This window comes from Streptomyces sp. NPDC002588, assembly GCF_040295925.1.
Lineage (GTDB): Bacteria > Actinomycetota > Actinomycetes > Streptomycetales > Streptomycetaceae > Streptomyces.
In genome coordinates this window covers 1-90,217 of record NZ_JBEOWF010000047.1, presented here as the reverse complement: position 1 = coordinate 90,217, position 90,217 = coordinate 1, and the positions used below count along the sequence as shown (strand labels likewise).

General features: G+C 70.6%; 72 protein-coding genes and 4 tRNA genes. 11 read left to right on the top strand and 65 right to left on the bottom strand.

The features are described from left to right. Positions 1-96 precede the first annotated feature (96 nt). The 8 genes from ABT057_RS39375 to leuS form a co-directional block, all read right to left on the bottom strand. Positions 97-342: a hypothetical protein gene (locus ABT057_RS39375; RefSeq protein WP_352348726.1), complete on the bottom strand. Its 246-nt coding sequence runs from the start codon at positions 340-342 to the stop codon at positions 97-99. Positions 343-376: 34 nt separating this feature from the next. Continuing rightward, positions 377-1,258 carry a YceI family protein gene (locus ABT057_RS39370; protein WP_352348725.1) on the bottom strand — a complete coding sequence of 294 codons (882 nt, stop codon included), beginning with the start codon at positions 1,256-1,258 and terminating at the stop codon, positions 377-379. Positions 1,259-1,404: 146 nt separating this feature from the next. Beyond that, positions 1,405-2,262, bottom strand: a complete 858-nt coding sequence (locus ABT057_RS39365; RefSeq protein ID WP_352348724.1) for an arylamine N-acetyltransferase family protein — start codon at positions 2,260-2,262, stop codon at positions 1,405-1,407. Between the two features lie 4 nt (positions 2,263-2,266). Beyond that, positions 2,267-4,819 carry a ComEC/Rec2 family competence protein gene (locus ABT057_RS39360; protein ID WP_352348723.1) on the bottom strand — a complete coding sequence of 851 codons (2,553 nt, stop codon included), beginning with the start codon at positions 4,817-4,819 and terminating at the stop codon, positions 2,267-2,269. 221 nt (positions 4,820-5,040) lie between these two features. Then, complete coding sequence (locus ABT057_RS39355) at positions 5,041-6,114, bottom strand: ComEA family DNA-binding protein (RefSeq protein WP_352348722.1); 1,074 nt, start codon at positions 6,112-6,114, stop codon at positions 5,041-5,043. Positions 6,115-6,238: 124 nt separating this feature from the next. Then, positions 6,239-7,084: a DegV family protein gene (locus tag ABT057_RS39350; RefSeq protein WP_352348721.1), complete on the bottom strand. Its 846-nt coding sequence runs from the start codon at positions 7,082-7,084 to the stop codon at positions 6,239-6,241. A gap of 116 nt (positions 7,085-7,200) precedes the next feature. After that, entirely contained in the window at positions 7,201-7,914 is a 714-nt protein-coding gene (locus ABT057_RS39345; protein WP_352348720.1) for a hypothetical protein, read from the bottom strand. 154 nt (positions 7,915-8,068) lie between these two features. Next, a complete protein-coding gene (gene leuS, locus ABT057_RS39340) occupies positions 8,069-10,948 on the bottom strand; it encodes a leucine--tRNA ligase (protein WP_352348719.1) in 2,880 nt (959 codons plus the stop codon). Between the two features lie 417 nt (positions 10,949-11,365). Between leuS and ABT057_RS39335 the strand changes: the two genes are divergently transcribed. Both ABT057_RS39335 and ABT057_RS39330 read left to right on the top strand, forming a co-directional pair. Next, positions 11,366-12,673, top strand: a complete 1,308-nt coding sequence (locus tag ABT057_RS39335; protein WP_352348718.1) for a ferric reductase-like transmembrane domain-containing protein — start codon at positions 11,366-11,368, stop codon at positions 12,671-12,673. Beyond that, the gene (locus ABT057_RS39330; RefSeq protein ID WP_352348717.1) at positions 12,670-14,280 is read left to right on the top strand and encodes an NADH-ubiquinone oxidoreductase-F iron-sulfur binding region domain-containing protein; all 1,611 of its coding nucleotides are present in this window, start codon (positions 12,670-12,672) and stop codon (positions 14,278-14,280) included. The genes ABT057_RS39335 and ABT057_RS39330 overlap by 4 nt, the downstream gene beginning before the upstream one ends. Before the next feature lie 124 nt (positions 14,281-14,404). Here ABT057_RS39330 and ABT057_RS39325 read toward each other — a convergent pair. The 4 genes from ABT057_RS39325 to ABT057_RS39310 form a co-directional block, all read right to left on the bottom strand. Beyond that, positions 14,405-14,477: transfer RNA gene (locus ABT057_RS39325), tRNA-Ala, on the bottom strand. A gap of 127 nt (positions 14,478-14,604) precedes the next feature. Next, positions 14,605-14,838, bottom strand: a complete 234-nt coding sequence (locus ABT057_RS39320; RefSeq protein WP_003976229.1) for a hypothetical protein — start codon at positions 14,836-14,838, stop codon at positions 14,605-14,607. A 3-nt stretch (positions 14,839-14,841) separates the two neighbouring features. Then, positions 14,842-15,015, bottom strand: coding sequence for a hypothetical protein (locus tag ABT057_RS39315; RefSeq protein ID WP_327315011.1), 174 nt, complete (start codon positions 15,013-15,015; stop codon positions 14,842-14,844). Positions 15,016-15,084: 69 nt separating this feature from the next. Beyond that, positions 15,085-16,554: an MFS transporter gene (locus ABT057_RS39310; protein ID WP_502974039.1), complete on the bottom strand. Its 1,470-nt coding sequence runs from the start codon at positions 16,552-16,554 to the stop codon at positions 15,085-15,087. 94 nt (positions 16,555-16,648) lie between these two features. On the opposite strand from ABT057_RS39310, the gene ABT057_RS39305 reads away from it, so the two are divergent. Further along, positions 16,649-17,494, top strand: coding sequence for a helix-turn-helix transcriptional regulator (locus ABT057_RS39305; RefSeq protein WP_502974038.1), 846 nt, complete (start codon positions 16,649-16,651; stop codon positions 17,492-17,494). A gap of 70 nt (positions 17,495-17,564) precedes the next feature. Here the strand turns inward: ABT057_RS39305 and ABT057_RS39300 are convergent. From ABT057_RS39300 to ABT057_RS39270, 7 genes are all read right to left on the bottom strand, one after another. Next, positions 17,565-17,637, bottom strand: a tRNA-Ala gene (locus tag ABT057_RS39300). 94 nt (positions 17,638-17,731) lie between these two features. Further along, on the bottom strand, positions 17,732-18,403 hold the full coding sequence (locus tag ABT057_RS39295) for a histidine phosphatase family protein (protein WP_352348715.1): 672 nt from the start codon (positions 18,401-18,403) through the stop codon (positions 17,732-17,734). After that, entirely contained in the window at positions 18,400-18,846 is a 447-nt protein-coding gene (gene rsfS, locus ABT057_RS39290) for a ribosome silencing factor (RefSeq protein WP_352348714.1), read from the bottom strand. Before rsfS ends, ABT057_RS39295 begins: the two co-directional genes overlap by 4 nt. Before the next feature lie 112 nt (positions 18,847-18,958). Then, on the bottom strand, positions 18,959-20,764 hold the full coding sequence (locus ABT057_RS39285) for an LCP family protein (protein WP_352348713.1): 1,806 nt from the start codon (positions 20,762-20,764) through the stop codon (positions 18,959-18,961). A gap of 16 nt (positions 20,765-20,780) precedes the next feature. Continuing rightward, positions 20,781-21,407 (bottom strand): nicotinate-nucleotide adenylyltransferase, encoded by a 627-nt coding sequence (nadD, locus tag ABT057_RS39280; RefSeq protein ID WP_352348712.1) that lies wholly within the window; start codon positions 21,405-21,407, stop codon positions 20,781-20,783. Positions 21,408-21,486: 79 nt separating this feature from the next. Continuing rightward, complete coding sequence (locus tag ABT057_RS39275) at positions 21,487-21,651, bottom strand: hypothetical protein (protein WP_352348711.1); 165 nt, start codon at positions 21,649-21,651, stop codon at positions 21,487-21,489. Between the two features lie 207 nt (positions 21,652-21,858). Beyond that, positions 21,859-22,011 (bottom strand): hypothetical protein, encoded by a 153-nt coding sequence (locus tag ABT057_RS39270; protein WP_352348710.1) that lies wholly within the window; start codon positions 22,009-22,011, stop codon positions 21,859-21,861. A gap of 138 nt (positions 22,012-22,149) precedes the next feature. Here ABT057_RS39270 and ABT057_RS39265 point away from each other — a divergent pair, with 138 nt between their 5' ends. Next, positions 22,150-23,283: a M48 family metallopeptidase gene (locus tag ABT057_RS39265; protein ID WP_352348729.1), complete on the top strand. Its 1,134-nt coding sequence runs from the start codon at positions 22,150-22,152 to the stop codon at positions 23,281-23,283. 24 nt (positions 23,284-23,307) lie between these two features. On the opposite strand, the gene ABT057_RS39260 is transcribed toward ABT057_RS39265, so the two are convergent. From ABT057_RS39260 to proB, 5 genes are all read right to left on the bottom strand, one after another. Continuing rightward, positions 23,308-24,378: an SCO2583 family membrane protein gene (locus tag ABT057_RS39260; RefSeq protein WP_352348709.1), complete on the bottom strand. Its 1,071-nt coding sequence runs from the start codon at positions 24,376-24,378 to the stop codon at positions 23,308-23,310. Between the two features lie 88 nt (positions 24,379-24,466). Continuing rightward, positions 24,467-25,042: an SCO2584 family spore wall biosynthesis protein gene (locus ABT057_RS39255; protein WP_352348708.1), complete on the bottom strand. Its 576-nt coding sequence runs from the start codon at positions 25,040-25,042 to the stop codon at positions 24,467-24,469. Between the two features lie 165 nt (positions 25,043-25,207). Then, complete coding sequence (locus ABT057_RS39250) at positions 25,208-26,494, bottom strand: glutamate-5-semialdehyde dehydrogenase (protein ID WP_352348707.1); 1,287 nt, start codon at positions 26,492-26,494, stop codon at positions 25,208-25,210. Between the two features lie 118 nt (positions 26,495-26,612). After that, the gene (locus ABT057_RS39245; protein ID WP_352348706.1) at positions 26,613-27,140 is read right to left on the bottom strand and encodes a DUF8830 family protein; all 528 of its coding nucleotides are present in this window, start codon (positions 27,138-27,140) and stop codon (positions 26,613-26,615) included. 176 nt (positions 27,141-27,316) lie between these two features. Next, positions 27,317-28,423, bottom strand: coding sequence for a glutamate 5-kinase (gene proB, locus ABT057_RS39240; RefSeq protein ID WP_352348728.1), 1,107 nt, complete (start codon positions 28,421-28,423; stop codon positions 27,317-27,319). A 245-nt stretch (positions 28,424-28,668) separates the two neighbouring features. On the opposite strand from proB, the gene ABT057_RS39235 reads away from it, so the two are divergent. Further along, complete coding sequence (locus ABT057_RS39235) at positions 28,669-30,054, top strand: polysaccharide pyruvyl transferase family protein (protein WP_352348705.1); 1,386 nt, start codon at positions 28,669-28,671, stop codon at positions 30,052-30,054. Positions 30,055-30,076: 22 nt separating this feature from the next. Here the strand turns inward: ABT057_RS39235 and ABT057_RS39230 are convergent, their stop codons facing one another. The 13 genes from ABT057_RS39230 to ABT057_RS39170 all read right to left on the bottom strand — a co-directional run bounded on the left by ABT057_RS39230 (position 30,077) and on the right by ABT057_RS39170 (position 47,857). Continuing rightward, positions 30,077-31,309 (bottom strand): glycosyltransferase family 2 protein, encoded by a 1,233-nt coding sequence (locus ABT057_RS39230; RefSeq protein ID WP_352348704.1) that lies wholly within the window; start codon positions 31,307-31,309, stop codon positions 30,077-30,079. A gap of 187 nt (positions 31,310-31,496) precedes the next feature. Next, complete coding sequence (locus ABT057_RS39225; RefSeq protein WP_352348703.1) at positions 31,497-33,560, bottom strand: CDP-glycerol glycerophosphotransferase family protein; 2,064 nt, start codon at positions 33,558-33,560, stop codon at positions 31,497-31,499. A 166-nt stretch (positions 33,561-33,726) separates the two neighbouring features. Next, positions 33,727-35,226 carry a D-ribitol-5-phosphate cytidylyltransferase gene (locus tag ABT057_RS39220; protein WP_352348702.1) on the bottom strand — a complete coding sequence of 500 codons (1,500 nt, stop codon included), beginning with the start codon at positions 35,224-35,226 and terminating at the stop codon, positions 33,727-33,729. 237 nt (positions 35,227-35,463) lie between these two features. Continuing rightward, a complete protein-coding gene (locus ABT057_RS39215) occupies positions 35,464-36,651 on the bottom strand; it encodes a hypothetical protein (protein WP_352348701.1) in 1,188 nt (395 codons plus the stop codon). A gap of 102 nt (positions 36,652-36,753) precedes the next feature. Beyond that, positions 36,754-38,301: an alkaline phosphatase D family protein gene (locus tag ABT057_RS39210; RefSeq protein WP_352348700.1), complete on the bottom strand. Its 1,548-nt coding sequence runs from the start codon at positions 38,299-38,301 to the stop codon at positions 36,754-36,756. Between the two features lie 230 nt (positions 38,302-38,531). Then, positions 38,532-39,968: a GTPase ObgE gene (gene obgE / locus ABT057_RS39205; protein WP_352348699.1), complete on the bottom strand. Its 1,437-nt coding sequence runs from the start codon at positions 39,966-39,968 to the stop codon at positions 38,532-38,534. 132 nt (positions 39,969-40,100) lie between these two features. Beyond that, positions 40,101-40,355 (bottom strand): 50S ribosomal protein L27, encoded by a 255-nt coding sequence (gene rpmA, locus ABT057_RS39200; RefSeq protein WP_073807354.1) that lies wholly within the window; start codon positions 40,353-40,355, stop codon positions 40,101-40,103. Between the two features lie 14 nt (positions 40,356-40,369). Then, positions 40,370-40,690, bottom strand: coding sequence for a 50S ribosomal protein L21 (rplU, locus tag ABT057_RS39195; protein WP_007381993.1), 321 nt, complete (start codon positions 40,688-40,690; stop codon positions 40,370-40,372). Between the two features lie 218 nt (positions 40,691-40,908). Then, positions 40,909-45,057 (bottom strand): Rne/Rng family ribonuclease, encoded by a 4,149-nt coding sequence (locus tag ABT057_RS39190; RefSeq protein WP_352348698.1) that lies wholly within the window; start codon positions 45,055-45,057, stop codon positions 40,909-40,911. 277 nt (positions 45,058-45,334) lie between these two features. Continuing rightward, a complete protein-coding gene (locus ABT057_RS39185) occupies positions 45,335-46,129 on the bottom strand; it encodes a TIGR03936 family radical SAM-associated protein (RefSeq protein WP_352348697.1) in 795 nt (264 codons plus the stop codon). Between the two features lie 169 nt (positions 46,130-46,298). Continuing rightward, complete coding sequence (locus ABT057_RS39180) at positions 46,299-46,709, bottom strand: arsenate reductase ArsC (RefSeq protein ID WP_352348696.1); 411 nt, start codon at positions 46,707-46,709, stop codon at positions 46,299-46,301. Between the two features lie 27 nt (positions 46,710-46,736). Continuing rightward, positions 46,737-47,483, bottom strand: coding sequence for an aquaporin (locus ABT057_RS39175; RefSeq protein ID WP_352348695.1), 747 nt, complete (start codon positions 47,481-47,483; stop codon positions 46,737-46,739). After that, positions 47,480-47,857 carry an ArsR/SmtB family transcription factor gene (locus ABT057_RS39170; protein ID WP_352348694.1) on the bottom strand — a complete coding sequence of 126 codons (378 nt, stop codon included), beginning with the start codon at positions 47,855-47,857 and terminating at the stop codon, positions 47,480-47,482. The genes ABT057_RS39175 and ABT057_RS39170 overlap by 4 nt, the downstream gene beginning before the upstream one ends. 104 nt (positions 47,858-47,961) lie before the next feature. On the opposite strand from ABT057_RS39170, the gene arsM reads away from it, so the two are divergent. The 3 genes from arsM to ABT057_RS39155 all read left to right on the top strand — a co-directional run bounded on the left by arsM (position 47,962) and on the right by ABT057_RS39155 (position 51,069). Beyond that, on the top strand, positions 47,962-48,864 hold the full coding sequence (gene arsM / locus ABT057_RS39165) for an arsenite methyltransferase (protein ID WP_352348693.1): 903 nt from the start codon (positions 47,962-47,964) through the stop codon (positions 48,862-48,864). Positions 48,865-48,979: 115 nt separating this feature from the next. Then, positions 48,980-49,525 carry a TetR/AcrR family transcriptional regulator gene (locus ABT057_RS39160; protein WP_352348692.1) on the top strand — a complete coding sequence of 182 codons (546 nt, stop codon included), beginning with the start codon at positions 48,980-48,982 and terminating at the stop codon, positions 49,523-49,525. 92 nt (positions 49,526-49,617) lie between these two features. Continuing rightward, entirely contained in the window at positions 49,618-51,069 is a 1,452-nt protein-coding gene (locus tag ABT057_RS39155) for an MFS transporter (RefSeq protein ID WP_352348691.1), read from the top strand. Positions 51,070-51,223: 154 nt separating this feature from the next. On the opposite strand, the gene ABT057_RS39150 is transcribed toward ABT057_RS39155, so the two are convergent. The 13 genes from ABT057_RS39150 to ABT057_RS39090 form a co-directional block, all read right to left on the bottom strand. Further along, positions 51,224-51,784: an RICIN domain-containing protein gene (locus ABT057_RS39150; RefSeq protein ID WP_352348690.1), complete on the bottom strand. Its 561-nt coding sequence runs from the start codon at positions 51,782-51,784 to the stop codon at positions 51,224-51,226. 418 nt (positions 51,785-52,202) lie between these two features. Next, complete coding sequence (locus ABT057_RS39145; protein WP_352348689.1) at positions 52,203-53,018, bottom strand: S1 RNA-binding domain-containing protein; 816 nt, start codon at positions 53,016-53,018, stop codon at positions 52,203-52,205. Between the two features lie 51 nt (positions 53,019-53,069). Next, the gene (locus ABT057_RS39140; RefSeq protein WP_352348688.1) at positions 53,070-55,010 is read right to left on the bottom strand and encodes a TIGR03960 family B12-binding radical SAM protein; all 1,941 of its coding nucleotides are present in this window, start codon (positions 55,008-55,010) and stop codon (positions 53,070-53,072) included. A 191-nt stretch (positions 55,011-55,201) separates the two neighbouring features. Next, the gene (locus ABT057_RS39135; RefSeq protein ID WP_352348687.1) at positions 55,202-56,707 is read right to left on the bottom strand and encodes a CYTH and CHAD domain-containing protein; all 1,506 of its coding nucleotides are present in this window, start codon (positions 56,705-56,707) and stop codon (positions 55,202-55,204) included. Between the two features lie 93 nt (positions 56,708-56,800). Then, complete coding sequence (gene rodA, locus ABT057_RS39130; protein WP_352348686.1) at positions 56,801-58,000, bottom strand: rod shape-determining protein RodA; 1,200 nt, start codon at positions 57,998-58,000, stop codon at positions 56,801-56,803. Then, positions 57,997-60,252 carry a penicillin-binding protein 2 gene (gene mrdA / locus ABT057_RS39125; RefSeq protein WP_352348685.1) on the bottom strand — a complete coding sequence of 752 codons (2,256 nt, stop codon included), beginning with the start codon at positions 60,250-60,252 and terminating at the stop codon, positions 57,997-57,999. The genes rodA and mrdA overlap by 4 nt, the downstream gene beginning before the upstream one ends. 86 nt (positions 60,253-60,338) lie before the next feature. Further along, positions 60,339-61,010 carry a rod shape-determining protein MreD gene (gene mreD / locus ABT057_RS39120; protein ID WP_352348684.1) on the bottom strand — a complete coding sequence of 224 codons (672 nt, stop codon included), beginning with the start codon at positions 61,008-61,010 and terminating at the stop codon, positions 60,339-60,341. A 14-nt stretch (positions 61,011-61,024) separates the two neighbouring features. Continuing rightward, positions 61,025-61,960, bottom strand: coding sequence for a rod shape-determining protein MreC (gene mreC, locus ABT057_RS39115; protein WP_352348683.1), 936 nt, complete (start codon positions 61,958-61,960; stop codon positions 61,025-61,027). 169 nt (positions 61,961-62,129) lie between these two features. Further along, a complete protein-coding gene (locus ABT057_RS39110; RefSeq protein WP_020127820.1) occupies positions 62,130-63,149 on the bottom strand; it encodes a rod shape-determining protein in 1,020 nt (339 codons plus the stop codon). A 225-nt stretch (positions 63,150-63,374) separates the two neighbouring features. Next, positions 63,375-63,788: a nucleoside-diphosphate kinase gene (gene ndk / locus ABT057_RS39105; protein ID WP_352348682.1), complete on the bottom strand. Its 414-nt coding sequence runs from the start codon at positions 63,786-63,788 to the stop codon at positions 63,375-63,377. Positions 63,789-63,908: 120 nt separating this feature from the next. Continuing rightward, positions 63,909-64,247 carry a DUF4233 domain-containing protein gene (locus ABT057_RS39100; RefSeq protein ID WP_352348681.1) on the bottom strand — a complete coding sequence of 113 codons (339 nt, stop codon included), beginning with the start codon at positions 64,245-64,247 and terminating at the stop codon, positions 63,909-63,911. Between the two features lie 11 nt (positions 64,248-64,258). Next, positions 64,259-65,761, bottom strand: coding sequence for a bifunctional tetrahydrofolate synthase/dihydrofolate synthase (folC, locus tag ABT057_RS39095; RefSeq protein ID WP_352348680.1), 1,503 nt, complete (start codon positions 65,759-65,761; stop codon positions 64,259-64,261). An 83-nt stretch (positions 65,762-65,844) separates the two neighbouring features. Further along, a complete protein-coding gene (locus ABT057_RS39090) occupies positions 65,845-68,469 on the bottom strand; it encodes a valine--tRNA ligase (RefSeq protein WP_352348679.1) in 2,625 nt (874 codons plus the stop codon). A 136-nt stretch (positions 68,470-68,605) separates the two neighbouring features. On the opposite strand from ABT057_RS39090, the gene ABT057_RS39085 reads away from it, so the two are divergent. Continuing rightward, positions 68,606-69,565 (top strand): hypothetical protein, encoded by a 960-nt coding sequence (locus ABT057_RS39085; protein WP_352348678.1) that lies wholly within the window; start codon positions 68,606-68,608, stop codon positions 69,563-69,565. A gap of 69 nt (positions 69,566-69,634) precedes the next feature. On the opposite strand, the gene clpX is transcribed toward ABT057_RS39085, so the two are convergent. The 5 genes from clpX to ABT057_RS39060 form a co-directional block, all read right to left on the bottom strand. Continuing rightward, positions 69,635-70,924 (bottom strand): ATP-dependent Clp protease ATP-binding subunit ClpX, encoded by a 1,290-nt coding sequence (gene clpX, locus ABT057_RS39080; protein ID WP_352348677.1) that lies wholly within the window; start codon positions 70,922-70,924, stop codon positions 69,635-69,637. A gap of 180 nt (positions 70,925-71,104) precedes the next feature. Further along, complete coding sequence (locus ABT057_RS39075; protein ID WP_175524988.1) at positions 71,105-71,785, bottom strand: ATP-dependent Clp protease proteolytic subunit; 681 nt, start codon at positions 71,783-71,785, stop codon at positions 71,105-71,107. A 440-nt stretch (positions 71,786-72,225) separates the two neighbouring features. Next, complete coding sequence (locus tag ABT057_RS39070; RefSeq protein WP_189709844.1) at positions 72,226-72,834, bottom strand: ATP-dependent Clp protease proteolytic subunit; 609 nt, start codon at positions 72,832-72,834, stop codon at positions 72,226-72,228. A gap of 272 nt (positions 72,835-73,106) precedes the next feature. Then, positions 73,107-74,531, bottom strand: coding sequence for a trigger factor (gene tig, locus ABT057_RS39065; protein ID WP_352348676.1), 1,425 nt, complete (start codon positions 74,529-74,531; stop codon positions 73,107-73,109). 212 nt (positions 74,532-74,743) lie between these two features. Further along, positions 74,744-74,820 (bottom strand) — tRNA-Pro (locus tag ABT057_RS39060). Positions 74,821-74,996: 176 nt separating this feature from the next. On the opposite strand from ABT057_RS39060, the gene ABT057_RS39055 reads away from it, so the two are divergent. After that, a tRNA-Gly gene (locus tag ABT057_RS39055) sits at positions 74,997-75,067 on the top strand. A gap of 488 nt (positions 75,068-75,555) precedes the next feature. On the opposite strand, the gene ABT057_RS39050 is transcribed toward ABT057_RS39055, so the two are convergent. Further along, positions 75,556-75,750, bottom strand: coding sequence for a hypothetical protein (locus tag ABT057_RS39050; protein WP_108999428.1), 195 nt, complete (start codon positions 75,748-75,750; stop codon positions 75,556-75,558). 411 nt (positions 75,751-76,161) lie between these two features. Here ABT057_RS39050 and ABT057_RS39045 point away from each other — a divergent pair, with 411 nt between their 5' ends. Beyond that, positions 76,162-77,316 (top strand): acyltransferase family protein, encoded by a 1,155-nt coding sequence (locus ABT057_RS39045; protein ID WP_352348675.1) that lies wholly within the window; start codon positions 76,162-76,164, stop codon positions 77,314-77,316. On the opposite strand, the gene ABT057_RS39040 is transcribed toward ABT057_RS39045, so the two are convergent. From ABT057_RS39040 to ABT057_RS39000, 9 genes are all read right to left on the bottom strand, one after another. Further along, positions 77,317-78,741 (bottom strand): DUF6177 family protein, encoded by a 1,425-nt coding sequence (locus ABT057_RS39040; protein ID WP_352348674.1) that lies wholly within the window; start codon positions 78,739-78,741, stop codon positions 77,317-77,319. Positions 78,742-78,748: 7 nt separating this feature from the next. Next, on the bottom strand, positions 78,749-82,726 hold the full coding sequence (gene eccCa / locus ABT057_RS39035) for a type VII secretion protein EccCa (RefSeq protein ID WP_352348673.1): 3,978 nt from the start codon (positions 82,724-82,726) through the stop codon (positions 78,749-78,751). A gap of 34 nt (positions 82,727-82,760) precedes the next feature. Beyond that, positions 82,761-84,035, bottom strand: coding sequence for a CpaE/TadZ family protein (locus ABT057_RS39030; protein ID WP_352348672.1), 1,275 nt, complete (start codon positions 84,033-84,035; stop codon positions 82,761-82,763). Between the two features lie 13 nt (positions 84,036-84,048). Then, positions 84,049-85,404, bottom strand: a complete 1,356-nt coding sequence (eccD, locus tag ABT057_RS39025; protein WP_352348671.1) for a type VII secretion integral membrane protein EccD — start codon at positions 85,402-85,404, stop codon at positions 84,049-84,051. Between the two features lie 76 nt (positions 85,405-85,480). After that, positions 85,481-85,792, bottom strand: coding sequence for a hypothetical protein (locus ABT057_RS39020; RefSeq protein ID WP_352348670.1), 312 nt, complete (start codon positions 85,790-85,792; stop codon positions 85,481-85,483). 57 nt (positions 85,793-85,849) lie between these two features. Then, the gene (locus ABT057_RS39015; RefSeq protein ID WP_352348727.1) at positions 85,850-86,293 is read right to left on the bottom strand and encodes an HD domain-containing protein; all 444 of its coding nucleotides are present in this window, start codon (positions 86,291-86,293) and stop codon (positions 85,850-85,852) included. Between the two features lie 329 nt (positions 86,294-86,622). Further along, a complete protein-coding gene (locus ABT057_RS39010) occupies positions 86,623-87,024 on the bottom strand; it encodes a hypothetical protein (protein ID WP_352348669.1) in 402 nt (133 codons plus the stop codon). Between the two features lie 71 nt (positions 87,025-87,095). After that, complete coding sequence (locus ABT057_RS39005) at positions 87,096-89,792, bottom strand: ADP-ribosyltransferase (protein ID WP_352348668.1); 2,697 nt, start codon at positions 89,790-89,792, stop codon at positions 87,096-87,098. Beyond that, positions 89,789-90,175, bottom strand: a complete 387-nt coding sequence (locus tag ABT057_RS39000) for a DUF6507 family protein (protein ID WP_352348667.1) — start codon at positions 90,173-90,175, stop codon at positions 89,789-89,791. The genes ABT057_RS39005 and ABT057_RS39000 overlap by 4 nt, the downstream gene beginning before the upstream one ends. Positions 90,176-90,217 lie beyond the last annotated feature (42 nt).

Sequence of the window (90,217 nt, the reverse complement as noted above, 5' to 3'; positions counted from 1 at the left end):
GTCGCAATCCACACCAGGCCAGAAGGCCCTCACCTATTTCAAGATCCCTCAGCCGAGATCTGCCTCACCTGTCCACAACCTCCCGGGACAGAACATCTAGGGCTCTTCCCGCCAGCCCTCCCACTCCCCCGCGAACGTGTCCAGCTCCCGTGCGTCGAGCCGCCCGTCCGCATCCCGCACCCCCACCAGCCACTGCGCGTCCTCCGCGTCGTCCTCCCCGGCCAAGGCGTCGCGGACGACCCGCAGCTCCTCCACCACCCCGAACCGCTCCGCGAGCGCCTCCACCACCTCCTCGGCGGCCTCACGATCGGGCAGCACCAGCACATGTCTCACATCGCTCACGCCGCCATTCTCCGGCACCCCCGCGGAGCGCTTCTCACCCCTTCGGCACGATCTGCACATCCAGCTCGATCCGGATACTCGGCCCCACCACGGCGATCCCGCGCGCCAGCATCGTCTGCCAGCTCACGGTGAAGTCGTCCCGGTGCAACTCGGTACGAGCCCGGCAGGCCGCCCGCATCTCACCCTCCATCCCATGACCGAGGCCGAGGTACTCCGTGTCGAGCGTGACCGTCCGCGTCACCCCGTGCAGCGACAGCGCGCCCGTGACGGCCCACCGGCTCCCGCCCTTGTGCAGGAACCGGTCGCTGTAGAACTCCAGCGTCGGGAACCGGTCGACGTCCAGGAAGTCCGCCGACCGCAGATGGTCGTCCCGCATCCGCACGTTGGTGTCGATCGACGCCGCGTCGATCACCACATGCATCGCCGACTGCTCCACCCGCTCCGCGATCCGCACCACCCCCGCGAACGAGTTGAACCGCCCGTGGATCCGCGCCAGCCCGATGTGCCGCGCGGTGAACCCGATCGAGGAATGCGTCGGCTCGATCTCCCAGTCCCCAGGCGCCGGCAGCTGCGGCGGCCGCGCCACCTGGAGCGTCACATCACCGAGCGAGGCCAGCGCGTTCTCCCCGACCGTCGCGGTCGCCCGGTAGGGGGTGTACCCCTCCGCGGACACCGCGAGCCGGTACTCGCCCGCCGGAACCGTCGTGACGAACGCCCCGAACGGATCCGTCCCGCCGCTCACCACCTTGCGCCCCATCGCGTCGCTCACCGCGAACTCCGCGTGCGGCACCGGCTCGTTGACGGGGTCCAGCACCCGGCAGCTCAGCACCCCGGCGTTCTCCGGGGTCCTGACCGCCGCGAGGGGACTCGACCGCTGCACCCGGTTCGTACGATTTCCCAGCCAACGGTCGAACATCTACGCCACCCCTGCGCGACTTGACTCCACCTGTTGCCGAAGACGCATTCGATCACCGATGCGGCTTTCGAGGCAAGACAAGCCCACATCACGGTAAACCAGCACATGTGCTGGTGCTACGCACGAGTAGCCCCATCTGACCCGAATTACTCCCTTGGCCCCGCCCCCACCCCCGTCTCCCCGGCCCGCACCTGCGGCACCCTGTCCAGGACGATCCCGAAGTGCTCCCGATACACCCCGAGCACCTCCCCGTCCGTCGGCAACTCCCGTTCCGTGCTCCCCCCTTTCCGGTCCGTCACCTTCAACCGGCGCCCGCTGAGCGTGATCCTCCCTCCGTCCTCCGTCACCCGCGAGCAGACCAGCGACCGCACGAAGTGCGACCCCGGCGAGGTGCTGTGCCACCAGGCCCCCGTCACGAAGTCACCGAGCATCCGCGGCCGCACCTCCAGGCGGTACACCGGGGTCCCGTCCCGCAGGACGTCCAGATCACCCTGCCCGGACCCGTCCGCCTCGGCGACCCCGCCGATACGGAACACCCCGCCGGGATCCCGCTGCTCACCCCGCTCCCGCCAGCGGAGCGGAAAGTGGCTGTGCGCCCCGAACCCCACGTCGGCCAGCCATTCCCCGCCGTCCACCGTCCGCACCAGCAACACCATGTGGTCGTACGGGATCCCGACCCTCCCCTCCGCCCCGTACACCCGCGCCGCCAGCGGCGTCACCTCGAAGCCCAGCGCCGTGAGCAGCGCCCCGAAAGCGCCGTTCAGCTCGTAACAGAAACCTCCCCGCCCCGCTCCGACGATCTTCTCGACCAACCGGTCCTCCTCCAGCACGATCTCCTCCCCGAGGTGGACCGAGAGGTTCTCGAAGGGCACGGCCCGCAGGTGTCTCAGATGCAGGTCGCGCAGGACATCGTCGGTGGGGGCGGCGGGCCGGGCCCGGGACTCCACCCCCAGACGGCCGAGATAGGCGGTGACCTCACTGGCATCGATCTGCGCGGATTCCATCCCCTCAGTCTCGCGCCACCCGCAGCGCCCCGCCCGCACCGACGACCGCCAGCGCCCCGTCCCGGTCGGTCCGCAGCACCGTCGCACCGCCCGCCCGAAGCGCCGCGACCGTACTGGGCGCGGGGTGTCCGTACGGGTTGTCCGCGCCGCACGAGATCAACGCCAGCCGGGGCGCCACCGCCCGTATGAGATCCGGGTCCTGGTAGGCCGAGCCGTGGTGGGCGACCTTGAGCACATCCACCCCTCGCACCGCCGCGGCCGCCGGTGACCGCAGCAACGCCCGCTGGGCCGGGGGTTCGAGGTCCCCGAGGAGCAGCATCCGCAGCCCGGCCGTCCGCACGAGCAGCGTCACACTCGCGTCGTTCGGCCCCTCCGGCTCCGGCCCTGGGCGCGATGGAAGCCCCGGAGGGGGGCGGAGCCCGAAGCCCGGCGGAGGCCACAGCACTTCCCAGTCCAGCCCGCCGAGCCGCCGCCGCTCCCCCGCCGCGGCCCGCAGCACGGGCACCCCGCGAGCACCGGCCTCCTTCCGCACGAACGCCACCTGGTCCCAGGGCTCCTCGAACCCCGTCGTCTCGATCGCACCCACTGCCCGCCCCCGCAGCACACCCGGCAGCCCGGCCACGTGATCCGCGTGGAAGTGGGTGAGGACCACGAGGGGCACCCTGGTGATGCCGAGCCTGCGCAGACACCGGTCGACCGCCGCCGGATCCGGCCCGGCGTCCACCACCACCCCGGTACCCGCACCGGCCGCGAGAACCGTCGCGTCCCCCTGTCCCACGTCGCACATCGCCAGCCGCCACCCGGGTGGCGGCCAGCCCGTGAGCACCCGGGCCAGCGGCGGCGGCTGCACCACGGTGAAGAGGAACAGTGCCCCGCACAGCCCGCACAGCCAGGGCCGCCCCAGCAGCCGCCGGCCGAGCAGTACGACCACCGCCGTGACCAGGGCCAACAGCAGCCCCCCGCCCCAGCCGGCAGGCCAGTCCACTCCCCCGCCGGGCAGCGCCGCCCCGGTCCGCGCCACCTGCGCGATCCAGCGGGCCGGCCAGCCGGCGCACCAGGCCAGCGCCTGCGCCAACGGCATCGCCACCGGCGCGGCCGCCAGCGCCGCGAAGCCCAGCACCGTGGCCGGTGCCACCGCGAACTCCGCCAGGAGGTTGCACGGCACCGCCACCAGGCTCACCCGCGCCGACAGCACCGCGACGACCGGTGCGCACAGGGCCTGCGCGGCCCCCGCCGCCGCCAACGCCTCGGCCAACCGCGGCGGCACCCCGCGCCTGCGCAACGCGGCACTCCAGCGCGGCGCCAGCGTCAGCAGGGCGCCCGTGGCCAGCACCGACAGCAGAAACCCATGACTCCGGGCCAGCCACGGGTCGTACAGCACCAGCAGCAGTACCGCCGTCGCCAGCGCGGGAACGAGCGCTCTACGGCGGCCGGTCGCCAGGGCGAGCAGCACGACGGCTCCGCAGGCGGCGGCCCGCAGCACGCTCGGATCGGGCCTGCACACCACGACGAAGGCGAGCGTGAGCGCTCCGCCGAGCAGCGCGGTCGACCGCAGGGAGATGCCGAGACGGGGTGCCAGCCCCCGGCGCTCGACGTTCTGGGCCAGCCCGGGCGGTCCGAGGAGCAGGGCCAGGATGATCGTGAGGTTGCTTCCGGAGACCGCCAGGGTGTGTGCGAGGTCGGTCTCCTTGAAGGCCTCGTCCAGTTCCGGTGTGATCCGTGCGGTGTCCCCGACGACCAGCCCCGGCAGCAGCGCCCGGGCGTCCGCCGGCAACCCGTCGGTGGCCTCGCGCAACCCGGCCCGCAGCCGGCCGGCCGCCCGCTGCGCCGCCGACGGCTCCCGCAGGACCGCGGGAACCGCCTGGTCCCGCACCCGCAGCACGGCCGCGATCCGGTCCCCGCCCGTCAGCGCGGGCACCAGCCGCCCGGTCACCCGCACCCGTGTGGACGGCAGCAGCCCCAGCCACGCCGAGGAACCGTCCGTCCCGCGACCGGCCGCCCGCCGCGTGTTCTTCCCGACACGGGCGTCCACGAGCATCAGCACCGGCGCCCGCGTCGCGACCGCCGTCCCGTCCGGCCCCTCGACCCCACGCACCTCTCCAGGGATCAGGACCGAGTCCGGGGGCACATGGTCTCCTCTCACCCTGGGCCGGGTGAGCCGGGGATCGGAGGTGATCTCGACCTCGGCGGTGACGGTCGCGTACTCCCGCGCCAGCACCGGCACGGGCCCTCGCCTCAGATCCGCGCCGTGCAGCCCGGCGGAGGCGGCGGCCGCGGCGGCACAGAGCAGCGAGGCGGCGACGGTGACCCGCGACCAGCCGCGCGACGTTCCGGAGGACGGCCGCGTACCCGGCCCGCCCGAGGAGCGCAGCCCCAACAGGACCACCGCCGCGATCAGACAGCCGGCCACCACCCCCGCCACCGGCCCCGGCGCCGCCCCCAAGGTCAGTGCGGCCGTGCCCCAGGCCGCGAGCGCCGGTGGGACCAGGCGCAGGTCCACCGGACCTTCGTGGCGCGGGTGCGCGTCGCCCAGCCGCCTGCCGGAAGCGGCATGCACAGCACGGGAGGCGACCTCCGGACTCCCTGCGCCACCGGTCCCCGGCGTGACCCCGGTGGCCCGAGTGGCTTGAGTGGCCCGAGTGGCTCGAGTGGTGTTGCGGGCCCGAGTGACCTTGGGAGTCCGCGTGACCTCAGTGGCCCGAGTATCTCGCGAGGTTCTGGTGGCTCCAGTGCCCCGCGTGCCCTCGGTGCTCCACGTCCCTTCTGTCCTCCCGCCCCTCATGGCCGTACGAGGTTCCGCAGGTCGGCGTAGCGTCGCCGGCCGATGCCGTTGACCTCGCGCAACTCGTCCACCGAGCGGAAACCGCCGTGCTGGGTGCGGTAGTCGACGATGTGCTGTGCCAGCACGGGCCCGACGCCGGGCAGGGTGTCGAGTTGGTCGACGGTGCCCGTGTTGAGCGAGACCGGAGCCGCCGGGCCGGAAGCCGCCCCCGAGCCGGCCGCGCCCTCCGCTCCCGCGGCTGGCGGGGGTGCGGGTCCCCCGACGACCACCTGTTCGCCGTCCACCAGGAAGCGCGCGCGGTTGAGACCGTCGGTGTCGGTGCCCGGCCGCACCCCGCCGGCCGCGCTCAGCGCATCCACCACCCGTGAACCGGCCGGAAGACGATGGATCCCGGGCCTGCGGACCTTGCCGCTGACATCCACCACGATCTCGGCCCCGGCCGTGCCCCCGGCGACCGGGACGCCGACCGGCGCGGCAGGCGCCGGAGGCACGGCCGTTTCCGCCCGCTCGCCCGCCGCATAGGGAACCGCCGCGCGCACCACCTCAGGTGGCCGCACCGGCCGGGTCCGACCGGTCCAGAAGTGCTGCACGGCGAAGGCGGCGGCGACGACCAGCACCACCGTGAGCGCGAGCGCGGACTTGCGCTCCATCGCGCAGCGCGCCTGCACCCACACCGGCAGCCGCTCCCGCAGAGCCGGCCCGGCCCGCTCCCGCCATCCCCCCGGAACCACGACCGCGGGCGGCACTCCCCGCCCGCCGGGCGGCCCCCCGTCCGGTGAACCGGCACCCTCCGGTGGGCCGGGCGACTCCGGGGCGCCCCGCGCACCCGTCCCCTCCCGCGCATCGACCGGGACGACGTCCTCCGACTGCGGGCCCGCTCCGCCGCGCTCCCCACCTCTTGCTCCGAACAGCACCTCGGCCCGTCGGCGGAGCTCCTCCGCCGAAGCACGCGGATGCCCGCCACGGCCTCGGCCGGGTGGTCGACGGTTGCGGATCCGGCCGTCGGAGCCGTGACCCCGCCCGGGGCCGCTGGTCGCGTTCGTGATGCGTGAGCGTGATCGAAGTGCCATGCCCCGAGGATCGGACACTTCGCCGATTCACGATGATCTTGCCCAATTTCTGGGGATCACATCCCAGTTGTGGACAACTCCCCCACCCACACGGGTGAAGGACGTGAGGGCCGCCGTGTTTCCCTCACCTCGGCGAGACCACAACTCCCAGCAACCCAGGGCCGGTATGCGCCCCGATCACCGCACCGACCTCGCTCACATGGAGATCCGCGAGCCCCTGCACCCTCCCCCGCAGCCGGTCCGCGAGCGCCGACGCCCGTTCGTGCGCCGCGAGATGGTGGACGGCGATGTCGACCGGCGCGCTGCCCGCACGGTCGGCCGCCAGCTCTTCCAGACGGGCGATCGCCTTCGACGCCGTCCGCACCTTCTCCAGCAGTTCGATACGGCCGCCGTCCAGCTGGAGCAGCGGCTTCACCGCGAGCGCGGAGCCCAACAGCGCCTGGGCGGCGCCGATCCGGCCGCCCCGGCGCAGATACTCGAGGGTGTCGACGTAGAAGTAGGCGGAGGTCCCGGCGGCCCTCTTCTCCGCGGCCATGACCGCCTCGTCCACCGTGCCGCCCGACTCGGCGCTCTCGGCCGCGGCGAGCGCGCAGAAACCGAGCGCCATCGCGACCATGCCGGTGTCCACCACCCGCACCGGCACCGGTGCCTCCCGCGCCGCGACGACCGCCGCGTCGTAGGTACCGGACAACTCGGCGGACAGGTGCAGGGAAACGATTCCGGAGGCGCCGGCCTCGGCGACCTTGCGATAGGTCTCGGCGAACAGCTGGGGGCTGGGGCGCGAGGTGGTGACGGAGCGTCGCTTCTGCAACGCCTGGGCCAGGGAACGGGTCGAGATCTCGGTGCCCTCTTCCAGCGCCCGGTCGCCGAGGACCACGGTCAGGGGCACCGCGGTGATGCCGTGACGCTCCATCGTCCGCTGCGGCAGGTAGGCCGTGGAATCCGTGACGATCGCGACATGGCGGGACATGAGCTGGAGGTTACCTGCCGTAGCCCCCGGACGGCAGCCCGGCCCCTCTGACCTGGGCAGCACTTGACCGAATCAGGATCCCGCCCGGAACCGGTCCGGCACCGCTCCGATACCGGTCAGGAACCGGTCGCCTCGGGGCGGGGCTTCTTCTGCCACGGATAGGTCGGGCGCGGCCCTGGCGGGGTGATGGCGGGCCGGGTCGGCTCCTGCGCCGCACGCGACCGGGGCGTCTCCGGTGTCTGTGCGGTGCCCGAGGTGTCCGAGCCGGGCGTACCCGGGGTGTCCGGAGTGGTCCAGTGCCGCAGGGCCCCGGCCTCGACGTCGATCTGGGCACTGAGGGTGTCCAGATCGTCCTCCGCGAAGCGGCGGGCGCGGTCCTGGGCCGCCCAGCGCAGGGAGTCCGCCGACGCCGTGACGCGCTCGGTGCGCTCGCGCAGTGACGGCATCCGCTCCGCGAGCTTCGCGCGGTTGGGCTCGGCCTCCAGCCGCTTGAGCTCGCCGTCCAGCTCACGGCCATGGGCGCTGAGTCGCTGGAACAGACCGAGGGACTCTTTGAGCGACTCGTCCTCGGTCACGCCCGCCTGGAGCGCGTCCTGAGTGGCGCGCATCGAGGTGCGCAGCTTGAGGCGGAGCTGGGCGATCTCCCCGGCCGGGCCGGGCTGTGCGAAGGACTTGGCCCGCAGGGTGTGTTCCTCGACCGTGCGCCGGGCCTGGTGGATGGTGCGGTCCACACCGCGCTTGGCGGCGCCCACCGCCTTCACGGTCACGTAGACGCCGAGCACCGCCAGGAGCACGAACAGCAGGGCGACGACTGCGATCACTGCTTCCACATGCTCCTCCTTCGGTCCGCGTCCCTCTTCAAACCGTAAACGAGACGGGCAGGCCCGGAGTTCCAGCAGAACCCCGAACCTGCCCGCACCGAGCCCCTAGGGGACGGGCGCAGCCGCCCCGGACGACGACAGACGCCTCAGGCTGCCGCAGGCCTCACGCCGGGACGATGTTCACCAGCTTCGGCGCCCGCACGATCACCTTGCGGATCCCGGCGCCGTCCAGCGCCTTGACGACGTTCTCGTCGGCCAGGGCCACCTTCTCCAGCTCCTCGTCGGAGATGGCCGGGGACACCTCCAGGCGGGCCTTGACCTTGCCCTTGATCTGGACGACGCAGGTCACGCTCTCGTCCACGACGTACGCCGGGTCGGCGACCGGCAGGTCCTGGTGGACGACCGAGCCGGTGTGGCCCAGCCGGCGCCACAGTTCCTCGGCGATGTGCGGGGCCAGCGGAGCGACCAGCAGCACCAGGTCCTCCGCGACCGTGCGCGGCAGTGCGCCGCCCGCCTTGGTCAGGTGGTTGTTCAGCTCGGTGATCTTGGCGATGGCGGTGTTGAAGCGCAGGCCCTCCAGGTCCTGGCGCACACCGTCGATCGCCTTGTGCAGCGCCCGCAGGGTGTCCACGTCGATGTCGGCGTCCTCGACGTCGACGACGGTCACCTCCCCGGTGGCCTCGTCGACGATGTTGCGCCACAGCCGCTGCAGCAGCCGGTACTGGCCCACCACGGCGCGGGTGTCCCACGGGCGGGAGACGTCCAGCGGGCCCATCGCCATCTCGTACAGGCGCAGGGTGTCGGCGCCGTACTCGGCGCAGATCTCGTCCGGAGTCACCGCGTTCTTCAGGGACTTGCCCATCTTGCCCAGCAGGCGGCTGACCTTCTCGCCCTGGTGGAAGTAGGCGCCGTCGCGCTCCTCGACCTCGGCGGCGGGCACCGCGATGCCACGGCTGTCACGGTAGACGTAGGCCTGGATCATGCCCTGGTTGAACAGCTTGTGGAACGGCTCCACGGAGGAGACGTGCCCCAGGTCGAACAGGACCTTGGACCAGAAGCGGGCGTACAGCAGGTGCAGCACGGCGTGCTCGGCGCCGCCGACGTACAGGTCGACGCCGCCGTGCGGCCGGCCCTCGCGCGGGCCCATCCAGTACTGCTCGATCTCGGGGTCGACCAGCCGCTCGCTGTTGTGCGGGTCCAGGTAGCGCAGTTCGTACCAGCAGGAACCGGCCCAGTTGGGCATGGTGTTGGTCTCGCGGCGGTAGCGCTTCGGGCCGTCGCCCAGGTCCAGGGTGACGTTCACCCAGTCCGCGTTGCGGGACAGCGGCGTCTCCGGGGACGTGTTCGCGTCGTCCGGGTCGAAGGTGCGCGGCGAGTAGTCCTCGACCTCGGGCAGCTCCAGCGGCAGCATCGACTCGGGCAGCGGGTGGGCGATGCCGTCCTCGTCGTAGACGATCGGGAAGGGCTCGCCCCAGTAGCGCTGACGGCTGAACAGCCAGTCGCGCAGCCGGAAGTTCACGGTGCCCTCGCCGATGCCCTTGGCGGCCAGCCACTCCGTGATGCGTGCCTTGGCCTCGACGACGGGCAGGCCGTCCAGGGAGATCTCGTCGTTGGCGGAGTTGACGATCTTCGCGTCGTACGACCCGAAGGCGTTCTCCCAGGTCGAGGTGTCGGTGCCGCGGCCGTCGGTGGGCTCGACGATGCAGTGGATCGGCAGCTCGAAGGCGCGCGCGAACTCGAAGTCGCGCTGGTCGCCCGCCGGGACGGCCATGATCGCGCCGGTGCCGTATCCCATCAGGACGTAGTCGGCGATGAAGACCGGGACCTGGTCGCCGTTGACCGGGTTGGTGGCGTACGCGCCGGTGAAGACGCCGGTCTTGTCCTTGGCCTCGGCCTGCCGCTCGACGTCGGACTTGGAGGCGGCCTGCGCGCGGTAGGCGGCGACGGCCTCGGCCGGGCTCGCGTGCCCGCCCGTCCACACGTCGTGGGTGCCCTCCGGCCAGGCGGCCGGGACGAACTTGTCGACCAGCGGGTGCTCGGGCGCCAGCACCATGTAGGTCGCGCCGAACAGCGTGTCCGGGCGGGTGGTGAAGACGGTGATGTGCTCGCCGTCGATGGGGAAGTCGACGCGGGCGCCCTCGGAGCGGCCGATCCAGTTGCGCTGCTGCAGCTTGATGGCCTCGGGCCAGTCCAGGGCCTCCAGGTCGTCCAGCAGACGGTCCGCGTAGGCGGTGATGCGCATGTTCCACTGGCGCAGCTTGGCCTTGAAGACCGGGTAGTTGCCGCGCTCGGAGCGGCCGTCGGCGGTGACCTCCTCGTTGGCCAGGACGGTGCCCAGGCCGGGGCACCAGTTGACCGGCGCGTCGGAGGCGTAGGCCAGCCGGAACTCGCCCAGGACGTCGGCGCGTTCGACGGCGGTCAGCTCGCCCCACGCGCGCGTGTGGCCCGGTACGGCACGCTCACCGGACTCGAGCTGGTCGATCAGTTCGGAGATCGGCCGTGCCTTGTCCGCCTCGTCGTCGTACCAGGAGTTGAAGATCTGCAGGAAGATCCACTGGGTCCACTTGTAGTAGTCCGGGTCGATCGTGGCGAACGAGCGGCGCTTGTCGTGGCCCAGGCCCAGCCGGCGCAGCTGGGCCTTCATGTTCTCGATGTTGGCCTCGGTGGACACGCGCGGGTGCGTGCCGGTCTGCACGGCGTACTGCTCGGCGGGCAGGCCGAAGGCGTCGAAGCCCAGGGTGTGCAGGACGTTGTGGCCGGTCATGCGCTGGAAGCGTGCGAAGACGTCGGTGGCGATGTAGCCCAGGGGGTGGCCGACGTGCAGGCCCGCACCCGAGGGGTACGGGAACATGTCCATGATGAACTTCTTGGGCCGGGCGACGACCGCGGGGTCGCCGGCCAGGTCGCCCTCGGGGTTGGGCGCGGCGTAGGTGCCCTCGGCGTCCCAGAAGTCCTGCCAGCGTGCCTCGATCTCGGCGGCCATGGCCGCCGTGTAGCGGTGCGGCGCGGCCACCTCGGCGGCAGCGGGGTTCGTCTCGCTCATGATCCTCAAAGCTCCATCGATCGTCTCTGCCAGCGGCTGTGACTTCCCTGGAAACGGAAAATCCCCTCACACAGGAGGGGAGGCCGCGCCGACTCCGACCCGTCGGTCCACCGGCGGTCGGGACTGATCAGCGCGGCTCGCTAAGCAGAAGGCGTACGGCACGCATGGCGCTAGGGTACCGCAGCGCTTGAGCAAGCTGCGACGGACTTACGTATGACCTACGGACACCGGGCACACCCGGCCGAAGTTGAACAAAGGTCAAAGATTACTTCGCGTAACAGCCACTAAGGGGACATCGTCCCACCCAGATTTTCACTTGATAACAACGCAATAACTCAAACCTCGTACCCATCGGTATGGAGCCACTTAGAGTTCGGCACCGGGACCGCTTTCCCGAAACTGCTCGGAGTTGCCCCCATGAACCCTCTTCTCAGTAACAGCTCGATCCCCAAGGCCGGCCGGTCGGCCTATGGGGTCGCCTCGGCTGTCGTCCTGGTCCTCATACCCGTGGTCGTGCTGGTCGGTGGCGACCAGGTCCAGGCCTTCCTCAACTTCGGTGCGGGCGTCCTGTCACTGGTGTGCCTCACCTGCTCGGTCATCTGGGGACTGGTCGCCCAGGACCGGCTGATCCTCAACACCCGCCAGCGGATCATCGCGCAGGGCATCCACCGGGTGACCGCCGTCGCCTCGATCGCCTTCCTGCTGGTGCACATCACCGTCAAGATCGCCCTGGAACACACCGTCTTCCTCGCCGCGATCATCCCGTTCTCGCAGGGTGTCACCGGAATCGGCGGCCTGATCGGCCTCGGCTCCACGGCCGGCCTGCTCATGATCTTCGTGGGCATCACCGGCGCGCTGCGCAACCAGTTCGCCGCACCGGCCGAGGTCGCCGCCCGCTGGCGCGCCATGCACATGCTGGCCTACCCGGCGCTGTGCGCGGCCCTGATCCACGGCCTGTTCGCGGGACGCGCGGCGAAGCCGTTCTTCATGATCTCGTACCAGCTGTGCCTGGTCGGCGTCATGGCCGCCCTCCTGCTGCGGGCCGCCCCGCGCCCCTTCAAGCGCAAGGTCGCCGACCAGATCACCGCCCTGCTGGGCTCGTCGGAACGCTCGTCCATGGAGGGCCTCGAGGCGTCACGCGCGCGCATGGCGGAGACCGGCGGCGGGTCGCTGCCCGGCTACGAGAGCCGCTCCTCCCGGCCGTCCGCGGCCGACACGATGGGCTCCTCCCGGCGGAACCAGCCCATGTCGCCCCTGTACGACACGCCCGCCGCGCCGGAGCCTGCGAGCGGCTTCGCGGCCGCCTACCGCGCCGTCAACACGCCGTCCCAGCAGCAGTCGTACGCCGCGGCCGACCAGACCGCGCGGATGAACATGCCGTTCGACATGCAGTCCACCGAGGCGATCCCGCGCGTGGACAACGGCGGCAGCACGTCCGGCAGCTGGCCGATCCCGTCCCCGCCGCCGGTCGGCGAGGCGCCCCCGTCGGCCTACGACCCGCTCCAGGACACGGGATTCAACATCCCGGTCTATGGCAATTCGGGCGCCGCCGGGTACGGCGCACGTGATGTGTACGACACCGGTGAGACGAACGCGCAGTACGGCACGTACAACTCGAATGACACGTACAACAGCGGTCCCGCCAATGAACCATCGCCCGGAGCGTCCTTCGACAATCCGGGCTCGGGCGAACCTTGGAACACGCCTTCCGGAGGCTATAGGTGAACGAGGCCCTGCCCGACGTCCCAGAAGTCCGCGTGGTCGGCCTTCCGCAGCTCACGTCGGGCTTCGACCTTGTCGAGAGACTCGATCTGCCCATGCACCTCAAGGTGCACGGGCCGCTTGAACCCATGGGCGGAGAGAAGCTCGCGCAGCTCTCCGAACGCATCAACCTCAAGGGACGCGGCGGCGCGGGCTTCCCGTTCCACAAGAAGCTGCGCTCGGTCGCCGACGCGGCGATCAAGCGCGGCGTACGGCCGGTCGTCGTCGTCAACGGCAGCGAGGACGAACCGGCCTGCCGCAAGGACACGGTGCTGATCAACCGTGCCCCGCACCTCATCCTGGACGGCGCTCTGCTGGTCGCGGAGGCGCTCGGTGCCCGCACGCTCGTGGTGGGGGTCACCCGTGAGTCGACCGAGCGTTCCATGGAGGCCGCGCTGGCCGAGCGCGGCCTGAGCAACGGCCGCCGCTCGGCGCTGAAGGCGTTCGTCCAGCGCAATCCGATCCGCATGGTCACCGGCGCCGCCGCGTCGCTGATCCGCTCCATCGACGGCGGCCCGGCGATCCCGCCCGGCCGCAAGACCAGCGCCTCCCAGAGCGGCGTCGGCGGCGCGCCCACCCTGCTGTCCAACGCCGAGACCTTCGCCCAACTGGCCATCGCCGCCCGCATCGGCCCGGAGCGCTACGGCAACACCGGTCTCTACGACGAGCCGGGCACCGTCATGCTGACGGTCTCCGGCGCCGTCGCCCGCCCCATGGTGATCGAGGTCCCCACGGGTGTTCCGCTGCGCTACGTCCTGCAGCTGGCAGGCGCCCCGCCGGTCCCCCAGGGCGTGCTGACCGGCGGTTACCACGGCAAGTGGATCGACGCGGCGACGGTCAACGAGGCGGTCGTCTCCCGCAACTCGCTGGACGCGGTGGGCGGCGCCCTCGGCGCAGGCGCGATCCTGCCGATCAGTCAGGAGACCTGCCCGCTGGGCGAGTCGCTGCGCGTGGCCCAGTGGCTGGCGGACGAGAGCGCGGGACAGTGCGGTCCCTGCTATCTCGGTCTGCCGGCCGCCGCGCGCGGCATGGAGGACATCATCAACGGCGGCGGCCCGGCCGCCCTGGAGGCCCTCAAGCAGGTCGCGAAGAACGTCAAGCGGCGCGGGGCGTGCTCGCACCCCGACGGTTCCGCGATGTTCCTCGAGTCGACCATCAAGGCGTTCACGGACGACCTCGCGGCGCATGTGCTCGGCAACGGCTGCGGACGGCCCGTGGAGGGTGTTCTCCCGCTCTTCGAGGAGGGAATGGTCCCGGCGGCCATCACGAGCGGCGGAGGGCCCCAGGAGACCAGCGACAGCCGCCAGAAGATCTTCGTCGACTGGACCCTGTGCCGCGGCCACGGTCTGTGCGCGGACATCCTCCCCGAGGTCTTCCAACTGGGCGCCGACGGCTTCCCCACCGTCGCGCAGGCGAAGGTGCCGCGCTACGCGGAGGCGAAGGCCCTGCGCGCGGTACGGCGCTGCCCGGCGCTCGCCCTGCGCCTGGAGGAGGACACACGCGCGCAGGCGCCCTCCCGCAATCTCCCGGTGCTCTCCCAGGGCCGCGGCCGCCGCGCTCTGGGCCGCTGACGCTCGCAACACCCGCAAGGGGCCGCCTGTTTCCTCGGGCGGCCCCTTGGGCATTCCGGCGTACTCGCCGTGCAAAAGAAAAGATCCCGCCGGATCTGATTCGATCCGGCGGGATCTTCTGCTGTGGAGCTAAGGAGAATTGAACTCCTGACCTCCTGCATGCCATGCAGGCGCTCTACCAACTGAGCTATAGCCCCTTGCGGCCAGGCGGTGGAACCGCCCTCTGACCCTGCCTTCCGGGTTTCCCCGGCGGCGAAGCCAACATTACCGGTCACCCCGCAGGAGAACCAAATCGTTTCCGTTCTGTCCGGTTTGCCTCGAATGTCAAGCTGTGACGAACGAATAGAACCGCTTGAGCGTGCAGTGCTCCTCGAGGAGCCGGCCGTAGATCGGCTCGCCCTCCAGCTCACGGTACGTCTCGATCGGGTCGCCTTTTATGATCAGCGCCCGCGCGCATTCCTCGCACCAGTACTGGTAGTCGGGGTTGACCGGCTCCATGTCGCGGACGATCGGAGTGCCGCTGCCACACCAGTCGCACTTTCGCCTGTGTGCACCCATCGATCAGCTCCAGCTGTGGCCGCAGGCCGTGCACACGTAGGAGATGCCGCCGTTGTCCCCGAGGACTTGGGCCACATGCGCGGAACCACAGGAGGGGCAGCTGAGCCGGGTGGCCTTGTCCCGTGTCAACGCCGCTTCGGAGAGGTGGCCGACCTCTCCGAGGATGCTCGCAGGCATCGCTACTCCCTCCCGTCGGGCCGCGCCCCCTTCCGGCCGTTTGATTCTGCCACGGCCAGGCCGATACGGTCAGCGACGCCTCAGTACCAGTCCGGACACGGCACCCAGCGCGGCTGTCGCAGCGAGCGCGAACATGCATGTGAGAAGCGTTTCTGAAGAGGTATACGCCTCCGGGCCCCCAAGTGACTCAAGCCGGTTGAAGAACAGTGTGCCGAACACCGCGACACCGCTGAGCTGGCCGAGCTGCGTGACCGTGGCGAGCAGTCCGCTGGCGTCAGTCGCGTCCTCGGGCCGCACCGCGGCCAGCGCCCGGGTGAGCGTGGGGCCGAAGGCGAGCGCGAGTCCCGCGCCCAGGCCGAGGTACGCCGCGAAGAGCCACGCGCCCCCGTCACCACCGCCGTGGAACGCCAGCCCCACGCCCGCCACGGACAGCGCGGTGAGCGTGAACCCGGCCGGGGCCATGGCCGGTTGCCAGGTGGCGGGCACCCGGCGCCAGAGCAGGCCGACCGCCCCGAAGACCACCGCGGTCGGCGCGAAGGTGAGTCCGGCGCGCAGCGCGCTGTGCCCGAGTCCGCCCTGCTCGTGCAGCGTGACCACGAACAGGAAGCCTCCGTTGATCGCCATCACGGCCGCGATGCGCACCGCGGCGAGGGTCATGCCGGGGGCCCGGAGCACCCGGGGAGCGATCAGCGGGGCGCCTCCGCGCCGGGCGAGCCGGGACTCGTGACCGCAGAAAAGGACGAGCACGAGCGCGCCCGCGGCCAGGCACAGCCAGGACCACAGCGGCCAGTCCTCCTCCTGTCCGAGCACGAGCGGCACCGTGACCAGGGAGACGGCCGCGCCCAGTAGCACCAGCCCGGGCCCGTCCAGGCCGCGCGACCGTTCGCGCGCCGTCGCGCCGTCCCGTGGCAGGACGCGCCGTCCGACGGCCAGCAGGACGATGCCCACCGGCACGTTCACCAGGAAGACCGGGCGCCAGCCGGTGCCCAGCAGGTCGGCGGCGACCAGCAGACCGCCGAGCACCTGCCCGGCCGCGGCGCCGACGGCGAGGACCGCCGCGTAGACGCCGAGGGCCCGCACCCGGGCCGCACCGGTGAAGGCGCGCTGGATGAGGCTGAGCACCTGCGGGATCATCACCGCCGACCCGGCGCCCTGCACCAGCCGGAAGACGATCAGCTGGGTGCTGCCCTGCGCCAGCCCGCAGGCCAGTGAGGCGGCCGTGAAGAGGGCGAGCCCGGCGAGATGGACCCGGCCGTGGCCGAACCGGTCGCCGATCCGGGCCCCGGTGATCAACAGCACGGAGTAGGTGACGGCGTAGCCGGCCACGACGAGTTGGAGGTCGGCGCCGGAAGCATGGAGATCGGAACCGATCGTGGGGGCCGCGACGTTCACGATGAAGACGTCGAGCAGTGCCATGAACTGGGCCGCGAGCACCACCGCGAGCAGCCGCCGGGGCCGGTTGTCAGTGCCGGGGTCTTTACTGGAGACGGGACTTGAGACGGGGGCGGAACCCGGACTCGTCCGGGAGGTTGTCGTCATGCCGTCGAGCGTGCCGAGACTCCGGTACGGGTGCCGAGAGCCCACTGATGCTGGTACTGGCAGCACCTGGCAGGGGACGGGTGGGGCATCGACCATGGGGGACGTGACAATGAGCACACGAGCGGGTACGGACACGGCACACCGGCGCCGGCCGGAACTGGCCGCGTTTCTGCGCAGCAGGCGGGCCCGGGTGACGCCGGCCGACGTCGGGATGCCGCCGGGGCTGCGCCGCCGCACACCGGGGCTGCGGCGCGAGGAGGTCGCCCAGCTCTCGGGCGTGGGCGTGACCTGGTACACGTGGCTGGAGCAGGGCCGGCCGATCAACGCCTCCGCACAGGTCCTGGACGCCGTGGCACGCACCCTGCGGCTCGGGCCGCCCGAGCGGGAGCACCTGTACCACCTGGCGGAGGTGCCGTACACGCCGCTGCCGGAGACTCCGGTGCGGAGCGTGGGGCCGGAGATCGAGGGGATCCTCGACGCCGTGGCTCCCCGCCCCGCGGTCGTCTACAACGCGCGCTACGACATCCTCGCCGCCAACACGGTCTACCGGGACCTCTTCGACGTCCCGGCGGACGCTTCCTCTCCGGTGCCGCCCAACGCGCTGTGGCGGCTGTTCACGGTCTCGGAGGACGACTCCCCGCTGAAGTTCCGTGAGTCGGAGCTGCCCATGATGGTGGCCACCCTGCGGGCGGCCTACGGGGTGCATGCCGGGGAGCCGTCGTGGGAGGAGTTCATACGCCGGCTGTCCGGGGCCAGCCCGCTCTTCGCCCGGCTGTGGGATTCGGGGGACGTGGCGGAGCCCGGACGGCGGGTGAAGGTCTTCCGGCACGCGGAGCTGGGCGAGTTGCGGATGACGTCCACGTCGCTGTCGATCGACGGAATGCCGGAGTGCCGGATGGTCGTCTACACACCGGCGGAGCAATCGGTGGGGGACCAATGAAAAATCCCGCCCCCTGAGGGACGGGATCTTCGTCAACCGATCCTTGACAACTCAACAGAGTGTCGATCAGTGGAGCTAAGGAGAATTGAACTCCTGACCTCCTGCATGCCATGCAGGCGCTCTACCAACTGAGCTATAGCCCCGCGTGTTCTTCCGGCTCGGCGGGCGAACAAGAAGAACTTTAGCCTGCGACCTGCCGGAAAGTGAAATCCGGGTCCCGGGCCCGCATCGGGTCGCTCAGTCGTCGTCGCCGAGCACCGGTTCCGGGAGGGTGCCGGCGTTGTGCTCGAGGAGGCGCCAGCCGCGGGCGCCCTCACCGAGCACGGACCAGCAGCAGTTGGAGAGCCCGCCGAGGCTCTCCCAGTCGCGCGCGGCGAGGCCGAGGAGGCGGCCGATGGTGGTCCGGATCGTGCCGCCGTGGCTGACGACGACGAGGGTGCCGTCCTCGGGGAGCTTCTCGGCGTGCCGCAGCACCACGGGGGCGGCGCGGTCGGCGACCTCGCTCTCCAGTTCGCCGCCGCCGCGGCGGACCGGCTCACCGCGCTTCCACGCCGTGTACTCCTCGCCGTGCCGGGTGAGGATCTCCTCGTGCGTCAGCCCCTGCCACACACCCGCGTAGGTCTCGCGCAGGGCCTCGTCGTGGGTGACCTCCAGGCCGGTGAGCGCGGCCAGCTCGGCGGCCGTGTTCGCGGCACGCGAGAGGTCGGAGGCCACGATGACGTCGGGCTCGAGGGAGGCCAGCAGCCGGGCGGCGCGGCGGGCCTGGGCCACACCGGTCTCGGTCAGCGGGACGTCCGTCGTGCCCTGGAAACGGCGCTCCACGTTCCACGCGGTCTGGCCGTGCCGCCAGAGGATGACGCGGCGGCCCCGGCCCGGGCGACCGGCGCCCGCCTCGGGGGACGCGCTCACCGCAGGTCCCCGAACCCGGCGGTGTCGTCCGCCTCGGCCTGCAGCTTGGCGTGCTCGGCGGCCTTGCCGCGGGTGGCCTTGGCGTCCTCGGGCAGCTCCAGCTCGGGGCAGTCCTTCCACAGCCGCTCCAGGGCGTAGAAGACGCGCTCCTCGCTGTGCTGGACGTGGACGACGATGTCGACGTAGTCGAGCAGGATCCAGCGGGCGTCGCGGTCGCCCTCGCGGCGCACCGGCTTGGCGCCGAGCTCCTTGAGGAGGCGCTCCTCGATCTCGTCGACGATCGACTTGACCTGGCGGTCGTTGGGCGCGGAGGCCAGCAGGAAGGCGTCCGTGATCGACAGCACGTCGCTGACGTCGTAGGCGATGATGTCGTGCGCGAGCTTGTCGGCGGCCGCCTGCGCGGCGGTGTTGATCAGCTCGAGAGAACGGTCGGTGGCGGTCACTACGTGGCTTTCCGTCGGCGGTCGTTTGCCCTCAAGGGTCTCACGGACCGCCGACGCCACCCCACGTGATCGGCGGATGACCGGGCCACCCCGCTCAACCCGCCGGGCCTCCCTAGGACGACGACGAGGGCTTGTAGTCCTGGCCCAGGACGACCGTCACGTCCGCGTTCCCGGAGACCGTGCCCTTCTTCACCACTCCGACGGACAGGCCCAGGGACTTGGCGACCTCGGTGGCGTTCTCCTTCTCGGCGGCGTCCCCGTACAGCACCTGGGAGGTGGCCCGGGTGCCGGACGGCGTGCCGCCCTCCAGGAAGGTGAAACCGCCGTTGAGGAGCACCACGCGCGCGTCCTCGGTGTTGGCCTTGGTGCCGCTGGCGTTCTGGACGGAGACGCTGACGGCGGCGTCCTTGTCGGGGCTCTTCGCGGTGCCGCCGAGGACGTCCTTCACCACTCCGGCGCCGGCGTCGGCGCTGAGGGTGCCGTCGGTCTGGACCGGCAGCAGGGCGGTCTTGTAGTCGCCGCCCTTGGCGAGGTCGGAGAGCTTGGCGAGGAACGTGCCGAGGTCCTTGTCGGTCAGCGAGGGGTCCAGGATCTGGGCGAGGGTCTGGACGGTGGTCGTCGCCGCCGCGGAGTCGGAGGAGATCTTGCGCAGCACGCCCTGCATGACCTGGCCGAACCGCTCCAGCTGGGCGTTCTGGGCCTCGCCGGCGGGGCGGTAGGTGGCGTAGGCGACGGCCATCTTGCCGCTGAGGGTCTGGTCCTCGCCCTTGCTGACGAGGGGTGCCTCGCCCTTCTTCTTGGCGGCGGGGTCGGGGACGGCGGTGTCGGTGTCGACCTCGATGTTGCCGACCAGGTCGACCAGGTTCTGCAGGTAGGGGGTGTCCAGGCGCCAGGTGCCCTGGATGTCGGTGCCGAGGACGGTGTCCAGGGCGTCGCGGGTGCCGGCGGAGCCGTCGTCGTCGACGGACTTGGCGAGGGTCGTCGTGGTGCCGTCCTGGTCGGTGAGGACGAGGGAGTTGGGCAGCAGGACGGTGGTGCCCTTCTTGCTGGTGGTGTTGTCGACGAGCAGCGCCGTGGAGGTGCCGCCTCCGGAGGTGTTGTGGAGGTGGACGACGATCACGTCGCGCTTCTGGGCCGCGCTCGCGGTGGTGGTGCCCGCCTTGGAACCGGAGGACGACGACAGGCCGGGCAGCTTCCCGGCGTACCAGAGATAGCCCACACCGCCGACCGCCACCAGGGCGAGGACCACGACGAGCGCGATCAGCCGGCCCCGGGCGCGGCGCTTGGCCTCCTCGCGGCGCTCGGTGCGGTTCTCGGTGAAGTTCAGCCAGTCGATGACGTCCTCGGAGTCGCCGTCGGGCTCCTCCACGAACGCGAACTGCTCGGTGTGGTAATCCCGTTGGGACTGCTCCGCAGCCTCCGGGCCGCCCGGTTCGCCGGCCTCGCCCTCGGCGGGTCCGGCCTGCTGCGGGATGTACGCGGTCTGCTCGGCGGTCCGGGCCTGTTCGGCCCGGGGCTGCTGTCCGCTGGTGGCGGTCCGCCCGTAGGGGTCGTACGGGGCGGCGGTCGCGGGGCCGCCCTGGGCGGCATGGGTGCCGGTGCCGTAGGGGTCGTAGCCGGTGCCGGTGGGGGCCTGGTGGCCGGGGTCGTAGGCGGGGGCGGCCTGCTGCTGACCGGTGTCGTACGGGTCGTAGGCGGGCGTCTGCTGCTGCCCGCCGTTGGCGTACGGGTCGTAGCCGTACCCCTGGCGACCCTGCTGTCCCTGGTGCCCTTGCTGCGCCTGTTGCCCGTAGGGGTCGTAGGTCTGCTGCTGGGGCAGTTGTGGGGAGACCTGCCGGTAGACCGGCTGGCCGTACTCGTCGTAGCCGACGAGTTCGTACGGGTCGGTCCCGTACCCCGCGTCGTATCGGTCGTTCACCGGTACCCCTCTCGGCTCACTCGCCGCGGTACAGCTCGCGCTTGTCGATGTAACGCACGACTCCGTCCGGCACCATGTACCAGATGGGGTCGCCCTTGGCGACTCTCGCGCGGCAGTCGGTCGAGGAGATGGCGAGGGCGGGAACCTCGACGAGGGAGACACCGCCCTCCGGGAGACCGGGGTCCGTGAGCTGGTGGCCGGGCCGGGTGACCCCGATGAAGTGCGCGAGCGAGAACAGCTCCTCGCTGTCCCGCCAGGTCAGGATCTGGCCGAGGGCGTCGGCACCGGTGATGAAGAAGAGGTCGGTGTCGGGGTTGAGGGCCCGCAGGTCGCGCAGGGTGTCCACGGTGTAGGTGGGGCCACCGCGGTCGATGTCGATACGGCTCACGGAGAACTGCGGGTTCTCGGCGGTCGCGATGACCGTCATCAGGTAGCGGTCCTCGGCCGGGGAGACCCTGCGGTGGTTCTTCTGCCAGGGCTCGCCGGTCGGGACGAACACGACCTCGTCCAGGTGGAACTGCGCGGCGACCTCACTGGCCGCCACGAGGTGTCCGTGGTGGATCGGATCGAACGTCCCGCCCATGACGCCGAGGCGGCGCTTGCCCGGATTGGAGCGGCCGGTAGGCATGTCCTGCTCTCCCATGCGTGCAGACCCTACCGGCCCACCCTGGGGGCACCGGCCTGCCGGTGCCCGGAGTGCCCCGGTATGACCACGACGTGCCTCAGCGGTCGCGGTTGAAGCGGGTGGTGACCCACAGCAGAAGCAGCAGGATGAGGAACGCGCCGCCCCCGGTGACCAGCGGGTTCAGGCTGTCGTGGTTGCCCCCGTGCTCCTCGCCCTCGGCGGCGAGGGTGACCAGCTGGGCAGCGGCGCTGTGAAGGCTCATCTTCGGCAGGACCTATCCGATGGGAGTCCCCCCGCTCGAGCGAGGCCGAGAGTGGGGGAGGGCGGGATAAAGACGTCGGCCCATGGTAAGCGGGCGGCTCGGCGGCCATCACGCCGACTCCGCCATTCGGGACGCGGGTTGCGGGGCGGGCGGCAACACGAGGTGCTCAGGAGGCGCTTCGGCGGCGCGGGGAACCTTCCCGCGCGCTCACTCGTCCTTCCGCTTGTAGCCCCGAAGCAGGAACCACGCGGTGAGGGCACAGCCCAGGATCATCACGATCAGAACGACACGGAGCAGATTCCCCGCCCCCTGCTGCTGGGCGGCCTCGGTCAGCCAGGCGGCCGCGGGACGGTGCTCCATGGTGCGGGACTCCTTCGATGGGTGCCCGTCCACGGTAACTCCGCCTAGGCTGGGCTCTGCTTCGGGGGCGCAAAGGGCCGCACAAGGGTCCGCAAAGGGCCGACAACCAGGGCCACACAGACGCACATGGGGGAAGACATGTCCGACGACGGCCACCAGAGCACCGGTTCCGAGAACGTGCCGAGCAGGCAGCGCAAGCGGTTCCCGGGGATCTCCTCGCGTGCGTACGAGCACCCCGCCGACCGCTCCGCCCTGGTGGCGCTGCGCAAGCTGAGCGGTTTCGACACGGTGTTCAAGGCACTCAGCGGGCTGCTGCCCGAGCGGAGCCTCCGGCTGCTGTTCCTCTCCGACTCGGTGCGCGTCTCCGACCAGCAGTTCACACACCTCAACGACATGTTGCGGGACGCCTGTTACATCCTGGACCTGGAGAAGGTCCCTCCGATGTACGTCAACCAGGACCCGCAGCCGAACGCGATGTGCATCGGCCTGGACGAGCCGATCATCGTGGTCACCACCGGGCTCGTCGAGCTGCTCGACGAGGAGGAGATGCGGGCGGTGATCGGCCACGAGGTGGGGCACGCCCTGTCCGGGCACGCGGTGTACCGCACGATCCTGCTGTTCCTGACGAACCTCGCCATCCGGGTGGCCTGGATACCGCTGGGCAATCTCGCGATCATGGCGATCGTGACGGCGCTGCGCGAGTGGTTCCGCAAGTCGGAGCTGTCCGCCGACCGCGCCGGTCTGCTCGTCGGGCAGGACCTGCGGGCCTCGATGCGCGGCCTGATGAAGCTCGCGGGCGGCAACCACCTGCACGAGATGAACGTGGACGCGTTCCTGCAGCAGGCCGAGGAGTACGAGGCGGGCGGCGACCTGCGCGACTCCGTCCTGAAGATCCTGAACGTCCTGCCGCGCACGCACCCCTTCGCCACGGTCCGGGCCGCGGAGCTGAAGAAGTGGGCCGAGTCCCGCGAGTACCAGCGGATCCTGGACGGCCACTACCCGCGGCGCGAGGAGGACAAGGACACCTCGGTCTCCGACTCCTTCCGCGAGTCCGCAGCCCACTACACGACCAGCGTCAAGAACTCCAAGGACCCGCTGATGAAGCTGGTCACCGACATCGCGGGCGGGGCCGGCGGCATCGGCGGCCGGGTGCGGCGCGGCTTCGACGGCTTCACCAGCTCACCGTCGGCGGACGACCGGGCGAACGGCTCGGACGACTCCCCGAGGAACGGGGACGGCCCGACGGACACCCCGCCCCGCGACGAGAACTGATTCACCCGCTCTCGCGGACCCGCCTCACACTCTCGGCTGGGCGCTCGTGGCCAGTGATCCGCACAGGGCCGTCGCGCCGCCCGTCGCGTAGGGGTCGGTGCCGGCCGGGCCGCCTGCCTTGGCGGTCTGGCCGGCCAGCAGGGGACGCAGGTGGTTGGTGGGGTCCTCGGCGCAGGACAGCGGGCCCGCCTGGACGTACGCCACGATCAGCTGGGTCTGGTGGGTGCGCAGGTCGTCGCGGTCGAAGCGGAAGTGCAGCTCGCGGCGGACCGTGAACAGGGACGCCGGGGCCTTCACGTCGGCACCGGCGGGCCGCAGGGCGTACACGAAAGTGTGGTCCGCGGTGACCTCGAGGGTGGAGGAGTCGGTCTCGGCGGCCGTCAGGGTCCCCTGGACGCGGATCTTCCGGTCGGCGAGTTCGGTCCTGGCGGGGTCGAAGCGCACCAGCCAGCCGGTCGGGGCGTGCCGCCCGTCTGCGGTGGGGTTGCTGAAGCTCTCGTCGAACTGGTCGAGCTGAGCGGCGTCGATCAGCCCCCGCACCGGCTGCACCTCCTGCCCGATGAGCACGTCCGGGTAGAGGGAGGAGCGCACGAGGTACTCCTTGGCCGTGGTCAGGGCGGTGACGACCTGGCTGTCGGAGAAGTGCGTGGTGCGCCGGGAGGCCGGCAGCGGGATGCCCTCGGCGCCGACGCGGAACTGGGCGGCGGGACTGTGTGCGAACAGTGCCTCGGTGTCGGCCGCGCCGGGCACGGCGCCCTGCGGTGAGAGCGGGATGACGGTCATCCGCAGCGGCTCCACGGGCCGCCGGGTCGCCGAGTTCTGGTAGGGGTTGCGGACACCCATGTAGATGGCGGTGCCGAAGGCCAGGGCGATCAGCAGGACCAGGAGCAGGGCCTGCCGGGACAGGCCCCGGTGCAGGGGCGGGCGGCGGCGCACGGCGGGCGTGTGGTCGGTCATGCGTTCCTGCGCGGAGTACTCCTGCAGCCGGGCAGCACGGACGAACGATTCGTCGAAGACGACGGATCGGTACTCGTCCTCCCCACCTGCGGAGGCGCCCTCGGGTGTCCCCTCCGGTGGGTCTCCTGGCCCGGCCATACTTTCAGAGTAGGTCGTGAGGACCCCAGGTAAACGCCCCGCTGCGCGCCAAGTTCTGACAGGTTCTCACCAGGTTCGTGCCGGAACCTCAGGGCGTGCGGGGAACCGCCGAGACGGGTGGCCTGGAGGGAGAGGCGGACGCGGACGGGGGCGCCGTGCTCCCCTGTTCGAGGCCGGTTCTGGCGGGCGACGGCACCTGGTCCCGGCTGCCGGAGGAGGCCCCGCGGTAGACGGCGGCGAAGGCCAGCGCGACCATACCGACGCCCATGACGACGGCGAGCATCCAGGCGACGGGGCGGTGCCAGCGGACCTGCTTGCCGTACGGCCCGGCGGCGCCGAAGCGGCCGTCGAGGTCGTCGGCGTCGTCCAGGTCGTCGAAGTCCGGATCTTGGCCGAAACGGCCGGTGCCGTCGGGCCCGTAGGGGTCGTCGTAGCGGTCGCCGCGGGCGCGGGCTCTGCGGGCCTCGGCCTCGGAGGCCTCGGCTCTCGCCTCGGCTGCGGCCAGGAGGCGTTCGACGGCGGTCGGCTCGTGCACCACAGCCGCCTGTACGAAGGCCTCGTCGAAGACCACGGAGGCGAACTCTTCGTCCGACACCCCGCGGTCGTGGTCGTCGTCGGGCTCCCAGCCGTCAGGGAACGGCATGCCCCCCACGTCCTCCGGCACGGTTCCAGAGTAGACCTGGGGGTTCAATTTGGGCAGACGGTATGGAAATTCATCCGCCTGATGAGACGCCTGTCACGCCCCCGTTCGGCCGAGCCGGAGCGGCCGGACGGGGGCCGGACAGGGGCCGGCCGTGGCGTGGACCGGAGGCCGTGGGGGCGGGCTGTCTCAGCGCCGTACGTGCCCGTCGCCGGTGACGATGTACTTGGTGCTGGTCAGCTCCGGCAGGCCCATCGGGCCCCGGGCGTGCAGCTTCTGGGTGGAGATGCCGATCTCCGCGCCGAAGCCGAACTGGCCGCCGTCGGTGAAGCGGGTGGAGGCGTTCACGGCCACCGTGGTGGAGTCGACCAGCTGGGTGAAGCGGCGGGCCGCCTGCTGCGACGTGGTGACGATGGCCTCGGTGTGACCGGAGGTCCACAGCCGGATGTGCTCGACGGCCTTGTCGAGGGAGTCGACGACGGCGGCCGCGATGTCGTACGACAGGTACTCCGTCTCCCAGTCCTCGGCGGTGGCCTCCACGACGGTCGCCTCGGAGTCCTTGGCGTAGGCCATGACCCGCTCGTCGGCGTGCACGGTGACGCCGGCCCCGGCGAGGGCGTCCAGGGCGCGGGGCAGGAACTCGGGCGCGATGTCCTGGTGGACGAGGAGGGTCTCGGCGGCGTTGCAGACGCTGACCCGCTGGGCCTTGGAGTTGATCAGGATGTCGATCGCCATGTCGATGTCGGCGGCCGCGTCGACGTAGACGTGGCAGTTGCCGGTGCCGGTCTCGATCACCGGGACGGTGGACTCGGAGACGACCGTCCGGATGAGGGAGGCCCCGCCGCGCGGGATCAGTACGTCCACCAGCCCGCGGGCCCGCATGAGCTCGCGCACGGACTCCCGGCTCTCGCCCGGGACGAGCTGTACGGCGTCGGCGGGCAGCCCGGCGCCGCCCACGGCGTCGCGGATCACCCGGACGAGGGCGGTGTTCGACTCGTAGGCGGAGGCGGAGCCGCGCAGCAGGACCGCGTTGCCGGACTTCAGGCAGAGCGCGGCGGCGTCCACGGTCACGTTCGGGCGGGCCTCGTAGATGATGCCGACGACTCCGAGCGGGACGCGGACCTGGCGCAGGTCGATGCCGTTGGGGAGGGTGGAGCCGCGGACGACCTCGCCGACCGGGTCGGGCAGCGCGACGACGTCCCGGACGTCGGAGGCGATGGCCCGCACCCGCTCGGGGGTGAGGGTCAGCCGGTCGACGACCGACTCGGCCGTGCCGGCTTCGCGGGCCTTGGCGATGTCCCTGGCGTTGGCCTCGACGATCTCGCTCGTGCGGACCTCCAGCGCGTCCGCGATGGCGAGCAGCGCGTCGTCCTTGGTGGCCCTGGGCAGCGGCGCGAGGTCGGCGGCGGCCGCCTTGGCGCGGTACGCGGCCTGGGTGACCGGGGACATGGAGTCGTACGGCGAGAGCGTGGTCATACGGGAAGGGTAGTGCGCCGGGCCGGGACGTCCACGGTTCGTTCCACACCCCGAGACATCCGGTGAGACCCGCGACGGGACCCTCGACGGGACGCGCCGCGAGGCGCACGGAAGGGGGTCAGAACGGATGGACCCCTACGGGCGTCGCCGGGGCCGGTCCGTAGCCCTCGGCTATCCGCTGGTGGTAGGTCTGGCGGTCGATGACCTCCAGGCCGACGATCTCCCAGGGCGGCAGCCCGGCCGTCTGGCGGTGCTCGCCCCACAGGCGCAGGGCGACGGCGGCCGCGTCGTGCAGGTCACGGGCCTCCTCCCAGTACCGGATCTCGGCATGATCGTGGGCGTATCTGCTGGTCAAGAGGAACGGGTGGTCGTGGGCGAGCTGTTCGAGGGCGCGCCGGACCTCCCCGAGGGGGGCCTCCTCGCCGGAGACGCTCAGGGTGACGTGCCACAGCCGCGAGACGTCGCGGGGGCGGGCGCCGCCGGATCCCTCGCTCTCCTCGCGGCTCTCCTCGCGCTCCTCGGCCCGGTAGCGCTCCCCCGCGGCCACGCTGGTCAGGGCCCGTTCGCCCGCCGATCCGGTCCCGGTGTCCGGTTCGGGGCTCGTACTCCCGCGGGCCGCTGCCACCCCAGGGCGCACTCGTCTCACGACGGCCTCCTTTACGCAGCGCTCGTGCGGAACGTGTCCCGCGGGCCCCGGTCACCGAGACCTCTGTCACTGAGACAAAGTTGAGCAGGCTGCCGGGCTCCATGGGGCGGTTTCACGGAACGTCCCCCACCGGTACGGACCGTTCGAGGCCGTCCGCAGACAGCCGTTCGACGGCCTCAGGGGTGAAGGACGACCAGGTCGTCGCGGTGGACGACCTCCCGTTCGTACTCCGCGCCCAGCTCGCGCGCCAGCTCACGCGTGGACCGCCCGATCAGCAGGGGGATCTCCTTGGCGTCGAAGTTGACCAGGCCGCGGGCCACCGCGTGTCCGGCGGTGTCCCGCAGCTCGACGGGGTCGCCCGCGACGAACTCGCCCTCGACGGCGGCGATCCCCGCCGGCAGCAGCGACTTGCGCCGGTCGACGACCGCGCGCACCGCGCCGTCGTCCAGGGTGAGCGAGCCCTGCGGGGTGGAGGCGTGCTGCAGCCACAGCAGCCGGTCGGCGGAGCGCTTGCCGGTGGAGTGGAAGTAGGTGCCGGTGTCGCCGCCGCCGAGCGCGTCGGCCGCGTGGACGGCGCTGGTGAGGACGACGGGGATGCCGGCCGCGGCCGCGATCCGGGCGGCCTCGACCTTGGTGACCATGCCGCCGGTGCCGACACCCGCCTTGCCCGCGCTGCCGATCTCGACGCCCTGGAGATCGGCGGGTCCCCGTACCTCGGCGATCCGGGAGGTGCCGGGCCGGCTGGGGTCGCCGTCGTAGACGCCGTCGATGTCGGACAGCAGGACTAGCAGGTCGGCGTGCACGAGATGGGCGACGAGGGCGGCGAGGCGGTCGTTGTCGCCGAAGCGGATCTCGTCGGTGGCGACGGTGTCGTTCTCGTTGACGATGGGGAACGCGCCCATCGCGAGCAGCTTGTCGAGGGTGCGGGAGGCGTTGCGGTGGTGGGCGCGGCGGCTCATGTCGTCGCTGGTCAGCAGCACCTGGCCGACGCGGACGCCGTAGCGTGCGAAGGAGGCGGTGTAGCGGGCGACGAGCAGGCCCTGGCCGACGCTGGCGGCGGCCTGCTGGCGGGCGAGGTCCTTGGGGCGGCGGCGCAGGCCCAGCGGGGCGAGACCGGCGGCGATGGCGCCGGAGGAGACGAGGACGATCTCCCGCTCCCCGCCGCTGCGGCTCTTGGCGAGGACGTCGACGAGCGCGTCGACCCGGTCGGCGTCCAGGCCGCCGGAGGCGGTGGTCAGTGAGGAGGATCCCACCTTGACGACGATCCTGCGGGCCTCGCCCACGGCCTGTCTTGCCCCTGCCACCTTGTTCTTCGCCCCTTACACAACGCGCCGACTCCCTGGCAATCTACGCGAACGGGCCCCGCGGCCGCGCGTCGGTTCCAGTCCCCGGACAGCGCCTCCGCCGCGCCACTCCTGTAACGGTTTGCTCACGGGTTGCGTACGGCAAAAAGGTTGTACGGGTTCCGTATGGAATCTGAAGACCACACAAATTTATTTTGAAGTTTGTGTCACCTACAGTTCGCCCTGTGAAGCGCATACTCCTCAGGTCGGGGAAGAGCCCCTTCGACGTGGTCCCCGTCGAGGAAGCCCTCCACCGCGACGTCATAGCCACCAACGCCGGCAATCTGATCTTCAGCGACGCCGCGCACAAGATCCTCACCGTGCCCGGCCGGGCCGAGGTCGTCTCCAACGGGATGCGCTCGGACGGCGCCTCGGCCGCACGCATCAACGAGGAGTACGACGCGTTCGTCGTCCCGCTCGCCAACGCCTTCCGGCCCTCCTTCGAGGCGGCCCTGCGCCGGCTGACGCGGCTCATCTCCAAACTGAGGATCCCGGTCGTGGTGCTGGGCGTCGGCGCGCAGACCGGCCTGGACAACGACCCCGCGCGACTGAAGGCCATGGAGCCCTCGGTGCGGGCGTTCGTCTCGGCGGTGCTGGAGCGCAGCGCCTCCATCGGGGTGCGCGGCGAGTTCACCGCGAAGTACCTCACCGACATGGGCTTCAAGGACGTCGAGGTCATCGGCTGCCCCTCGCTCTTCCTGTACGGCGACCGGCTCGAGGTGACCAAGCGGGTGCCGGCGCTGACCGCCGACTCGCCGATCGCGATCAACGGCTCGCACAGCGCGGTGCGCGGCGGGGGCCTGCACAAGATCATCACCCGTACCCACGCGCACTACCCGAACCTGCGCTTCATCGGCCAGAACCTCACCGACGCACGGCAGCTGCACTGGCGGGACGTCGACTCCGCGGCCGGCCGGGTCAGGCAGATGCCGACCCACCCCGACCACCCGATGTACCGGGAGGACAAGGTCCGGGTGTACGTCGACCCCGTCACCTGGATCGACGACCTCAGGGAGTACGACTTCTCGTTCGGCTCGCGCATCCACGGCAACATCGCGGCGCTGCTGGCGGGCACGCCCGCGACCGTGCTGTGCGGCGACTCGCGGACGCTGGAGCTGTGCCGCTACTTCGAGATCCCCTACCGGCAGCTCGACCAGGTGCCGGCCGACCTGGATCCGGCGGAGCTGTACGAGGAGGCCGACTTCGGCGCGCTGACCGGCAACCACCGGGAGCGGTTCGATCGTTTCACCGCTTTCCTCGACAAGAACGGCCTGGAGAACACCTTCACGCACGGCGACGGCGGCCAGGCCTTCGACAAACAGCTGCGCGCGCTGAAGTTCCCGGCGGGCGTGCGCCCGTGGAACGACGCCGATCTCGCCTCGCTCACCAGCCGGTTCGGCTGGCTGCAGCAGCGCATCACCGAACTGGACGCCGACAACGCGCACTTGCAGCGCGAGCTGACGAAGGCCAGGGCGGGCGGCCCGAAGGTCGTCCCCGCGCCCTCGATGTACCGCCGGGCGCGACGCGCTGTGGGCGGCCCGCTGCGCCGCGCCCTGAAGCCGTCGAAGTAGGCCGCGCGGAGAACAGCGCCGGTCAGGCCGCCGCGGCCCCCCGCGGCGGCCCCGTCATCCGCTTCCGCAGCCGTCGTATCCTCCGCCGCACCTTGCGGGTCGCGCCGCGCAGGAAGGTCTCCGCCGGGGCCTGCCGCCAGCCGGGGTATGCCTTGGCCTCGCGCGGTTCGGCGAGGTAGACGCGGTCGGGAACACCGGCCTCGCGGGAGCGGTAGTACGGGTAGGCGAGGTAGAGCTGCGTGCCGCCCTTCTTCAGGACGGGCTCGGGCTCGCGCTTCGCCTTCATGAACTCCAGGACGCCCACGAGAAGTTCGGGCCGCCGCATGGCCACCAGCTGCAGGCGCAGCCGCTCGTGGACCTTGAGTCGCTGGGCCACGCCCTCGTTCCAGTAGGCGTCCATCAGCGGCTCGGCCAGCTCGAACTTGGTGCGCCGGATCTCCTCGTCCTGGCGCAGGAAGACCGGCCCGAACTGCGGCAGCACCGTGACCAGGAAGGGGCGGACCATCAGCACGTCCCGCTTGGGGCCGGCCGGGACCATTCGCTCCAGCAGGCCCATCAGGGCGCGCGCGGAGTCGAAGCGCAGGGTGTAACTGCCGCTCTTCGTCACGTGCTTGCCGTCGTCGCGGCCCACCAGGTAGTAGCAGGTGTAGTCGGCGACGACGGAGACGCCGTCGGCCCGCAGATAGGCCTCCATCGTGAACAGCGCGTCCTCGCCGGTCCACAGGGACTGGTCGAAGCGCATGCCGTGCCGCTCCAGGAACTCCCGGCGGAACAACTTCTGCGCGCTCAGCGTGAACTTGATGTTGGAGGAGAAGACGTCCGTGCGGTCCTCGTTGCGGCGCCACATCGACTTGGGCGCGCTCCGGTTGACGCCCTCGACCCGGCCCAGGACCACGTCCGTGCCGTTGCGGTCGGCCATGGCGACCATCCGCTCCAGCGCCTCCGGCCCGAGCCGGTCGTCGGCGTCGAGGAAGAAGACGTACCGTCCGGTGGCCCGGTCCAGCCCGACGTTGCGCGGGCCGCTGGGGCCGCCGGAGTTCTCCTGGCGGATCACGGTGACCGCCAGCGGGGTGCGGGCGGCGAACTCCTCCAGGTACTCCCCCGTGCCGTCCCGCGAGCCGTCGTCCACGGCGATGACCTCGACCCGCCCCGGTCCCAGGCTCTGTCCCTCCACCGATGCCAGGCACTCGACCAGGTACGGCATCGCTTCGTACGCCCCGATGACCACCGTGACGTCAGGCTGCGCAAGAGTCACTTTTCCCTCTCATCACGCAACGGTTCCCCCTCATCCACTTTTCGGCAACCCGATAGACGGTTGACGGGATCCGAGGGTTGCTCAGGTTTCAAACCGTGTCCCAGGTCACAGACAACGCGAAGGCCCGGCCCCCGGAGACGGTCGGTCTCCGGGGGCCGGGCCTTTGAGCCGCGGTGGCGTACGGGCGTCAGCCCGCGGTGACCCCCTTACCGGGCGGCAGCTCCGCCGCGGCCGCGCGGGACTCCTGGCCGACGTTGCGGGCCTCGGCCTTGAGGGCGAGATTGGCGATCGCGGTGTTGAACTGCTCGAGGGAGGTCGGCTCGTCGGGACCGAGCAGGTACTCCTTGAGCTCCCCCCGGTCCTCGGCCAGCGGGTCGGCGGCCGGATCGCGGACGGCGTCCAGCAGCGCCGGCAGCTCGCTCGCGCTGTTGGAGAGGATCACGGCGGCGCGCACCGCGGTGTTCTGCCGCTTGAACTCCTCCACGCCCAGCTCCGCCGAGTCCGTCACCGCGTACGGCTTGCCGCTCGCGATGAAGTCGGAGACCACGCTGGAGATGTCGGAGACCATCGCCTCGGAGACGTTGAAGCAGTCGTACAGGCGCGGCTCGGCACCCTCGATGACGCGGTGCTCGTAGGAGGGGAAGGACCGCCAGAAGGCGTCGTTCCACTCGGCGCGCAGCCGGGCGGCCTCCTCGTGCCGGGTGACGTCGACCACGCCGTCGCGGGTGCCGACGGCCTCGTCGCCCTTGGGGTCGACGGTGACGGCCAGCTCGGCGAGCCGGGCCTCGATCCGGGCCAGCTCGGCCTTGGCGGCGGTCTGGGCGGCCGGGTCGGCCTGGAAGCGCGGGTCGGCGGCCCGCTCGGCGGCGGCCTTCTCGATCAGCGCGGTGATCCGGCGGTGCGCGGCGCCGGCCGCGGCGAGGACCGTGCCGGTGAAGGGGTGCGGCTTGTACAGGACGCGGACCGGCGGGTCGGCCTTCACCAGCTTCTTCACGATGGTCTCGCCGGCCAGCATGATCGAGGTGTTGCCCGGGTTGCCGTCCCAGCCCTCCCAGGTGGGCGCGTACAGCACGGTGGGGATCCGGTCGGCGGGCGTGCCCTGCGTGCTCCGGATCGGCGCCAGCTGCGGGCGGCCCACCTCGACGATGTCGGCGTCCAGGACACCGACGTCCGCTATGGCGTAGCGGTCGCGGCCCGCGCGGCCGGCGGTCCACACCTCGTCGTAGGCCTTGCTGAACGGGTTGACGCTGGCGAGCTTGTCGCTGTCGCCGTGGCCGATGAAGACGTGCTTCATGGTGGGTACGCGCAGCAGGTGGATGTTCTTGCCGACGTTCGCCGCGTACAGGGCGACCCGCACCATCGACAGGTCCATGTTCATCAGGTGCACCCCTCCGGGCACGCAGATGACGGGGACCGTGGTGGGTGCCAGGTTCTGCAGGATGACGCGCTCGCGCAGCAGGATCAGCGGCCTGCTGTCGAGCTGCTCCATGGTCTCCAGCCACATGTTGACCTGGTAGGCGGAGTCCTTGGAGCCGGAGAAGTACAGCAGCGTCTCCGGGCGGTACTCGCGCAGCCAGTCGCTGACCGACTCGAGCACGGTGTCGTCGTTCGGCGGGACCTTCCTGGCGCGCAGGTACGGCGTGAGGACGACGATGTACAGGGTGCCCAGGGCCAGGGTCAGGCCCACGCCCGCGAAGGCGGCGGCCTGGACGGACTCGGCGAAGGCGTACACGACCAGGCCGGCGACGGCCGCGACGTCGAGGTGGAGCATCTTCTCGCCGGCCCGCTCCAGCAGGAAGCGCGGCGGGGCGTCCGGGATGCGGATCCGGGAGGCCAGGTCGACGTTGCGGGTGACGACCGGCATCTTGCGGCGGTTGCGGATCAGCGTGGTCAGCGTGCCGTGCGGGGCCTGGAGACCGAAGAAGGTGATGAAGCAGGCGATCGCCGCGTAGAAGACCGGCTCCTCCGACAGCCCCATGCGGGCGAGCAGGAGGACCACCAGCAGTTCCCTGATCAGGAAGCGGGTGGACACACCGGCCCGCACCCTGCCGAGCCTGCTGATCAGGTAGCTGCCCTTGTTGTGGAGGTAGTTGTCCGCCAGGTACGTCACGGCGGCCGCCGCCGCGAAGGCGGGCACGCTCGGGACGAGCGCGGCCAGCATGAGGGCCGGGAAGCCCAGCATCATGAGGGCCGCCGCGGCCAGCTCGGCCGCACTGCCCACCCGGGCGACGCGAATAGCAGTGGTTATCACGGAGGAACCTGCTCTGGGAGGGGTGCCGGTCATAAGCCTAAAAGTGCTGAAAACCCTGAAATAGCTGAAATGACTGAAAAATGCGCTACGAACTCAGGCCCCTGCGAAATGCTCCGGAAACCGGGAGCCACAGAGGCCTGAATTTCAGATGGCTATTCGTGGCAGATTATGCCACGCCGTCCTGACGGTCGAGCACCGAGGCCAGCGCCGCCTCGAAGCCGGAGGCCTTGCCGGCGGCCGCCGTCGGGTCCTGCTGGCGGACGTCGATGACGTGCCCGGTGAGCTCGGAGAGCAGCACGTCGAGCGAGGTGCGGGCGACGGCCTCGGAGGAGAGCAGGCTGCCGGCCGGTTCCTGGCCGAAGGCCTTGGTGCGCATGGGGGTGGCAGTGCGCTCGGGGTTGACGCAGTTCACGCGGATGCCGTCGCCGGCCCACTCGTCGGACAGCGCCTGGGTGAGGTTCACCATGGCGGCCTTGGTCGAGGAGTAGAGGCTGTACTCGGCGCGGCCGCGGGTGTAGCTGCTGGAGGTGTACAGCAGCAGCTGGCCCTTGGTCTCGGCCAGGTACTTGTAGGCCGAACGGGCGATCTGCACCGGCGCCAGGTAGTTGACCTTGAGGGCTTCCTCGATGGTCGCGTTGTCGGTCTCGGCCAGCTTGCCGATGCGCAGCACCCCGGCGGTGTTGACGACGTAGTCGATCCGCCCGGACTCGCTGTACGCCCTGGACAGGGCGTCGTCGACCTCCTCCGGGTTCTCCACGTGGGTGCCGGTGGTGGAGCGGCCGAGGGCGTAGACGGTGGCGCCGTAGGACTCGGCGAGCTCGGCGATGTCCTTGCCGATGCCGTAGGAGCCGCCGAAGACGACGACGGTCCTGCCGGTCAGCAGCTCGCGGTAGACCTCCTCGCCGTACGGCTCGGGGGTTGCGGTGGAGGCCAGCTGGAACAACTTGTCGGCGATGAAGACGTCGACCGGCTGGGTGACCTTCATGTTGTACTCGTCGCCCGCGACGACGTGGATCGGCACGTCCGGCAGGTACTTGAGCACGACCGTGCAGTCGTCCGTGGCCTGGAAGTTCGGGTCGTTCGCCGCCACCTCGTAGGCGCGCCGGATCGTGGACAGCTTGAAGGCCTGCGGGGTCTGGCCGCGGCGCAGCCGGGAGCGGTCCGGGATCTCGGTGATGAACTCGCCGTCCTCGCCGTGCGTCCGGGTCACGATGATGGTGTCCGCGGACGGGATGGCGACGTCGACTGCCTGGTAGCGCTCGAGTGCCGCCACGCAGTCGTCGATGACGCGCTGCGAGAGCAGGGGGCGTACGGCGTCGTGGAAGAGGACGTTGACGTCCTCGCCGTCGGCCAGGCCCTCGCCCAGGGCGCTGATGGCGCGCTCGGTGGTCTCGTTCCTCGTGGAACCGCCCTCGATGATCCTGGAGACCTTCTTGAATCCGGCCTTGGCGACGATCTTCTCGATGTCGGGGACGTAGCCCGGCGCCATCAGCACGATGATGTCGTCGACGGAGTCGGCCTTCTCGAAGGTGGTCAGGGTGTGCTCGATGACTGCCTTGCCGGCGATCTTCAGCAGCTGCTTGGGGATCGACAGACCCACGCGCTGGCCGGTGCCACCGGCCAGGATCACTGCGGTGGTACGGGGCTTGGCTATGTGCTGGGACACAGAGGACCTACCTTGGGGCGACAGGGAACGGGAAAATGATCCCACTTGCGGTTACCGCGATGCAAGGTGAGCGCCCTTCGCTGCATATGTGCACGCCACCCGCCATTCATCTTGCACTGCTGGTGACGGGTAAGACGCATGAAGAAGCAGCGAGGATGCCCCCCGGAAATCCTGTGAGTAACTCCACAGGGGGCATCTCGTACCTGAGAGTGACGGCACTCCTGTGGGCAAACGGCCTCAGCGACGGCGCAGACGCTTCAGACATCGGTGTCCGAGTACCCGTACGAGCTCTTTCGACGACGTCTGGTGCACCCCGCGCACCGCGGGCCGGGCCGGCGTCCCGGCCGCCGCGGCGAGTGCCCCGTACAGGGCCTGAGCGGCCACCTCGGGCGCCATCCGGGCCTCGGCCGCCGCCTTGCGCGTGGCCGGTTCCGGTACGGTGGACAGCAGTCCCGGATCGCCGATGACACGTACACCCATCCCGGCGATCCGTCCGGCCATCTCGGCGCCGATCTCCGCGGCCGCCTCGAGGGCCCAGTCGGGTGTCGAGATCTTCACGTCCCGTGACGTCGGACTGCACGCGTTCTTCATATGCATGACCGCGCCGTTGCGAATGAGCTTGGAATAGAGCTCGTCCGGAAGGCCATTGCCGCGGAATTCCTTATTGAGATTCCGCAGCATTTCGGTCTCGGCGAGGGTGAGTGACCGATTCGCCGTGTCCGGAACCGGCCCCAGGAGACGCTCGGGAAGTCCGAGCAGCGCCTCGAAGGTCCGCAGCAGCCCCTCCCGGTCCCGGTCGTCCACCACGACGACGGTGACCCGGTCGGCGCCGACCACCCGCACCCACCGCTCGATGAGCCGGTCGTGCCGGTGGCGCCGCCAGAAGCTGGGGTTGGGCTGCTCGTACGGCGCCTTGCGCAGCATGTGGTGCAGCCAGTTCTCGTAGCCCATGCGCAGCCCGTTCTGCACGTACTGCTGCCACTGCGAGGGCATGATCCGCGCCAGCGGACGCAGCGTGACCAGGACGTGGACGCGGTCGCCGCCTAGCTGGTCGACGACCCGCCGGACGGTGTCGTCGTCGGGAGCGTCGGCGAAGAACTCGCTGCTGACCACCGAGGTCTTCCGCCCGGTGGCCGCCACCAGCTCCAGCAGCTTCGCCCAGTGCCGCTCGGTGGGCGTGGCGTCACCCATCATCCCGCCCCGCGAGCAGGCGGCGAGCACGGCTTCCATGGGGTGTCTGCTGGCCGCCGGGAACGCGACGCCGTACGCCGGCAGCTCGTCCTTGACGGCGAACAGCGCGCCCTGGATAGCGGTGGTGCCCGTTTTGTGCGGGCCGATGTGCAGCAGGCGGGTGCCGGGCGGCAGCGGAGCGGGATCCGCGGGGCCGTTCACCGGGGCGTCGTCTCTCGTACAGTCCGTCTCCATGGTCAAGGGACGGTAAGAGGAGTTCCTGAGGGCACGCTGAGAGGAGCCTGGGACACAGATGAGTCCCAGGCTCCGGTCACACCGAATTCACACTCTCAGGTTTCACACCGTGCGGACACCCGGCTTGCCGTCCGTGACCCGGAGCCTGGCGAGCGTGCTCGCGGTCGCCGTCGGCTGGACGACGGTGGACACGATCCGGACCTGGGCGTCGATGGCGCTGCGGCCGATGTCGAACAGGTGGTAGCCGCGGTGGGCGTCGATCAGCTTCCAGTGCGGGTTGTCGGCCCGCAGCGGGTCGAACTGGGCGTGGAAGGCGTCCTGGTCCTGGTCTCCGTTGCTGGAGATCGACGTACCGACGAACTCGGCGCCGACGACCGCCGAGGAGGGCTTGGCGAAGTCCCGCTTCAGATCGCTGATCATGGTGAGGTGCCGGTCGCCGCTGAGCACCACGGGGTTGCGGACCGACGCGAACTCCTTGAGCAGGGCGTTGCGTTCCGCCTGGTAGCCGTCCCAGGCGTCGTAGTACCACTGCTTGCCCGCGCCGGGCAGGATGTCCGTCTCGGCCATCATGATCTGCGAGGCGACCAGGTTCCAGCGGGTGGGGGAACCGTGCAGCGACTTCAGCAGCCACTTCTTCTGGTCGGCGCCGAGCATGGTGAGCGCGGGGTCCTGCGCGGCCTGCTGGCTGGTGACCTGGTCGCTGCGGTACTGCCGGGTGTCGAGCACGTTGAGCTTGGCGAGCTGTCCGAACTGGAGGCTGCGGTACATGCGGATGTGCGGCCCCGAGGGGATCGAGGTGGCCCGCACCGGCATGTGCTCGTAGTACGCCTGGTAGGCCGCGGTCAGCCGCGTCACGAACGCGTCGTGCGACTGCTTGTCGGGGTCCTGCGGGATCTCCCCGGCGAAGTCGTTGTCCACCTCGTGGTCGTCGAAGGTGACCACCCAGGGCGCGCGGGCGTGCATCCGCTTCAGGTCCGGGTCGCTGCGGTACTGGGCGTACCGGTTGCGGTACTGGGTGAGGGTGTACGGCTCCCCGCTGCCCTCGTGCCGCCGTACCGCCGTCGAGGAGGGCGCGGACTCGTAGATGTAGTCGCCGACGAAGAGGACGACGTCCGGGTCCTGCGCGAGCATGTCGGCGTACGGCGTGAAGTAGCCGTTCTGCCAGTTCTGGCAGGAGGCGAGCGCGAGGCGCAGGGAGGCGCCGGAGCTCAGGGGGTGGGGCGCGGTACGGGTACGGCCGACCGGCGAGATCTGCCCGTCGGCCTTGAAGCGGTACCAGTAGACGCGACCCGGCAGCAGTCCTCGTACATCCACATGAACGCTGTGCCCGTACTCGGGCCGGGCCTGGGCGGTGCCGCGGCGGACGGACTTGCCGAACTTCGCGTCGGTCGAGATCTCCCACTGCACGGAGACCGTCTCTTCGGGCATGCCCCCGCCGTGCAGCGGGTCAGGCGCCAGCCGGGTCCACAGCACGACACCGTCGTACAGCGGGTCACCGGAGGCCACACCGAGGCTGAACACGCCGTCGGGCAGCGGGGTTTGGGCCGCGCTCGCGGCCGTGGGGAGCCAGAGCTGCGCGGCGGCCGCGGCGCCGACGACGGCGGCACCGGCGGTCAGAAAGCGGCGGCGGTCGGGGGATCCGGCGGCCATCGGTGAACTCCCTTGCGTCGCGGGCAGGTCGGACGCAAGAAAGGTGGCATGGACAACCAGTCAGAACGCTGAACGGAAAAGCTCCCGTACATGTCAAACAGAAGACGAAAGCGAGGGAGCCGGAGAGCGGGAAGGAAAGAGGGAAGGGGAGGGGGGAAGAACAGGGCGCGAGGGCGGGTGCGCGAAGGACCCGCCGCGCACCTACCGCGGCGGGTCCCGATGCTGACGGCTCAGAAGGGCTCGAAGCCCTCGAACTCCGCTGCCGCCTCGTCCCGTTCAGCCTGCTTGTCCCGGCGCCGCTGGCTCGCGGGCCGCGGGGCGTCGAAGCGGTGGTCCTCACCGCGCCGGCCCAGCATCTCCGCACCGGCCATCACGGTCGGCTCCCAGTCGAAGACGACCGCGTTGTCCTCGGGACCGATCGCGACACCGTCGCCGGCCCGGGCGCCCGCCTTCATCAACTCCTCCTCCACACCGAGGCGGTTGAGCCGGTCGGCGAGGTAGCCGACGGCCTCGTCGTTGCTGAAGTCGGTCTGCCGCACCCAGCGTTCGGGCTTCTCGCCGCGGACCCTGAACAGGCCCTCGTCCTCGAGCGTGACGCTGAAGCCGGCGTCGTCCACGGCCTTGGGCCGGATGACGATCCGCGTGGCCTCCTCCTGGGGCTTGGCCGCCCGCGCCTTCCCGACCAGGTCGGCGAGCGCGAAGGACAGTTCCCTGAGCCCGAGGTGGGCGACGGCGGACACCTCGAAGACGCGGTAGCCGCGCGCCTCCAGGTCCGGCCGCACCATTTCCGCCAGTTCCTTGCCGTCCGGCACGTCGATCTTGTTGAGGACGACCATCCGGGGACGGTCGCCCAGCCCGCCGTACTGCCGCAGCTCCTCCTCGATGATGTCGAGGTCGGTGACCGGGTCGCGGTCGGACTCCAGGGTCGCCGTGTCCAGGACGTGCACCAGCACGCTGCACCGCTCCACGTGCCGCAGGAACTCGAGACCGAGCCCCCGGCCCTGGCTGGCGCCCGGGATGAGACCCGGCACGTCGGCGATGGTGTACACGGTCGAACCGGCGGTCACGACACCGAGGTTGGGCACGAGGGTGGTGAAGGGGTAGTCGGCGATCTTCGGCTTCGCTGCGGAGAGCACGGAGATCAGCGAGGACTTGCCGGCACTCGGATATCCGACGAGCGCCACGTCCGCGACGGTCTTCAGCTCCAGTACGACGTCGTGCAGGTCGCCCGGCTCGCCGAGCAGCGCGAACCCGGGCGCCTTGCGGCGGGCGGACGCGAGCGCCGCGTTGCCCAGACCGCCGCGGCCGCCCTGGGCGGCGACGAAGGAGGTGCCGTGTCCGACGAGGTCCGCCAGCACGTTCCCCGCCCTGTCGAGGACGACGGTGCCGTCCGGCACGGGGAGGACCAGGTCCTGACCGTCCTTGCCCGACCGGTTGCCGCCCTCGCCCGGCTTGCCGTTCGTGGCCTTGCGGTGCGGGGAGTGGTGGTACTCGAGAAGCGTGGTGACCGACTGGTCGACGGTCAGGATGACGTCACCGCCGCGCCCGCCGTTGCCCCCGTCGGGGCCGCCGAGCGGCTTGAACTTCTCACGGTGGACGGAGGCACAGCCGTGACCTCCGTTACCCGCGGCGACATGCAGTTCGACGCGGTCCACGAAGGTGGTCATGGTAGGTGCCTCCAGCACTGCGAAAACATACGGATGTGTCTTACTGCCTAACACGCGAAAGGCGGACCCGCCTTCCCGCACGGGAAGTGAGGTCCGCCTCGCGAAAGCTTCCGATCAGCCGACTCTGACGAATCAGGCGACCGGAACGATGTTCACGACCTTGCGGCCGCGGTGGGTGCCGAACTGCACCGAACCGGCCTGCAGCGCGAACAGCGTGTCGTCGCCACCGCGGCCGACACCGGCGCCCGGGTGGAAGTGGGTGCCACGCTGGCGGATCAGGATCTCACCCGCGTTGACGACCTGACCGCCGAAGCGCTTCACGCCGAGCCGCTGGGCATTGGAGTCGCGACCGTTCCGGGTGGACGATGCGCCCTTCTTGTGTGCCATTTCTCCTCAGTCCCTTACTTCGCAGCCGCGGGGATCTCAGTGACCTTGATCGCCGTGTACTGCTGGCGGTGGCCCTGACGACGGCGGTAGCCGGTCTTGTTCTTGTAGCGAAGGATGTCGATCTTGACGCCCTTGTGGTGGTCCACGACCTCGGCCTGGACCTTGATGCCGGCCAGCACCCACGGGTCGCTGGTCACAGCGTCGCCGTCGACAACGAGCAGGGTCGAGAGCTCGACCGTGTCGCCAACCTTGGCAGTGGAAATCTTGTCAACCTCAACGATGTCGCCGACAGCAACCTTGTGCTGGCGACCACCGCTGCGCACGATGGCGTACACGCGGATCTCACTCTCTCGCTCGGGAACGGCACCCCCGCAGTCCAGCCGACCGGCATGCGGGCGGCCTCTCCGGGGCACCCAGCGCCCTGGAGGATGAGGTTTACGGGGATGTGGCGTGCCTCGAGGACACGCCGACGGTCAAGACTACGTGGCCTGCCACGAAGGGGTCAAACCGAGCCGACGGCCCCCCGCCCCGGGGCGGGGGGCCGTCGGCCGGATCACTCCTCGGTCGAGGCCGAGACGCTCGACACGCTCTGCTCGGCCGCCACGGTCTTCTTCGACGCGGCCTTCTTGGCCGTCGTCTTCTTGGCGGCGGTCTTCTTGGCGGCGGTCGTCTTCGCCGCCGTCTTCTTCGCGGCCGCCGTCTTCTTGGTGGCGGTGGTCGCGGCCTTCTTCGCCGTGGCCTTCTTGGCCGTCTTGCGGGCGGCCGTCTTCTTGGCCGGAGCGGCCTCCGGCTCCTCGGCGGCGGGCGCCGCCTCGGCCTCGGCGACCGGCTCGGCCGCGGGGGCCTCGGTGCCGTCCGCGGCGGCCGACGGGACGACCACGACGGCCGCCTCGTCGGACGCGGTCGGCGCGGTGGCCTTGCGCACGGCACGGCGCCGCGGGCGGGCGGGAGCCGCACTCTCGGCGACCTCGGCGGCCGGCTCGGCCTCGGGCTGCTCCACCGCGGCGGCCTCGGCCTCGGCCTCGGCGGGTGCCGACTCCACGACCGTCACGACGGCGGCCTCGGCCCCGGCGGGCGAACCGGCCGGCGCGGACACCTTGCGGGTGGCGCGCCGCCGGGTACGGCCCTTGGGCGCGGCCTCCTCGACGGCCGGGGCCTCGGCGGCGGGCGCCTGCGCGGCAGGAGCCTCGACGACCGGGTCCTCCACGGCGACCGGCTCGGCCTGGGCGGCGACCGCCTCGGCCGGCTGCACCGGCCGCTCGGCCTCCGCCTCGGCGGTGACGTCCTGCGCGGTGGGCACCACCGCGGACACCTCGTCAGCCGCCTCGACGGACGCGTCCGCGGGCGCCTCGAAGCCGCCCGACCTGCGCGACCCGCCGCCCCTCGGCGCACCGGCCGGAGCGGACGCCCGGCGGCCGCTCCTGCGACGGCCGCGCCCACGGGAGGCCGCGGCCTCCGCCTCGGCGACGCTGCTGTACAGCTCCTCGTCCAGGGCGAAGTCGGGGGCGGACAGCGCGACCGGCTCGGCCACCTCGGCGGCGACCTCGGCCTCGCTCTCGGCCTCCTCGTCGAGGCTCACCAGCGGTTCGGCGACCTCGGTGGCCACGGCGGCCTCGTGCTCGTGCTCATGGGCGTCGCCGCCACGACCGCGCTTCTTGCGCTTGCCGCCACCGCCGCCACCGGCGGCGGTCGGCTGCTCCATGTGGACGATGACACCGCGCCCGTTGCAGTGGACACAGGTCTCGGAGAACGACTCCAGCAGGCCCTGGCCGACCCGCTTGCGGGTCATCTGCACGAGCCCCAGCGAGGTCACCTCCGCCACCTGGTGCTTCGTACGGTCGCGGCCCAGGCACTCCAGGAGGCGCCGCAGCACCAGGTCCCGGTTGGACTCCAGCACCATGTCGATGAAGTCGATGACGATGATGCCGCCGAGGTCGCGCAGCCGCAGCTGGCGCACGATCTCCTCGGCCGCCTCCAGGTTGTTCCGGGTGACCGTCTCCTCGAGGTTGCCGCCCTGGCCGGTGAACTTGCCGGTGTTGACGTCGACGACGACCATCGCCTCGGTCCGGTCGATCACCAGCGAACCGCCGCTGGGCAGCCAGACCTTGCGGTCCAGGGCCTTGGCGAGCTGCTCGTCGATCCGGTACGTGGCGAAGACGTCGACCTCGGAGGTCCACTTCGACAGCCGGTCGGCGAGGTCCGGGGCGACGTGCGAGACGTACCCGTGGATCGTCGACCAGGCCTCGTCGCCGCTGACGACGACCTTGGAGAAGTCCTCGTTGAAGATGTCGCGCACGACCCGGACGGTCATGTCCGGCTCGCCGTACAGCAGCGTCGGCGCGTTGCCGTTCTTGGCCTTCTTCTGGATGTCCTCCCACTGCTCCTGCAGCCGCTCGACGTCCCGGCGCAGCTCGTCCTCGCTCGCGCCCTCGGCGGCGGTGCGCACGATGACACCCGCGTCCTCGGGGACGATCTTCTTGAGGATGGTCTTCAGCCGGGCCCGCTCGGTGTCGGGCAGCTTGCGGCTGATGCCGGTCATCGAGCCCTCGGGCACGTACACGAGGTAGCGGCCCGGCAGCGAGACCTGGCTGGTCAGACGCGCGCCCTTGTGCCCGATCGGGTCCTTCGTCACCTGGACGAGGACCGACTGGCCCGACTTGAGGGCGGCCTCGATGCGGCGCGGCCCGCCCGCCATGCCGAGCGCCTCGAAGTTGACCTCACCGGCGTAGAGCACCGCGTTGCGGCCCTTGCCGATGTCGATGAAGGCGGCCTCCATCGACGGCAGCACGTTCTGGACCTTGCCCAGGTAGACGTTGCCGACGTACGAGGTGGCCTGCTCCTTGTTGACGTAGTGCTCGACGAGCACGCCGTCCTCCAGGACGCCGATCTGCGTGCGCTCACCGCTCTGCCGGACGACCATCACCCGCTCGACGGCCTCGCGGCGGGCCAGGAACTCGGCCTCGGTGATGATCGGGACGCGTCGGCGCCCCTGCTCACGGCCTTCCCGTCGGCGCTGCTTCTTCGCCTCGAGCCGGGTCGAGCCCTTGATGGACTGCACCTCGTCGGACGGCTCGCTGGGCTTGCGCGGCTCCCGGACCTTGACGACGGTCCGCTCGGGGTCGCCGTCGCCCGGCTCGGCGTCGGCGGAGGTGTCACCGGCACGGCGACGACGGCGCCGGCGACGACGGCTGCCCGCGGTCGAGCCCCCGGCCGCGTCGTCCGCGTCCTCGGCGTCCTCCGCGTCCTCGTCGTCCTGCTCGGCGGTGTCCTCGGCGTCCTGCCCGGCCTGCTCGGTGGCGAACTCCTCGGACTCGGCGTCCTCACCGTCGGCGGCCTCGCCCCTGCGACGGCGGCGGCCCCCGCGGCGACGGCGGCGGCGCGAGCCGGTCTCCTCGGTCTCGTCGTCCCCGTCGGCGGTGTCCTCCGCGGGCTCCTCGGCCTCCTCGGGCTCCGGCTCCTCCTCGGCGACGGGCGCGGCGGGCGACGACGGGGCGGCGGTCCCGGTCTCCTCGGCCGGGGCGGCGCCCCGGCGGCGACGGCGACGGCGCGAACCGGCCGACTCCTCCGCCGCGGTCTCCGCGGGCTCCTCCACGACGTCCACGACGGCCTCGGGCTCGGCCTCCTCGGGCTCCTCGGTCACGGCGGCGGCGGCCTCCGCGGCGGCCCGCTGCGGCGTCTGGAACTGGGGCTCGGCGAACACGGGCGCCTGGAACACGGCGACCGCGGGACGAGCGGGGCGACGCGGCGCGTCTCCCTCGCCGTTGCCCTTCACGGGCTCGGGCGCGGAGAACCCGACGGCGGCACGGCGCACGACCCGCCGCCGCGGCCGCCGACCACCGGCGTCCTCCTCGGCGGGGGCCTGGGAGACGGCGGTCTGGAAGCCGGGTCCGTCGGAGACCTTGTCCTGGGCGGCCTTGTCCTCGGCGGCCTTGTCCTCGGGGACCTCCGCCTCGACGAGGGTCCGGGCGGCGGCCTCGGAAGTCTCGGCACCGGCCGTGGCCTCGGCGGGCGCGGTCACCCGGCGCGTGGCCCTGCGACGGGCGCGCGGCGCGGGAGCGGCCGGCGGCTCCTCGGCGGCCTGCGCGGAGCCGGCCTCGGCCGGCACCTCGGCGGCGGGTTCCTCGACGGCGGCGGCCTCGCTCGGCACCGGAGCCCCGGCCGGGGCGGAGGCGCGGCGGGTGGCCCGGCGGCGGGTACGGGGCGCGGGAGCGGCCTCGGTCACCTCGGCGACCGGCGCGCTCTCCTCGGCGGCCTCGGCCGCGGGGGCGGCGGCGGGCACCACGGTCTCGGCGGTCTCAGCGGCCTCGCCCGGCACGGGAGCCCCGGCGGGCGCGGACGCCCGGCGCGTCGCGCGGCGCCGTGTACGCGGCGCGGGAGCGGCTTCGGCGGCCGCTTCGGCCTCCGTGTCCACTGCGGTCTGTGTGCTTGCTGCGGCCTCTGCGGCCTCTGCGCCCTCTGCGGTCACAACGGCCTCTTCCGTCTCTTCGGCCTCTTCGACCGTGATGTCCTCTGCCGCCAGCTGCTCGGCGGTCTCCACGGCCGGTATGGCCGGCGCGGTGATCTCGGCCGGGGCCTCGCCGGTGCCGGCCGGCGGACCCGCCGGGCGGGAAGCGGCACGGCGCCGACGACGCGGCGGCAGGGTGTCGCTGGGGCTGTTGTTCTGGTCTTCGGAACCCTGGGTGGGTTCGGTCGGTTCGAGCATGCGGGTGTATCTCCCGTCAGGCTCCCGGGCGCCGCACTGGTCCGGCGCCGATCACGAGGGATCGGTCTCCGTTGACGTCCGCGGCTCACGCGACGCGCGGTGCCGCCGTCCGGGGTGCGGGCGCCGCACGGGAGCTCTCTGTGTCCTGTCTCGCCGGTTCCGTACGCCATGTTGCGCACGGCCTGGCGAAAGTCTTGTGGTCGGTGCGCTGCCCGACCCAGGTGGCTCCCGAGTCCGAGGGCGGCGCTACGACGTCCGTCCCTGTGGGGGACCTTCCTTACACCGGCGCCTTCGCGGCGGCAGTCGGATCGGCCGTTGTGTCGGCCCCGGCTGCCTCGCGGTCGGGCGCGAGCGGGTCGGTCACCGCGCCGGTCTCTTCATCGAGCAGCCCCTGCGCCAGCCTGGTCACCGCTGCGGGGACCGGCGGCGCCAGGTCGGCCACGGCGCGGAGACCGGACAGGACGTCGTCGGGTCGTACGGCAGGCGTCACGTGCCGAACAACCAGCCGCAGTATCGCACAGGGCTGGTCGGTCGGCCTATCAGCCGTTTCACTCCGTGTTTCAAGTTGTCGTGTTTCGGGTTGCCGCGTTTCGAGCCGCACGACCGCCGGGCGGGCGTCGAAGGTGCGCATGCCGTTCTTGGTCATGCGCTGGACCTCGACCGACTCGGCGGCGTCGAAGGCCCGGACGGCTCGTTCGGCGTCGGCCGGGTCCACTCCGTCGAGCCGCAGCTCCCACAGAGAGGCCGTGAGCCGGTCCGCCAGACCCGAGGTACGGGCCTCGACGGCGTCGACGATGTCGAGCCCGGTGGGCAGCGACTCGTCGAGCAGAAGCCTCAGCTTCTCCGGGTCGCGCGCCACGGTGAGCGCGATCTCCAGGTACTCCGCCTCACTGCCCGTGCCGGTGGGTGCGGCATTGGCGTACGACACCTTCGGGTGCGGCGTGAACCCCGCCGAGTACGCCATCGGCACCTCGGCACGGCGCAACGCGCGCTCGAAGGCGCGCTGGAAGTCACGGTGGCTGGTGAACCGGAGGCGGCCGCGCTTCGTGTAACGCAGTCGGATGCGCTGCACAGCGGGTGCGGGCGGCGGACCTTCGGGCTGTCGCTTGCCCAGTGTCGTTCAGTCCTTCGTGAGTTTCGTGAGAGCGGTCGTACTGCTATCAAGAGTACGTGTGCCGAGCGGCCCCGGTTCCCGCCGGAGCACCGCTTCCCTCTCCCGTGGCTCCCCGGACACGAACCGCTCAGTGGATCAGGTCGCCCACCAGAGCACGGATGCGCCGCTCGATCTCGTCGCGGATCGGGCGAACGGCGTCGACGCCCTGGCCGGCCGGGTCGTCGAGTTGCCAGTCGAGGTACCGCTTCCCCGGGAAGACGGGGCAGGTGTCACCACACCCCATCGTGATGACCACGTCGGACGCCCGCACCGCCTCGGCCGTCAGAACCTTCGGGGTCTCGGCGGAGATGTCGATGCCCACCTCCTTCATGGCGTCCACGACCGCCGGATTGACGGCGTCGGCAGGGGCGGAACCCGCCGAACGGACCTCGACCTCCTCCCCCGCGAGGTGGGTGAGGAAGGCGGCAGCCATCTGGGACCGCCCGGCGTTGTGCACGCAGACGAACAGGACAGAAGGACGCTGGGGGGAGTCGTTCATGACGGTGTCTTTCCTCGGACGGGTGATTCAGGGGGCGGAAGCGGCGAGCTCGGTTTCGTCGTCCGGCACGGCGACCGCGGCGGCGGTCCCGGACGGCACGGCGGAGCCGAACAGCAGCCCCACCAGGCCCAGGCCGACCGCGGCGCCCGCCAGTTGAGCGGCGATGAACGGCAGGACGGAGGCCGGAGCGATCCCGGCGAACGTGTCGGTGAACGTCCGGCCGATGGTCACCGCCGGGTTGGCGAAGGACGTGGACGAGGTGAACCAGTACGCGGCCCCGATGTAGGAGGCCACGGCCGCCGCGGCGAAGCGCCCTTGGCCCGTCCGGTTCAGACCGAAGATCAGCAGAACGAGCCCGGCGGTGGCGACGGCCTCCCCCAGCCACAGATGGCCCGCGGAGCGGTCGTGGGTGGACCACTTCACCAGCGGTTCGGCGAACATCGCGTCGGCCAGGACCGCGCCCCCGACGGCCCCCGCGATCTGAGCCGGAATGTACGCGATCACCTCGCGCGGTGTCGGCCCGTCCCCGCCGCGACGACCTGCGAACCATGCCGCGAGGGTGACGGCCGGGTTGAAGTGCGCGCCGGAGACCGGCCCGAGGAGCACGATCAGCACTCCCAGGCCGAAGACCGTGGAAATCGAGTTGGCGAGCAGCTGGACGCCCACGTCACGTGAGAGTTCCGTCGCCTGGACACCGGAGCCGACGACCACGGCCACCAGTACGGCCGTCCCCACTCCTTCGGCGGCGACGCGCCGGCCGAGAGGCGCGCTCACGCGGGCTCCTTGGCGGAGTGCGGCACGGCCAGGAATCCTGCCAGGCGGTCGAGGACACCCGGCGACACCCAGTAGTAGACCCAGGTCCCGCGGCGCTCGCAGTCGATGAGCCCGGCCTGCCGGAGCAGCTTCAGGTGGTGGGAGATCGTCGGCTGCGCCAGGTCGAAGGCCGGCGTCAACTCGCACACGCAGACCTCGCCTCCGTCCCGCGAGGCGATCATCGACATCAGCCTCAGGCGCACCGGGTCGCCCAGCGCCTTGAAGATCTTCGCCAGGTCGGCCGCCCGCTCTTCGTCCAGCGGCGCCGAGGCCAGCCCCTGGCAGCAGGCGCCGTCCGCGTCCCGGCCGAGGATCGTCAGCTCTTGTTTCGACATGCCTCTATGTTGACGTTTTTCAATCCAAGGCGCAAGGTTGAATCAACGAACGTCAATACAAGCCGTTCAGGGCACCGCCATGCCCAGCCATCCAGGAGTGACACATGTCCGAACAGACCACCGACCTACGGGAAACCGTTCGCCAGCGCTATGCGGCGGCAGCCGTACAGGTCACCGAAGGCGCAACCGCCTGTTGCGGGCCCCGGCCCGTCGAGGTCGACGAGAACTTCGGCTCGGCCCTCTACGCCACCGAAGAGCGCGACACCCTGCCCGCCGAGGCCGTGGCCGCCTCCCTCGGCTGCGGAAACCCGACCGCCGTCGCCGAACTGCGCGAGGGCGAACGCGTCCTCGACCTGGGCTCCGGCGGGGGTATCGACGTCCTGCTCTCCGCCCGCCGCGTCGGCCCCACCGGCAAGGCGTACGGCGTCGACATGACCGACGAGATGCTCGCCCTGGCGATCGCCAACGCGGACAAGGCCGGCGCGACGAACGTGGAGTTCCTCAAGGGCACGATCGAGGCGATCCCCCTGCCCGCGCACACCGTCGACGTCGTGATCTCCAACTGCGTGATCAACCTGTCCACCGACAAGGCCGCCGTCTTCGCCGAGACCTACCGCGTGCTCAGGCCCGGCGGCAGGATCGGCGTGTCCGACGTGGTCGCCGACGACTCCCTGACCCCCGAGCGGCGGGCGGAACGCGGTGACTACGCGGGATGCATCGCGGGCGCGCTCTCCTTCGCCGAATACCGCGCGGGACTGGAAGCCGCGGGATTCACGGACATCGAGATCAGGCCGACGCACACCGTCGCCGACGGAATGCACTCGGCCGTCGTCCGTGCCTCCAAGCCGGCCGCTTCCGAGCCCGGCGCCCAGGCGGCCGCACCGACCGACGCCTGCTGCGGAGTGAACGCCTGCTGCACCGATGACGAGACACCGGCGGACCCGGGTGCGAGCGTCAGCGCCGCGAAGGCGGCATCGGGCTGCGGCTGCCAGAACCGACAGACATGACCGAGCCGGTGACGGTGAGCGGCTCTTCCCCGCATCACGCGGCCTCGCGCGCGCCGACCCAAGGATCACGGCGGCGGGGTTGACGCACCTCGCATGTGAGTGGTTAATTACTTTCATGGAATCGAGGACACGGCAGCGCTCCACCGCCGAGGAGCGCCGGGCGACGGTCATGCACACGGCGATCAAAGCGTTCGCCGAGCGCGGGTACTACGGGACCTCGACGATGGACGTGGCCAAGGCCGCCGGCATCTCACAGGGGTACCTGTACCGGCTGTTCAAGGACAAGGAGACGCTGTTCGCGGCCCTGGTCGACCACTGCTCGGACCGCCTGAGAGAGGCCGCCGCCTCGGCGGCGGCGTCGGTGCAGAGCACCGATCCGGACGCGGTCCTGGAGGCGATGACGGCCTCGTACGACGACGTCATCGCCGACCGGGACGTCCTCATGATCCTCATGCACGCCCAGTGCAGCGCGAGTGAGCCGGTCATCGGCGAGGCGGTGCGCACCTGCTACGCCAAGCAGGTCGAGTACGTCCGCGCGGTCTCCGGCGCCTCGGACGGGCAGATCCGCCGCTACTTCGCCGACGGCCTGCTCAGCAACGTCATGGTGGCGATCGCCGCCGCCTCCCTCGACTCCCCCTGGGCGCGCACGCTGCGCGCCTAGCCGACGGCGTCCACGGGCCGCTCCCGAGCGGCCCCTTTCTTTCACCCATCATGTAAGCGGTCAACCACTTACTCAAGAGAGGCTGTCCCCCCATGCCGTTCCCCTCCCCCCGCCGCGGGACCGGGCTGCTACTGGCCCTGCTCGCGTTCGCCCAGTTCATCAGCGCCATCGACTACAACATCGTCTACGTCGCCGTGCCGGAGATCGGCCGCGAAGTCGGCTTCGACGCACACAGCCTGCAATGGGTCGTCAGCGGCTACGCCGTCGCCTTCGGCGGCTTCCTACTGCTGGGCGGCCGCGCCGCCGACCTCCTCGGACAACGCCGCATGTTCGCCACCGCCCTCACCCTCTACGGCCTGTCCTCCCTGGCCGGCGGACTCGCCACCGACCCCGGACTCCTCGTGGCCGCCCGCGCGGTCCAGGGTCTCGGCGGCGCCCTCCTGCTGCCCGCCACCCTCTCCCTCATCGCCACCACCTTCACCGAAGGCACCGCCCGCAACCGGGCGCTCGCGATCTGGGGCGCCGCCGGAGCCGTCGGCCTGGCACTCGGCTCCCTCCTGGGCGGCATCCTGACCAACTACCTCGGCTGGGAAGCCGTCTTCTACGTCAACGTCCCCCTCGCCCTGGGCGCATCCGCCGCGGCCTTCGCCATCATCCCCAAGGACGCGCGGCGCGAGCGCGGCCGCAGCTTCGACCTGACCGGCTCCCTGACCGCAACCGTCGGCTTCACCGCCCTCGTCTTCGCCGTCGTCCAGGGCCCCGAAGCCGGCTGGACCTCCACCCAGACCCTCGCCGCACTCCTGGCCGGCATCCTGTTCATCGGGCTCTTCCTGCTCATCGAGGCCCGCACCACCCACCCCCTGATGCCACTGCGCCTGTTCCGCAACCGCAGCCTGGTCGCCGCCATGGGCATCACCTTCGTCTTCATGGGCACCTTCGGCGCCCAGTACTACTTCTTCACCGTCTACCTGCAGAACGTCCGCGGCTACGGCGCCCTGGCCACCGGCCTGGCCTTCCTGCCCGCCGCACTGGTCGGCATGGCCGGCAGCAAGCTCAGTGAGAAGCTGCTCGGCAAGGCGGGCACCCGCACCACCATCATCACCGGCATGCTCCTGGGCGCCGTCGGCATGGCCGTCCTCGCCCTGGCGATGTCCCCCGGCGGCAGCTACCCGGCCCTGCTGCCCGGCGTCGTCCTGCTCAGCCTCGGCCAGGGCATCGCCTGGACCGCGATGTTCGTCGCCGCCGGAACCGGAGTCGACGCCCACCACCAGGGCATCGCCTCCGCCATGGCCTCCACCACCCAGCAGATCGGCTCCGCCGTCGGCCTGGCCATCCTGGTCGCCGTCGCCAACTCCGGCGTCCACACCACCACCGGCCCCGACCTCGTCCCCGGCCTGCGCACCGCAGGATTCACCGCCGCCGCCCTCACCCTCCTCGGCGTCGGAATCGCCCTCACCCTGCGCCGGCCCGCCCCCACCCGGTCAACACCCACCGCGGGGCACACGAAGCAGAAGCAACAGACGGAAAGCGGCATCTCCGCCTGAGCCACGACACCGCCCAGCACGGGGGGATGGGCGACGATGTTCGGGCAGGCACGGTCCCGCTCGGTTCTCATGGGTCTCGACGACCACATGATCACCGGCGCCGTGCCTGCTCTGCCCTGTCAGCAAGCCGACGGACGCTCATCCAGGATCGAGGCTAGTAGCCCAGCCTCCAGTTCTGGTACCCACCGCCGTTGCAGCCGAGTACATAGGCGGATCCGGCGGCATTGCTGTCCAGGCATTGGGTGCTGTTGAAGAAGCTCTGGAGCTGCAAAACGTCCCAAGATCCGGCAGCGATCCAGAGAGCGTTGCTGGAATTATTGCAGTTGGAGGTGGCAAGTTGGTTCTGTGCGGTCAGGTACAGGCACAGTCCGGTTGCTTTGTTGTGCACCTCGACCACGTCATAGAAATAGTGCGCAACGAAGACCGGCTCCCAGGTTTGGTAGTCGTTTCCCTGCTGGCAAGGAAGCGTGTACACCTCGCCGTTGTGGTTGCTGTCCAGGCAGCGCCCGGTCTGCCAGTTGCGCAGGAAGTTCTGCCCGACGTATGCGGACGCGGGACCCGCACTCACGAACGAGAGCCCCAGGGACAGCCCGAGAGCGAGAGCCGTCACCCATCCGCGGATCGCGAAACGCCCCAGGAACGAGGTCCGGGTACGCGTCTTAGCGCCACCCACCCCTTCCACCTGCCCCATATCGGAGCTCTCCGCATAGGTCATGTCAAATTCCTTCCGCCGGCAGCCGCTTTACAGAAACCGCGATGGACCCGCTGACCCGCTGTTATCTTGCTCGCCGTGGTCAGCAATGATGCTATGCAGTCCCTGAACTCAACGCTGTCTTCAAAGTGCGGTCAGTTATCGGGATATTGCGCAGTCCGGAACCGTGCAGCTGATCACCGGTATCAGCCCTGGAACACCGCCGCGCCGGCTGGGTCGGCTTCCAATAGGTGACGCGAAATCCGCCGGATCCAGCGCGTGGTCGTCCGTCACCGCCGCACCTTCAGAACCCCGAGCGCCCCGAACGCTGCGGCCACCGCATCTGCAACGCCTCACTCACCCCGCTCCCCCGGTTCAGCTGGTGGAAGCGCTCTTCCTGACCGTCGACGCCAGCGCCTTCCGCCGCTGTTGCCAGTAGCCCTCAGGCGCGCCGCCGGGACAGGGTCAGCCTGCGTCGCTGTCGGTCGACGTCCGTGACCATGACCGAGACCTCATCGCCGATCTGCACAACGCCGTCCGGAACGCTCACGGGCTCCGCGCTGAGCTCGGGCAGCGGGACCAGGCCCTCAACCCCATCCGCCACCTGGACGAAGACGCCGAACGGGACCAGCTTGGTCACCCGCCCACGCAGTGTCCGGCCCACCGCGAGGCCGTCCGCGCACACCGTAAAGGGGTCGGGCTGCATCGCCCGCAAGGACAGCCGGGCCTCCCCGTTCCAGGTGTCGAACTGCAGGAACTCGCACGACACGCGCTCGCCGATCTCAACGACCTCTGACGCCGCCTCAAAACGCCGCCAGGACAGCTCGGGATGCGTGATGAAGCCGACGCCGGGATAGACCGGATGGTCAGGACCCTCGTCCAGCGCCACGAACACGCCGAACCGCTCGATCGCCGCCACCGTGCCGGCCAGGATCTCACCGCAACGAAGCCGCTTGAGGAATGCCCAGAGTTCCGGGTTCTCGGTGGCCGCCATCGACAGCCGTACCCGACCCGCATCCGGATCAACGGCGATCACCTCGGCGGTGATCCGCTGCCCGACCACCGCGACCTCGGCAGGACGCCGGCGCCAGGAAGCGTCCAACGACCCCACCACCCCGAGCGGGCGCGCCACGTAGCCGTCCAGGATCACCGAGACCCCGGAACGAGTGATCTCCGCGACCGTCCCAGTACAGAGATCACCAACACGGATCGCTGCCAGAAACCTCCTGACGGCCTCATCAGCCGACGCTTCCCCCATGGCGCTCAGGCTCCCACAAGGAAGCTAGACCCGCTCCCGCCCTCCCCCGCTTCAGCCCGCCGGAGTCGCGCTCTTCACCGTCAGCGGCAGCAACTTCCTGCCCGTCGGGCCGATTTGGATCGTGGTGTCCATCGCGGGACACACCCCGCAATCGAAGCAAGGCGTCCAGCGGCAGTCCTCGACCTCTGTCTCGTCGAGGGCGTCCTGCCAGTCCTCCCAGAGCCAGTCCTTGTCGAGGCCGGAGTCCAGGTGGTCCCAGGGCAGGACCTCCTCGTAGCCGCGCTCGCGGGTGGTGTACCAGTCGACGTCCACGCCGAAGGGTGCGAGGGCCTTGTCGGCGCAGGCCATCCAGCGGTCGTAGGAGAAGTGCTCGCGCCAGCCGTCGAAGCGGCCGCCGTCCTCGTAGACCGCGCGGATGACGGCACCGATGCGGCGGTCGCCGCGGGAGAGCAGGCCCTCGACGATGCCGGGCTTGCCGTCGTGGTAGCGGAAGCCGATGGAGCGGCCGTACTTCTTGTCGCCGCGGATCTTGTCCCGGAGCTTTTCGAGGCGGGCGTCCGTCTCCTCCGCCGAGAGCTGCGGGGCCCACTGGAAGGGGGTGTGGGGCTTGGGGACGAAGCCGCCGATGGAGACCGTGCAGCGGATGTCGTTGGAGCGGGAGACCTCGCGGCCCTTCTGGATGACGTTCATCGCCATGTCGGCGATCTGCAGGACGTCCTCGTCGGTCTCCGTCGGCAGGCCGCACATGAAGTACAGCTTCACCTGGCGCCAGCCGTTGCCGTAGGCCGTCGCGACCGTCCTGATCAGGTCCTCCTCCGAGACCATCTTGTTGATGACCTTGCGCATGCGTTCCGAGCCGCCTTCGGGCGCGAAGGTGAGGCCGGAGCGGCGGCCGTTCCTCGTCAGCTCGTTCGCGAGGTCGACGTTGAAGGCGTCGACACGGGTGGAGGGGAGGGACAGGCCGATCTTGTCCTCTTCGTAGCGGTCGGCCAGGCCCTTGGCGATGTCACCGATCTCCGAGTGGTCCGCGGAGGACAGGGAGAGGAGGCCGACCTCCTCGAAGCCGGTCGCCTTCAGGCCCTTCTCGACCATGTCGCCGATGCCCGTGATGGAGCGCTCGCGGACCGGGCGGGTGATCATGCCGGCCTGGCAGAAGCGGCAGCCGCGCGTGCAGCCGCGGAAGATCTCCACCGACATGCGCTCGTGGACGGTCTCGGCGAGCGGGACCAGGGGCTGCTTGGGGTAGGGCCACTCGTCGAGGTCCATGACGGTGTGCTTGGAGACCCGCCACGGGACGCCCGACTTGTTGGGGACCACGCGGGCGATACGGCCGTCGGGAAGGTACTCGACGTCGTAGAACGCCGGGATGTAGAACCCGCCCGTCTTCGCGAGGCGGAAGAGGACCTCCTCGCGGCCGCCGGGGCGGCCCTCGGCCTTCCACTCCTTGATGATCCGGGTCATGTCGAGCACGGCCTGCTCGCCGTCGCCGATGACCGCCGCGTCGATGAAGTCGGCGATCGGCTCGGGGTTGAAGGCCGCGTGGCCGCCCGCGAGGACGATCGGGTCGTCGAGTGTGCGGTCCCGGGACTCCAGCGGGATGCCGGCCAGGTCCAGGGCGGTCAGCATGTTGGTGTAGCCGAGCTCGGTGGAGAAGGACAGGCCGAACACGTCGAACGCCTTCACCGGGCGGTGGCTGTCCACCGTGAACTGCGGGACGCCGTGCTCCCGCATCAGCGCCTCCAGGTCCGGCCAGACGCTGTAGGTGCGCTCGGCGAGGACGCCCTCCTGCTCGTTCAGCACCTCGTAGAGGATCATGACGCCCTGGTTGGGCAGGCCGACCTCGTAGGCGTCCGGGTACATGAGCGCCCAGCGGACGTCGCACGACTCCCAGGGCTTGACCGTGGAGTTGAGCTCGCCTCCGACGTACTGGATCGGCTTCTGCACGTGCGGGAGCAAGGCTTCGAGCTGTGGGAAGACCGACTCGACAGACATCGCGGCGTTACCTTCGTGAGCTGAGCTGACAGGGCTGGCTGACAGTGCTGACTGACAGGGGTGACCATCTAGCGTAACGCGCCCAGCCGGCTCCCCCGCCCGCACGAGCCCCGGCCGGGCTCCGGTACCGGAGCCCTGGGGCGTGTTTCGAAAGTCCCGCCTGCCTGGCGACGCTACTTTCGAAACACGCCCTAGACGTCCATCGAGTCGCTGGTCTTCTTCCACTCCCCCGGCACGGTCTCCTCCACCCGCTCCGCACGCCGTTCCTCACGCGCGTACAGCACGCCGTAGGTGAAGGCGCTCTCGCCCGCCGCGTGGGCCACGGCGGACAGCTCGCGCAGGGTCGTCCGGGCCATGACGCTGTCCTGGTGGTCGCCGAGCAGGCTCTGCAGCGACTTCATCGACTTCACCAGGTCCTTGGCCGCACCGCCGAGGGCGGGGCGGGCCGTCTCGGCCGCGTAGCGGGTCCGCTTGGCCTTCTTGCGGGCCTCGTGCAGCGCGAGGTCGCGGTCGGTGCCGGGCGGCTGCCCGACGGCCTCTTCGACCAGCGCGGAGACCTTCGCGAAGTCCTTGCGGACGGCTTCGGCGAGCACCTTCTCCGGTTTGCGGGCCGCCGCCTTCCGCAGGGGCGGATCCGCGGCCACGGCGTCCAGGCGGTCGAGGAGTGTCAGATAGCGCTCGGAGTCGAGCACGCCGATCAGCCGGCGGCGGGAGCCGCGTTCCCCGGCCTTGGCCCAGGTGCGCAGCCGGTCGTGGACGGGACCGGAGACCAGCGTGGCGGGCAGGTCGTCGAGCGCCGCGGTGAGGCGTTCGGCCAGCACCTCGTGGTCGCGGCCGACGCCCAGTTCCCCGGCCAGCCACTTCAGCTCGACGCCGATCGGGTCGGTGACCTCGCGGTCGAGGACGGTGCGGAAGGAACGGAAGGTGCTGCGCAGCCGGCGGGTGGCGACCCGCATGTCGTGCACCGACTCCTCGGCGTCCTGGCGCACGGCCGGGTCCAGCTCGACGATCGCGTCCCGCTGGGCGCGGACGTAGGCCAGGATGTGGTCGCCGGCCGTGACGGGCTCGGCCGGCCCGTGGTCCTTGGGCCGGGGGTGCCCGCCCTTGGTCTCCGCGAGCCCCCGCGCCAGCTTCGACGGCGACTTCGACGGTCGTACGCCTGCCTTGCGCAGCCGTTTCTCCACCTTGTCGAGGAAGGCCGGGTCGCCGCCGTCGGCCAGCTCCACCTCGATCTCGGTCCACTGCGCGTGGCCTTCTCCGCCGAACAGCCGCTCCGCGCGGACGGTGTCCACGCTGACCTCGGCGAGCAGCCGGCCCTCGGCGTCGAGGAGGTCGCGCACGTCCCGTCCGGAGCGCAGCCGGATCACGGGTACCAACTGGCCCTCGCGGACCCGGGAGCGCACCAGTGCGGCGAGTTCGCCGGGGACGGTGTCGGAGAGCGGGGCCCGGATCTCGTCCCGGACGCCCGGGCCGACCGGGAGTTTCAGGTGCCAGCCCGCGTCGGAGCCTCCGGTGCGGCGGCGCAGGGTGATCGCCGCGGCTGCCAGGCGCAGGTCGGACGTGTCGTGGTAGGTCGCGTCCAGATCCATGGTGCCCTTGTCGAGGACACTCGCCACTCCGGCGACGCCGGTCAGGTCGGGCAGCCCGCTGTCGTCGGATTCGTACTTGCGCTCGATCTCGCGTTTCGTCTCCGCCATGAAATGAATCTAGTCGCACTCGAGCCCGGACGGCAGTGTCAACTTCCGTTGAATCATCGACGAACGTGCGGAAAACAGCCGCCCGCGGGCGGTCTACGCCGACATCGGCCGCTGGACCCGGATCGACTGCAGCAGTCCCACCGCCACCCACACCGCGAACATCGACGAGCCGCCGTACGACACGAACGGGAGGGGCAGACCGGTCACCGGCATGATCCCGAGGGTCATGCCGATGTTCTCGAACGCCTGGAACGCGAACCACGCCACGATTCCCGCGGCGACGATCGTGCCGTACAGCTCGGTCGTCTCGCGGGCGATGCGGCAGGAGCGCCACAGGATCACGCCGAGCAGCAGGATGATCAGTCCCGCGCCGACGAAGCCGAGCTCCTCGCCGGCGACCGTGAAGACGAAGTCCGTCTGCTGCTCGGGGACGAACTGGCCGGTGGTCTGCGAACCGTGGAACAGGCCGGCCCCGGTGAGGCCGCCGGAACCGATCGCGATGCGCGCCTGGTTGGTGTTGTAGCCGACGCCGGCCGGGTCGAGGCTGGGGTTGGCGAAGGCGGCGAAGCGGGCGATCTGGTACTCGTCCAGGATGTGCAGCTGCCAGACGGCGACCGCGCCGGCCGTTCCCGCGCCGAGGATCCCGAAGACCCAGCGGTTGGAGGCGCCGGAGGCGAGCAGCACGCCCAGCACGATCATCACCATCACCATGACCGACCCGAGGTCGGGCATCAGCATCACGATCAGCATCGGGACGGCGGCGAGGCCGAGGGCCTGGACGACCGTGCGGTGGTCCGGGTACGTCTTGTCGCCCGCGTCGACCCGCGCCGCCAGCAGCATCGCCATGCCCAGGATGATCGTGATCTTCACGAACTCCGAGGGCTGGAGGGAGAAGCCGCCGCCGAGCACGATCCAGGAGTGCGCGCCGTTGACGGTCGAGCCCAGCGGGGTCAGCACCGCCAGGATGCCCATGAGGGAGAGGCCGTAGAGGACCGGTACCGCGTTGCGCAGGGTGCGGTGGCCGAGCCAGACCGTGCCGATCATCAGGGCGAGCCCGATGCCGGTGTTCATCAGATGCCGGATCAGGAAGTAGTACGGGTCGCCCTGGTTGATCTCGGTGCGGTTGCGGGTGGCCGAGTAGACCAGCACCGAGCCGATCAGGGAGAGCGCGATCGCCGACAGCAGCATCGGCCAGTCCAGCCGGCGGGCCAGCGAGTCCCGGGCGAAGACCCGGGTCCAGCCGGCCCGCTCGGGCCCGTATCCGGAGACGGAGAAGGTGTTGGCGCCGGTCATGCGAGTGACCTCCGGGTTCCCTTCCTGCGGGTCCTGCGGGGCCGTCTGCGGGTGTTCTGGTTGGTGGTGTTCTGCTGGGTGGTGCCGGCCGGCTGCGACTCGTCCGGCTGCGGCGCGGACTCCTGGCTCGCGCGCTGCTCCTTGGCCGGGTCCTTGTCGATCTTGGGGGACTTGATGGTGCCGTCGGTCTGGATCTTCGGCAGGCCCTTCTGCGGGGTGGGCAGCAGGGCGTTCTTCTTGTCGATCGTGCCGCCGTCGGAGACGCCGTAGAGGGCGTTGTAGATGTGGCGCACGGCCTCACCCGAGGCGCCCGAACCGGTACCGGCCTGGGCGATGGTCATGATGACCGTGTAGTCCTTGCTGTAGGTGGCGAGCCAGGACGTGGTCTGCTTGCCGTAGACCTCGGCGGTACCGGTCTTGGCGTGCAGCGGGATCTTGTCCTGCGGCCAGCCGCCGAACTTCCACGCGGCGGTACCCCGGGTGACCACACCCTCCAGGGCCTCGTCCATGCCCTTGAGCGTCGTCTTGCTGACCGGCAGCTTGCCCGTGGACCTGGGCTTGATCTCCTGGACGGTCTTGCCGTCGGCGCTGAGGATCGCCTTGCCGATGCTCGGCTGGTACATGGTGCCGCCGTTGGCGAGGGCGCCGTAGATCACGGCCTCCTGGATCGGCGTGACGAGGGTGTCGCCCTGGCCGATGGAGTAGTTGATCGAGTCGCCCTCGCGCATCTTGTTGCCTTCGAGGCAGTTCTCGTAGGCGATCTTCTCGACGTAGGTGCCGTCCTTCTTGCCCGTCTTGCACCAGCCGGCCTTGTTGGCCTTCCAGTAGGCCTCCTTCCACTGGCGGTCCGGGACGCGGCCGGTGACCTCGTTCGGCAGGTCGATGCCGGTCTCCTTGCCGAGGCCGAACTGGTGCGCGGCCTTGTAGAAGTAGTCCTTGGGCTCGCCCTTCTTGGGGTTGATGCCGCCGTCCTTCTTCCACTCCCGGTCGGCGAGGCCGTAGAAGACGGTGTCGCAGGAGACCTCGAGCGCCCGGCCGAGCGAGATCGGGCCGAAGTTCTCCCCCTCGAAGTTCTTGAAGACCTGGCCGCCCACCGAGTACGAGCTGGTGCACGGGTAGCCGCCGTCCCAGACGTAACCGGCCTCGACCGCGGCGGCCGTGGAGACCACCTTGAAGGTCGAACCGGGCGCGGACTGACCCTGTATGGCCCGGTTGAGCAGCGGGTAGTCGGAGTTCTTGCCGGTGAGCTTCCTGTAGTCCTTGGCGGAGATGCCGCCCACCCACACGTTCGGGTCGTAGGTCGGGGCGGAGGCCATGGCGACGATCCGGCCGGTCTTGGCCTCCATCACGACGACCGCGCCGGAGTCGGCCTTGTAGTTCTCGCCGGTGATCTTGTCGAACTGCTGGCGGGCGACCTTCATCGCGTTGTTCAGCTCGTACTCGGCGACCCGCTGGACACGGGAGTCGATGCTCGTGACGAGGTTGGAGCCGGGCTCGGCCGCCTCCGCCTCGGCCTGGCCGATGACCCGGCCGAGGTTGTCGACCTCGTAGCGGGTGACACCCGCCTTGCCGCGCAGCTCCTTGTCGTACTCCCGCTCGAGGCCGGAGCGGCCGACCTGGTCGGAGCGCAGATACGGCGATTCGGTGTCCTGGGCCTTGGTGATCTCCTCGTCGGTGACCGGCGAGAGGTAGCCGAGGACCTGGGCGGTGTTGGACTTGCCGGGGGCGGGGTAGCGGCGCACGGCCTCCGGCTCGGCGGTGATGCCGGGGAAGTCCTCGGCGCGCTCCCGGATCTGCAGGGCCTGCTTGGCGGTGGCCTCGTCGGTGATGGGGATCGGCTGGTAAGGCGAGCCGTTCCAGCAGGGCTGGGGGGTCTTCGCGTCGCACAGGCGGACCTTCTGCAGGACCTCCGTGGCGTCCATGCCGAGGACGCCCGCGAGCTTGGTCAGGACCGCCTTGCCGTCGTCGGGCTGCTTCAGCAGGTCCGTGCGGGAGGCGGAGACCACCAGCCGCGTCTCGTTGTCCGCGAGGGGCACTCCGCGCGCGTCCAGGATCGAGCCGCGTACGGCGGGCTCGACGACCTGCTGGACGTGGTTGCCGGACGCCTCCTTGGCGTACTCCGCGCCCTCCCGGATCTGGAGGTACCAGAGACGGCCGCCGAGGGTGCCGAGGAGGGAGAGGACGAGGATCTGGATCACGACCAGCCGGATCTGGACCCGTGGGGTCCGACCGGTTTCGGGAATGTTGGTCACTGCGGCTGCCTCCCCCTCTCAGATGTGCGCACAGATGTGTGTACGAGTCATATACGAAAGACCTGTGAGGCCCGACGGCAGTGCTCTCACAGCCGCTTGACCCCCTTGATGCGCCCCGCCCGGGTCGCCCGGGACTTGGCCGCCCGCAGCTTCAGGCCGCCGCGCTGGCCGCCGATCCGCAGGCCCGTCCCGGAGGACAGCCAGCCGGAGGAGATGTCCGACGCCTTGGACGCGGAGCCGGTCTCCGCCAGCGGATCGTTCTCGGCGCGCCGGGCCAGGTACATCACGCCGGGGACGACGAACGGGGCGAGCAGCAGGTCGTACAGCGCGGCTGAGAACAGCAGCCCGGGGAGGCCGACATGACGGGCCGCCGTGTCGCCGACGAGGGCGCCCACGCCGGCGTACAGCAGGGTGGAGCCGATCGCCGCGGCGACCACCACGACCATCGGGCCGGTGGCCGACTTGATCTGGCCGGTCTCCGGCTTGACAAGCCCGGCGAGGTAGCCGATGACACACAGGACGAGGGCGTAGCGGCCGGCCGCGTGGTCGGCCGGCGGGGCGAGGTCGGCGAGCAGGCCGGCGCCGAAGCCGATGAGGGCGCCGCCGACATGGCCGTAGACCATGGCGAGGCCGAGGACGGTGAGCAGGAGGAGGTCGGGGACGGCACCCGGGAGGTGGAGGCGGGCGAGGACGCTCACCTGGACCACCAGGGCGACCACCACCAGCGGGACGGAGAGCAGGATCCGGTTGACGCGCATGGGGTTGTCAGCTCCTACTGCTGCTCTTGCTGCTGGCCGTCGGCGTTCGGGGTCACGGTGACGGTGACCGTCGGGGTCGGGACCGGCTTGGGCTTGGCCGGGAGCACGGTGTCTCGCGGGTCCTTCTTCGGCGCCTCGACGACCACGCCGACGACGTCGAGTTTGGTGAAGCTGACGTACGGGGTGACGTAGAGGGTGCGGGTGAGGTCGCCGCCGGAGGGGTCGACCCGGGAGACCACGCCGACCGGGACGCCCGGCACGAACGGCTTGTCGGCCTGCGAACCGAAGGTGACCAGCCGGTCGCCCTTCTTCACGTCCGCCTTGCCGTTGAGGAGTTCGACGCGCAGCGGGCGGTCGCCCTGCCCGGAGGCGAAGCCCAGTTCGTCGTTGCCCTCCATCCGGGTGCCGACGGTGAAGTCGGGGTCGTTGGCGAGGAGTACGGTCGCGGTGTGCGGGCCGACGGTCGTCACCCGGCCCACCAGCCCGTCGCCGTTGAGGACGGTCATGTCGCGCTTGATGCCCTCGCTCGCGCCGGCGTCGATGGTGATCGTCCAGGAGAAGCCCTGGGCCGCTCCTATCGCGATGACCTCGGCGCCCTTGATGCCGTACTGGCCCTCGCCCGCGATCCTCAGCATCTTGTCGAGCTGGGCCAGCCGGCTGCGGGTGCGGTCGTCGCTGCCGAGCTTCGCCTTGAGGGCCGCGTTCTCCTTCTCCAGCTGTGCCAGCCGGTCGTGGCGCTCACCGGAGTCGCGGACCGCGGAGACGGCGTTGCCGACGGGGTTCACCGCCGACGACACACCGTCCTCGATCGGGCCGAAGACCGCGGCCGCGGCCTGCCGGGCACCGTCGACCGGGGAGTCCTCGCCGCCGCGGATGTCCACCGTGATCAGCGCGAACGCGACGGCGATCAGCAGCACCAGGAGCAGCCGGCTCTCTCGTGTGTCCCTCACGTGCGGCGGCCGTGCCCTTCCTCGATAGGAAAACAGTTACCGGAATGCAGGAAATCGGGTAGCCCCGGGCCAGGATGGCCAAGGGCGCTTTGTGGGAGCCTATGCCGGAATATCAACGATCCGCCGTACGAGAGGAGATCATCCCGTACGGCGGAACCGAAGCGTTACGTCATCTGCGCGGGGCGGCGTCCAGAACCTGCTGGAGCGCCTCGAACTCCTCGACGCACTTGCCGGAGCCGAGCGCCACGCTGTCCAGCGGGTCCTCCGCGATGTGGATCGGCATGCCGGTCTCCCGGCGCAGCCGCTCGTCCAGACCGCGCAGCAGCGCGCCACCGCCGGTCAGCACGATTCCGCGGTCCATGATGTCGCCGGACAGCTCGGGCGGACACTTGTCGAGGGTGGTCTTCACTGCGTCGACGATCGCGTTGACCGGCTCCTCGATCGCCTTGCGTACCTCGGCGGCCGAGATGACGACGGTCTTGGGCAGTCCGGAGACGAGGTCTCGGCCACGGATTTCGGTGTGCTGGTCGTCGTCGAGGTCGTACGCGGAACCGATCGTGATCTTGATCTGCTCGGCCGTCCGCTCACCCAGGAGAAGGCTGTACTCCTTCTTGATGTGCTGGATGATCGCGTTGTCCAGCTCGTCGCCGGCGACACGGATGGACTGGGCAGTGACGATGCCGCCGAGCGAGATGACCGCGACCTCCGTGGTGCCGCCGCCGATGTCCACCACCATGTTGCCCGTGGCCTCGTGGACCGGCAGGCCGGATCCGATGGCCGCGGCCATGGGCTCCTCGATGATGTGCACCTGGCGGGCGCCGGCCTGGGTCGACGCCTCGATGACGGCACGGCGCTCGACGCCCGTGATGCCCGAGGGCACACAGACGACGACCCGCGGACGAGCGAGATACCGCCGCTTGTGGATCTTCAGGATGAAGTAGCGGAGCATCCGCTCGGTGATCTCGAAGTCGGCGATCACGCCGTCCTTCAGCGGCCGCACGGCAACGATGTTGCCCGGGGTCCGCCCGATCATCTTCTTCGCTTCGGCGCCGACCGCGAGGATGCCACCGGTGTTGGTGTTGATCGCGACGACGGACGGCTCGTTGAGTACGATCCCGCGACCCCTGACGTACACCAGCGTGTTGGCGGTCCCGAGGTCGACAGCCATGTCACGGCCGATGAACGACATTGAGTTCCCCATCAGGATTCGACTGGCCTTCCCTTGAGCTTTGAGGGCTTATCAGGTCGGGCGTGTGGGTGCTGTGACGTGAAGGCTTCCATCGTAGACGCGCCTTCTCGGACCCTGCGGAAGGGTCCTGGCCATTGTCAGCAGATGCTGTGTGGGTTCGCTTCTGGAGACGGGCGTTCGGGGAATGACGTTCCCTCGAACGCCCGGTTGACACAACTGGGGCCGTCAGGCACGCCCGGGGAAGAACAGCTTGACCTCGCGCTCCGCGGACTCCTCGGAGTCGGAGGCGTGGATCAGGTTCTCACGGACGATCACGCCGTAGTCGCCGCGGATGGAGCCGGGCGCCGCTGCGATCGGGTCGGTCGGGCCGGCGAGCGCGCGCACGCCCTCGATGACCCGCTCGCCCTCGACGATCAGCGCGACGACCGGACCGGACGCCATGAACTCCACCAGCGGCTCGTAGAACGGCTTGCCCTGGTGCTCGCCGTAGTGCTGCTCCAGCGTGTCCTGGTCCAGGGTGCGCAGCTCCAGCGCGGTGATCTGCCAGCCGGCCTTGCGCTCGATTCGGCTGATGATCTCGCCGGTCAGGCCACGACGGACCGCGTCGGGCTTGAGCAGGACGAGGGTGCGCTGGCTCACGAGGGGCTCCTTACGACTGCTGATGTGCTGCTGATGTGCATTACTGCCGGGGTGCGGTGGGACGAGATTACAGGGCGTGTCCGTGCACCTGTCACACACCGTCAGCGGTGACAGGCCCCGTCAGCTCCCGGCCTGGGCGGCGAATCTCGCCTTCGCCTCGTCGACCTTGCGTCCGTAGTGCACCGAGGCCCACCACAGGCCCGCGAAGAGCACCCCGACGACGAACATCATCGGAACGAAGAACCCGGACGCGACCAGCGCGATCTGCAGCGCCCAGCCGAGGGCGACGCCCCCCGGCCGGGTGACCACACCGCACAGCAGCACGCTGAGGAACATCGCGACCCCGCACACCGTCCACACCGTGGACATGGCCAGGTCGGGGTCCTTCATGGCGACCAGACCGGCGAAGCCGATGACGAAGAACTCGCCGATCAGGGTGGAGGAACACAGCGTACGCATCTACTTCGACCTCAGCCCTTCCCGAGGAGCAGCCGGGCCTCGCCGACCGTGATGACGGATCCGGTGACCAGCACACCGCCGCCGGCGAACTCGCCCTCCTCCTCGGCGAGCGTGATCGCCGCCTCCAGGGCGTCGGGCAGCCGCGGCTCGACCTGGACGCGCTCGTCGCCGAAGATCTCCACGGCGATCGCGGCCAGCTCGTCGGAGTCCATGGCGCGCTGGGTGGAGTTCTGGGTGACGACGACCTCGGCGAAGATCGGTTCGAAGGCCTCGAGGAGCCCTCGTACGTTCTTGTCGCCACTCGCGCCGACGACCCCGATGAGCCGGCTGAAGTCGAACGCCTCCCCGATGGCGTCGGCGGTCACGCGGGCGCCGGCCGGGTTGTGGGCGGCGTCCAGGACGATCGTCGGCGAGCGCCGGACGACCTCCAGCCGGCCCGGCGAGGACACGGCCGCGAACGCCTTGCGGACGGTGTCGATGTCGAGCGGCTCGGGCCGCTGGGAGCCGACGCCGAAGAACGCCTCGACGGCGGCGAGCGCGACAGCCGCGTTGTGCGCCTGGTGCGCGCCGTGCAGCGGGAGGTAGACCTCGGGGTACTCGCCGCCGAGTCCGCGCAGGGTGACCAGCTGCCCGCCGACGGCCACCTGCCGGGCGACGACCCCGAACTCCAGCCCTTCCCGGGCCACGGTCGCGTCGACCTCGACGGCCTTCTTCAGCAGCACCTGGGCGGCGTCGACCGGCTGCTGGGACAGGATGACCGTCGCGTCCTGCTTGATGATCCCGCCCTTCTCGCCGGCGATCTCGCCCGGCGTCTCGCCCAGCCGGTCGGTGTGGTCGAGGTCGATGGGCGTGACGACGGCGACGTCACCGTCGATCACGTTGGTGGCGTCCCAGGTGCCGCCCATGCCCACTTCCACGACGGCGACGTCGACCGGCGCGTCCGCGAAGGCGGCGTACGCCATGCCGGTCAGCACCTCGAAGAAGGACAGCCGGAACTCCTGCTGCCCGTCGACCATCTCGATGTACGGCTTGATGTCCTGGTAGGTCTCGATGAACCGCTCGGCCGAGATCGGCGCCCCGTCGAGGCTGATCCGCTCGGTGACGGACTGCACGTGGGGCGAGGTGTAGCGGCCGGTGCGCAGCTCGAAGGAGCCGAGCAGGGCCTCGATCATGCGGGCGGTGGAGGTCTTGCCGTTGGTGCCGGTGATGTGGATCGAGGGGTACGACCGCTGCGGCTCGCCCAGGAGGTCCATCAGCGCGGCGATGCGGGTGACGGACGGCTCCAGTTTGGTCTCGCCCCAGCGGGAGGCGAGTTCCGCCTCGACCTCGCGCAGGGCCTTGTCGACCTCGGGGTCCTCGGGGCGCGTCGGCACGTCCGCGGTGGGCCGGCCGCCCTGGGTTCGCAGGGTACGGCTGCCTGCCTCGATGACCGCGAGATCGGGGTCTCGGTCGGTCTCTGCCTCGATGATCTCGTCGAAGGGGTCGCTGTCATCGAAGGGGTCGCTGTCGCTCACGGAGCCAGTCTACGGAGGAGGACCGACAGAGCGGGCGAAGGCCCCGGAACCATGTTCCGGGGCCTTCGCCGACGTGGGGACGGCTATGCCTGGGGCAGGCGCTCCAGCTGGGCCTGGATGCGGGCGATGTCCTCGTCCGCCTTGGCGAGGCGGGTGCGGATCTTCTCGACCACGTTGTCCGGGGCCTTCGCCAGGAACGCCTCGTTGCCGAGCTTGGCGTCCGCCTGCTGGCGTTCCTTCTGCGCGGCCGCCAGGTCCTTCGCGAGCCGCTTGCGCTCGGCCGCCACGTCGATCGTGCCGGACAGGTCCAGTGCGACCGTGGCGCCGGCGACCGGGAGGGTGGCCGTCGCCGAGAAGTCCTCGCCCTCCGGCTGGAGACGGAGCAGCTGGCGGATGGCCGCCTCGTGCGGGGCGAGCGCCGTGCCGTCGAGGGTCAGGCGGGCCGGGACGCGCTGGCCCGGCTGCAGGCCCTGGTCGGCGCGGAAGCGGCGGACCTCGGTGATGACGGACTGGAGGGTCTCGATCTCCTTCTCCGCCGCCGCGTCCCGGAAGCCACTGTCGGTCGGCCACTCGGCGATGACGACCGACTCACCGCCCGTCAGGGTGGTCCACAGGGTCTCCGTGACGAACGGGACCACCGGGTGCAGCAGCTTGAGGGTGACGTCGAGGACCTCGCCGAGGACGCGCTTGCTGGCCTCGGCCGCCGCGCCGCCCGCCTGGAAGGTGGTCTTGGACAGTTCGACGTACCAGTCGAAGACCTCGTCCCAGGCGAAGTGGAACAGCGCGTCGGAGAGCTTGGCGAACTGGAAGTCCTCGTAGAACGCGTCGACTTCGGCGACGACGGAGTTCAGCCGGGAGAGGATCCAGCGGTCGGTCGCCGACATGGCGGACGCCTCCGGCAGCGGGCCGTCCACCGTGGCGCCGTTCATCAGCGCGAAGCGCGTGGCGTTCCAGATCTTGTTGGCGAAGTTGCGGGAGCCCTGGACCCAGTCCTCGCCGATCGGGACGTCGACGCCGGGGTTGGCGCCGCGCGCCAGGGTGAACCGGAGCGCGTCGGAGCCGTACTTGTCCATCCAGTCCAGCGGGTTGACCGCGTTGCCGAAGGACTTCGACATCTTCTTGCCGAACTGGTCGCGGACCATGCCGTGCAGGGCGATGGTGTGGAACGGCGGGGTGCCGTCCATCGCGTAGAGGCCGAACATCATCATCCGGGCGACCCAGAAGAAGAGGATGTCGTAACCGGTGACCAGGACGGAGTTCGGGTAGAACTTCGCGAGCGACTCGGTCTGTTCGGGCCAGCCGAGCGTGGAGAACGGCCACAGGCCGGAGGAGAACCAGGTGTCGAGGACGTCGGTGTCCTGACGCCAGCCCTCGCCGACGGGGGCCTCGTCGTCGGGACCGACGCAGACGACCTCGCCGTTCGGGCCGTACCAGACGGGGATGCGGTGGCCCCACCACAACTGCCGCGAGATGCACCAGTCGTGGAGGTTGTCGACCCAGTCGAAGTACCGCTTCTCCATCTCCTGCGGGTGGATCTTGACGCGGCCGTCGCGGACGGCGTCGCCGGCGGCCTTGGCGAGCGGGCCGACCTTGACCCACCACTGCATGGACAGCCGCGGCTCGATGGTGGTCTTGCAGCGCGAGCAGTGGCCGACGGAGTGGACGTAGGGCCGCTTCTCGGCGACGATCCGGCCCTCGGCGCGCAGCGCGGCGACGATGGCGGAGCGGGCCTCGAGGCGGTCCAGGCCCTGGAAGGGGCCGTGGGCCGTGATGACCGCGTGCTCGTCCATGATGGTGAGCGACGGCAGGTTGTGGCGCTGGCCGATCTCGAAGTCGTTCGGGTCGTGGGCCGGGGTGACCTTGACGGCGCCCGTGCCGAACTCCGGATCGACGTGGGTGTCCGCGACGACCGGGATGGAGCGGTCGGTCAGCGGCAGGCGGATCTCCTTGCCGACCAGGTGCTTGTAGCGCTCGTCGTCGGGGTGGACGGCGACGGCGGTGTCACCGAGCATCGTCTCGGCACGGGTGGTGGCGACGACGATGGTGTCGTCGCCCTCGCCGTACTTCATGGAGACGAGCTCGCCGTCGTCGTCCTGGTACTCCACCTCGATGTCCGAGATGGCGGTGAGACAGCGCGGGCACCAGTTGATGATGCGCTCGGCGCGGTAGATCAACTCGTCGTCGTAGAGCCGCTTGAAGATGGTCTGGACGGCCTGGGACAGACCCTCGTCCATGGTGAACCGCTCGCGGGACCAGGCGACGCCGTCACCGAGGCGCCGCATCTGCCCGGAGATCTGGCCGCCGGACTCGGCCTTCCACTGCCAGACGCGCTCGACGAACGCCTCGCGGCCCAGGTCGTGGCGGGACTTGCCCTCCTTGCCCAGCTCGCGCTCGACGACGTTCTGCGTGGCGATGCCGGCGTGGTCCATGCCGGGCTGCCACAGCGTCTCGAAGCCGTGCATGCGCTTGCGGCGGGTGAGGGCGTCGATGAGGGTGTGCTCGAAGGCGTGCCCGAGGTGCAGGCTGCCGGTGACGTTCGGCGGCGGGATGACGATGGTGTAGGGCGGCTTGTCGCTCTTCTCGTCCGCCTCGAAGTAACCGCGCTCCACCCAGCGCTCGTACAGCGGCCCCTCTACGTCGGCCGGCGCGTACTGGGTCGGCAGTTCGGTGTGGGGCGCTGATGGCTGCTGCTGAGCGTTCTCGGTCACGGGCCCAGTTTAGGGGTGTCACGGGGCCGTCCCGAAACGTGTTTCCTCTGTAACGGTCGGGTCCCCGGCGCTCGGCGGCGGTTGGGTTTAAGCCAGGATGTGAAAATCACATAAGCATCTGGAGGGGAACCCAGAGATGAGTCACAACCAGCCGGGCCCGTACGGCGGGCAGCCCCAGCAGCCCGGACCGTACGGTGCCCCCCAGCCCGGCCCGTACGGCCAGCCGCCGCAGGCACCCCAGCCCGGCTACGGCTACCCCCAGCAGCCCGCGCCCCCGCAGCCCGGCTACGGCTACCCGGCGCAGGCCCCCCAGGGCGCTCCGCAGCCCAACCCCTACGGCGCTCCGCAGCCCCCGACCGTCGCCTACGGCCAGCAACCGCCGTACGGCCAGGCCCCCTACGGCGCTCCGCAGCCGCCCGCTCCGAGCGGAGGCGGCGGCAAGAAGGCCGGCATCGTCCTCGGCGCGGTCGCGGTGGTCGTGGCGATCGGCGTGGGCGCGTACTTCGTGATCGGCGGGGGTGGCTCCGCCGGGGGCTCGGGCATCACCGACGACGGCGCGCACAAGCTGTCGGCGCCCGCGACGATCCTCGACGGGCAGTACAAGAAGGGCGGCGCCGACGCGAGCGACGGTCTCACCGAGGACGACGTCAAGGACGCCGAGTCCTGGGGCGTGCAGAACCCCAAGGACGTCAGCGCCGGTTACACGGCGGGCGAGGGCCTCACCGCGAAGAACGTGATGTTCTCCGGCGTCTACGGCACCATCGACGACCCGGAGAAGGTGGTGGACGCGCTGTTCGCCCAGATGAAGAAGGAGTCCGAGAGCGGATCCGACTCCTCAGAGGGCAAGCTCGTGGGCACCCCCAAGGAGTTCAAGCCCGCCGGGTTCGCGAACGGCGTCATGAAGTGCCAGGAGATCCAGACCACCGAGAGCGGCACGACCGTCACGATGCCGGTCTGCGTCTGGGGTGACCACAGCACGCTGAGCTACGTCCTGTCGTACGACCTGGCCGCGCTGACCGCGGGCAAGAGCACGTCGCTCGACGAGGCGGCGGACCTGACCGCGAAGGTCCGCAACGACGTGCGCGTCAAGGCGTGACGCTCGCGCGCGGACGACGAAGGGGCCCCGGTCGGTCGACCGGGGCCCCTTCGCGGTGCTGTGCTTCGGTTACGCCGTCTTCTGCTCGCCCGGGCCGCGGCCGCCCCGGGCGTCACGCGGGATCAGGGTCGGGTTGACGTTGGAGTGGACGACGTCGGCGGTGATGACCACGCGGGCCACGTCCTTGCGGGACGGGACCTCGTACATCACCGACATCAGGACCTCCTCCATGATGGCGCGCAGGCCGCGCGCGCCGGTCTGGCGGAGGATGGCCTGGTCGGCGATGGCCTCCAGGGCCTCCCGCTCGAAGTCCAGCTCCACGCCGTCGAGTTCGAACAGGCGCTGGTACTGCTTGACCAGCGCGTTGCGCGGCTCGACGAGGATCTGGAGCAGGGCCTCGCGGTCCAGGTTGTGGACCGAGGTGATGACGGGCAGCCGGCCGATGAACTCCGGGATCATGCCGAACTTGACCAGGTCCTCGGGCATGACGTCCTCGAACTGGTCCTTGGCCTCCAGCTCGCGCTTCGAGCGGATCGTCGCGCCGAAGCCGATGCCCTTGGCGCCGGCCCGGGACTCGATGATCTTCTCCAGACCGGCGAAGGCACCGCCCACGATGAACAGGACGTTCGTCGTGTCGATCTGGATGAACTCCTGGTGCGGGTGCTTGCGGCCGCCCTGCGGCGGGACGGAGGCGGTGGTGCCCTCCAGGATCTTCAGCAGGGCCTGCTGTACACCCTCGCCGCTGACGTCGCGCGTGATGGAGGGGTTCTCACTCTTCCTCGCGACCTTGTCGATCTCGTCGATGTAGATGATCCCGGTCTCGGCCTTCTTGACGTCGTAGTCGGCCGCCTGGATCAGCTTCAGCAGGATGTTCTCGACGTCCTCGCCCACGTACCCCGCCTCGGTGAGGGCCGTGGCGTCGGCGATGGCGAACGGCACGTTCAGCATCCGCGCGAGGGTCTGTGCGAGGAGGGTCTTGCCCGAGCCCGTGGGGCCGAGCAGGAGGATGTTGGACTTCGCCAACTCGATGGCGTCCTCGCGGCTCTGGCCGCCGCCGTTCTCGCCGGCCTGGACCCGCTTGTAGTGGTTGTACACCGCGACCGACAGTGCCTTCTTGGCGGCCTCCTGGCCGACCACGTAGCCCTCGAGGAACTCGTAGATCTCGCGAGGCTTCGGGAGTTCCTCCCAGCGGACCTCGCTCGTCTCCGCGAGCTCTTCCTCGATGATCTCGTTGCAGAGATCGATGCACTCGTCGCAGATGTACACACCGGGCCCTGCGATGAGCTTCTTGACCTGCTTCTGGCTCTTGCCGCAGAACGAGCACTTGAGCAGATCGCCGCCGTCACCGATGCGTGCCACGGTGTGCTTCCCCTTCGCCTGGGAGACGCCTGGACGCTTTCGAATCCAGCGGCTCCTGGTGCTGCCTTATTCCGACGGTACCTTGCCGGGACCCCCGTTCGGGCCCCCCTTGGCACGGTTCACTTCCACGTGGACCGTGTCACACCGTGCCAAGGGGTACGGACGGGAGGGCCCGGAGCGTCAACGCAGAGAGTTGTTGTTCATCTTCCGGGTGGAGATGATCTGGTCGATCAGGCCGTACGACAGGGCGTCCTCGGCCGTGAGGATCTTGTCGCGCTCGATGTCCTCGCGGATCTTCTCGATCGGCGTGGTCGAGTGCTTGGCCAGCATCTCCTCCAGCTGCGCGCGCATCCGGAGGATCTCGTTGGCGGCGATCTCCAGGTCGGAGACCTGACCGCGGCCCGTCTCACTGTACGGCTGGTGGATCAGAACGCGCGCGTTCGGCAGGGCCATGCGCTTGCCCGGGGTGCCGGCGGCCAGCAGGATCGCGGCGGCCGAGGCCGCCTGGCCCATGCAGACCGTCTGGATGTCGGGCTTCACGAACTGCATCGTGTCGTAGATCGCCGTCAGCGCGGTGAAGGAACCGCCGGGGCTGTTGATGTAGACCGAGATGTCCCGGTCGGGGTCCATCGACTCCAGGCACAGCAGCTGCGCCATGACGTCGTTGGCGGAGGCGTCGTCGATCTGCACACCGAGGAAGATCACGCGCTCCTCGAAGAGCTTCGCGTACGGGTCGTACTCGCGGATGCCCTGGGAGGTGCGCTCGACGAAGCGCGGGATGACGTAGCGGGACTCGGCGCGGGGGCCGGTGTACTCGGCCTCCGTGCGGGCGTAGAGGCCGCTGCCGGGGAAGTCGTTCACGGTGTCTCCTGGAGAAGAGATTGGGGCGGTGGTCTTGGGGGCGGGCGGGACTCTGACGGCTGGTGGGTCACGGCGGGCTGTGCGGGTCCTCAGGGGCTCCGAAGGTCCCTCTGGCTCCCTACGGGGTCCTGAGGGGCCCGCCGGGGCCGCTGGGCGCTCGGAGCCTCTGGTGGCCCTGTCGAGCCCTTGCGGAGCCTGCTGGGGCCTCGTAGACCCTGCAGGCACCTGTGGAGATCCCTGCGGGAGCTGCGAGGCCCTGCGGGGGCCTGTGGGCGCCGGCGGCCCGGTGGGGCCTCGGGGCGGCGCCTGGACGCTCCGTGGGCCTCGGGGCGCCGCGTGGGTCTCCGACTCCCGTCGCTTCCTGCGGGTCCGGGTCCGGGACGGGGACGGAATGGTTCCGCCCGCCGAGCCGGAAGGCCCTGCCGCCGTCGTCTACGGGCTTACGCCGCCCCGGTACCGCCACCGCCCGGCATGCCCGCGGCCGTGGGGATGACGTCGTCGATCAGGCCGTACTCCTTGGCCTCGAAGGCGTCGAACCAGCGGTCGCGGTCCGAGTCGCGGGTGACCTGCTCGACCGTCTGGCCGGTGTGCTGCGAGGTGAGCTCCGCCATGCGCTTCTTGGTGTGCAGCAGCCGCTCGGCGTGGATCTTGATGTCCGAGGCCGAGCCGGCGAGGCCGGCGGAGGGCTGGTGGATCAGGATCTCGGCGTTCGGCAGCGCGAAGCGCTTGCCCGGGGTGCCCGCGCTCAGCAGGAACTGGCCCATCGAGGCCGCGAGGCCCATGGCGATGGTCACCACGTCGTTCTTGATGAACTGCATGGTGTCGTAGATCGCCATGCCGGCCGTGATCGAACCGCCGGGGCTGTTGATGTACAGGTAGATGTCCTTGTCCGGGTCGGCGGCAAGGAGCAACAGCTGTGCGGTGATCTTGTTCGCGATGTCGTCGTCGACCGGCTGGCCGAGGAAGATGATCCGCTCGCCGAGCAGCCGGTTGTAGACCTGGTCGCCGAGGCCACCACCGATGGAAGGCTCGCCGGCGGCATAGGGCATCAGATTCGTCACGTATCCACCTGCTCGTCTTACGACGGCGCCGGGCCGTCTCACGTGTACTGCCGGGGGCAACGGGGACTCCCCTGCCCTCGTATTCATGGACCCTAACGCGCGGCTCCCGCCGGGGAATCCCGGAGAGGTGGGTGTTCGCCGGGGGCGTAGCGGCGGGTAGCCGCCCGGTGAACGGGACGGGCCCCGGAACACTGGGTTCCGGGGCCCGTCACACGTACGCCGGAAGCGGTACGCGGATCAGCTGTACGCGGATCGGAGGATCAGGCGTCGGCCTTCTCGTCACCCTCGGTGCCGGCCTCGGCGGCGGGCTCCGTGTCCTCGGCGGCGTCGGCGGCCTCGGCGGCGTCGGCGGCCTCCGTGGTCTCCTCTTCCTCGTCGTCCAGGTCGATGACCTCGCCGTTGGTGTCCTTGACCGTGGCGGACTCGACGACCGTGGCCAGGGCCTTGCCGCGGGCGACCTCGCCGACGAGCAGCGGAACCTGACCGCCCTCGACGACGGCCTGCGCGAACTGGTCGGGGGACATGCCCGAGGAGGCGGCGCGGCGCATGAGGTGCTCGGTGAGCTCCTCCTGGTTCACGTTCAGCTTCTCGCGCTTGACGAGCTCGTCAAGGACGAACTGGGTCTTGATGCCCTTGACCGCGGCCTCACGGGTCTCGGTCTCGAACTCCTCCTCGGTCTTGCCCTGGATCTCCAGGTACTTCGCGAGGTCGAGGCCCATCTGGCCGAGCTGGTGGTGCTCGAGGTTGTGCTTACGGGTGTTGATCTCGTCCTCGAGCAGCTTCTCGGGGACCGGGACCTCGACCAGCTCGAGCAGCTTCTCCAGGACACGCTCCTGGGCCTGCGTGGCCTGGTCGTACTGCTTCATGTTCTCGAGGCGCTTGCGGCTGTCCGCGCGCAGCTCCTCCAGGGTGTCGAACTCGGAGGCGAGCTGAGCGAACTCGTCGTCCAGCTCGGGCAGTTCGCGGGCGGCGACCTGGGTGACCTTGACGGTGACCTCGGCCTCCTTGCCGGCGCCCGTGCCGCCCTTGAGCTCGGAGGTGAAGGTGGCCTCGGCCCCTGCCTCCAGGCCCTTGACGGCGTCGTCGATGCCTTCGAGCAGCTCGCCGGAGCCGATGGTGTAGGACACACCGCTGGCGACGCCGTCCTCGAGGACCTCGCCGTCGACCTTGGCCTCGAGGTCCACGGTCACCACGTCGCCGTCCTCGGCGGCGCGCTCCACCGGGGAGGTGGAGGCGAAGCGCTCGCGGAGCTGCTCGACCGACTTCTCGATGTCCTCCTCGGTGACCTCGACCGCGTCGACCTCGACCTCGATGGAGGAGAAGTCCTCGGGGAGCTCGAGGGCGGGGCGGACGTCGACCTCGGCGGTGAAGTTCAGCGTCTCGCCGTCCTTCAGCTCCGTGATGTCGACCTCGGGCTGGCCGAGGACGTCGATCTCGGCGGTGTTGACCGCCTCGGTGTAGAACTTCGGAAGCGCGTCGTTGACCGCCTCCTCCAGGACCGCACCGCGGCCGAACCGCTGGTCGATGACCCGGGCGGGGATCTTGCCCTTGCGGAAGCCCTTCACCGTGACCTGCTGGTTGATCTTCTTGTACGCCGCGTCGAGGCTGTCCTTGAGCTCCTCGAAGGGCACCTCGACAGTGAGCCGAACCCGAGTCGGGTTCAGGGTCTCCACGGCGCTCTTCACGGTTCGGTCTCCTTGTGGCTGACTTCTTCGGGTTCGCCGGAACCTGACAGGTCCGGCGATTCGCCGCCCGGGAAAATTCGTAGGCCGAGTGGGCCGGGACACACGGGCGCGCAGCTTGCATAGTAACCGCAGCGACTGGGCCGCCCAAAAGACGATCAACAGCCAGGCGCGCGGCATGATCGCGCAGGTGGATCGGCAGATGGTCGGGCAGGTGGTCGGGGTGGCGGGATTTGAACCCACGGCCTTCCGCTCCCAAAGCGGACGCGCTACCAAGCTGCGCCACACCCCGTCTGGTGCGTCACGTAGGGTACATGCCCGCCGATCGTCCGACCGCCGCATTTGCCGAGATCCCGGTCCGGCGCGAGGTGAACAGCGGCGCGCCCCCGGAAGGGATGTGCGGGCAGGGGTGCCGACCCGCTACGATGCCTGACAGTGCCGCGGTCACTGACCTGCGGCGCGTCCCGTGCGGGCGTAGCTCAATGGTAGAGCCCTAGTCTTCCAAACTAGCTACGCGGGTTCGATTCCCGTCGCCCGCTCTGTGTGCCGAAGGCCCAGGCGAGAGGTTGAATCCCTCTCCCTGGGCCTTCGTCCTGCTCCGGGCGCTTCAGCCCCGCATGCCCCTCCCGTGCCCTTCCGGGACGCCACACGACCGCCTAACGAGGCCGAATCGCGGCCTACTGGGACCCGGTCCGATTCGCTCACACTCAAACGTATGGGGGCGATTCGGGATCGTGACCGGTTCGCATGCCATCGCCGCGGGGAGACCGGCCGCACCGTGCGGGATGGCCGAAGCCGACGGGGCCACGGCCGCGCCCGGACCCGACCCCGACCCCGACCCCGACCCGGACGACGTGGCATGGATCGAGCCACCCGTCTGCCCGGAATGCGGCGCCCTGATCCGTGTGTACCCCACCACCTACGACCGATGGGTCAGCCTGGGGAACCGTGGGCCGCACGGCGGCACCTCGCTTCGCCGCTGCCCGCCAACCGCGGTCAGGGCGAGGAGGAATGACCCGCCCGGCGGTCAGAAACTGATCGAATTGATCGTGTCCGCAAGGGAGTTGAGGAAACGATTGATCGACGGCGCCATGCCGGTGGAGGCCAGGAAGAAGCCGAAGAGGATGGCGACTATGGCGGGGCCCGCCTTGATGCTCCCTCCCCGGATCAACACCACCAGGATGATCGCCAACAGCAGCACCACTGACAGTGAAATGGCCACGCCTGATCACACACCCTCGGTCGGTCCGCACTCCCGACACCATCGTGCCACCAACGAGGGCTCCTCATGCCGCCGGTGACGCATCATCGCTCTCAGCGATCGGACGCGGGTGCGCCGCACAACAATTCGACCGGGCACCCGCACAGGAATTGAGAGAGATCATTTCCATGTCCACACAACGCCCGTGCAGGTAATTCGAATTGCGCACACAGATGAGGCAACAACACACCCACAACCGGCATTATGTACCTTTTAGTCGGGATGATTCGTGACATCAAGGGCGACTGTGTGTCCTACAAGACACCGTAAGGCAGGTCGACTTCACCGAATCCCGGGGTACCCGCACCGCGTAAACCAGGAATGACATCGGCCGTTTTACGCATACGTACAAGCGACGCTAGGGTGCCTCAAATGTTCCACGCCGTCTCGTCTCTCGTTCCGAGCCCCCGCTCACCCCAGAACCAGAACGACCAGCACCACCCCGCCCCGGACAGATCCCCCGGAAAACCGTCCGCGCGGCCCGCCGGGCAGCGCGACGCGTTCTTCGACAACGCCAAGTACATGGCGATCGTGCTGGTGGCCGTGGCCCACTCCTGGGAGCCGATCAAGGGCGACAGCCGGGTACTGCAGGGCGCCTACATGGTCGTGTACACCTTCCACATGCCGGCGTTCATCATCATCTCCGGATACTTCTCCCGGAGTTTCGACGGCAGTCCCGCCAGGCTGAAGCGGCTGATCACCGGCATCGCCGTGCCGTACGTCCTCTTCGAGACCGCCTACTCCCTCTTCAGGCGCTACGGCGACCACTCCCCCGGTCAGGAGATCAGCCTCCTCGACCCGATGTATCTGACCTGGTTCCTGGTGGCGTTGTTCGTCTGGCGGCTCACCACCCCCCTGTGGAAGCTCATCCGGTTTCCGCTGCCGCTCGCCCTGGTGCTCGCCATGCTCGCCTCTCTCGCCCCGAGCATCGGCAAGGACCTGGACCTGCCGCGCATCCTGCAGTTCCTTCCGTACTTCGTACTCGGCCTCAGCCTGAAGCCCGAGCACTTCCGGCTCGTGCGGCGCCGTTCGGTGCGGATCGCGGCCGTACCGGTGTTCGCCTTCGCGCTGGTCTTCTCCTGGTGGGCGGTGCCGCGGGTGAAGGCGTCGTGGTTCTACCACAGCGACTCCGCGCAGGCGCTGGGCTCGCCCTGGTGGGCCGGACCCGTCATGCAGCTCGCGATGTTCGGCTGTGCGCTGCTGCTGACGGCCTGCTTCTTCTCCTGGGTGCCGGGGCGCACCATGTGGTTCACCGTGCTCGGCGCGGGGACGCTGTACGGCTACCTGCTGCACGGCTTCGTGTTGAAGGGCACCGACTACGCGGGCGGATTCGACCACGCCTGGCTGCACAGCGCTCCGGGAGAGGTGGCGGTGAGCGTGGTGGTGGCCGGGGTCGTCACGCTGCTGTGCACCAGGCCCGTGCAGCGGGTGTTCCGGTTCGCCGTCGAGCCCAGGATGGAATGGGCGTTCAGGGAGGATGCCGTGCGGGTCGCGCAGGCGCGCGAGCGGGCGAAGGTGCCCGCCTGATCAGGTGCCCTTGAGGTGGGTCATCAACTGCTCGAAGTCCCGCCAGCCCGACAGGTCCGACGGGTTGCCCGGGAACGGGTAGTAGAGGGCCGGGCGGGTCTTCGGGCCCAGTTCGTGGGGTTTTTCACGGAGGGGGGTGCGCCGTGCGCGGTCACCGGGCATCGTGCGGACCTCCTCCGCGCCCAGGACGAAGGCGTACGGCACGCCCGGGCCCTCGAAACGCGGCGGGACCGAGAGGTCGCGGCAGGCCCTGCGGACCTGGATGAGCATCGACTGCAGGTCGTGGCGGGTGGCCAGGGCCTCCGCCGCTCCACGGAGGGCCGCGTCCGCGGGAACCTCCTCGCCTGGGCCGTAGCCGAACGCCAGGGTGACGTCCTCCTCGACGCCGCCCTTGGTGCGGCTGATGCGGACCGTCGCCAGGCCGGGGCGCTCGGGTGCGCCGACGACCACCAGCCACGTCGGCGCCGGTGAACGTTCGAACGCCACGTCCGTGACCTGCCGTAGCGACCAGGGCAGATTGGCGGGTTCCTCGGTGCCCCAGCCGGCCGGCGGCTCGCCGGTGATCTCCCGCCAGACCGTCTCCAGGGCGCCGCCGAGGACCAGCCGGTCGTCGGCCGGGTGAACGCAGCGGAAGGAGACCGCCAACTGGCGTTCGCCGGCGTCGGCGATCTCCTGGGTGAAGGTCTCGGCGACGGGTGTGCGGGGATCGTCCGCGGTCGCCTCGGGGGACTCCAACGTGACGAACAGGCCGTTCGCCCAGGTCAGGACGGCGCCGGACAGGCCGTCGTAGTAGCCGCACCTCTCGTCCTGCACCACCCAGCGCGAGGGCCAGCCCGGCAGCGCGCTGCGGACCGCAGGGGAGAGCCGGGTACCGGCCGGGGTGACGATCTGCAGGCCCAGCTGGGCGTTCGCGGCCGCCCGGAAGGTGTCGGCGAGCCAGGCGGTCATCGCGACCACCGGGCGGTCCTGGATCACCACGGCGACCTTGTCGGTGAGCACGTCGACGGCGGGCTGCGCGGCCGCCGGCACCGGAACGGCGGTCATCCCCTCGGTGTTCACCACGGCGAGCGAGGTCGCGGCGGCCCGGGGCCAGGCGGTGCCGCCGACCAGGGTGGCGACCCGGGCCGCGAAGGTGCCGGCGAGCGCCTCGGCCTCCTTCACGCCGGTGGTGGCGCGGGCCTCGGTCCACCAGTAGGGGACCTCCGGCTCGTCCGCGCCGAGCAGACGCCGGGCCTCCCCCCTGACCTGGACCAGCAGGGGGGCCTCGACGGAGAGCAGGGGGCGGCCCTGTTCGTCGTGGAGGCGGACCACCGCTCCGTCCGATTCCGCGCCGACCAGTTTGTCCGGGCCGCCGGAGAGCAGGCCCGCGATCACGCTGAGCGGGTCGGGCATCTTCTTGGTGAGTGCGACGACGTCCTTCGTCATGGTGCTGCTACCTCGTCCCCCCGTAGACGGTCTGGATCAGGCGGTTCGGTTCGCCCCTGCGGACCAGCACACCCCGGCCGGGCGGCTGCTGGGAGGCGTAGACGCCGGTGAAGAGCTGGCCCTCGCTGCGGTCGCCCGCCATCACCAGGGCGGCGGCACCGGACTCGCGCAGGCCCATCATCAGCGGCTCGTACAGGCCGCGGGAGGCGCCCGCGACGCGCCGGGTCAGGACGAAGTGCAGGCCGATGTCCTGGGCCGAGGGGATGTAGGGGAGGAACGGGGCCAGGGGCTGCTGGCCTGCCGTGGTCAGGACGTCGTAGTCGTCGACCAGGATCACGATCCGCGGGCCCGAGAAGGTGCCGGGTTCGAGGTCCGAGGCGTCCGTGCTCTCGTCGGGCATCCGCTTGTCCAGCTCGGTGGCGATGCCCGCGGCGAGGCCGGCGCTCAGCTTGGCGTTGTAGGCGTAGCCGCCCCGGTACTCCTCCGGGATCGCGCCGCGCAGGCCGCGCCGGGGGTCCATGACGCCGAAGACCAGTTCGTCGTCGCCGTAACGCTCCATCAGACCCTGGGCGATCACCTTGAGCAGGTTGGTCTTGCCGCACTCGCTGTCGCCCATGATCAGCAGGTGCTGGTCGTGGTGGAACAGGTCGAGCATGACCGGCGCCAGGTGCGTCTGGTCCAGGCCGATCGCGACGCGGCGCGGCTCGGCGGCCGGGCCGGGCAGCATGTGCGGTTCCAGGACGTGCGGCAGGACGCGGACGGGCGCGGCGACCTCGCCGGTCCAGGTCGCGCGGATCGTGCGCGCGGTGCGCTCGAGGACGGCGCCGAGGTCGGCGGTGTCGGGCAGGCCGTCGGTGCGGGGCAGGGCGACCTGGGCGAAGAGCTTTCCGTCGGTGAGGACGCGGCCCTTCTCCTCGGGCGAGAGGGTCTGGGCGAGCTTGCGTTCGACGCTGGACTCGCTCGGGTCGTTCAGGCGCAGCTCGACGCGGGTGCCGAACTGGGACTGGGTGGCGATGCGCACGTCGTTCCAGCGCAGCATGCCCGCGACGACGTGGATGCCGTAGCCGCCGCCGCGCTTGAGGATGTCGACGACCGCGTCGTCCAGTTCCTCGAAGTCGTCGCGCAGGGCGCCGAAGCCGTCGATGAGCAGCACGATCTCGGTGGAGGCCAGCTCGGGCAGGCGGCCCGCGGCGCGCAGGGTGCGCAGCTGCTCCAGCGAGTCGATGTTGTGGACGCGGAAGAGTTCCTCGCGCTGGTCGAGCATGCCGCGCACCGAGTCGATGGTGCGGGCGGCGCGCTCGCGGTCGGCGCGGCCGGCGACCCCGCCGACGTGCGGCAGGCCGGCGAGGGCCTGGAGGCCGCCGCCGACCAGGTCGAGGCCGTAGACGCCGACCTCCTGCGGGGTGTGCGTGAGCGCCAGGGACAGGGCGAGGGTGCGCAGCAGGGTGGTCTTGCCGGACTGCGGGCCGCCGATGACGGCGGCGTGGCCGCCCGCCATCGTGAGGTCCAGGTACCACTGGCCCTGCCACTGCTTGGTGGGGTCGTCGAGGATGCCCATCGGCACCTGGAGCGGCCCCCTCCGCTTGGTGAGCTGCATGCCGCGCGCGCCGACCTCGACCGGGCCCGCGACCTTGTCGAGGGCGATCGCCTCGGGCAGCGGGGGCAGCCAGATCTGGCGGACGGGGCGGGCGCCGGCGCTCTCGATCTGCCCGACCATGACGCCCATCTCGGTCGGCCCGGTCTCGCGGCGCCGCATCTGCGGTTCCTGCGGCCCGGCGCTCTCGTCCTGGCCGAGGGTGTTGTACGCCTCGTACTCCAGGGCGAGCGGTCCGGTGTCCTCCTCCTCGCGCCGCACCGGGCCGCTGTAGGCGCCGGAGACGTAGCCGGCCTTGAAGCGCTCGTAGTGGCTGGTGTCGACCTTGAGGTAGCCGAAGCCGGGCAGCGGCGGCAGGTGGAAGGCGTCGGTGGTGTCGAGGACCGTGCGGGACTCGTCGGCGGAGAAGGTGCGCAGGCCGAGCCGGTACGACAGGTAGGTGTCCAGGCCCTTCAGCTTGCCGCCCTCGATGCGCTGGCTGGACAGCAGCAGGTGCACGCCGATGGAGCGGCCGATGCGGCCGATGGACAGGAACAGGTCGATGAAGTCCGGCTTGGCGGTGAGGAGTTCGCCGAACTCGTCGATCACCACGAAGAGGTGCGGGAGGGCGTCGAGGTCCGGGCGCTTCTCGGCGCGCAGGGCGGCGTAGTGGCCGACGTCGGCGACGTTCCCGGCGTCCTTGAGGACCTGCTGGCGGCGCTTGACCTCGCCGGCCAGCGAGGCGTGGACGCGCTCGACCAGGCCGGCCTGGTTCTCCAGGTTGGTGATCACGCCGGCCACGTGCGGGAGGCCCGCGAAGGGGGCGAAGGTGGCGCCGCCCTTGTAGTCGACGAGGACCATGGCGAGGTCCTCCGGCGGGTGGGTGGCGACCAGGGCGAGGACCAGGGTGCGCAGCAGCTCGGACTTGCCGGAGCCGGTGGCGCCGACGCACAGGCCGTGCGGGCCCATGCCCAGTTCGGAGGACTCCTTCAGGTCGAGCAGGACGGGCTCGTGGGAGTCGCTGACGCCGATGGGCACGCGCAGGAAGGCGCGTTCGCCGCGCGGCGCCCACAGCCGGGGCAGGTCGAGGTCGGCCACGTCGTCGATGCCGAGCAGTTCGGCGAAGTCGACCGGGCCGCTGAGGGGGGCGTCGGCGGCCATCGAGTCGGCGGACAGCCGGAGCGGTGCGAGCATCCGGGCGAAGCCCTCGGCGAAGGGGACGCCGATCTCGTCGACGGTGCCGTGGGCTCCTATCGGTTCCGCCTCGCGCAGGTCCTCGATGGCGATCCGTTCGCCGTCGACGGTGATGCGGACCCCGACGCTGCCCGGCTCCTGCACGCGTTCGTCGAGCAGGTGCAGGATCGTGACGCCCATGTCCCGCAGTCCGACGGCGTCGTCGGGCCGGGGCAGGTCGACGGCGTCGTCGCCGTGCGCGTCGGCCACGACCAGCAGCCGGGAGGACATCGAAAGGGCGTCCTTGCCGGACAGGCCGCGGCGCACCTCGGCCGCGTAGGAGGCGCGGCGGCGCAGCTCGGGGCCGATCTGCCGGGCCAGCTGGGGCAGCGAGGGCGCGATGCGGCGGGCGGCGACGGGGCCGTCGTACTGCTCGGAGTCGAGCAGGTGGGGCAGCCACTTGGCCCACTCCCAGTCGGCGATCCGGTCGCCGGCGACGGCGAGCGCGAACGCCACGTCGTCCGGGGCGTGCGTGGCGGCGGCCTGGACGAGCAGCGCGCGGGCGACCCGGAGGGTGTCCTCGCGGTCGCCGATGACGCTGATGTTGCCGACGCGGTCCAGCGGCACGGTGAGCGGGAGGTCGGTGCCGGTGCGGAAGCGGACCATCAGCGCGGACGCCTCGTTCAGCATGAACTGGTCCGGCGGGGTCAGCACCGACGAACCCTGCGAGCCGACCTTCAGGTCCCGGACGGGCATCTCGCCGGTGCCGACCCGCACCCGCAGGAAGTCGCCGTCCACGCGCCTGCGTTCCCACAGCCGGGCGGGGTCGCGGACGATGTCGTACAGCGCGTCCGGCGGCGGGTTGAGCACCTGGGCGCTCTCGCCGCGCTCCCGCTCCTCCCTGGACAGCTCCTCGCGCAGGTCCTCCAGGTAGGCGAGGTAGGCCTCGCGCTGGGTACGGCGGGTGCGCTGGGCCTTGCCTCGCTGGGAGAAGACCAGGGTGAGGGAGCCGACCAGGGTGACGACGAGGATGATCGCGCCGAGCCCGGCGAACTGGCTGTTGCGCACGACCGTCATCATCACGACGGAGGACATCACGCCCGCGACGGGCAGCAGCGAGGTGGCGATGGAACCCGCCTTGCCCTCGGGCAGGTTGGGCGGGGCCTCGATGGTGCGCGGCTCGGAGGCGGCCGGCGGGCGGGTGGTGCGCGCCGGGCGGTGGATCAGTCGGGTACTCATCGTCCTGACCTCTGCGGGTTCCCTTCGGGGTGGGTCATCGGCGTTTCTGCGACAGCTCGAAGGCCTCGGCCGCCAGCCGGGTGACGGCCTGCCGGGTCGGCCGGGCGAGCAGGTCGGTGCGGATGGCGCCGCCGGCCGCGAGATGCCGGTCGTACGGCAGGACGCGCACACTCGCGCCGGTCGCCTTCAACTGCTCGGCGGCCTTGTCCAGGGCGAGACCGGGGTGGGGTGACATCTCGGTGAGGACGACGACGGTCGTGGTGGTGATGTCCCGCGGCAGGCCGCGCATCCAGTCCAGCACCGAGCGGGTGCTGGCGATGCCCTCCAGGGTCGCGGGCGCGGTGAGGATGCGGGCCTGGGCCGCGGACAGCGCGGTGCGGGCCACCTCGGCGGGCAGGGTCTCGCAGTCGACGACGGTCACCCCGAAGTAGCGGCGCAGCGACACCATGACCCGCTCGTAGCCCTTGGTGTCGAGCATCGCGCCGACCTGTCCCTGGCTGCCGGGCAGCAGCCAGGCGTTCTCCGGGAGCTGGACGAGGTAGCCGGTGATGTCGAGCAGCGACATCTGCGGTTCGACGAGGGCGGCGAGATCGCCGGTGGTCCAGCGCAGGCTCTCCGCGCCGAGCCTCAGCGGCAGTGAGCCGAGCGCCGGGTCGGCCTCGACGAGCAGGACCGGGTCCTGCCGGTAGTGGGCGTAGGTGGCGCCGAGCAGGGCGGCGACCGTGGTCTTGCCGGAGCCGCCGCGGATGGAGGTCACGGCGATCTGCCGGCCGGTGGTGACGGCCCGCTGGAGCACCTCGGCGGTCGCGGTGGTCTCGGCGACCTCGCGCGAGGCGGAGGAGGAGACGGTACGGCGTACGGCGCGCAGCGCACGGGCGGTGAACGGTTCGCCGTAGCGGGGCTTGAGACCGGCGGCGGCGATCCTCTTGTCCACGACGGGGCGGGTGTCGGGGACGGAACGGCGGGCCGGGGCGGCCTGCGGCTGCTGCTCGGGGTAGCGCTGCTGGGGCTGTTGAGGGTGCTGGGCCGCCGGGTCGGGGGACGGCTGCTGAGGGTAGCCGTAGCCGGGCTGTCCGGGCGGGGGCTGCTGGGGGTAGCCGTAGCCGGGCGACGGCTGCTGCTGATGCTGCGGGTAGCCGTGCCCCGGGGGCTGCGCCTGGGGGTTCTGGGCCGGTGGGTGCTGTGCGGGCACGCCCGGCTGAGGCTCCTGAGCCTGCTGAGGTGCCTGGCCCTCCTGAGGCTGCTGAGGCGCTCCGCGGCCCCTCAGGTCGCGCAGCACGTCGTTCTGCCAGTTCTCACCGCTCGGCATGTCGCCCTTCTCCTCAGAACTTGTCGAGCAGTTGCCCGTAGATGCCGAACACGCCGACGGCCAGCGGGAACAGCCCGATCACCCCGACGGACTCGATGAGATCGGCGAGCCGCCGCAGTCTGACCCGCACATGCTCGGGCGGTTCGATCGCGAGGACCAGCAGGGGCAGCAGCGCGGCGGCCCCCAGCAGGGCCAGCGCACCGGCACCCCCGGCGCGGTCCAGCCACAGCACCGCGAGCCGTACGACGAGCACGGCCGCCGCCGCGAACAGCGCGACGACCTCCGCGACCAGCGGGAAGGCCCGGGCCCGGGACAGCAGCACCACTGCGGTCAGCGAGGCCAGCGTGACCGTCCACACGGTCGGCCCGTCGGCGGTGGTCAGCAGCCAGCCGCCGCCTGCGGCCGAGGCGGCGGTGACCACGGTGGCCAGGGCGAGCCCGCGGTGCGTGGCGGCGAGCGCGTTGGAGACCTGGTGCCGGCTCACCGAGACGCCCGAGGACCGCTTGTCGTCGAGACCGGTGAGTCCGGAGGCCATCAGCGCGAGCCGTGGCAGCAGCCCGAGCAGCACCACGGAGAACACGGTCATCACGGCACCGAGCCGGTCCGGCCGGTCCTGCACGGCGGCGACGACCTCCCAGACGGCGGCCATGGCGACGGCCGCCCCGGCCCCGATGAGCCCGCCCCGGCCGAGTGGCGAGAAGTAGGCGAGCAGCACCAGGGTGAGCACCGACGCGGCGACCACGCCGGCGAGGCGTGCCTCGCCCGGCCAGTCGTAGGCGTCGGCCGCGGTCCACGCCGCGAGCAGCCCCAGACCGCCGGAGGCGGACAACAGCGCGGTGGCGAGGCCGAGGTTGCCGCCGCCGATCTTCGCGACGACCGCACCGGCCAGCAGGAACACCACGGTCGCGGCCACGAGCGCGGTGGCGACGGACTCGAGGGCGAACTCGCGCCGGGCCAGCACGGCGGCGGCCACGGCGAAGACGACGGTGGCGACCCCGGCACTGACCCGGCGCGCGGCCGGACGCCAGCGCCAGGCACGCAGGTCGAGATCGTCGGCGACCTGGTCGGTGACGTCGTGCACCACGGGCGCGGGGGGCGCGGCGTGCGCCCGTACCAGCTGGAGCACGGCTCCGTCGGCGACCTCGGCCGAGGACAGTGTGGCGTCGTTCGGCAGGACCGAGCCGTCGGAGGTGACCAACTGCCGTGTGGTCGGCCGCGTCGCCACCCGGTCGTCCAGCAACCGCAGTATGTCGGGGAGGAGTTGGCCGATCGGCGTGTCCGACGGCAGGACGAGGTCGGCGCGTCGCCGTTCACCGATCAGGGTGACACGGCTGAGCTGGGTCCGAGACGTCGTTGCAGCGCTCACCACTCACCGGAACCTATCATCGCGTCATTTCGGCCAGAGGCCTGATTTGCCATGATCCCGTCACCTCTGCTCGTCCTCTTCACTGCTTCTCCCCGCCCGCGCCGCTCGCGGCGGCGGAGGGGCTGCCGCTCGCGGGGTCGTACAGCTGTTCCTGCTGTTGTTGCTGCTTCTCCTGCTGGGCCTTCTGCTTCGCCAGCGTGGCCTGGAGGAAGGACCAGCCCACGCAGCCGGCGCACAGCACGGCGGCGATCGCGATGCCCGCGAACACCTTGCCGAGCCGCTCGTCCAGCGTGCGGCGGGCCCGCTGGGTGCCGAACAGCAGCGCGTCGCGCATGCGGCGCCGCCGTACCGCCACCGACTCCAGCAGCTGGCTGTCGTAGTCCCGTGCCATTCAGTCGTCGTCCCGTGCGTAGCTCATGGTGGCCTGTGGTGGGCTCTTGATGGGCTGTCAGTCGTGCGGGGTGAGGCCGAGGTACTGCCTCATGGCGCTGTACTTCCGCTCCAGCCGCCGCGCGGTGGCCTCGTCGAGCACCGCGAGCCGCTCGGGGTCCGCGTTGTGCGCGAGGTCGGCCGCCTTGACCAGCCGGGCGCCCGGCGTCCCCAGGATCCTCCCCGCGTAGGCCTCGGGTGACTCACCGGACCTTTTGGTCACGGCTCGCACCACGTCCTTGGTCCGCGGGTCGAGGGGGGCCGCCCGCAGCCACTCCTCGCTCAGCGCCCCGTCCTCGACGGCGTCGTGCAGCCAGGCCGCGGCGATCAGTTCCTCGCCGCCGCCCCGGGCGCGTACGCCCTCGGCGACGGCCCGCAGATGTTCGGTGTACGGCCGGCCGGCCTTGTCCGTCTGCTCGGCGTGCGCGGCACACGCGACGGCCTCGACCTCGGCGAGACTCATGCTCACGGCGCGCGCCTTCCCTGGTACGCGCGTCTGCCCTGATGCCCGTGGTGCGGCATGCAAACTCCCCCTTACTTTGCCCGTGCAACATAGGACACGGAAGGCCGGGGCGTATACCCGGGGGCCGGATCGGGCTCACCGGCCGCGTCCGTCACGAGCCCTCGGCCAAACCCGTCGCGATCATGAACAGCACCCACAGCACCGGAACGAGCGTGACAGAACGGGCTCCACCAGCCCTGCCAGAGCGTCCGCCTTGTCAGCTCCCGGTACACCGCGAGCCCGCCATGCCGGTCGGCTTCCCGAAAAAGCGCGGGTTGGTCCGCAGGGGTTCAGCCACCGGCGACCTGTTCCTTCAGGGCGGCGAGAGACGGGGCCTCGGTGAGGGAGCCGGGAACGGCGTGGCTCAGCTTGTTGTCGTTCGAGCCTCCCGCCAACTCGGCGAGGAGAGCCGTGGGCGCGAGCCCCCGGGCCTTGCCGCCGCGCAGTACCCGCAGCCACGACGCTCCTGCGTTGACGGCGCTGGGCGAAAGCCCCGGCGGCACCACCCAGCCGGCCGCGTCGTCCTTGTCGTTCGCCCACACGCACCCGATCGCGGTGCCGGTCTGGTCGGCGACGCTCAGGTACACGACCGGCCCGTCGGTGTGACGGCTGTACGTCACCGGACCCGCCACCTGCTTCATCTGCAGGTCTTCCGCGAAACGCGAGTTGGGCGGTGGTTGTTCGCTGTTCATGAAGTCCACATTTCTTTAGGTCTGCCCGATCCGCAACGAGGGCCGCGCCCGGGCCCGCCGAAGGCCGTGCGCTACGGCCTCGGCAGGACCTCCCCGTAGGCGTGAAACTTGCCCGACGAGTCCAGGAAGACTCGCGTCACCTTGTACTCCGTACCGCGGGCGAGCAGCAGCTCCCGCTCCCCCTTGTTCGCGGAGATGTGATCGATCCAGAGAGCGGGGGTGCCCTTCGGCACGCGCCAGTGCATGATCACCGGCTGGTGCTCGAAGGCCGGGTCCTTGCCGAGCGACGTGGAAGTGTAGCCGTCGTCCCCGAAGGTCCTGCCCTCCATGTCGAGCGGCGAGTCCAGGTCGAGGTGATCGATCCGGGTGCCTCGGACGACCATGATGTCCTCGGGTACGGGACGGGTACCCATGACCCGGTCCATGTTGTGGACGATGTCCGTGATCGGGGGCCGCACGTCACCGGCCCGCAGTTGTCCGTTGATCTGTGTGTAGTAGTGGTCGCTGTACTTGTTCAGCGCGTCTTTCCCGGCGGGGTCGAGGTGGTCGATGTAGTCGTTCCAGTACCCGTCGCCGTACGCCTGCCCAGCGTGGTTGCTGGAGCTGGGCCAGGGGTTCGTGCCCCGCTCCAGCTCCGCCGCGGCCGCCGCGTGCTTCTCCGCGTCGGTGGCGAGGTTGTCGAACTCGTCCGCCGACATGCTCGGCTTGTACTCGAAGGGCTCCCTGGCCCCCGGGTGTCCCGGTACGTCCGTGCCCGGGTGCCCCGCGGTGGCCGGGGCGTCGGTGCCGTGGTGTGCGGCCGTGTCGTCGACGCCGGGGTGCTCGCCGACGTCGGGGTGATCCCCGTGGTGCGCCGCGTCGTCCGCGTGATGCCCCGCACCGTCATGGTGGCCGGCCCCGCCGTGACCGGCGCCGTGCGATCCGTCGTGCGGGTGCCCGGCGGGGGTGTCGTGGCCCGTGCCGTGCGGTGTCTCGGGGGTGTGGCCGCCCGTGTGAGGGACGTCGTGGCCGCCGGTGTGCGGGGCGGTCGTCGACGTCTCGTGGTACCACGCCGACGGTGTCGTTCCGGAGTGACCGCCCGTGTGCGGCGTGGCCGCCGGCGGCTCGTGCGGGGTGGTGGTCGGGACGTCGTGCGTCGTACCGGCCGTCGGGGTGTCGTGGTACCACGGCGTCGACGCCCCACCGGAGTGCGCGCCCGCCGAGACCGCGTCACCCGTGCTGTGCGGGATACCGCCGTAGACACCGTCGGACGTGGCGTGCGCGCCGCCGGTGTAGGTCCCACTGCCGCCCGTGGAGTGCGGGGCTCCGCCATGGATGCCGTCGCTCGCCGCATGCGCGCTGCTCGTGTACGTCCCGCTGCCGGCCGTGGAGTGCGGAGTCCCGCCGTAGACCCCGTCGGACGGCGCGTGCGCCCCGGCGTACGCGCCGCTGTCCACAGTGTGCGCCGCGTACGACGGTGTCGCGCCCGGGGCCTGGGTCGTCCAGTGGGAGGGGAGACCGGAGGGCGTCTGGTACGACGCCGGCGCGGTCTCGTGCGGAACCGGTGTGGTGTCGATGGTGCCGTCGGGCGAGACGAGGTTGCCGTTCGGCTCCAGCAGGCGGCCGTCGGGGAGGTGGACCGAGCCGTCCGGCAGCGTGGGCATGTCGATCTTGCCGATGCCCTTGAGGCCCTTGGCGATGTCGCCGATCTTCGACAGGCCCGCGCCGGCGCCCTTCGCGACATACGTCATCGGGTCGATGATCTTGCCGGCCTTGCCCGCGAGGGACAGGGCCTTGGCGACCGCGCCCGCCTTGCCCGCACCGGCCGCCGCACCGCCCGCACCGCCGGTGAAGACGGTCGTCAGGACGTTGAAGGTGACCGCGCCGGCCGCCCGGCCGGGGTTCTTGCCCCACTCGTCCCACGCCACCAGGGCCTTGCCCGTCTCCTTCATCGCGGTGCGCGAATCACGGATCCAGGACGGCAGCTTGTCGTCGGGGATCAGCCAGAACGCCGTCCCCACACCCGGGATCGAAGCCAGCGCAAGACCCGTCGCGAGCTGCGCGAGGCCCTTCCAGGCCTGGCCCATCGCGTCCCAGCCGCCGAAACCCACCAGCATGCCCAGGCCCTTGATGGTGCCCCAGATACCGTCCACGATCAGGCCGTCCCACACGAACGACTTCACCCAGTGGCCGACCTCGTACCAGTGATGCTTCTCCTCCACCGGGTCGCCCCAGGGGAGTTTCGCGTTCTTGAGGTCCTCGGCGTTGAAGCCGTACTGGTCCTTGCGGTCCGAACCGTCCCCGGCGACCATCTGGGTCCCGCCCCAGATCGCGGTGATCTTGTTGTGGCAGGTCCGCTCCGCCGCCCAGAACGCCGCCACCGTCGCGGTGATGTCGTCGCGAAGCTGGTTGTGCTCGTCGACCTTGTCGCCGTCGTACTCCCAGTCGTCGTCGTCCTTCACGGAGTCGACGAAGGTGGTCGCCTTGGTCTTCAGCTCCTTGAGCTTGGAGACGAGGGGACGGATCTCGGTGGAGTACGAGGAGAGGGCGGAGGAGACCGTCTCCAGGTCCGTGGCGAAGTCGTCCGCCCGGTCCTGCACCGGCTTGGTGGTGGCGAACAACTGCTCCGCCTCCGGCGCGTGGTAGAACGCCGACAACCCCTGGAACTGGGTGTTGACGTCCTTGCCCGTGTCGCGGACGCTCCCGGCGTCCTTCCTCAGATCCGCGTGGTCCAGCTCCAGTTGCGCCAGGTTCCCGGTGAACTGGGGGATCTCGTCCGGCTTGATCACGCCTTGCCCGCCCCCGGCATGTCCAGCTTCGGCGCCTTCAGCGTGTTGCGCTGCGCCTCCATCGCCATCTGCTCATCACCGTTCAAGTACGCCGTCGTCGCGTCCACCACACCCTGCAACGACTTCCCCGCCCGGGCGGCGACGTACGACAGGTCCTTCGACGCCCGCTCCGCGTACTGCGACAACGCCAGCGCCACCAGCCCGCCCTGCGCCTGCTCGCCTCCCGCGGCAGGCGCGTCGGCGGAAATGGTCCCCGCACTCGACGCCGCCGACGTCAGATGCTCACCGAACGCCGTCGCGTGCTTCTGCAGGTGCGACGCCGTCTCCCCGGTCGTCTTCACCACGCCCGAAATGCCCTGCGGCTTCAGATCCCAGCCCGTCACCCGTCAAACCCCCGTTCCGTAAACGGACATACAGAGTCCGGT

What these genes read in the sequence shown, in the direction of transcription:
- ABT057_RS39305 (WP_502974038.1), top strand. Translation starts at nt 16,649, where the DNA reads ATGGGGGACGTGACAATGAGCACACGAGCGGGTACGGACACGGCACAC.
- ABT057_RS39160 (WP_352348692.1), top strand. Translation starts at nt 48,980, where the DNA reads ATGGAATCGAGGACACGGCAGCGCTCCACCGCCGAGGAGCGCCGGGCG.
- ABT057_RS39320 (WP_003976229.1), bottom strand. Translation starts at nt 14,838, where the DNA reads ATGGGTGCACACAGGCGAAAGTGCGACTGGTGTGGCAGCGGCACTCCG.
- ABT057_RS39015 (WP_352348727.1), bottom strand. Translation starts at nt 86,293, where the DNA reads ATGAGTCTCGCCGAGGTCGAGGCCGTCGCGTGTGCCGCGCACGCCGAG.
- ABT057_RS39070 (WP_189709844.1), bottom strand. Translation starts at nt 72,834, where the DNA reads ATGCCCTATGCCGCCGGCGAGCCTTCCATCGGTGGTGGCCTCGGCGAC.
- ABT057_RS39260 (WP_352348709.1), bottom strand. Translation starts at nt 24,378, where the DNA reads ATGGCCGGGCCAGGAGACCCACCGGAGGGGACACCCGAGGGCGCCTCC.
- ABT057_RS39350 (WP_352348721.1), bottom strand. Translation starts at nt 7,084, where the DNA reads ATGTCCCGCCATGTCGCGATCGTCACGGATTCCACGGCCTACCTGCCG.
- ABT057_RS39250 (WP_352348707.1), bottom strand. Translation starts at nt 26,494, where the DNA reads ATGACCACGCTCTCGCCGTACGACTCCATGTCCCCGGTCACCCAGGCC.
- ABT057_RS39315 (WP_327315011.1), bottom strand. Translation starts at nt 15,015, where the DNA reads ATGCCTGCGAGCATCCTCGGAGAGGTCGGCCACCTCTCCGAAGCGGCG.
- ABT057_RS39180 (WP_352348696.1), bottom strand. Translation starts at nt 46,709, where the DNA reads ATGAACGACTCCCCCCAGCGTCCTTCTGTCCTGTTCGTCTGCGTGCAC.
- ABT057_RS39010 (WP_352348669.1), bottom strand. Translation starts at nt 87,024, where the DNA reads ATGAACAGCGAACAACCACCGCCCAACTCGCGTTTCGCGGAAGACCTG.
- ABT057_RS39110 (WP_020127820.1), bottom strand. Translation starts at nt 63,149, where the DNA reads ATGTCGTTCATCGGCCGTGACATGGCTGTCGACCTCGGGACCGCCAAC.
- ABT057_RS39045 (WP_352348675.1), top strand. Translation starts at nt 76,162, where the DNA reads ATGTTCCACGCCGTCTCGTCTCTCGTTCCGAGCCCCCGCTCACCCCAG.
- ABT057_RS39310 (WP_502974039.1), bottom strand. Translation starts at nt 16,554, where the DNA reads ATGACGACAACCTCCCGGACGAGTCCGGGTTCCGCCCCCGTCTCAAGT.
- ABT057_RS39040 (WP_352348674.1), bottom strand. Translation starts at nt 78,741, where the DNA reads ATGACGAAGGACGTCGTCGCACTCACCAAGAAGATGCCCGACCCGCTC.
- ABT057_RS39145 (WP_352348689.1), bottom strand. Translation starts at nt 53,018, where the DNA reads ATGGGGGAAGCGTCGGCTGATGAGGCCGTCAGGAGGTTTCTGGCAGCG.
- ABT057_RS39210 (WP_352348700.1), bottom strand. Translation starts at nt 38,301, where the DNA reads ATGGCCGCCGGATCCCCCGACCGCCGCCGCTTTCTGACCGCCGGTGCC.
- obgE (WP_352348699.1), bottom strand. Translation starts at nt 39,968, where the DNA reads ATGACCACCTTCGTGGACCGCGTCGAACTGCATGTCGCCGCGGGTAAC.
- rpmA (WP_073807354.1), bottom strand. Translation starts at nt 40,355, where the DNA reads ATGGCACACAAGAAGGGCGCATCGTCCACCCGGAACGGTCGCGACTCC.
- ABT057_RS39355 (WP_352348722.1), bottom strand. Translation starts at nt 6,114, where the DNA reads ATGGCACTTCGATCACGCTCACGCATCACGAACGCGACCAGCGGCCCC.
- ABT057_RS39170 (WP_352348694.1), bottom strand. Translation starts at nt 47,857, where the DNA reads ATGTCGAAACAAGAGCTGACGATCCTCGGCCGGGACGCGGACGGCGCC.
- ABT057_RS39270 (WP_352348710.1), bottom strand. Translation starts at nt 22,011, where the DNA reads ATGGAGCACCGTCCCGCGGCCGCCTGGCTGACCGAGGCCGCCCAGCAG.
- ABT057_RS39135 (WP_352348687.1), bottom strand. Translation starts at nt 56,707, where the DNA reads ATGGCGGAGACGAAACGCGAGATCGAGCGCAAGTACGAATCCGACGAC.
- ABT057_RS39335 (WP_352348718.1), top strand. Translation starts at nt 11,366, where the DNA reads ATGAACCCTCTTCTCAGTAACAGCTCGATCCCCAAGGCCGGCCGGTCG.
- ABT057_RS39100 (WP_352348681.1), bottom strand. Translation starts at nt 64,247, where the DNA reads ATGCGTACGCTGTGTTCCTCCACCCTGATCGGCGAGTTCTTCGTCATC.
- nadD (WP_352348712.1), bottom strand. Translation starts at nt 21,407, where the DNA reads ATGGGAGAGCAGGACATGCCTACCGGCCGCTCCAATCCGGGCAAGCGC.
- rodA (WP_352348686.1), bottom strand. Translation starts at nt 58,000, where the DNA reads ATGACCGGCGCCAACACCTTCTCCGTCTCCGGATACGGGCCCGAGCGG.
- ABT057_RS39030 (WP_352348672.1), bottom strand. Translation starts at nt 84,035, where the DNA reads ATGCCGAGCGGTGAGAACTGGCAGAACGACGTGCTGCGCGACCTGAGG.
- mreD (WP_352348684.1), bottom strand. Translation starts at nt 61,010, where the DNA reads ATGCGCGTCAACCGGATCCTGCTCTCCGTCCCGCTGGTGGTGGTCGCC.
- ABT057_RS39085 (WP_352348678.1), top strand. Translation starts at nt 68,606, where the DNA reads ATGAGTCACAACCAGCCGGGCCCGTACGGCGGGCAGCCCCAGCAGCCC.
- ABT057_RS39150 (WP_352348690.1), bottom strand. Translation starts at nt 51,784, where the DNA reads ATGACCTATGCGGAGAGCTCCGATATGGGGCAGGTGGAAGGGGTGGGT.
- ABT057_RS39265 (WP_352348729.1), top strand. Translation starts at nt 22,150, where the DNA reads ATGTCCGACGACGGCCACCAGAGCACCGGTTCCGAGAACGTGCCGAGC.
- ABT057_RS39140 (WP_352348688.1), bottom strand. Translation starts at nt 55,010, where the DNA reads ATGTCTGTCGAGTCGGTCTTCCCACAGCTCGAAGCCTTGCTCCCGCAC.
- ABT057_RS39215 (WP_352348701.1), bottom strand. Translation starts at nt 36,651, where the DNA reads ATGGAGACGGACTGTACGAGAGACGACGCCCCGGTGAACGGCCCCGCG.
- eccCa (WP_352348673.1), bottom strand. Translation starts at nt 82,726, where the DNA reads ATGAGTACCCGACTGATCCACCGCCCGGCGCGCACCACCCGCCCGCCG.
- leuS (WP_352348719.1), bottom strand. Translation starts at nt 10,948, where the DNA reads ATGAGCGAGACGAACCCCGCTGCCGCCGAGGTGGCCGCGCCGCACCGC.
- ABT057_RS39020 (WP_352348670.1), bottom strand. Translation starts at nt 85,792, where the DNA reads ATGGCACGGGACTACGACAGCCAGCTGCTGGAGTCGGTGGCGGTACGG.
- ABT057_RS39190 (WP_352348698.1), bottom strand. Translation starts at nt 45,057, where the DNA reads ATGCTCGAACCGACCGAACCCACCCAGGGTTCCGAAGACCAGAACAAC.
- arsM (WP_352348693.1), top strand. Translation starts at nt 47,962, where the DNA reads ATGTCCGAACAGACCACCGACCTACGGGAAACCGTTCGCCAGCGCTAT.
- ABT057_RS39155 (WP_352348691.1), top strand. Translation starts at nt 49,618, where the DNA reads ATGCCGTTCCCCTCCCCCCGCCGCGGGACCGGGCTGCTACTGGCCCTG.
- ABT057_RS39275 (WP_352348711.1), bottom strand. Translation starts at nt 21,651, where the DNA reads ATGAGCCTTCACAGCGCCGCTGCCCAGCTGGTCACCCTCGCCGCCGAG.
- ABT057_RS39370 (WP_352348725.1), bottom strand. Translation starts at nt 1,258, where the DNA reads ATGTTCGACCGTTGGCTGGGAAATCGTACGAACCGGGTGCAGCGGTCG.
- ABT057_RS39365 (WP_352348724.1), bottom strand. Translation starts at nt 2,262, where the DNA reads ATGGAATCCGCGCAGATCGATGCCAGTGAGGTCACCGCCTATCTCGGC.